Source organism: Deinococcus terrestris, assembly GCF_009377345.1.
In the GTDB taxonomy this organism is placed as follows: domain Bacteria; phylum Deinococcota; class Deinococci; order Deinococcales; family Deinococcaceae; genus Deinococcus; species Deinococcus terrestris.
Genome location: NZ_WBSL01000008.1, coordinates 1 through 94,295 on the forward strand (window position 1 = coordinate 1; position 94,295 = coordinate 94,295).

The following is a 94,295-nucleotide window of genomic DNA, read 5'->3' on the forward strand; positions in this document are numbered from 1 at the left end:
GCCGCGTGTGGTTGGAGGCGCACCCGGAGAGCGGCTTGCGCGAGCATATGCCGTACTACCTGGAGAGCGAGAACCCGGCCCCGCCCCCCAACCCCGACCTGACCCCCGAGAGCCTGACCGTGATGGACCCGGCGTGTGGCAGCGGGCACATCCTGGTGTACGCCTTCGACCTGCTGGCGCACATCTACCGCGAGCGGGGCTACAGCGACCGGGAGATTCCTGCGCTGATTCTGGAACACAACCTGCACGGTCTGGACATCGACGAGCGGGCCGCGCAACTGGCGAGCTTTGCCGTGGTGATGAAGGCCCGCGACCTGAACAGCCGCCTGTTCCGCCGGGACATGCCCGAACTGAACATCCTGCAAGTGAGGAGTACGCGGGGGCTGAAGCTGCCGAACGCGGGCAGCCGGGACATGCTGGGCCAGTTCAGCACCCTCAGCGGTGGCCTGACCGATGCGGACGCCTTCAACCCGAACGACTGGCAACCGCTGGTGAGTGCCTTCGAGGATGCCGACCACCTGGGCAGCCTGATTACCCCGCCCGAGTTCGACGCCGGGCGGCTGCGGGCGCAACTGCACTGGCTGGAGAGTAGGGGAGGGCTGGACGCCGGGGCGCTGGAGGAGTTGCGGCACCTGCTGAAACAGGCCGAGTTGCTGGGCCGGAAGTATGACGCGGTGGTGGCGAATCCTCCATACATGAGTATTTCTGACTTTACCGAGGTTCTACGCCGTGAAGTACCATTGCGTTTTACTCACGGAAAAAATGACCTTTATTCCACATTTATCCTTAGATGTCTTGACTTTTTAAATAGCTCTGGAACTATAGGGATGGTCACTCAACATGGGTGGATGTTTCTATCGTCCTTCTCTCCACTAAGAAGCAATATAATTAAAGAGACCCAAATCGAATCATTTGTACATCTTGGTGCGCGTGCATTCCCTGAGATCGGCGGTGAGATAGTACAGAACGCCTCTTTCATAATCAAGAAGAAAAGAAATATTGGTGCGTCTGGAAGATACATTCGACTGACTAATGTTGAAGGTCTCGATGCAAAGGAGGCAGCTTTTCACAATAAACACAATAGATATAATAAAGTACCACAAAAGGACTTTTTATCGATTGAAGACCACCCATTGATTTACTGGTTTGGTGACAAAACAAAGAACACATTTAGAATTCCCAGCATCGGTACCGTAGCAGGAGTGGATGGTCAGAATAAGACAGGAAACAACGATGAATTTTTGCGATTCCATTGGGAGATAACGTCAAATAGCATTTTTCCTGATGGCTGGAGATTTTACATAAAGGGTGGTGAATTTCGGAAGTGGTACGGGAACATCGATTATTGTGTGAATTGGAGACCTGAAGTAAGATCATTCTATCGAAATAGTAAAATAGCTAGGATTATAAAACAGGAGTATTGGAATATATCTGGAATTACATGGACTTATAACACAACGGGTGTGTTTAATGCTAGACTGCTAAATAGGGGCCATATTTTTGATGTGAATGGCTCTTCGATATTTCCAATTGAAGATGAAGATGAAATGCCGATTTTGGGACTCCTCAATTCAAGTTATGCCAATGAAATCCTACATGCGTTGAACCCAACTATTTCCTTTCAAGTGAAGGAAATTCAAAAAGTACCATATCTTCGTCCCTCGGTTACCTTAATAGCAGACGTCAAACTGCTAATTCAGGCCTGTGTCAACTTTGCTAAAATCGACTGGGACAACTTTGAAACCTCCTGGGACTTCCAATCCCATCCCCTGCTGCGCCCCGGCACGGCGACCGTCTCCGAAGCCTTTTCCATCTGGCAGGCTCAGGCGGAAGCGGCCTTCCGCGAGTTGCAGCGACTGGAGGAGGAGAACAACCGCTACTGGATCGACGCCTACGGGTTGCAAGACGAACTGACGCCCGAGGTGCCCGACGAGCAGATCACCATTCGCCGCGCCGACCTGGGCCGCGACGTGCGGAGCCTGCTGTCCTACGCGGTGGGCTGCATGATGGGCCGCTACTCGCTGGACGAGCCGGGCCTGATCCACGCGGGGCAACCCTTCGACCCGTCGCGCCACACGCGCTTCCCCGCCGACCGCGACGGCATCCTGCCCGTGCCCCTGGGCGGCCACTTCGAGGACGATGTGACGGCCCGCTTTGCCGAGTTCCTGCGGGTGGCCTTCGCGCCCGAACGGGTGGCCGAGAACATGGAGTGGGTGGCGGCGTCCCTGGGCGGCCAGAGGGCCGGGGAGACGGCAGAGGCCCGCATCCGCCGCTACTTCGCCACCGAGTTCATGTCCGACCACATCCAGACCTACAAGAAACGGCCCATCTACTGGCTGTTCACGTCGGGCAAGAAACGCGGCTTCGGGGCGCTGGTCTACCTGCACCGTTACGACGCGGGCACGCTGGCGCGGCTGCGAACCGACTACCTGATGCCCCTGCAACGCAAGCTGGACGCGGACCTGGAACGGGTGGGGGGCGAGCGCGACGCGGCAGGGAGTACAGCCGCGAAGAAGGCCGCCGAGAAACGCCTGAAGGAAATCAGCGAGCAGATCGCGGAGGTCCATAAGTACGACGAGTCTCTGCGCCACGCCGCCGACCTGAAGATCCCCCTCGACCTCGACGACGGCGTGGCCTACAACTACTGGCTGATGAGTGCCCCGGGCCTGGAGTACCTGACCGGGCGGCCCCTGAAGGGCCTTTCTGACCTCGTGTACACCGGCACCGACCTGAAGATGGCCGATCTGGAACGCAAGAGCCAGTGGAAGCGCGACCTGCTCGCGCAGGAGCGGGGGCGTGAGGAGGTGGGGGCGTGACCGGCCCGGACAAGGTAGATCCCGACGACTGGCTGCTGGATGAGGACGAAGAACAGCAGGAAGAGGCTGGGTGGGGCGAGCCTGCGCCGCTGCCCCCCTTCCCGGAGGTGACCGGCGCAGGACGGCCAGCCACCGCACCCTCGCACACCGTGCCGCCCGACTGCGAGGCCGAGCTGCTGGCCCTGCTGAGCGCCCCGGTGGAACCGCACGAGAACCCGTACATCGAGCGGCAGTTGCGCCGGATCAGCCGCCGCGCCTACGTGCCCTGGACCGACCAGGAAGATGGGCTGCTGCGGCGACTCGCGGAGGCGGGGTTCGAGGAAGCGGATCTGGCGCGGACCCTCTGCCGTCAGCCAGGGGCGATCCGCTCCCGTCTGGTGCGGCTGACCGACGGGGACGAGATTGCCCGGCAACAGAAGCGGGCCGAACGGCGGCAACGGCGACAGGAACGCCGGGAGGAACAGGAACGCAGCGAACCCCGCGTCCCCCGTGGAACGCGGGTTGGGGCGGCAACTCCTGTACCGCTGGAACTGGTGGTGCCGCACTTCGAGGCGTGGCTGGCCCTGCTACGGGCTGGAACGCGCCTGGACGTGATGGAGGGTGGACGGGTGTTGTTCTCGATGCTGCCGCGTGAGGAAGAGAAACCGGGCAGAACGGAGACCCCTGCCTCGTCCCGATACTGGAGAGGTGCCGCCCCGCCATCTGACCCGCACGTGACCATTCCGCCGGGAGTGAGGCGTGGCCGGAAGGGAAAGGCAGAGTGACCCGGTCCTTCCTGTCTCAATCCTCGTAATGGAAGCGCAGGCTGGCGATCAGCAGATCATCCCCGCTCACCCGGTACACGAGGCGGTGTTCCAGGGTGATGCGCCGCGACCACCAGCCCTGAAGCTGATGCCGCAGCGGTTCGGGTTTGCCCGGGCCGCTGAAGGGGTCACGGGCAGTGGCGCGGATGAGTTCGTTGATCTTCCCCAGCGTCTTGCCGCCTTGCTCCTGCCAGAAGAGGGAGTCCTCCAACGCTTCGGGGGAGAAGACCAGCCTCATTGGGTGAGTTCTCTGGCCTCACCCTGTCCGGCCTCCAGCGCCGCGATGGACTTCAGGAGACGGCGGGCATTGGCGGGCGTCCCCAGCAGGTGCGCGGTTTCCTGCCAGGAGTGGAAATCCTCCAGACTCATGACAACCACGGCCCGCTCACCCCGCGTCACGATCACCGGGTCGTGGTTGTCGATCACCTCGTCCATGGTGGCCGCGAGATTCTGCCGCAGCTTGGTATAGGTCATAGACCGCATATGTACAGGATACTGTACAGTCTCGATCCAGAGGGGAGCTACAGATGAAGATCACCAGGAAGGCCATCACGGAAGTTGTTCAGACGGTCGAGAACAGCGGGGCGGGCGAGGTCATCGTTCCAGCCGGGGAGTTCTGGGCCCACTTCGGCGTGCAGGATTCCATGCAGGCCTTGCAGCAGCAGATCGCCCAGCGTCTGGCAGAGGAAGGGCTGGAGGTGGCGTTCGAGGTGGTCATCGCCCTCCCACCAGAAGAACTCCCTCTGGTCGGAGAGTTCCCCGTGCCCGCCCAGCCCGCGCCCCTGGACCTGTCAGCAGACACCCTGCGCGCCCTGAGCATCCAGCAGCCCTGGGCCGAGCTGATCCTGCGCGGCGAGAAGAACCTGGAATACCGCTCGCGCCGGATGCGCGAGATGGGGCCGCTGCTGGTGCATGCGTCGGGCACCCGCGTTCCCGAGAACTTTGGGGGCTTTGATCTCGACCCAGACGCCTTGCCCTACCGCGCCCTGGTCGGCATCGTGGACGTGGTCGGCGTGCAGGCTGTGGAGGGCGACGATGGCCTCTATGCCTGGCAGCTCGCGCACCCGAGGCGCTTCCGGAATCCCATCCCCTATTCCGGCGCGGCAGGCATCTTCCGCGTGCCCCTGGACACGGTGCGTGAAGCCCTGGGGACGGCCACGACCCCCGGAGCGCCCCTTTGAAGCCTGACCGCGTTCGCCTATCCCTGCAAACCCTTTTTGCAGACGACCGCCGCTGGGCGCACCACGGCCGCCGCCTGGTCTTCTGGTACGACCCGGAAGGGGAGTTTCGTGAGGAGATTTCCTCGCTTCACTTGGACGGCGTGGACGTGCTCACCCTGGGTGAGACCCCCTTTGCCCTCAAGCGCCGGTTGATCGTGCAGGACCCGGACACGCCCTTCTTGCTGTACGCCCCGTTTCCCGAGCCGCCCGCCGCCGAGAACTGGTTGCTCGACCTGCAATGCACAGGCGTCCTCTTCCGCGCGGACCGGGCCGCGATGGTCTTCGCCGACCTGGGCTACCGCGATCGGTCGCTGGAAGCCGTGGTGAGGGCCTACCCCCGTTTTTTCGGAAGCAAGAAACGCGTCGCGGACCTTCAGGCCCTGATGCTGCCCCCCGACGTGGACGAACGCGGCCTGCTGACCGGGATGCTGGCGGCGGCGATAGGGGAGAAGGTGGCGGACGGCTCGCTGATCCTGCGCCGGGTGCTGCTGGGTGGCCTGGACGAGGACAGGAACCCCGCATGGTCCGAACTCGCAAAACTGGGACTCACCGACGCCTTCTGGACTCTGTCCGCGCAGGTCACGCTCTTCCGTGCCGAGGCCCCCACCCTGCGGCGCCTGTTCCTGGCCCTGCTCGTCTCGCACCTCACGCAGCAATTGGGGGGGACGGTGCCGCCCGCGCTCGCGGGGATGGTCCTCCCGAACACGGCCCGCGCCTACGCCCTGGTGTCGGCGTGGCAGCGCGACGTGCGGGACGCGCCGCGCCTGACCGACCTCACCGCAGAAGTCGAAGCCGACCTCGGTATCGAGGCGTGGGCCGAGGGCCTGGACCCGGAAGCGTACGCGCAGGTGGACACCTTCCCGGTGCTCGACCGGGTGGCGCTGCGGGCGCTGGTGCGGGCCTTGCAGTCCCCCGGCACCAATCTGGGGACGGTGCTGGCAGTCGCCCGCACCCGCCTGACACTTCAGCACGCGGCGCGGTACAGCGCCGAGTACGGGGCGGTGATCGCGGCGGCGGGCCTCTTCGAGCAGCGCCGGGCGTTTGGCGGGACGTTTCCCACCGATGCGGCCACCCTGCTGGAGCGTTACATTTCTGGCCTGCACGTCTTCGACCGGCTGTACCGGCAGTACGTCACGGCCCTGGACACCGCGTCCGGCGACCTGCTGCGTGACCTGACCGGGGCCGTCGAGGACGTCTACGTCCACTGGTTCCTGGAGGGCTTGGGCGGGGCCTGGACCGACGCCTTCGACGTGGGCTTGCCGGGTCGAATGGGCGGAACCCGCGGCCAGTGGCTGTTCTTCACCCGGCATGTTCTGCCCCTGCTGCAGAAGAACGAGCGCGACCGGGTGGTGGTGATTATCAGTGACGCGCTGCGGTACGAGGTGGCGACCGAGTTGCGTGAGCGCATCACCACGGACCTGCGCGGCGAACCCGAACTGGGCAGCCTGCTCTCGGTCCTGCCCAGCCAGACCCGCTGGGGCATGGCGGCCCTGCTGCCCGGGCAGACCCTGACCTGGGACGCCGCGGGCGAGCGGGTCCTGCGTGATGGGCAACCCACCCGCGCCGAGGACCGCGCCGCGCACCTGGTCCGCACGGGGTACCCCAGCGCGGCCCTCAAGCTCGACCACCTGATGTCGCTCAGCGTGGACGAAGGCCGTACCCTGTTCGAGGGCAAGCGCCTGATCTACCTGTACCACGACGCGATCGACGCTGTGGGCGACAAGCCCGCCAGCGAGCGGGACGTCTTTGCGGCCTGCGAGGTGGCCCTGGACGAGCTCACCCGCGCGGTCAAGCGGCTCGCCAACAGCCTGAATACCTCCACCGTCATCGTGACGGCGGACCACGGCTTCCTGTATCAGCGTCAGGCGATTGAGGAGGCCGACAAGCTGGCGCTCACATCAAAGGGAGCTGGCGTCAGCGCGGACCGGCGCAGTGTGGTGGGCCAGGACCTGCCCGCCACCGAGGGCACCCTGCGGGTCCCGCTGGAGACTTACCAGCCCATGACGGCTCCAGTCACAGCGCTGTTCCCACGCGGCACCCTGCGTTACCGGATCGCCGGGGGCGGGGCACAGTACGTGCACGGCGGCGCGAGCTTGCAGGAGATGGTGGTCCCCGTTCTGACCTACCGCCACAAGCGTGCCGCAGCTGGGCAGCCCCAGGCCAGCCGCAAGGTGGGCGTGGCGGTCGTTGCGCGTTCCCGGCGGGTCACGAACACGTTGTTCAGCGTGCCGCTGGTCCAGACCGAGGCTGTAGCTGAGCGGGTGCGCTCTCGGACCGTCACCGTCCGGCTGGTTGACGGCCAGGGCCGGGAGGTGACCGACGTGCGGCGGCTCACTTTCGGGAGCCCCAGCCCCCACCCGTCCGAGCGCGAGCAGGTTGCCCGGCTCTCGGTGACCCTGCAAAGTCCGGACGCAACCGCCACGTACTTCCTGCTGGTCACGGACGAGGAGGACGGCCTGGAGCTGCTGCGCGAGCCGTGGACCATCTCGATTGCTTTTCAGAACGACTTCGGAGACTTCTAGTGGACGACCTCAGCGCGCAGGATCTCAATGGCAAGCTCAACGCCACCTACCCCGGCAAAGTGGTGCGCAAGGACCTCACCGCCCGGATCAAGGAGGGCGCGAACGTCCCCATCTACGTGCTGGAGTACCTGCTGGGCATGTACTGCGCGACCGACGATGAGGCGACCATCGAGGAAGGCGTCTCACGGGTCAAGAAGATTCTCGCGGAGAACTACGTCCGCCCCGACGAGGCCGAAAAGGTCAAGAGCCGGGTCAAGGAGCTGGGCCGCTATACCGTCATCGACCGCGTGACGGCCAAACTCAACGAGAAGGCCGACCGGTATGAACTCGAACTGATGAACCTGGGCGTCACAGGGGTGGAGGTCGACGCCGGAACCATCCGGCAGAACGAGAAGCTCCTCGCAGGCGGCATCTGGTGCATTCTCGGCCTCGAGTACGACGCGGGCCACAAGCCCACACCTTTCCTGCTGGGCAGCCTCAAGCCCATCCAGATGCCGTCGACCGACATGGACGAGCTGCGGTCCGGCCGCGCCGCCTTCTCACGGACCGAGTGGCTGGACGCCCTGCTGCGCTCGGTGGGTATGGAGCCGACTGTCTTTGCCGAGAGTGTCAAGTGGCACCTGCTCGCCCGGATGATTCCCCTGGTGGAAAACAACTACAACGCGGTCGAGCTTGGCCCCCGCTCCACCGGAAAGAGCCACGTCTACAAGGAGATCAGCCCCAACAGCATCCTGATCAGCGGTGGCCAGACCACCGTGGCCAACCTCTTCTACAACATGGCCCGCCGACAGGTCGGCCTGGTGGGGCTGTGGGACGTCGTCGCCTTCGATGAGGTGGCAGGGATTCACTTCAAGGACAACGACGGCATCCAGATCATGAAGGACTACATGAACTCGGGTTCCTTCGCGCGCGGGAAGGCCGAGATCACGGCCACCGCCAGCATGGTTTTTGTGGGCAACATCAACCAGAGTGTGGAGAGCCTGGTCAAGACCTCGCACCTGCTCGCGCCTTTCCCTCCGGCGATGATCGACACGGCCTTTTTTGACCGCGTCCATGCCTATATCCCCGGCTGGGAAATCCCCAAGTTCCGCCCCGAGAGCTTCACGACCCAGTACGGCTTCATCGTGGACTACCTCGCGGAGTGGGTGCGTGAATTGCGCAAGGTGTCCTTCGCAGACGCCATCGACGCGCACTTCCGGCTGGGCAACAACCTGAACCAGCGCGACGTGCGGGCGGTGCGCAAGACGACCTCCGGCCTGCTCAAGCTCCTGCACCCGGACGGTCAGTGCGGCAAGGAGGACGTCCGCGACGCCCTGGTGTACGCCTTGGGCGTGCGCCGCCGGGTCAAGGAACAGCTCAAGAAGATCGGCGGCATGGAGTTCTACGACGTGCACTTCAGCTACCTCGACCTAGAGACCCTCGAGGAACACTTCGTGACCCTGCCCGAGCAGTCGAGCGGCGCCCTGATTCCCGAGGGGCCCCTGCAGGCGGGCCACGCCCACGCGGTCAGCCCGTCGGACGGCGGCATGCTGGGCCTCTACCGGGTAGAACTCCAGACCACTCCCGGCAGCGGCAAGCTGGTTCGGACTGGCACGGCCAGCGCGTCGGCGGTCCGCGACGCGGTCAACATTGCCTTCAACTACTTCAAGGCAAATTCCAGTCGAGTCAGTGGCAGTATCCACCCCGACGGGTCGGACTACCTGCTGCACCTGGTGGACGTGCAGGGAAACGGCGCACCGGAGTACATCAGTCTGGCCCTCCTGATCTCGCTGTGTTCCGCCGCGCTGGGAAAGCCCCTCCAGCCGCAACTCGTGCTGCTGGGGCAGATGACGCTGGGCGGCACCATCAGTCCAGTGGAGAACCTCGCCGCGAGCCTGCAGTTGGCACTGGACGCCGGAGGAAGGCGGGTGCTGCTCCCCATGAGTTCCGCTGCCGACCTGGCCACCGTGCCCCCGGAACTCTTCTCCAAATTCCAGGTGACCTTTTACAGCGACCCGGTGGACGCGGTGTTCAAGGCGCTGGGCGTGCAGTGAAGCCGACGAGCACGCGAGCTGGCTGCCTCACCTGAAAACAGCATTCCAGGCCGCAAATGTGATGGCGGAGTCAGAACGTGAGCGATAACTTAACTGCACGTGCTCGGCTCCCATATTTCGGTCCCTCAGAGAGGCGCTTGACCTTGCGAACCTACCCGCTGTTTCTGCTTTCCTGCGCGCTGCTGAGCGGCGCCGCGGCTCAATCGACATCTGGCACAGCGTCCGCTGTCCAGGTCGACAAAACTTTTCTGGCCACTGAGGCCGAGCGGCTGTCGTCGGCCATCGCCGAGGCGGTCACTGCGGTGGGCGGCGATCTCGACCGCCAGCACGTCCATCTCGTCTTCGCCTTCAGCACAGGCCACTTTGCCAAGGACCCCCGGATGGCCGAGGCCGCGCGGGTCGTGGCCTCAGATGTCGCGGAGCAGACCCTCGTCAATGGGGATCAGCTGAGCTCTTATGCCTGGGAAATGAGTGTCTGGCCGCACAAAGGTCAGGCGCTCAACCCCTTTCAAGTGGGTGAGGACCGCTCGGCCCTCCGCGCCTCCTTCCAGGATCTCTGGCCGCGCTCGGTCCAGGCGGGAAGTCGGGGCGGCCACGACACGGAAGCCGCCATCGCCCAGATCACCGGCGACCTTGGCGAATCCACCAACGCCGTCGTGGTCCTCCTGACCAACACGGCGGCCAGTGTTGTCGGTGAACGCGACCAGCAGACCATCGGGGAGAATGACCCCGGATATCTCTCGGCGCTGGAGCGCTGGAACCGCGTCAAGACCAGTGCCACGACCGGGGCGACCCTGCAATTGCAGGTGGACCCCGACCGTCCCGGCCGCACCTTCGACGCGGTCATTGTGGTCCCCCAGGCTTTCAGGGGCGAGGCGCTGGACGCCAGCCGCGCAGACCTGGTGCGCGCCGTCGCCGGGGAAGCACCGCTCACAGAGCAGGACACGCCGGCTGGCAACCGCTGGCTTCTGCCTGCCCTGGTGCTGCTTGGCGGCGCGGGCCTGGCCGCCTTTTTCCTTACCCGGCGGCGCTCTGCTGGTGGGGCGGGGGGCGGCCGCTCTGCCGCGCGCGGCACCTGGGAACTGCAGATTGCGGGGCGCAGCTTTCCGGTGCAGAGCGTTCCTGAGGGGGAACCGGTGTGCATCATCTGCGGACCTGGGTACCCGGCACCTCCGTCCAATCCCGGCTATGTCCTGCTCTCCGGTGTGGATCTGCCCCCGGTGAAGCTACTGACCATCCGGCGCACGGGAAGCGCGCTGACCCTTCAACCCGACCTGGATGTGACGCTGGAAGACGGCACCCCACCCTCCTTCCCAGCGGGCAAAGACGCCGACTACACCATCAACCTCAAGGGCCGCGCCGCCACCAAGCCCCATCTTCCCCCCAGGCCGTTTAAGGCCACCGTCAATCTCGCCGTCCGGCCGCAGGAGAACTGAATGCGCAACATGGAAGTCACCAAAACCCTCGTCATCGGCCTCGGCAGCACGGGAACCCGTGTGGCCAACAACCTGCTGCGCCGCCTGGACTGGCAGTACGGTGCGGCCGGCCGCGCCCCCTGGGTGGAGTTCATGGCCATCGAGACCAACAACAACGAGCCTTCGCCGCTGCGTGCTCGCGGCGACTTCTTCCCGATCGGCCTGGACGCCCGAATCTACGGTCAGATCCTGCAAGACCCCCAGAGCTACCGCAAGATCAACCTCGAGAGCTGGGCGGACATGACCACCCTGCGCAAGCTCAAGGACACCGAGGGCGGTGCGGGCAACATCCGCATGATCGGGCGGCTCACCTTCATGACCGACCCCAACTTCACCACCATCAAGCGGGCCCTGCAAGACCGGATCAACCGCCTGCGCAAGCTGCAGAGCAGCGAGGCCCAGGAGCGGCGCGGCCCCCTGCATGACGGTTCCAACCCCACCCTCAGCTTCGCGTCGGGTGGCGAAATCCGCGTGTTTGTCGTGGGCACGCTCTGCGGCGGTACCGGAAGCGGACTGCTCCCCGATTTCGGGTATTTCGTGAAGTCTCTTCCCCTGAAGGAGACCGAGAAGGTCATCGGCATCTTTACGCTGCCGCACGAGAACCTGACCTCGGTGACCGCTTCGAACGCCGACCGCTTGAAGAAAAATGCGTACCACGCCCTGCTCGAACTCAACCACTACCACCAGAGCCAGGGTGGACAGTTGACGCCCATCCAGTACCCCGATGGAACCCAGGCCAACATGGGGCTTGAGCCGTATGACCTGCCCTACCTCGTCAGCCCGTCGGCGCCGTCGAAGACGGCTGAGGCGGAACTGAACGAGCTGGTGGCCGACCGCATCTTTATCAACATCATCAGTCCGGAGTCCGACCCCTACAGCACTGCAGTGGATGCACCGCAACCCGACCGGGATCACCAGGCGCACGTCTTCTCCACCTTCGGGCTGTCGGTCGTGGAGTTTCCCGCGGCGCAGATTGCGGAAGCGGCGGCCAAGAAGCTGCTGCTCGGGGCCCTGAAGGAATGGCATGCCCACAAACCCGACCGGGTCAGTGACCTCACCACGGCGATCGGGACCGACTGGGGCAGCCTGGTGCCTGCCTATCTGCAGCAGCCGCCCGAGGACTGGCAGAAGGAAGTGACCGCCGCCGTGAACAGCGAACTCGGCGCGGCCAAACTGGACTTCGGCAAGCTCGACCGGTCGCTGGCCTCGCTGCGGCAGGCGGTGGCGCCGGACGGGGCGCTCTCCGACCAGCTCCGGGCCCGGCGGGATCAGGTTACCGAGCGCATCTATCAGGCCTTCTCGGATCATGCGGCCGAGGTGCTGCTCGACCGCACGCGTGGCCCACGGGTTCTGGCGGCCGAGGTCGAATACCTGCTGGAAGGCCTGCAAGGCCTGCATGAAGCTGCCCGCGCGAACACGGCCGTCTCACAGGCCGAGGCCGCCGACGCCTGGGACAAGGTGGAGACGCAGGTGGGGCGGCTCAAGGCCGAGGTGGGGCGCGTCAGCTTCCTGAACAAGAACCGCAGCAAGATCGAGGCTGCGCAAAACGACCTGCGGTCGGCCATGCGGGCCTTCGCCAAGATTCAGATGGAGTCGGCGCTCTACGCCAGCATCCAGACCCACCGCAAGTACGGTGAGATCGATTTCGGTGTGGCCGAACATCTGCAGCGCCTGCTGCAGCAGGTGCAGAGCAACCTCAGCAGCCTCGACAGCCGCATCACGGCGGTCAAAAACAGGCTCGCTGCCGATGTTGAGGCCAAATCCGCGACCCTCCCGCCGGTGAACGGTCTGGTGCTGTTCGAGCCGCGCACGACCGTGCAGGAGGAATACGCCCGCGCCCTGGAAGCCGGGAAGACCAGCAGCGTGCAGCACCTTGACAACATCGAAGCGCGGCATTTCGAGGAGTTGATCCGCGGCTGGACGGATCTGCCCGGCGTGGTCGTGCCGTCCTCACGGCAACTCGAACGCACCTGGATCAGCGCGCCCTTCGACCCGCGCGGCGAGCACCTGCTGCCAGCCGAGACCATGAGCCGGCTGCTGTCTCAGGCATCGCGCCCCTTCAGCGCTGTGCTGGCCCAGGAAAATGTGGTGGAACGGGTGAGCCGCGAACGCGAGCTGCGCCCCACCCTTGATGGGCAACTCCACAACGCCGCCGAGCGGGCACGGCCCTTCCTGCACCTCAACAAGCAAAAGGCCGTGGAGGGCAACCGCAGCCCGATCATGGAGCGGGAGTCGGTGTTCATCCCCGCTGACACGAACCCCATGAGCGTTGCAGCGTTCAAGGGCGTCGTGGCCAATGTCTTTTCCAGCACCAACGGGCGCGACGCCGTCTCGGCGGACCCCACCCGGGCACTGTTCTTGCAGGAGTACTTCCGGTTTCCGCTGCGCGGCCTCGACCAGGTGCTGGGCTCTGGCGGCCTGCACAGCGCCGAGTGTCAGGACTTCCCGACCTTCCACACCCGCCGGGACGTGCAGTGGTACGGCCTCTCCCGCCGCGAGGCCCAGCTGCTCGAGGACGCCGAAGAAGCCCTGATCATCGGGGTGCTGCTCGGCGAACTCACCATTCGCAACGGCATCGTGATGCCCTGGACACCCACCGGCTTTGGTGACCGTGATTTCCGGCGCCTTCCCATCAACCTCGCGGAAGCTGCACGGGTGCTGGCCCGCGGTGAGCAGGATCAGGACGGCTTCTCGCTGCTCGGCGCTCTGCCGACCCTCCAGGCCCGCATTGACCATCACTGGAAGCGGCCAGAGCTCGACCCCGCCCAGAGCAGCCAGGAGTTCGTGCAGCAGCTCCAGACCCGCCTGGGTGAGTTTTACCGTCAGGGTCGTGCCGGTCAGATTCAGGGCTGGGGCGATCAGGCCTGGGCGGGCGAGCGGCTCTCCAAGTTCACTGCCAAACACACCTCTTTGCACGAGGCGACCATGTTGCTGTACCCGCCGCCTGCCGCGACGGTCAATGCCCTCACCCTGCGCAAGGACCAGCAGGGGCGCTGGGGTGGGTACGCCCCGAAAGACGGCCTCTACTGCCCGCAGTGTGGGGGTCTGGTCGGCGAGGACGTGCAGGACGCGGCCCGTAACGGCTGGCGCTGCTTTACGGATTCGTCGCACTACTACGGGCCGGGGGCTGCTTGAACACCGAGGTGATCTTCCCAGACAACGGTGCCATCCAGGGGATGCTGCTGGGGATCGCCGTGCTGTTCGGGTTTGGTGTGTGGCAGTGGTGGAAGGCCCATACCCGGCTCAGCCGCGAGCTGGCCGCGGCCCGGCGGCTGCTGGGCAGTACAGCGCTGAAGTTAAGCGTGAACTCGGCCAAGGTGCTGCTGGGAAAAGACCACGCTTCCCTGCCCGGTCGGCTGATCACCGCCATGGTGAATCACAACGGGCTGGCCTTTGCTCGCCCTGCCGACGCCCTGGAGCCCGCGCTGGATGAGGTCGGCCGCATCAATGCCGCGGCCCGGACCGTGCCCAACCTGCTGCTGCTCGCTGGGTTGGTCACGACGGTGGTAGGTCTGATCTACACCCTGGTCAGCCTGGGGCCGCAGATCAAGGGCGCCATCGAGGCGGCCAACCCCGCGGAAGTCAGCCAGGCGCTGGGGATGACCCTCCAGGAAATGAGTGCGGCGTTCGCCGGCACCTTCTGGGGAGTCGCGCTGGCCCTGGTGCTGCAGGGTCTGAATGCCTGGAGTGGCATTCGGGCCGGTCAGCTCAGCGGTGAACTGGACGCCGTCAGTACCCAGTTCGCTCCCCTGGTCTATCCCGCGGGCACCGAGAAGCAGTTGCAGAGCCTGCAGGACCTGGTGAGCCGCACCGAGGAGTTCCTCTCCCAGACCCATACAGCCATCGTGAAGACCAGCGAGGACTTTGCGCGCGTCCTGACTCAGGCGGGCAGTGTGATTGAGGCCAGCCTGAAAACGCTGCAAAGCACGTCGCAGGAAGTGGCTGTGGCCCTCAAGACGGCCAGCGGGGACGTCAAGGTCAGCAGCGACCGCCTGAATAAGGCCGTCGAGACGATGCAGCAGCACCGTCAGGATTACCGCAACATCTACTCGCAGTTCAACGACATGTTTACGCAGTCCATGGCGGCCCTCCGGGAGCACAGCGACAGTCAGCTGGGCGAGATTCGCACCCTGCAGGCCAATTTCGACAAATCGGGGGCGCAGATTATCGAGCGGCTCCTTGATGTGGGGTCCACCCTTCACTCGGTGGGCGACCAGCTGGCCTTCAGCCAGGGGGAGTACGCCGGCAGCACAGAGATGATCGCGGGGACCATCCGGGACGGCTTCGTTGACCTCTACAGCAACATCGGTAGCACGCTTTCGCGCTACACCACCGAGGTGAACACGGTGGGGCAGCACTTTGAGACCCTTTCGAAGCAGTTGGAGGGGACAGCCCAGGCCAGTCAACACCTGCAGCGCGCCCTGATCGCCAAAGACGACGCGGAAGTCACCCGTGCCCGCGACCAGCAGCAGCAGCAGGGAGTCCTGGTCACACGCCTGCAAGAGCTTCGGCTCACCCTGGAGACCCTCCAGCCTCAGTTGAATGCCCTTCAAACTGAGCCGCAGTGGGCCGCAGCGCTCGGGACCTCGATGCAGGAAGCGGGGCAACAGGCACAGCAAAGTCGCGCCAGCCTGCTTGCGCAACTGCAGCTTCTGGGTGAACAACTCAGACCACCAGGCACCACAGAACTCCAGCAGCAGATGGCCCAGGTCAACACGTTGTTGGAAGGCATGCTCGACCAGCTGTCCGGGTTCTCGGACGCGGCTCCACAGCAGGCGGCGATTCTGGGAGAGGTGCGCGAGTCGGCTGTTCAGAGCCGGGAGGCGGCCGAGCGCATCCGGCAGCTGCTGGAAGCCCTGCCGGGTCACCTCGCCGCCGGCGCCCTGGGGGACCTGCGCCGCAGCCAGGAGGCCCTGGGAGATCGGCTCTCCGAGCTGACCCGGGCGCTGACGGCGGTCACGGCTGAGACCCCCCAGGCGGCCGAAGCGGGGACTCCGCCGGCCGAGGTTGCCGGGGAACCCAGTGCACCACCGGTGGGAGGCCCCGCCGCATGAGCCGTCGTCGGCCCACGCCTGATGACCTGAACCCCTATGTCGCCCTGACGGACACGGCCCTGAACTTCATCTTGTTGATGGTGTTTTTCGTGGCAGCCCTGACTGCCGTGGGCCGCGTCAGCTGGGAGGACGTACGGTACAAGGAGGCCCAGAAGGTCTTTCAACAGGCGGTTGAGCGGATGATTCCGGCCCGGCAGCAGCCTCGCGCCAACGGCGGCAAGAACGATCCTCCAGGTACGCAACGCTGGGTGTTTCGCAACAGCGCCCTGTTTGAGCCGGGCCGCGCCACTCTCAGCCGCACGGGGCGGGTCACGCTGAATCAGTTCGCGAAGGTGCTGCGAACCAACAAGAACACCTGGCGGCGCATCCGGGTCGAGGGGCATACACTGCCGACCCAGAACCGCAGCGGTGACCGCTGGGAAGAGGCCACCGACCGTGCCGCGGCCGTGGCACGCTACCTGGTGTCGCGGGGTGATATCGCTCCGTACTACATCGCCACGTCGGGGCGTGGGGGACAAAGCCCATTGCCGGACACGGCCCTGACCGATCCGGCGCATGCCAGAATCGAGATCGTGCTGGAGTACGCCAAACAGTCGGCCTCGGATGCAGGAGCGCCGTGACCTGTCCCTCGTGTCACCAGCCTATTCCTGAAGGTGCCCGGCAGTGCCCCGCATGTGGTGCCCCTCAGGGGGCGCTGGCGGGGGGAACCCGGCTGCAAGGTTACCGAATCGAGCGTGCTCTTGGCCGTGATGGGGGCCTGAGCTATGGGGCCACCCATGAGCCCACGGGCCGACAGGTGTTCATCCTGGAGTTCTTCCCACCGGATGCGCGCCGCTTTGGGCTTTTGGTGCTGCTTCCCGAAGAGCGCAAGCGTCAGCTGGCCACCTGGCTCGACCGGGCACGGGCCTGGAGTCAGGGACCGGGAGCATCGCTGCATCGGCCGCTCGAGGTCTTCGAGCGGAACGCGACCGGGTACGTGGTGCTCTCGGAGCCGCTCGGCCGAACGCTGGCCACCCAGGTGGCCTCCGCTGGGCCTCTCTCGGGTGAAGCGGCGGTGCGCCTGGTCGAGCGCCTGGCCCAGAGCGCTGCGGAACTGCTGGAAGCGGGCCTGCCTGTGGGGGAGATGGATCCCTCCCGGGTCTCGCTGGCGGGTGACCAGCAGTGGTTGACCCTGGGCTGGGCCGACGGCGGTCAGGAGGCCTACCGCGCCCCGGAACAGTGGATGGGCCCGGACACCGAAACGTGGGCCAGGGTGCTCTACAGCCTCGGGGCCGTGGCCCATTTTGCCGTGACCGGACAGATTCCCCCAGCGGCCACTCACCGAGCGTTGGGAATGCCGCTGCCGCCTTTGCCTGTCGGACTGCCCCCGGGGCTGGAGAACTTTCTGGAGCAGGCCACGCAGCTCGCGGCCCATCAGCGCCCCCCATCCCTGAGGGGCGTGGCGGGTCTGCTCAGGGGCCAGTCCGGACCGCCGGCTGGTGCTGGGCGGCACCCCGCTGGTCAGGGCCTGCGCGTCGCGGCCCATCGCAGCTGGGTCACCCACTTGGCCATGCGGGGGCAGGTCCTGGTGAGTGCGGGCGCAGATCAGCAGGTAAGGGTCTGGACGATGGACGGGAACCCCGTCAGCACCCTGGAAGGCCTGCGGGCCGCTCCGGTCGGGTTGCGGTTGTTGTCGACCGGCATTGTGGTGGCCGACGCCCGGGGCCGCGTGCATTGCTGGGCAGGCAATACCTACCATTCGGCCGACAGTGGGAGCGGGATCGAACGGCTGTGTGCCCTGGGAGAGGACCGCGTGGTGACGCTGGGGGATCGGCAGCAACTGCACCTGTGGCGGGTGCCGGAGGTGCAGGCCTTGGGGCAAGACGCCCAGGCTGGCCAGCACGTGACGGCGCTGCACGAGGGGCACGACGGAACGCTGGTGCTGGGGACCCGCCATGGTGAGGTTCTGCGCTACGACCCCCAGCGGATGCAGCGTGTCACCCTGCTGAGTGGACTCCAGGGTTCGGTCACCAGTCTGGTCATGGGACCCAGAGGGCATATCTTCGCCGCGTGTGGTTCCGCGGTGCATCTGGTTGGCAAGGGGGAGATCGCCATCCTCCCCACAGGTGTACAGGCTCTGGCTGTGGGTGGACGGTCCGAGAGCCTCTTCGTGGCTGCGGGTCGCTCGGTGTACCGGATCAATCGGCCCGGTGACGCTCCCCAGCCCCTGCTGGAAAGCGCAGTGTCCGTGCGCTGCCTGAGTGCGACGGGGACCCATCTGGCCGCGGGCCTGGAAGACGGTCAGCTGGAAGTGGTGCCGTTGTCTGAGCGGGAGGCTGGCAGATGATGGACTGCTAGGTCCGTTTTGTCAGCAGGTTGGTGGGCAAGGGCGTCCACAGCGCTGCACATCCAAGTGGCGTGCTTCTTGCTTGGGAGGCCTGCCAGTCCTGCTCCCACGGTGAGTCGGCGCGTTAGACAGCAGTTCTTCGTACGGCGCCCTCGTTACTGCTGGGGGTCTCTCCCCGGATGCTGAAGGTGTGGGACCGCGACGGGCTGCTGTGCCCGTCCGCCCGCACCGCCGGGGGCCATCGGCGCTACACCGAGGTCGACCTCACGAGCTATTAGGGCGTCTGCGACGCCGCACAAAACGGGCGCCGTGGGGTTCTTTCGCCGCGGAGATGTAACGGAGAGGGATGACTTGGTCATCCTTCTCCGTCCGATTTTGACCACAAGCCACTCGGTCGCGCTCTCGCCAAAGCGCCGCTTCCGGGCTGTCCTCACCCTTCTGATGTTTCCAACGCCTTGATTTCGCTAGGTCTCCGGCCCTTTGGCAAGCAGGCGCTTGGCGTGCCCGGCCCCTACGAAAGGCTGTGCCCCATGACACGAGTCAGCATCATCCACCACCCTCCCCGCAGCCGCTTCGTCACGCTGCGCGAGGAGTTTCTCGCCATCACCGGGGGCGATGCGTGCGCGGCCAAGCTGCTGCACGTCTTCGAGCACTGGACCAACTACCTCCTGGGGTCCGGCGAGCAGGCGCGCAAGCGCAACGAGGCCGCCGCCAAGGAAGGCCTGCCCGCCGACCAGGACGACTCGCTGTGGATCTACAAGTCCTTCCCGGAGCTGGTCGACGAACTCCTGGGCGACCACAAGCGCGACAAGGTCATCGCGTCGATGCGGCTGCTGGTCGGGCAGGCGGGATTCTTGCAGGAGCGCCACAACCCGAAGTTCAAGTGGGATCGCCGCCTGCAGTATCTGCTCTGCGCCGAGGCCGTCAACACGGAGATTCGCCGCTGGAGCGCAGAGGGCGAGGCCTACGTGCCCCGCTGGCAGGACGCGGGCGAGCGTGCCCATCGTCGAGATTCCGACGATGCAACCCCCGAAGAACCGACGATGCAGGATTCGGCCTCCACCATCGTCGATTTTCCGACGATGGAAGATCGGGAAGTCGACGATGAATCGTCTAGAAATCGACGAGCAATATTACAAGACACTCCACAGGACACAGAGACAGGACATGGTTCCTCGGCGGACGAGCCGCCGAAGACGCCCAGGAAGCGCCGGGGCTCCTCGGCGAAGACGCCTGGGGACGCCAGGGCGAGCAAGGTGGCTCCTCCTGGGGAGCACGCCCGGCTCTTCGCGGCGCTCTCCACGGCGCTGTACGACAGCCCCACGCCCCTGAAGAAGAACGCTTCGCGCATCGGGCAGCACGCCAGCCAGCTGCTCGCCATGGAGCCGCCCCTGCTGGCCGAGGAGGCTGAGCGCCTGCTCGCGGCGATGGACCCGTTCGTCCGCAAGAACGTCTCCATCAACAACGTCGCCGACAAGATCGCCGAGGAGCGCGGCAAGAAGCGCGGCGGCATCGACCGCATCAACGCCGAGTCCATCCGCAAGGCCGAGGAGCTTCGCGCCCAGACCACCGGGCCGCTGCCCTTCAAGACCGCCGACGAGTTCCTCGCCCACCTGCAGGCCCAGCGCCAGCAAGGAGTCCAATGACCGCACCCGTGGAAACCGACCATCCCAATCCGCTGCTGCGCCCGGTGTTCGAGGCGAAGTGCTACGTCTGCGGCGCGCCGCCCCTGCTGTGGAAGCCCGACCTGGGGCAGGGCACCTTCGAGGAGGCCTTTGACTGCGAGTGCCAGTACACCCACCCCGGCGCCTACTCGGACGGGCTGGGCAAGGCCCGGCACCTGTACAAGCTGCGCTGGCGGATGATGACCCGCCTGGGCCGGGACTACCGCGAGATGGCGCGGCGCGAGTACGACTTCACGCCCGAAAACGCCGACGTGATCCAGGCCATGCTGACCCTCGGCGAGCGCAGCCAGGTGTTCTTGCACGGGGCCGCCGGGCGCGGGAAAAGCCACCTCGCCATCAAGGCCGCCGTGGCGCTGTTCAACCAGGGCGTCAGCGTCGAATACTGGCCCGAGCAGGCCTTTTTCGACGACGCCCGCCAGTACGCCGTGTCGGACGCCGCCTTCAAGACCAAGCCGGGGCGGTCGGGCGACGTGCTCCTGATCGACGACCTGGGCAAGTCGCGCCCCACCGAGTACGCCGCGCAGATGCTCTACGACGTGCTGGAGTTCCGGGTCTCGAACAACCTGGGCTTCATCCTCACCAGCAACCACGCGCCTGGAGAGGCCGCCGGGCGCATGGTGCTGGACGCCGCCAACGCGGGCGCGGTGGAATCGCGCCTGCGCGCCGGGCGGGTCCTGGAACTCACGGGTGACGACCGCCGGGGAGGCCGGGCATGAGCGAGGTGTCCGCCACCACCGGCTTTCTCTCGCTGGTCATGGAAGCCGCCGGGCAGGGTCTGGGCGTGCGCGAGGCGCTGCAGGACATCCTCGGCCGGGTCTCCCCGGAGATGTTCCAGGGCGAGGAGCGCCGCTACGCCGAGTCGGCCAGGAAGCTGCTCGACCTGCGCCAGATGCCCACCCCCTTCGCCATCGCCAAGGACTGCGGCGCCTCGCCGATGGAGCTGGCCCGGCTGAAGCTCGCCGGGGCCGGGCTCTACGGCGACCTCGCGGCGGCGGCCGAGGGGGTCCGCACCCAGTATCACCAGCGGCGCTTGCAAGAGGGGCTCACGGCGGCGCTGGCAGCCGCCCAGAAGGGGCAGCTGGACCTCGCCCAGACCCTGACCCAGGAGCTGGCCGAGCAGGCCCTTCTGGGCGAAGCCATGAGCCTGGAGGACTACCACGACTTCGACCCCGAGGCCGCGCCCGAGCCCCGCCACCTGCAGACCACCCTGGCCACGCTGAACGAGGACCTGGGCGGCGGCCTCGCGGCGGGCGGAGCGCTGTGCCTGAGCCTCGTCGCCGCCCCCTCGGGGGTGGGCAAGTCCACCTTCGCCTTCCAGCAGGTCGCCCGCTGGCTGACCGAGGACCCCCACTGGGTGCTGTACTGCTCGGGGGAGATGCCTGCGGGCTACGTGTTCGACCAGGTGACCCGCCTGGTGGCCCGGCAGTCCGAGGACCAGCGCCGCTACCGCCTCCCGGTGCATCACAGGGCCTTCGTGCGGGCGGCCGAGCAGGTCAAGGCCCGCGTGGGGCAGGGCCGCTTCACGGTCTACGACGGCGACCTCAGTCCCGAGGCGGTGCTGGAACTCGCCCGCCGCAAGCAAAAGGAACTCACCGCCGCCCGGCTCTCGGGGCAGGCGACCGAGGACGCCCGGCTGGTGGTGATCGTGGACAACTGGGACAACCTGTTCACCAGCTACGAGTTCGGCGAGCTGCGTGAGGACCAGGTGTTCGGGCGCTGGATGCAGCGCTTTCAGCGTCAGGCCGCCGAGTACGGCTACCACCACATGAACCTCTCGCAGACCAGCGGCGAGGCCGAGGATATGAAGGAGCCCGCCCACGCCCACCAGATGCAGGGGTCCAGAAAGCTGCACTCCAAGGCCTCGCACGTGATCACCCTCTACCGCCCGCGCGACTCGGGCGCGGTGGAGCGGGCCCTGCGCGAGAGCGGCGGGGAGCCGCCTCCCTGGGCGCATCCCATGATCGGGGTCCGCAAGGCCCGCGGCGGGGGACGCACCGGAGTGAGGCGCTACCGCCTCGACGAGAAGACCGGAGCCTGGCGGGACGCCGAGGCCGTGCCCGAGTTCTAGGACAGGGTGTGCCCATGATTCATGACTTCATTCAGCACGACGCCGAAAAGCTGTTGCGGGCCCTGAAGCCCTTCTCCCGGACAGGCGACCCCGTTCCGGTCACCCCCCCGATGAGCCTGCTTCTGGCCGGGGTGCTGAACACGCCCGATCAGCTGCGCATCGTGGCCGCGATCACGCGGCTGCATCAACGGGGGTACCTCTACAGCCGGGATGCGAACCCCTGGTTCGACCCTTATGGCCTGCGAGGAGAACGGGCCGCGCTGGGCCTGGAACCCCTCAAGAAGGCCATGGAGGCCGCCTACCCGAATCCCACTCCGGCCCCCGCGCCCGAGGCCCCTTCACGGCCCTCCTGGGACGAAATGGGGCTGCGTACCGCGCAGCTGTGGAGCGAGCGCAGCGCCGACGACAAGTTCAAGGTGGGGGTCGCCATCCTGAGCAACGAGAGCCACACCGTGGTGGGTCTGGGCTACAACGGCCGCTACCCCGGCAGCGCGACGGAACAGCGGGCCTCGCAGGAGACCGGGGCCAGCCAGTTCACCCACGGCGAGATCAACGCCCTGCTGCGGGCCCGCTGGGAGCACGGCGAGAAACACACCCTCTACACCAGCCTGGAACCGTGTCACGACTGCGCCCTGGCGATCCTGGCCGCGAGGCACATCAACCGTGTCGTGTACGCCCAGGCCTACGCCGGGGACGGCAAGCGCCGCCGGGGCGCGGAGATTCTCCGGGAAGCCGGAGTGGAGGTGGTGGCGTGGTGACCAGCGAGCAGTGGCGGGGAATCCCCGGCTTTTCCCGGTACGCTGTGTCCGACTGCGGCGGCGTCATGTCGCTCTCCAGAACGACGCGGGCCAACAAGACGGGTGTGTGGCTCAGGCCCAGCAAGAGACTCAAGCTGCAGGTCAGCCCGGATGGCTACGACAAAGTTTGTCTGCTCGGGGATGACGGTAAGCGAGCGAAGGTCACCGTGAGCCGCTTGATGCTGCTGGCGTTCGTCGGCCCCCCTCCCTCTGCCCGCCATCAGGCGGCTCACCTGGACGGGAATCCTCGCCGCAACACCCTGGACAACCTGGCGTGGAAGACCCCAAAGGAAAATTGTGCCGACAAGGTGGCGCACGGTACTCATCTTTTCGGCGAGGCCGTGTGGAACGCCGCCCTCACCGAAGCAACGGCTGAGCGCATCCTGTTGCGGCTCCGGGATACCCGTGACTCCTACTCGGAAATTTTAAGAGACTTCCCCGACGTGGCGGTCGCGTTGGCGAAGATGAACGCCGGGGAAAACTGGGCGCACGTTCGTCCCGACATCCCCCGACCTATTCGCCCGGTCAGGAAGTTTGCCCCCAAAAGAAGGCTCACGGCCGCAGAGGTTGCCGAGATCAGGCGCCTCTATCGCCACGAAGCTCCTCGGCCGGGCCACCGCACGTTGGCCCGGCGGTATGGGGTAAGCCCTACGAATATGCGCCGAATTCTCTCCGGCGCGACCTGGACGGAGGAATCATGACCCCGAGCGCCCAGGAGCGCCTGTTTCAGTGGTCCACGCTGGCCTCGCGCCTCGCGGGCCGCTACGGGGCCAACCACATCCGCCTGAAGGTCCCCGAGCAGTTCTGGCAGGACTGCCTGGAGGTCCATCCGCTTGATCCCCTGCCCTGGGGCATCCGCACCCCGCACGGCGACGTGCGACTGGAGAAAGCATGACCCGGCCCCTGTCCACCCTCCGTGTTCGCGCCTTGCGCCCCTCGGGGGTCTGTATCGCCACCCTCGCGTTGACCACCCTGTCCCGCGTGGGTGAGGTCGTTCTTCTGGACCGCCGCCGTGAAGCGTGGCAGGTGCGCGAGGTGGAATGGGTCTTCGACGACGAGGACGAACTGGCGAACGTGAACCTTCACCTGGGCGAGGTGGTGGCATGACCCGCCCCCTGTCCACCTTTCCCTGGCAGGCCTTCTACGACCACCCTGACGGCCCGGTGCGCGGCATCGCGGTCGGACGGGTGCGTGACGGCATCGTGCTGTTCCGCTCGGAGACTGACGGCCGCCAGATCATGGTCCGCGAGGCCCTGCTCTACACCGGCTACGACCTGACGCTGAGCAGCGGGCAGGAGGAGGTGCTGACCCTGATCTCCGCCCACCCCGACGGCTACGCCTGGGAGTACCACGGCAAGCTGCCCGGCACCCACAAGAAGCCCACCGCCGCGCAGCAAAAGGCCCTGGCCTCGCTGGTCGCTCGGGGCGTGCTGCACCTGGAGGACGGCCGCTACCTCCTCACCAACCGCGGCGAGCAGGTCCAGCGCCTCTGGAACGACCTCGGCAAGAGGAGGGGGGCGGCATGACCCGTGCCCACCCGCAGCTCCAGTGTCCCCCCCATGACTTCCCCCGTTCAGGTGCTTCACGGCGACTGCCTCGACCTCATGAAAGCCCTGCCCGACGCCTCGGTGGACATGGTGCTGGCTGACCTTCCCTACGGGATGACGGCCTGCAAGTGGGATTCGGTGATCCCGCTCGAGCCGCTCTGGACCCAGTACGAGCGGGTGATCAAGCCGAAGGGGGCCATTGTGCTCACGGCCGCGCAGCCGTTCACCTCCGCCCTGGTGATGAGCCGCCCGAAGCTCTACCGACACGCCTGGGTCTGGAACAAGAAAAAGGCTACAGGGCACCTGCGGGCCAAGCTCCAGCCTCTGCGCCTCACTGAGGACGTGCTGGTCTTCAGCAAGAGCGCTCCGCCCTACTTTCCCCAGATGGTCGAGGGCGAACCTTACCGCGCCCGGCCGGGCAAGGACCGGGGCGGGGTCTACAACACCCGCAACGAGAAGCGCGAGCACAACCCCGGCCTCCGCTATCCCAAGACCCTGCTGGAGTTCGCCTTTGTGCAGAAGCCCCAGCACCCCACCCAGAAGCCCACGGCGCTGTTCGAGTACCTGATCAAGACCTACACCCAGCCCGGCGACCTCGTTCTAGACAACGTGGCCGGTTCCGGCACCACCGGAGTCGCGGCGCTGCGAACCGGCAGGCGAGCCGTCCTGATGGAGCAAGACGAGAAGTACATCGAGGTCATCCGTCAGCGCCTCGCCAAGGAGACGGAGACATGAACCCCATCTTTTCCCAGGGCGAGCGGGTCACCACCACCGCCGGAGCCCTGATCGCCACCTTCAACCAGGACGTGGGCCGCCACGCGCTGATCTACCCCATGAACTACCTGGATTTCGTGCGGCCCTCCGAGCACCCCCTGTCGGGACAGCGGGTGGAGAGCATCCTTGGCCCCGACGGTCAGTCCTGGGTCCGCAGCAGCCCCGTTCACGGCATCGCCCAGCTCTTCGTGGAAGGCCAGTGGCGCCCGGAGGAATCACTATGACCAAGCCACCCAAGACCCTGTACACCGCCGAAGTCGACTGTGCGTTCGGGGACTTCCCCCTCTTCGAGACCCCCGAGGAGGCCATCGCTTCCGCCGAGGGGCACCGCGTCACGGGCGTGGTCGAACTGACGCACCTGAGCGTGGGCGACCGAATGCTGAACGACGTCCTGAGCTCCCAGCTTCTCGTCCGCAGCGCCAGCGACTTCGCGCTCAGTGATGACGACGGCCTGGAGCCCGACGGCCTCTCCGAGAAGCTGGAGGCGTTGCTGACCGAGACGGTGAACTTCTTCGGCGAGGAGGAGGACATCCCGTCGGCCGCGTTCGGTGAGCTGCAAGACGCTCTGGTGGCTGCGGCGGACGCCTGGGCCGAAAAGTACGGCCTCGTCTCGAAGCGGTATGTCAGCGTGTGCTCCCACGACTTCGGGTTCGAGGACGAGGACGATGAGTAAGCTCTTCCGCACCGGGGGCACCAACCCCCTGGAGCCCCCGCTACGAGGCGGAGGTCGAGCACGGGTATGACGGGATCGACGACGACGTCCTGAGCGTGTTGGTGGGCGACTTCACGGCCGCGCCCGCCAAGCCCAGCACGCCGATGCCCGCACCCCATGGGGTGACCTTCGAGCGCGGGAAGGTGGATTTCGAGCGCATCCGCCGCGAGCATCCCATCGAGGAAGTCGCCAGCCGGGTCCTCGACGGCTATAAGCAGAAGGGCCCCACCACCTCGGTGGCGGCCTGCCCGGTCCACGGCGACGGGGCCTCTCACCCCAACCTTCACATCCACCACGGGCCGCACCCCCGGTCGGGCACCTGGATCTGTTCCTCGTGCAAGGCCCACGGGGACGTGCTGGACCTCGTGAAGGCGGCGATGGGCTTCGCGGAGACCCGCCAGGCCCTGGACTTCCTCGACGGCGGACAGCGCCTGCCCCCTGAACGTCAGCAGGAACTGCAGCGCCGCGCCGAGGAGAATGCCCGCCGCGCCGCCAACGTCCCCCGCCTCAACCTCGACCTCACCGACTTTGCCAAGGAGGCCTACGCCCGCCTCCGCAAGACGCCGCAGCACCCGGCCTCGCAAGCACCCCAGGCCCGCCACTACCTCGCCGAGCGCGGCCTGGAAGCGGCCATCGCCCGCTACGGCCTGGGCTACGTGGGGCGCGGCTTTCCGGCCGAGCTGCTGCCGCAGGGCTGGGACTACGAGAAGGAGGAGCTCTATCCGGCCTTCGGCTTTTTCGACCGGGTCATCATCCCCTACCGTCAACCGGACGGCACGGTGCCGGTGGTGAACGCCCGGACCCTGGTGGGCAAGAAGCCGAAGTACCTCAAGCCGTCGGCGGGTGGAGCGGCTCCGGGCAGCAACGCGCGGCCCTACCGCCTGGAAACCGTCACCCGGCAGGACGGCGTCATCTGCATCACGGAGGGCGAGTTCGACTGCATGAGCCTGGGGGTCGCGGCCCATGACCTGGTGCTGGAGATGGCAATTCCGGGGGTGAACTGCTTTAACGAGAAGAACGCCGAGCAGCTCGCGGGCCGGGACGTCCTGCTGATCACCGACAACGACGCGGCGGGGCGCCGGGCCCAGGGCCCGATCCGGGCGCTGCTGGAGGCCTACGCGGCCCGGGTAACAGTCTGTCCGATGCCCGAACCTCACAAGGATCTGAATGACCTGTTGATCGAGCAGGGTCCAGCAGCGGTCAAACGCTGGATCGAACCCGTTGTCCGCCGTGCTGGTCGACGGAAATTGTTCTGACGGCCTGCCAGCGGAGGGCGCTTCAGCCACGTCGGCTGATTTTCTGCCCCCAACATCTGTCGCGCGGAGGCACTTCTTGTACCCCACTGGGGTGGGGACTCTCGGCGGCACCCTCCAAGCCCATGGGTACCGTCAAGTAGGTGCCAGTGCTCAGCGCAGGATAAGGGGGCCAGCGTCAGGAAGTAGTGGACTCTGTGAACACCTGCTGAAAGGCCCGCAGGTTCGTCTCCTCCCACGGCATCGCGAACACCGCGAACACCACCTCATCGAAGGCGCCGCGGTGCTCGCCCGTCGTCAGCAGGGTGTGGAAGGTCCGGGCGACATGCACCGGGTCGTTGCGAAAGGCGCCGCACCCCCAGGCGCCCAACACCAGCCGCGTGCAGCGGGCGTGCCGAAACGCGGCGAGCAGCAGGGCGGCCCTCTGCTCCAAGGTGGTCTGGGCGAGGGGCAGCAGCTCCTGGCGAGCGTCTTCGTCCATTCCCCGCAGGTTCGGAGCGGCCGCCGTGAGAATGTCCAGGTGATAGGGCGTCTCGAGCCAGGTCCCTTCTTCCGCGCGGAACACCGGCACGTCCTGCGCGAACATCAGGTGGTTGGAGTACAGGCGGTCCCCGGCCCGGACATGCAGGTCGTAGTACTCGGGGTGCCGGGTCAGGGAGGCGTACAGCCCGCTCGCCCGGCACAGGCTCTCTTCCTGAGCGGCCGAACCGCTGAGAAACCCTCCACCGGGGGAGGTGGCCGAGGCGAAGTTCAGGGCGGCAACCGGTTCCGGGCGCTCACGGAGAAGACGGCGCGCGGCAGCAAGGGTGGTCTCGCGGGTCACGCTGATCCGGGTGCGCTGGGCACCGGGGCGGGTCAGCGCGTGGAGGGCCCGCCCCTGCTCCGGGGTATACAGCCGGGTGCCCGCCTCAAGGCGCTGGAGGTGCAGGGTGAGGTCCACATACCCGTGGGGGCCCTCGTACCCGCCCTGGGAAAGGGCGTGAACGGTGGACTGGGCATCACGGATGAGCTTGCTGCGGTCAAGGGGGGTCATGCGGACCTCGGGGAGGAGAGGGACACAGGGAGAGGGGCGTCCAGCACGGCGCAGACCTGCTCGACGCGCTGGGCGACACTGCCGCGCACCAGCGTGTGGGGAATCCCGCGCACGGCGAGGTCATGCAGGATCAGGCCCTGATGAATGGCGCGGACGTTCTCGCTGGCCCGCCAGTGACTCGAGTCGAAAGGCAGGCCATCGTCGCACACGACGACGTGCGCATAGCGCGTGCGGCACTCGGCGGCGAGCTTCAGGAGCTCGGGCTCAGCGGCGCGCGTCATCATGAACGCGAACATCGCCGTGGTCATGGCGTTCGTGTCGCTGAAGAGAAAGCGGTGCGGCCCGCCCCCGAGGACCGCCTGGTCCTCCCGGGCCCGGTGGCCGCGGGCGATGGCCGTGAAGTCCGGCGTGGTGAGCTGCCCCCCACGCTCGAGAAAGACCTCCGCGCCGTACTCGTGCACCCAGCCGGTGCCGTACCGCCGGGCCAGCGCTTCCGCCAGGGTCGTCTTCCCGGTGGACTCCGCTCCGAGGACCGCGACCTTCTGAACGAAGTGCGCGTACACCAGCGGATGCAGGAAGGCCCGGTGCGCGTGCACGTCCTCACGGACGCGGGTGCCGGAGACCGGCACGGCCGCGCGGTGCAGGTCCACGAGGTGATGACGGGCCCCCAGCCGGTCCGCCAGCGGCTCGCCGTACGTCTCCGAGCTGAAGATCCCGTCCACGGGTCGCGGCCAGGTCTGAACCACGCTCTGCACATACGCCTGGTGCACCGCGTCTGGCGCGTCGTTGGGCGGGCACCCGGGGGCACCCGCGATCACCCGCACCGTGGGATACAACGCACGGATCCACCCGGTCCGCTGCTCGGTGGGCATCTCGGGAAAGTCAGGAGCGCTGTAGCACCACACGGTCACTGAAGCGCAGCGGGAGAGGGCCGTTTCGATCAGGAGTTGATGCCCGCGGTGCAGCGGCGCAAACTTGCCGATGACCAGGCCGTGCTGAACGTCAGGCATGCACCGCCACCGAGGCGGGAAGCCCGTCCCGCCGCCAGCTGAGGTAGCCCCAGACGCTCATGCCGAACAGCACTCCTTGCAAGGCAGTCAGGGCGTACAACTCGAGATGCAGGTAGTACGGCACGCTGATCGCGTTGACGGTCATCCACACCAGCCACGACCAGATCCACCGCCGGGTAGTGGCCCAGTTGGCCAGCAGCGACAGGGCCGCGATGGTGAACTGCACGAAGCTCCAGCTGTCGGTAAAGCGCGTGACGCTGACGGTGTAGGCAAAGATCCCGAGTGTCATCACCCAGCCGAGGTTGTACCAGAAGCCCTCATGGAACCGGATGCCGCGTTCCTCGCGCCGGGCCTCCAGGGCCCACAGCAGCATGCCGTGCAGTCCGAAAATCAGGTAACTGACCTGCAACCCGGCCAGGATGTACTGCCCGGTGCCCAGGTACAGCAGGCCGTAGGGCAGCAAGCTGGCATTGCCGAAGTGCCAGTACGCGGGGTGCTTGCGGACAAGAAACACAAGAGAGACGGCGATGAGCAGCGCACCGCTCCAGTCGAGCAGCGCTTGAGAGACGGTCAGGCCAAAGATGTTGAGCAAGTAGTCCTCCAGGGTCGGGCCATTGGTGGCATGTCTCTATCACGTCCTCCACGCCCCGGGGAAAGAGATTGAGCGTGGACTCGCTCACTGCCAGGCTTTTGGCTGAGCCAGTCCGGAGAGCACATGAAACCCGTCCAGAACCCGGTCGGGCCTTGTCCAGCTCAAGTGGGGGAACAGAGGCTGGCCGATATGAGGCTCCAAGACATTGATCTGGTCTGACCAGAGGCAACTTGCAACGCCATAATGTGAGTGGCACACCTCTGGCCGAAGTCTTGGTCTTTCTCCACAATGTGCCCTCTCCGTACCAGATCGATCTGGCCGAACCCATCACCTGCCTGGACTACCGGACCAGATATATGGCCTCTGGTGACATTCGGAGGAACCGTCCCTTGCAGGGTTGAAACTACCGCTGTTGGGTTTTGAAGGCGAGGTGTCCCCACCTGCCTCTGATCGGCGGATTCGACCTGAGGAATGGACCAAGCGCGTGCCGTTCCAGCGCGCTGACCGGTACACTGAGCCCATGAGCCTCCTCGACCGGATCACCGTCGACCCGCGGCAGTGCGGTGGGCGTCCCTGCATCCGCGGAATGCGGATCCGGGTGAGCGACCTCCTGGACGTGCTAGGCCAGGGCGTTCCTGAGGGGGAGATCCTGGAGGACTATCCTGATCTCGAACGCGAGGACATCCATGCGGCCCTGCTGTATGCCGCGCGCTACCTGAATCATCCGCGCCTGAGATGCCGGAAGGTCCATACTGGCTGGATGCGCAGCTCGCGCCCTGACTGACCCAGACGTTCGGTGTACCGGCCTACAGCGCGAGCTACCTGGGCGACCGCGATGCCAGCGACGACGAGGTCTTCCAGGCCGCCCGAGAGGCTCGGGCCGTCGTCGTCTCCAAGGACAGCGACTTCCTCGACCGGGTAACGCGGCTGGGACCCCCACCGCAACTGAAGCCCACTGGCTGCTGAGGCAAAGCGAACCCGTGGTGGAGATCGGGGACCGGGAAGGTTGAGAGTAGAGAAGACCGTATGGAAGATATGAACGTGCTGGAGTGCCGCGCTTTCACTTCCTTGGAATAGGTCAGGGCGGTCCATCAATGGGCGGTAGCATGCGCCCACCCATGGCCTTCACGCCTCCAGTCCCTTCTGCCAAATTGTACGCGGCAATCAGGGCCGAGCTGATCCGGCAGTTCGTTCCTGGCCCCGGGTCCTTACATGGTCCGGATCACTGGCAACGTGTCGAGGACTGCGCGGTGCACCTCGCCCAGACCAGTGGTGGCGACGCGATGGTCGCCCACTGGTTCGGCATCTTCCATGATGCCGGTCGGCACAGTGAGGGCGCGGACTCTCGCCACGGTCACCGCGGCGCCCTGCTGGTGGAACGGTACCGGGACCGTCTGGGGCTGACCGACACTCAGCTCGACCTGCTCCTGTGGGCCTGTGAGCAGCACGCCGATGGTCACACCACCGACGACCCCACGGTGGGGGCCTGCTGGGATGCAGATCGGCTCGATCTGCCACGGGTCGGGATCTTTCCCGATCCGAAATACCTGAGCACAGCGGCGGGAAAGGCACTTGCGGTCCGTTTCTCCCACTCACCCTCTGGAGGCCACCCGGATGACTTCGACTGAACAGGACCTCAAAGCCCAACACCTGGTGGTGTTTATCCGGAGCCTGGAAGACTTCCCGGAGATCAAGGCGACCTATGACACGTATGGGCACATAGGGGCCACCCTGGCTGATGTGGCCCTGCAGGCCGGTGTGAACTTCGGGCGCACCGTAAAACCCCGCGTGGACGCGATCCTGGCGCAGTATCCAGAGGCCCGGTCCACCACGGCCTTCCATGCGGTCGTCCGGGAGAAGGGGGCCGCTCAGGTCCTCAACTGGAAGGACAGCCTTAAGCCTCAGCGCCTGCTCGACCTCTTGGAGCTTCTCAGCGCCGAAGGCATCGAGACGGAGAAAGACCTCCTGAACTGGCTCGATCAGGAGGGCAACTCGGCCCGCCTGCAACGCATCAAGGGCATCAAGACCAAGTCCCATGCCTATCTCCGCATCCTGTGTGGCGCCCCGGAGGCCGTCGCCGTCGACGTGAATCTCAGGACGTTCTTCAAGCTGGCAGAGGTATCTGTGTTTGGGGACGAGGAACTGGCTGCGACTGTCAAGCGGGCCGCACACCTCATGGGCGTCACGCCGGCGGGTCTGGATCACGCAATCTGGTCATGGGTGGCCTCCACACGGGCGACCCGCATGCACGAGACACCTGTTTTTCCCTGAAAGCGGCCTCCACTGATCGGTATGCGGGTGCCCTACGTTCGGTGATTCGGCGTCGCCACGAACACGTCGGAGTCCAGTCGCTCAAATTCGCTCACACCTGCTGAAGGTTCCGTCTATGGTGGTCTCCATCCTCACCACCCGGAGACCATCCATGCGCCGAACCCTGCTGCTGACCACCCTGTTGATCCCCCTCACGGCTTGCGGAGAAGTTGGCAACCTCACCGACAAGCTCAATCCGCAGCGCCGACTGCCGACCATCGCCCCGGTCGCCACGCAGCACCTGCAGCCGGGCGGCGAGGTGAGTGTGGCCCTCAGCGTCACTCCGCCTCCAAACGGCACCCCGATCACGGGCATGGATCTGGTCAATCCCGCGCCCGACCTGATCACGGCGACCCTGACGGGCACCACGCTTGCCTTGAAGGTTCACCCGTCCGCTCTTCCCCAGGGGCTGATTCCCATCACCGTGCAGGTTCATGTCGGCGAGGAAGCAGCGAGGTTGCGAATCCCCATCGAGATCGGTGACCTGATCACCCGCGAGTACGGCCGCTTCAACGCCATCCGTGAGCAGGCCAACCTGCCCGCCGTAACCTTCGACAACGAGGCCAGCATGAACTGCTGGATGAACGGCCGCTACAGCGTCGTGAATGGACGCCTCGAGCACAACCAGGACTCCAGCCTGCCCTACGCTTCGCCGGAAGGCCAGGCCTGTGCCACCCGCAGCAACCTGTCGATGTCTTCTGCCGCGCCGGGTGCCATCGCGAGCGTCACGCCCACCACGACCAGACTGTTCACTGCTCCGTTCCATGCCCTGGGCATGCTGCAGCCCACCCAGACGTCGGTCGGCATCGGCACCTACAGCCAGCTTGACAGTTCGGGGCGTTACGCCCGCATGGGAAGCGGCATTACCTCCCTGCGGGAAGGCAGCACGGCTGGCGCGGCACCGATGACCTTTCCTGGCAACGGCGCGACGACGGACCTAGGGCGCTACAACGGGGGCGAGTGGCCGGACCCGCTGACGGCCTGCCCCGAGTTCCAACCTGGGAGCACCGGCCTCCCCCTGATCGTTTCCACCTTCAGTGCCGTGGAGACGACGGCGACGGAGGCTTCCCTGACGGTGGACGGTCAGGCCGTACCTGTTTGCGCGTATGGCAGCACCCAGTACGTCAACACCAAGGATGCGCCGGGCAACTACGTGGGTGGGTACCGGAGTGCCCAGGACATCGGACGCAGTCTGCTCAAGAGCAGCGGGGCCGTGTTCGTTATTCCCAAGCAGCCTCTTGAACCTGGCCGCACCTACCGTGCCAGCGTGAAGGTGAACGGTCAAGCCATGGCCTGGAATTTTAAGACGGCCTCCACACTCACCGCGCAGTCGCTGGGCGTAGTAGGAGAGGTGCAGCTCCGCTAGATCGGAACAGCTCCCAGAGACTGGGTTGCAAGGCGTGACAGCAATGAACATCTGGGCACCGGAGACTCCGGACAGCGGGTCCACCGGGCATCTCCTTGTCTTACTCGCGGATTCTTGGACGCGAGCTTGGCGTTCGAAGTCATTCAGCGCAGGACTTCGACCGGGATACCGAGATCCAGGGTGCCCCAGCTTCGGTCCGTGGTAGCCGCCGCAACGCCGAGCCGATCTGCGAGTGCCAGACAGTACCGGTCCCCGAGACTCAGGCCTGCCGCACGGGTGAGGGGGCGCAGGCGTGCCACGGCCAGAGCATCAGCAGAGGTGCCTGCATCGATGCGAATGACCTGCGAGAGGCCTGCCTGTTCAAGTTGGTGCTCAGCAGCCTTGGGGGCCAGCCCGCGTTCGGCCAACTTGGAGAGCACCTCAGCATAGTTGACGGTGTGCATCACGGAACCCGGCAAACGTTTCTCGACCTGATCTGCCCCAGGCTCACCGAAGAAATAGGTGAGCAGCGCACTGGCGTCCAGCACAATCACTGATCGGCCTCAGCGCGACGCTCAGCCAGAAAGTCGTCGGTCTCGCTGTCGTGTTGCTTCAGATGAGCGAACAGCCCAGTACCTCGCCGAGCGAGCGTTGTCGCGGACACGACTTCTGCCACACCATCTGGCCGGACACGGAAGATCAGGTCATCCTGGTCCTGCAGGTGCAAAGCAGCCCGTAGGCTCTTGGGTAAATTGAGCCGTCCATGCTCTCTAACACTTACGGTAAAACTGGTCATATTTACAGATTACTTGACTCGCATGAGTGCCGATCTCCCCTACAGATCAGAACCACCCAGTTTTTGCACCCTTACACATTGGTATAGACAACCCCCTGAGAAGATCACTTCCCTGGCAAGACCACCTACGATGAGGCTTCCTTACTGATAAGCTATTTGGTAAGGAGGCCACCATGCGGGTCATTGCCAAAGTCACCAGCAAAGGACAGGTCACGGTTCCGCGCGAGGTCCGGAAGCTGCTGGGACTGAAACAAGGCGACGGTCTGGTCTTCGAGATCAAGGACAACACCGTCACCCTCGTGCCGCCAGCAGAGGACAACCCCTTTGACGCTTTTATCGGTACGCTGCCGCCCCTGCCCAAAGAAGCCAGGACCTTCTGGCGCGAGATGCGTGATGGAGATGCCCAGGAGTGACCGCCTGCATCGACACCAACGTGCTGAGTGCACTGCTCGCAGCTGAACCGACTGCATCCGCCATCGCCAGGACCCTGAACACCCTGCGGCGGGCCGGACCCCTCATCATCCACGGCAGTGTGTATGCCGAGCTGCTGGCCGCACCTGGCAACACACAGGACCATCTGGGCTTCCTGCTTCAGCGCGGGCAGATCCAGGCGGATTGGGCCACCTCCGAATCGGTCTGGCAGATGAGCGGCCAAGCGTATGCTGCGTACGCCCGCCGACGGGCTAAATCAGGAGGCGGGCAGCCCAGGCGCATCCTCGCTGACTTCCTCATCGGGGCCCACGCCCTAACGCTGGGAGCCACCCTCGTGACCCTAGACGACACCCATTACCGCAACGCCTATCCCACGCTGACACTGGTCCTTCCTGAGGAGTAGCCCATACAGTGGGTGACCCTTCCGACCATGCTCGGGTGCAGGTCGGGTTTTAGCAGGGCTCCACAAGATTAACCGTGTACTTTTGGTGTCCAGCTCACGCCAACGGTCTCGGAGGCACTCTCACATGCCGATGCCAGCTTCACCCTGAAGGTGTACACCCACCTGTATAACGACCAACGGGGGGCGGGGGCCCTGTCCCTAGCAGACCTCCTGGAGACGGAAGGCCAGTGATATGGCTCCATCCCACGACCCACCTCGGCAGCCGACCTGAAAACAGGAGACGGAAGCCCTGAAGCAACTCCATCAGGCTCTGGGCACCTTCCTCGCAACAGCACCGGAATGGGTGCGGACAGTCTTACGTATCGAGTATGTCCCTCAACTGCAGATCCCGATCGCCCGCAAAAGTCATGAATGAATGTCGCCCTGAACTAAGTCTGTACAGCGCTGAAAGATTGATTTCGTCTCGGACTCTACGAACCATAGATGACGCAAGGCCGTCTATGGTTCCCTGGTACCTGTCTAGGAAACTCAGCTACAGTGGAGCCATGACGAGTTTCGAGATCATGGTGGCCCGGCTTGATCTGGTGGGCACCGCTCAACGTGTCGCCACCATGGACCTCAACGACCGCAAACGGCTGGTGCTGCGGACCGTTCAGGAGCATGATCTCGAAGGTCTCTGGGAGCTGGTGCGCTCCTATCTGGTGCTTCACGGCCGCCGCGGGACCAAGATCAGTCCGGCCACCCTTCGCAAGTACAAAGCGTGTCTGCGTGCTTACTGGACCTGGGCCGACGAGCACGGCGTCTCACTGACCCGGCCCCACCCCGACTCGGGCCACGCCTTCCTCCGCCACCTTGAGGCTCAGGGGATGGTCAAAGCGTCGGTCGGAGGCTATCTCGCGGCCTGCCGTGCCCTCTACGAAACCCTGCACTGGTCGGGCATTCGTGAGGATGACCCCTTCAAGCTCACCCGGCCCACCCAGGATCCACGGTCTCCCCTGCTGAAGGGCAAGCCTTACACCCTGGAGGAGATTGAGCGGCTGCTGGCGGTCGCGGACGCTGAGGGCGCAGTGGTCATCACCCTGGGTGCGGACTGTGGCCTACGGAATGCGGAGATCGCGAGCCTGCGCCGGAAAGACGTCCATCTGCATCTCGACCCGCCTACAGTGTTAGTGCAGGGGAAAGGGGCCAAAACGCGGGAGGTCGTCCTCTCGCGCCGAGCAGAGGCCGCCCTGCGGGGTTGGCTCGACCAGACAGCGCATCTCCCCCACCCGCTTGTCCTGATCGCCAACTCAACGGATCGGGTTCAAGACATCGTGCGCCGGATGTGCGCCCGCGCTGGCGTTCCCTGGGAGAAACGCAAGGTGCATGGCCTGCGCCGCACCGCTGGAACGCGTGCCTACACCGAAAGCCGCGACCTGCTGGACACCCGGGATTTCCTGGGCCACAGCCAGGCCGCGACGACCGAGGTCTACATCCACTACGCCCGGGCACAGGACAAAGCCGTCAACCGCGACTGGTAAGAGCCAGCTCTGGGCCGGTCCAGGAGCTGGCCTCTTACAACCAGGCGAGTTGTTCACCTGCAGCAATCTCTGCTTCCGGCACCGGCGTCGGTTCCCAGGCCACGCCAGTCAACACGTACCCCGCAGGATGTAGCTCGTCACTCGAGCCCCGGGCCAGGAGGTCGTGTAACTGGTGCTCGAAGCCCGGCCAGGCCCCAGCGTCCAAGGTGGGTTCCCCCGGCTCGTCGGACGCCGATTGGAGCAACCATGCGCTGAATTCCGGCGGGTTGACCTGCACCGCTTCTCCCTGGCGCCGCAGCACGGCGTAGCTCTCGCTCAGCGGACGGCCCCGGTCGTCCTGCCAGCGCAACATGGCGCAGGCCGTGCCGTCTCCGGGCAACGAGGTCTGGGCGACTTGCCCACCGAAGGCGTACTCCCTGGCCATCTCGAACAGCACCTTTAACAGCCGAGAGCTGCCGTCAAGCAACAGGGCCTTCGCGGTGCGCGCCAGGGTGCGCTCGAAGGCGACGCGCTGGTTTTGCTTGAGGTCGAGCCGGCTTTGCAGCTCCTCCGGCAGCTTGATTTCCCAGACCCGGTCCCCGTAGAGGCGGTGGCTGATGGCGACGCCCAGCTGGGCGAACATGCCCTCCACAAAAGCGATCAGGTGCTCCTCACCCATCGGCAGCTCGCCCCGCAAGGCCTCTGGGTCAAACCCACTGGAGAAGCGCAGGAGGTCGTTCTGTTGCTGGGCAGCCTGGCGCGCCCGTTCCAGCGCCTCCTGAATGCGTTCCTGGGTGCGCTGGGGCGTGTGGGCGGCGGCCTCGGCCAGAATCCTTTCCACATCCAGGAAACTGGCCAATTCACCAACGATGTCCTCCCGCAGGCCTTCCCGGTACTCGTCGGCCACCCCGGCCATATCGGCAGCCACGGCTTCCAGACGGCCATACATCTGCAGCAGGATGTCGTCGTCGAGGCTGCCCTGCACGTTCAGGTTGAACACCACCACCGGCTTCTGCTGCCCGTAGCGGTACAGGCGCCCCACCCGCTGCACCAGGCGCATCGGGTTCCACGGCAGGTCGTAGTTGACCAGGATGTGACAGCGGCGCTGCAGGTTGAATCCCTCGCCGCCCGCCTCGGTGGACACCAGAAACTGCCCGGCCTCCTCGAAGTGGTCGATGGAGGCCATCCGCTCTTCCAAGGTCTGTCCCCCATGGATCACGTCCACCCGGCCCGGTGCGAGGCTTTGGAGGGCCGCGACGAGGTAATCCTGGGTCGAGCGGTACTCGGTGAAGATCAGCACGCGCTCTCCTGGGTTGGTTCGCAGGATGCTCCTCAAGAGGGCGCTGGTGAAGGCCTGCAGCTTGGTATCGTGGGCGCGCAGGCTGCGGGCCAGCGTGATGAGCCCCTCGAGCATTTCCGTCTCGCCGGAGAAGAACTCCATGCGGCCCCCGGTAATCTCCTCCTCGCGTTCCACGAAGGGGCTATCCTCCTCAACCTCCACTTCCGGTATCCCGGCTTCCTCGCGCAGCTGGGTCTGAAGGCGCACCAGCCGCCGTTCCAGGGCACCCTGGATGGCCGCCACGCTGGACGCCGCGAGCTTGCGGTAGATCGTCATCACGAAGCCGGTGGCGATGTTCCGCTGCCCGCCCCGACGGCTGGCCTCATAGCCGTGGCGCAGATATCGGCGCAGCGCGCGGTCGAAGGCGTCCTCTTGGTCGTTCTGAGGTGCAGCCACCGCGTGGGTGACCTTCCCCTTGAAGATAAAGTTGCCGTGCGCGTCGGTCACGTCCGCCTTGCGGTTGCGGATCACCATGCCGGAGAGCAGCTGTGGCTCCATCCGCAGCCTCTGGATGCGCTCACGCCACACCGGGCCAGGCCGCAGCAGTTCCAAGAGGGCCTCGAACTTGTCGGGGTCGCCTTGATGCGGCGTGCCGCTGAGCAGCAAGACGTTCTCGGTCAGGCCCCGCAATATGGACGCGAGGTGGTATCGCTCGGAGGTCTGGTAGGTCAGCCCGTAGAGACTGCGTGACAGACGGTGCGCCTCATCGAACACCACCATGTCCCAGCGTCCCGACTCTCGGAGCAGGTCGAGGTGTCGTTCGTGCTTGAAGCGGTCCATCGAACCGATCACCACGTCATAGAGCGGCCACTGGGCCGGGTCGCTGATCTCGAAGTCCCGGCCGTAGATCACGGCCTGACCCATTCCGAAGCGGGTGCGCAGCTCGTTCTGCCACTGCCGGGTCAGGCCCGCAGGCACCACCAGCAGGAAGCGGCGCAGGCCCTGCTGCCGGAGGGCCGAGAGCAGCAGGCCCACCTCGATGGTCTTGCCCAACCCGACGTCGTCGGCGATCAACCAGTTGAGGTTCCCACTCTGGAGGATGCGGCGCACCAGGTGCAGCTGATGCGGGAGTGGGTCGATGTCCACCTGCGCGAGGGCCCCCGTCGTGCGGTGCCAGTGTTGCAGGGCCAGCGCGAGTTGACGAAGGCGGAAGCGCTCGGCGAATCCGCCCGGTGGCCGGACGCCCGCTTCGACCATCGACCGGGCGCTCCAGATCGGCACGAGGTTTTCCCAGGGCAGCCAGTGACGTTCCGCCCCTTCCCAGAACTCAACAAGGGCCTGCTCCCGACCCCCCAGGGTGCGCAGCTCCAGGACGTGCCCCTCACCCAGCGACGGGCGCAGGCTGCGTGGCTGTTCCTGCACCGCCTGGCCAACCGGGAGACCACACCGCACGTCCTGCCGGGCCACCCGCGCCGAGCGGCCATCTCCCCAGGTGACGGTCAAGCGTCCACCTTCGTGGCCGGTGACGGTGCCCACTTCTCCGCTCCGTGCATGCAAGACGTACGCCCCGACTACCGGAAGGAGCATCGCGCCTCCTGGGCACACAGCCAGTACTCGAGGTCCACGTCCGGGTCGGCCCGGTCGAGGATGGCCCCCAGGCGCTGGGCGAAGGCGGGCAGCGACCGTTTGGAGCAGGCCACCTCGGCGTACTCGTAGAGCCGCTCGATCAGGATGATCATCTCGTCGAGGCAGGGCACACCGGCCGAGCGCCGGATCAGGGCCAGTCCCAGGCCCCAGGGCAGGCTGTCGTAGCGGCTGGTATAGGGCGACCGGAAGTGGATCTGCTCATGCCAGTAGGCCCGCAGCTGCAGCATCAACTCGAACTCCTCGGGCGTCATGCCGCACTCGATCTCGCGCTCGATGCTCTCCCGCAGTTTGCCCCAGTTCTCGCGGTCGAGGGCGTCGGCCAGCGCCAGGAAGCCCCGCTTCCAGTGGTACTGCTCACTGATGCGCACGGCCTCGCGCTCGGCCCGTTGGCGCCGGGTCAGGCGGCCAGGCGGCAGGAGCGGTTCAGGTCTGGCCGGGTCCGGTGAGCGTGCCTGGCCGGGCAGGACCGGGCCGGGCATCCGGATCCGCTGCGGCGTAGGCGGCAGTGGTGGCACCGACACTGGAGGTCGCACCACGTCTGGGAGTGGACTGGCGAGCAGCGGCTTGGACAGCGAACCAGATCGCCCTTGGAGAGGCGGTACAGGCAGCTCGGTCCCAGGCCTGGGAGCCGTCACAGGCGCAGGGACGGGCGGGAATGCTGAAGCTCCGGCCAGGGACGGCCCCACGTTGTGTGCAGTGACTATGGGTCTGGGCGTCACCGCCACACCAGGCAGAGGAGGCCCGCCCAGCGGCAGGTTCACCGCTGGTGTGGGCCTGCCCTGAACGGGTGGAGGCACCGGAGGGATGGACTGGGCCAGCGGCGAACTGCTTCGGCATTCTGCGGCGAGTCCAACACCGAGGCTGGGCTGAGCCGACGCGGACCCAGGTGAGCTGGACGTGGGCGGCGACGGAGGTGTGGGCGTGGGCCGGGCCTCTCTGGTCTGGCTCAGCCTGGGTGCGCTGGGAGAGCGGCAGGATGCGGCCTGCCCTGGAAGTGGCGGCCTCGGCACTGGCGCAGGTGCCGGGTGCTCTGCGTTAGGTATGGGACGCGCAGGCTCGCTCTTCCTGCCCGGCACAGGTGGTGAGGGGACAGGCGAGGCTGTTGGAGACCACTTGGAAGGCGCAGCACCGCCGGGTAGGGAAGCCGGTGCAGGCTGAACTGGCCCCGGTCCCGCACCGGCCTCCATCCTTTCCAACGCCAGCCGCAGAGCCGCAGCATTCTGCTCAGGCAAGGGCCACCTGGCCCACAGTGGAGCCATCTCCGCTTCGAGTTGCCCCATCCGTTCCTGGGCCTGCTTCCACTGGGTCCAGAGCGCCTGCGCCTTCGCGCGACCCTCCCAAAGACGCTGCCAGTCCCGCGGGTGCGCCGGGACGCCCAGGGTTCGCCGCAACTCGGACCAGGCCGTCTCCCAGCGCAGGGCACGGCGGTCATGGTCCTCCTGCTCCTGCCCCCTCCGGCTCCCCGGGGTAGGGCCGCCCACCTCCTCCCACTCCGCGAGGGCCTGCACCAGGGCATGTGGCAGAGACCGACTCACCAGGACCGCCAGACGGGTGGCGTTGAGGCCTGGCCCCGCCCACTCCTCCAGCGCCTCCTGGCACATGGCGGCCTGCCCCGCCGCCGCCCCGTGCCGGATCAGGAGGAGGCGTGCTGACTCCACCTGGTGGCGTTCCAACACCGGGAACGAGGGGGAGGATGCTGGTCGTGCTCCGTCGGCGTGAGGCCGTGGGCGCGAGGTGGCCGGAGACGCGGTCTCCCCTGTCCTGGCCCGCCTGGCTTCCTCCTGCAGGTACAGCCGCTCTGCCCTGGCCTGCTCGGCCTGGCGCTGCTCGTACCTGGCGCGTTCCTCGGCGGCGAGAGCCGCCAACCGCAGGTTTAGGCTCTCCAGAAGGGCGGTTCGTTGTGCTCGCTCCCCGGCGCGGCGTGCAGCCTCCCTCTCGCGGGCCTCACGGGCCAGCAGCGCTTCCTCGATCTGTGGCAGCACCCGGCGCAGGGCGTCGACCCCTTGCAGATCGGAGGGCCACCCGGACCAGAGGCGCTCCAGGGACCGGGTGGCCTCCTGCAGGAGCTGGCGGGCCTCGGCCCCCGCCCGCCATAGCCGCCGCACTTCCTCGCGCTGCTGCCAGAGGTCTTCCCAGACGGGCCAGTCCGGGACCTTGTGCAGGCGCTGGGCGTTGGTCCAGGTCTCAGCGGCATGGGCCTCGGCCTCGGCCAGGCGTCCCTGAGTGTCACGCAGCCAGACATCCAGCTCTCGCAGCCTGGCCTCGAAAGCCTGGCGCCCAGTGTCTGCCCGCTGCATCCGTTCGGCGAGCGCGTGCTTCTCCTCAGCCAGCCGGGTGCCGAGCTCCGCTGGAGACGGTGCCGGTCTGATGCCTAGGCTGGTGGCCCTCAGGCTGTAGGCGGTCAGGCCTTCTTCCTCCGCATGCCGGGCCTGATCGATCTCCCGTTGGAGCGCGGCGGCCTGGCCGGACAGGGCACCCCATAGGCCCGCGAGACCACGTCCTCGCTGCTCCCCCTGCCGGGCAAGCAGCCGGGCGAGGTGTGCTCTCGTCGCCAGGATCTGGTCCGCCAGTGGGCGGAGGTACTCCAGGGCCTGGATCCGGGCTTCCGCGTCTGCCTGCTCCCGCTGCTGCTCGGTGGTCAGAGCGTGCAGACGGGCCGTGAGCATCTGCTGCTCGATCCGCCTGTCCCGGAGTTCCGGCCTCCGGTGACGGTTCAGGTCCTGCAGCTCATCCCGTGCGGCCATCCCCGTGGCCACCGCGGGAGGAAGCTCGGCGGCCAGCAGGATCCCCAGCCGCATGCTGGTGAAGCTCGGTCCGTCCCAGGCGCGCAGGGCCTGTCGGTGACGGCTCAGCGCGGCGTATGCCTCGTCGTACTGCTCCAGCACACGCCGCACCTCCGAGAGTTCCTCCACGTTCATCACCGGGACGGAGGTTGACCTGGGTTCCGGTTCCTCACCCGACATCAGGTAACGGGCCGCGCTCATCGGGCGCTCCCTTTTTTCCAGACCGGCCTCCGTATGGGCCGGACGCTGCTCATGTTCATGGCTCCTTTACCATGCCACGTTCGGACGTCATCTGTTGACGCAGATGCGCACCCTCCCAGATCCAGGGCCAGTGGATCTGCATGGGCTCCTGCATATCAATACGCCCTCAGCCCGCCGCGATACCGCGAGAGGCGGTGACAATCCCGAGCAGGTGCTTGATGGCCCGGCCATGCTGGGTGATCAGCACGGCGCTCAGGCGATCCTCTCGCCGGATGTGGTCGTTGAACGCCCCAACTCAGAACGTATCGTCCATCAGACTTGACCGTTGAAAGTGCTCCGAATGGGCCTTATGGCGGGCCTAATCACCTATGGTCTTGAAGGAGCCCCCGTCCCGTCGGAAAACAACTGGCAGCAGCGGTGGGCATGTCGAGATGCAAGGAGACCAGGGCGAAGACGCCGCAGTGCGAGGGGGACAACCTGCTGTTCTCCTCGCCACCATTCACTCTGGCGACTGCCATCGAAACGTGTACAGCAAAGCAAAAATCATCCGAATGGGTAACGTTCGTATATGTACGAACAGATCAGTCGCCCAGGGCTTCACGGACTGCGTCAGGCATCTTCGCCAACCAGCGGTCGACTGCTTTTCTGGCTGCTGGCTGAAGGTTGTTCAGAAAACGGGCACTCCCCAATACGCGAGCGACTCGAAGGGCGTCTGGCATATGCGTTTCTTCCTGTCCCCGACTCAGCCGCCTGATCTCCTTTTGGATTTCCAGACGGCTGGCACCAGCCTGAGCGAGCGCGATGAGAGCGGCGTGATGCTCCCCGGGAGCACCAACGATCATCACCCCGAGGGTAAATGGCAGTCCCATCCGAACGGCTTCCAACACCACGGGCGGCCATTTCAGAATGCGCAGTTTGTTCTTCGTGAAGGACTGCCACGTTTCGCCCAGTGCCGTAAAGACTGCTTCCAGTGTCGTGTGATCCTGGCCTGGTTCCTCCCGGAGCAGCTGCATCAGGCGTGCGCGAGCAGCCTCACGTGGAAGGTTGAGGACAGACGCGACCAGATCAAGCTTGGCGTCGACCTCATCCACCGTGTTGAGATTCTCGCGCTGCAGGTTTTCCAACAGAGCTGCTACCCGGGCTTGCTGGTCGTCAAGATGACGGATGATAACCGGCACCTCCGCCAGCCCCACAAGCTGCGCCGCACGCCAGCGACGTTCACCGGCGACAATCTCGTAGCCACCCTGCACAGGGCGCACCAGCAGGGGCTGAAGAATCCCCTGGGCACGTATACTCGCCGCAAGACTTTCGAGGCCAGCATCGCCGAAGGCACGGCGAGGTTGAGCTGTGCCGGACTGGAGTCTGTCGACTGGCAACGTCTGCTCCATCACAGGCGCTTTAACCAGATCAGCGGTTTGTCCGAGAAGCTCGTCCAAGCCTTCGCGGCGGGGAGGGCGCTTACGGGTCATGCGGGCACCGCCAGACCGAGGACGCTCGCCACCTCACGTGTGACCCGCTGCACGTCCTGATGGACGGGTGAACCCGGCGCGTATACACCGACGGGTTGCCCGGCCATGCTCGAGTCCAGCCAGACAGCAGCGCGTTCCGGAATCGGTTCGGCTAAGGGAGAGAGATGTCGGCGCAGGTCTTCCAGAACCTCCCGATCATGCGAGCGCCGGACGTCATATAGCGTGGGAACATACAACGCCACCGTGAGGTCAGGGCGAAGGCGACGGTACAGACTGGTCGCCTTGTGCAGGCCGGGCAGCGCATCCAAGCCCTTGGTACGTACCGGAATGGGAACAATCAGGCAGTCTGCCGCCGCTGCGCCCAAGATGGCCAGCTGTCCAAGGCTGGGGGGACTGTCGATCAGGACGACGTCGTAATGCGTCCGGACCGCTTCCAGCGCCTGCCGGAGGAAGAGTTGAGAGCCGGGAACGCCGAGCATTCCCGTTTCAGCCAGGGCCAGATCCACCTGGGAGGGCACCACGTGCATGCCGTGCACCTCCACCGGCTCAGGGAGGGGAGCACCCTCGGTCGCCAGGGAGTACACCGTGCTGGAAAGCTGCACCCGCCGCACACCGAGCCAGCTGCTGAGGTTGGCCTGCGGGTCGAGGTCAATTAGAAGGACGCGGTGCCCGGCCTGACTCAGCTCGTAGCCGACGTCACGCGTCAGGCTGGTCTTCCCGGCGCCGCCCGCATGATTGAAGATCGTGGCGGTGATCACGCGTGCACGATACCGCCTGGAGAAACGCGAGAAAGCGAAGGGACAATTTGTCCCAGTGACACACCCGTTGTTTTCCCGCCAGCCTCGGTGACACACCCGTTGTTTTCCCTGCGGCTCTCGGTGACACACCCGTTGAATTGGTTGGGTTCACCCGGTGACACACTAGTAGTTTTGAGCCAGCGCCGAGTGACACACTCGTTGCATCTCCGGTGACACACTCGTTGCATGCAGGTGACACACCCGTTGCAAAAAAATCCCTCCCGGTGACACACTGGTTGCGTTTTCCGGGATATACGGTGACATACTGGTTGCGTCCTTGGTGACATACTCGTTGCATCGTCGGAGTTTTCCCCGTCCTGCACGCATTGTGCACCGATACCCTGATGATGACATCAATTCATTTCTTTTCTTCTTTTTTTCAATCAGTAGCGGTAAAATCATCATCAAGCCCTTGAAGATCCTGCCTCGCCACCACGATGACCTGAACCTCTCCCGCCTCAACCTGATCGTGGCACTCGACCAGGTGGAGATGCAGGAGTGGAACGTGACCTACGAGCTGGGCGGCCGTATTGTGCGGATCAGCTGCGAAGCGGGGGTGAAGTATGCCGTTCCACATGGGCTGGATAGTGACGTGAGCGCGGCTCTGATCAACCTGTACATCGACGAGGGTATGCCTGAGGACGGCCGCATTATGGTGGCTGCCACCGCCCTGTTGAGGTTATGTGGCTGGCATAAGTCCGGCAAATATCTCGGTCTGCTGCGTCAGTGTCTGGAGCGGCTTCATCAAGCGAACTACACCGTTTCCGGTGGCTGGCGCGACCATCCCAATCGCCGCTGGACGCACGCGAAGTTCCATTTCATCGAATCGCTCAACTTCACCACGCTCGATGCAACAGGCCACTTCGACGAGCGCTCCATGATCATCGTTCGGCTGGCCGACGACGTCGTCGCCAGCATTCGCAGCGGCTACGTGAAGCCGCTCGATTCGGAATTCATGTCCTCGCTCTCCCGACCACGGACCCGGGTCCTGTACCGGGTCCTGGACGCCGCCCGGATCAACCCAGAGGACCCGGAGCGTCAGGTCGACACCCTGACCTTCCCTGTGCTGTCCTGGGGGGACCAGTGCAAGATTCCCAGCGATGGTCAGGCGTGGCGCGTGATCCGGGCGTTGAGTGCGCCCCATCAGGAGCTGATCAAGCGGGGATACCTGGCGGAGGTCGTGCTGACCGGACGGGGCAAAGACCAGACGGTACGCTACGAATTCGCCCGGGACTTCACCCAGGTCGACCCAGCATTGATGCGGAAATTTCGCGAGTACGGAGTGGCAGACGGCATGGTACGCAAGCTGGTTCGGGAACACGGTGAAGCGTTTCTTTCAGATACGGTGACGCGCTTCACGGCCCTGTTGACCTCAGGTGTTCTGGTGGTTCGCAAAACCAGGGCGGCCGCCCTCATGCACCTGATCCAGCACCCGGATGATTACCCGTATCCTGCTCCCGCTGCGTCAGAGGTCAAGGCGAAGCGTGAGGTCATGGAACCTATGCTCACCGAGCCAAGCCTTGAGGAAGACTTTGCCGGTCTGTCGCCCGAACGTGCGGCTGAACGCCTCATTCGCCGACTCGACCTTCATTACAAAAAGCTGTTGAAAGCCGCCGACTACGACCTGCTGCGTTTCCAGGTTCGGAATGGTCATGTCTCGCCAGCCGAGGTCTTGAAAGCCGGGATTGCGGCCGTGGCCGCGGGACAACGGGAGCAATTCATAGTGGAGTTGAGACAAGCCGCCAACCAGTGATGTCGTCAAAAGTGGTTGCCAGGCACCCCGGAAGTGGGTTGCGTTGAGGTGCTTCCCAAGCAGTCTCTCCCGTACGTTTCAGCTTCGGCCAGAATGCGGAGCCAGGGAGGGGAGAGGACCATGACAACGCCGCCTGTCATGGTGTTTGCTACGCTGGGGCTGTGATTGACGTTCAGGCCGACTGGTCCGGGGGCATCGAGGCGCTGGTGGAAGAAGCCAACCTCTGGCTTGCCCGCCTGCTGCCCGCAGACCGGGCCTCGCGGCCCAAGGATGAGGTCAACCCCCGACTGGTACGTCACTACACCACCCAGGGGCTGTTGCCGGCTCCACGGCGCGAAGGGCGGGACGCCCGGTATGGCCGGCTCCACCTCATGGCCCTGCTGGCCCTGCGCCGCCTGATGGCCGATGGACTGAGTGGCAGGGCGCTGATAGCGGCTCTGGGCGGGCAGGATGAGGCAGGTTTGGAACAGCTGGCGCTGGAAGGCGTTCTGGAGGGGACGAAGGGACCCGCAGATCGGGAAGACAACGAGGCGCTGGGGTACCTGCGCCAGCTCGCCGTCATGGAGGCTCCAAGACGCGCACGGGTGGTCAAGCCCCGACCCCCTACGCCGGTCCCCGCCGCCCTCCCGGAGTTCCTGCTGGAGCCCCGGAAGAAGGTGAGCCAGACGACCCGCGTAGTGGTGCGGCCTGATCTGGAACTGCAGATTGGCCGGGATTTCAAGTGGCCGACAACCGAGCCGGAGTGGCGCGCTCTGCTCCAGGAACTCGGTGCGACGCTGCGTGACGTGTGGGGGCAGCAGGAGTGAGCGTCATCCGTTGACACATTGGAGAGAGAAGATCAGGCAGACGGGGATGACGACTATCCATCTTGTTGACAACTAGGATTGTTGCTATATCATCTTCGTACGGACGAAGACCGTCTGCAGCGCTCTGAATCACCGCCGGACTGTGTGGCGGTGAACGCCTCACTCTTGCCTGGAGACCCGCCATGACTGACCTTCACCCTCAAGCGCCCCGCATCGAACTCCTGCCCCTTCAGGCCGCCCTTCCCGCGGGTCGGGACAGCGACCTCACGGTGCTCGCGCGCATTTCCCCGGCTGCCGTCCCCGCGCAGAGCGGCCCGCGCCCGCCCCTGAACCTCTCGCTGGTCATCGACCGCAGCGGCAGCATGGGTGGCCGACCACTCGAGATGGCCCGGCAGGCGGCACAGGTGGGCCTCCGCAAGCTGCAGGCGCATGACCGCGTCAGTGTGGTGATCTTTGACGACGAGGTCGAGATGCTGATTCCCTCGCAGTCGGCCGCCAACAGCGAAGAGCTCTGCCGCGTGGTGGAGGGCATCACTGCGGGGGGGTCCACGGCCCTGTACGCGGGCTGGCTCGACGGGGCCATGTCGGTGGCACAGCACCTGGATTCACAGGCGCTGAACCGCGTGCTGCTGCTGAGCGACGGCCACGCCAATGTGGGGAAGCGCCGCGTGGGGGAGATCGTCCCGGACGTCGCGGGCCTCACAAAGCGGGGGGTCAGCACCAGCACCATCGGGCTGGGCATCGGCTACGACGAGGATCTGCTGCGCGGCATGGCGGTGGCGGGCGACGGCAACTTCGAGCATATCGAGGACCCGGAGCAGCTTCCCCGTTACTTCGACGCGGAGTTCAGCGGGCTGGCCCGCACGACCGGGCACACGGTGAGTTTCGGCATCGAGCCAAATCCGGCGCTGGGGAGCCTGCGGCAGGAAGTGCTCAACGACCTTGGGCGCAACGACCTGGGCCGCTTCCAGCTTCCGAACCTGATCGCGGAGCGGCCTCTCGAGGTGATCTTCACCCTGCACGTTCCGGCCCAGCCGGAACAGGCGGACGTTGGCGTAACCCGGGTGCGCCTGGCGTGGACCGGACGTGACGGGGTTCGCCGCAAGGCGCGAGCACAGCTGAATCTGCCGGTGCTGTCCCCGGAGGCCTACGCGCAGGTGCCGGAGAACGTGGAGGTCGGGCTGGCACTGGAGTTGCAGCGCAATGCGCGGGCCAAGCGGGACGCGGTGAGGCGTCTGGATGCCGGCGACGTCCTGGGGGCGCAGGCCGTGCTGCGTGAACGTCAGCAGGTGTTCGGTGTGGTGGCGGCGCAGGCCCCGGCACGGCTGCGGATGCAGGAACTCACCGAGCTGGAGGATCTGGAGCGGAACGCCGCGCAGAATGCCAACCTCGCCCGCAAGCGGGCCTCGAGCCAGAACTACAACCGCAGCCGCAGCAAGTTCTGAGGTGGGTTGAGGAATGAGCGGGGCTGCCGCGTCATCGGTTGACGCGGCAGCCCCCGGTTCAGTCTGTCAGGCGGTGACGCCTGGCAAGGTCATCCTGAACATAGGAGGTCACCCATGCGCGAGCTGGTCATCAGTGTCCACGCGGCCCAACGCTACCAGGAACGCTTTGCGGGAAATCTGAGCTGGCCAGCCACCCAGCAGCGCCTGCGCCGGTTGCTGCGCCGGGCCCGGTTTCGTGGTGTGCGGCCCGGCCAGGCGAGGCTCTACGCCCTGGGCGACATGCGCTTCGTCGTGGAAGACGGTGTACTGGTGACGGTTTACCGCCTGCACTACCGTGACGTGCCTCCCGTGGAGGACCTGTGGTGCCTGGCGAGCTGAGGGCGGGGCCGCAAATGTGCGGGCGTGGTCAGAGGGTGAAGGCTAGGGTGGAGGCGTGACCTGTCTGCTGCATCACCCGGCAGCCCGTACCCCGCTGATGACTGTGGGAGGGGGTGTTGATCCCACGCTGTTGCCGGTGGTGCCGATCGTGTGCGTGGGGCCAGACCTGCGCAGGAGCTGCAGCTGCAGGTACGTAAGTGCCGCGTCTTGCGACCTTTCCTGCGGCCTTGCACCCGTTTGCCGGAAAGGGCCTACTGGTGTGGCTTCCACGTGGCCTAGGACACGGCCCAGCGGCCGGAGGCCTTGGACCATGTTCCATCCCCTTCCAACCGCCTGCGCCTTTCAAGGCGTGTATGGCGCGGCCTTTGAGGAGACGCCATGACGGAAACCAAAAGTGATTTCACCTCGCTCCCGGAAATCATTCCGACCCCCTACGCTTCGGCAGTGCTGGACTTCCTGGCGGAAGAGGGGTTCCGGCCCAACCTCGACGAGGATGGCGACGTCTATTTCAGATTTGAGGGGATGACGTACGTGGTGATCACTCGGACCGACGAGCCTACGGTCCTGACCTTGCTTCTGCCACCCTTCTGGCCGCTGGAGGATGCCGCCGAGCGGACGCGGGCGCTGGAAGCTGCAATGGTCGCCCACCGCCACGTCCGCATCGGCCGAGTCACTGTGCTGGACGACAACGTGGTCGCCAGCGTTAATGCGTACCTGCCGGACGAGAACAGCTTCCGCGCCGTGCTGCTGAGCAGTCTCGACGGCCTAAAGTACCTGGCGCTGAAGTTTCGGGAACATATGCACGCTCAGCTGGAGAACTGAGAGATGACGGCCACCACCAAGACAGAACGGATTCTCGACATTCTGCAGCTGCTGGGAGACGGCGAGTGCAGCGCACGTGACCTTGTGCGGCGTCTGGGGCTGCCAGAACATCAGCTTCGCAGCGTGCAGCGTGACTTGCGGACACTGCTGGACCGCAACGTCTTGGAGGTGGCCTCATCTGGCCGCTACCGCCGTCCGCTCGGGACCAGCAGTCTCAACCCGGTGGAAGCCCTGGCGGTGTACTCGGCAACCCGGATGATGTACCACCACGCGGCGGAGTACAACGAGCACTATCTCCGGGCGATGGACAAGCTGGCGCGTCAGCTTCCGGAACGGGCGCGGCGTGTGGCGACCCTCGCGAGTGAAGCCTACCGGGGCAAACCCAACGCGGGCGGCTCCCGGACGTTCGAACTGGTCGCACAGGCGTGGCTGGAGGGTCGGGTGCTGCGCTTTCAGTACCACTCGCTCCAGAAAGTCAGCACGGTTGAGCTGGTGATCTACTTCATCGAACTCAGTCCACAGAACCGTCAGGCTTACGCCATCGGGGTCAACCGCCTCAAGGAGGGCGACCGGCCCTTCGTCTTCCGGCTCTCGCGGATGCGGGAGGCCCGGCTGCTGGCCGATGAGGGCGAGATTCCCGAGGATTTTCATCCCCTGAAATTCCTGTCGAACGCCTGGGGCATCATGACGGGCGATCCGGTGCGTGTGGAGCTGTTCTTCTCCCCGAGCGTCCGCGACCGGGTGGGGGAGACCCACCTGGGCGACAGCGCGGAAGTGAAGGTGTTGGGAAGCGGCCACACGCGCGTTGTCCTGACCGTGGGAGGCTGGAAGGAGCTGATCCCCTGGGTTCTGGGCTGGGGGAGTGAGGTGGAGGTGCTGGAGCCGCCGGAGCTTCGGGAGGCGGTCGCTGGGGGTCATCAGGCAGCCGCAGCCCTGTACAGGGCTGGTGTTCCTCATGGGGCTGGCAATTGAACTTTACCGGACGCCAGAACGGGAAGGGGTTCTGAACGAGAACGCCCCCCGGCACACACGGTGTCATCTGAAGTGGACAGGGTCACGGCACATTCGTGTCGGTTGTCCTGCCGCGGCGGATGACGCCGTTCCACCACGCTCATTTCGCCGCGTGAAATGGGAAAGTGGTGCCTTTCAGAACCCCTGCAGGAGCATCACTGTTTGCCAGAGAGCACAAGGGTGCCCTGCTGCTGGGTCAGCACGCCTGATTGAAGGGCAAACTCTATCAGGCCATCAATGCGGACCCTGTGGTCTGCCATGACTTTTTTCAAGCCGAGCAGCTCCAGACAGCCGGATGGCAGCTCCTGGCGCGTGATACCGACTGCTGAACCCACGACACGGTGGATGGTCCACAGCAGTTCCAGATCACTGACGTAGTCTAGGCTCTGCTCGTTCGCTGGACGGTCGGCCCTGGAACGGGGAAGCACCTCCAGGAGGCCAGGCAAGCAGACGAAAGCGCCCTGACGCTCCACCTGTCCAGTTTGGACCGCGAAGCTCAGAACACTGTCAATGGTGTCCTGGACCCGGACGCCCTTGCGGGTGATATTTGCGGCCTTCATTAAGCGCCGGGCCAGCACCTCCTGATGAATCGGACCCTCCTGACGCACGATCTCTACCAGGGCCAGCTGCAGCTGCTGTCGGTCCAGCTTGTGGAACTCCTCGCCGGAGCTGTGCAGTGTGGCTGCAGCTTCCCGGTACGGTGCGCCCTGCAGGACCAGGCTCTCGCTGACCGTGTCCGGCCAGAGCGATTCTTCCGTCTGGCCTCCAAGGGACAGGGAGTTGGAGTCCGGCGCTGGCCATGCCCAGGGGTCCTCGTCGGTGGACGGCGCGTCCTCGGCGCGAGGGGGCTCGGCATCAGGCTCTGGGCGGGCCGCGTCCTGGATGGCCTGCCGCACTCGCGCCAGCAGATCTTCCCGGGCGCTCTCCGGATCGCGGAACCACTCCACACTCCACAGGCGCAGGATCTGCCACCCGAACACCCCCAGCACGTCCTCGCGCAGGCGGTCGCGGTCGCGGACGCTGCGGGCCTGCTGATAACGCGGGCCGTCGAGTTCTATCCCCAGAACGTACTCGCCGGGCTTCTCCGGATGAACCACGGCCAGCTCAATGCGCGAAGCGCTGCTGCCCACCTGCTCGTGCACCTCGTAGCCTGCCCCGCGCAGCACCCCGGCCACCTGCTGCGGAAGTCCTACCTCCGCCTGAACAGTAGAAGCTGCAGCCTGCTGCCCCTGTCCCCGGGAGCGCTCGAGAAACTGCTTGAAGGCGTGCAGTCCGCGGTGGCTGTCGGTGTCGTTCAGGCCCGTGATGTCTTCGGGAAGGAAGTTGGCGAACACCTCAATGCGCCGGCGGGCCCGGGTGATCAGCACATTGAGTCGACGCCAGCCGTCCGCCGTGCCCAGCGGACCAAAGGCGCGGTAGAACTTCACGCCCCCTGTGCGGCCGTCTGGGGCAAAGCCGTACCCGACGCTGATCATGATGACGTCCCGCTCGTCTCCCTGCACGTTTTCCAGGTTCTTGACCACGAAGCGTTCAGGGGCCGTCTCGCTGAAAAACCGTTGGGTTTTTTCTTCCAGAGTGGGCACAAGACCCTCGATCCGGTCTGCGATCAACTTCTGCTGAGCGGCGCTGAACGTCACCACGGCCAGGCTTTCCTGAGGACGTTCCCGGGCGTGGCGCACCACCGCCTCAACCACCGCCTCCGCCTCGCCACGGTTGATGCGCTTCCCGCCGCGATCAAAGGAGGCTTCCCGGGGATCGAGGTGGTGGTATCTCAGCCCCAGGTCGTCGGCCTGCCCGCGCGCGCTCGGGAAGGTCACCAGTTCACCCTCGTAGAACGCCTCGTTGGAGGTCTGAATCAATGACTCGTGCTGACTGCGGTAGTGCCAGGTCAGGCTGCGGCGGTACCCCGCGTACTGGGCCTCGAAGAGCGACAGCAGGGATTCGAGTCCAGCGGTATCGTCCTCGTCTTCCTCGTCTTGTCCACTGGCCTTGCCAAAGAAGTTGGTGGGCCCCAGCTGCTTGAGGTCTCCCACCACCACCGCCTGTCGGCCGCGGAGAAGCGAGCCCAGGGCGTCACTGGGCCTGACCTGTGACGCCTCATCGAAAATGACCACGTCGAAGGTCAGGCTCCCCAGCGGGATGAAGTTGGCCAGCGACAGCGGGCTCATCATAAAGACCGGCTTGATGGCCTGGATGGCTTTGCCAGCCACCTGCATCAGGTCACGGATGGGCAGCAGCCGCTTTTTCTTCGCGAATTCCCGCTGCAAGATCCCCACCTGCCCGACGCCACTGGCCTGCGGCACCCGTTGCAGGTAGGCCTGCTGCACCCGCAGGCGGTTGAGCGCGAACCGGTCCAGGTCGAGCTGACGGAACTGCCGGCGGCGGAGGTCCTGACGCTGCCGATCGAAGCCGGCCAGGACCGGCCTGTCCTGAAAAGCATGGTCAATCAGCTCTGCGTACCACAGCAGCTCCGCAGCGGCTGGAAGCTGCCGCCCGCCCTCCCCCTGGGGAAGGGCCGCACCCAGGTCCAGCAGCCTGTCCAATCCGGCCTGCTTGAGGCGTGGCGCGAGGTTGTTCCAGCTGACCACGGCACTGAGGGCCTGCCGGTCGGCTTGCAGAGCGCGGGTCTGCTCCAGCAGCCTGTCCAGTGCGTCTCCACCGAAGCTGGGGTACTGGATGAGCTGCCGCACCTCACCAAGCGCTTCACGCACGGCGCTGCTGTGCCGTTCGAGGCTTGCCAGGTGGTCCTGGAGTGGCGTGCGGAGCGTCGGCGTGTTGGCCATCCCCACCACGAGCGTGGTGACCCAGGTTGGGTGGGTCTGGGCCTGCCAGTGGGCGAGCCACTCCGCTTTCGCCGTGAGGTCCTCCCACGGCGTATCGAAACCGCGCAGATGGGGCCCCAGCAGGGTGTGCAGGTGCTCGTCTGGCTGAGCTGCTGCCTCACGGGCCAGCAGCTCGTCGAGCTGAGGGGCCGTGACCTCGGTGGGACCGCTCAGCGCCCGGCCCAGGGCCTGCCACGCCAGTGTGACCGTACGGGTGTCCGGCTGGGGGACCCGGCACAGCCAGTCCACCAGTTGCGTGACCAGCGCCCAGGGCACCTGCTCCAACTCGCCGAGTGGCAAGGGGGATTGCCGGGCCGCCGCCACCTGCGCCTGCCGCAGTTCCTGGTACTGCTCGGCGCTGGCAAGAAGACCCAGCACCTCATCCAGAGGCCGGGATGCACGTAACCAGCCCTGTGCCTGACGGCGCGCCTGACGGACCCGGCCGTTCAGGAAGGCCAGTGGCGAGCGCCCCGCCGTGTCCAGAACCTCCCGGGTGTGCGCGAGGTCTGCCGATTCCGCGTCGAGGGCCTCCGGGTGCAAGTCCCGCAGCAGCTCTGCTTTCAGGGCCAGCAACTGCTCGCTCAGCTGGGCGACGTGGCTCAGGGTCTCCAGAACCCTGCCGGGTGCAGCGGGCACGGGCGTGTGGGCCGCACGGGCCTGCATCAGCCTCTGGGTCAGCTCACGTTCGAGGGAGAGAAAGGCGTCCTGACGGCCACGCATCATTTTCAGAGTGGCGAGGGCGTCTTCCCACCGAGCGGCCTCCACGGCCAGACCCCCCAGGTCCGGGGCCCCCAGCAGGGTCTGCAACTGCGTGATCAGCAGATGGACGTCAGGCAACCCCGCAGCTTCCGGAATCTGCCAGCTCTGGCCCTGGGCCAGTTCTGTGCGGAGAGCGTGCCCGTGCGTTTCAAGCAGCTCCAGGGCCGTAGCCAGGCGTGCACGTTCCTGGGGCAATTCCGCTGCCTTCGGGCTGCCCCAGAGGGTGAGCTGCTGCGGCAGGCCCCGCTGCGCAATCCACTCGGCGAGTTCTTGGGTCAGCTGCCGGGCCAGTGCCCACTGCTGATCGGTCCAGGTCACAGTCCCGAAGGGTGGCCCGCCGCTCTGCAGCAACTGCTGGGCGTTGGAGAGTTGCGCTTGCAGCGCCAGCAGGCGTCCCATGGCCTCAAAGGGTGTGGTCCGTCCACTTCCAGCGGGAGTATTCAGGGCGTGGGGGACGTCCTGCAACTGCGAGACCAGCTCAGCCAACCGCGCGTCCTCTCCCTGGTCAGGGACCGTGATGCGCCGCGCTTGCTGCATGGCCTGCTGCAGGGCGTCTCGCAGCGCCGTCTTCTTGGCGTCCTTGCTGTGCAGGGCCAGCACGGCGTGTCCCAGCCCCACCTTGCGCAGGCGGTCTTCCACCACGCTCAGGGCCGCTTCCTTCTCCGCGACGAACAGCACTGTTTTGCCCTGCGCGACCAGGCCCGCGATCATGTTGGTGATGGTCTGACTTTTCCCGGTCCCAGGCGGGCCCTGCAGCACCAGGTGCTGGCCCTGCAGCACGTGGTAGATCGCTTCGGCCTGCGAGCTGTCCGCGTCGAGCACGTGCCAGGCCCCAGGGCCCGTGGTGGCCTCGTCGAGGCTGTCCAGCACGGTGAGCCGCTCGTCGGACACCTGTCCGGCCAGCAGCGGCGCAATCAGGGGATGCTCGTGCGGCGTGAGTCCCTCGGGCCAGCTGCCCGGCAACAGGTCCCGGTACATCAGGAACTTCGAGAAGGAGAAAAAGCCCAGAAAGGCCATCTCGGTGTCGACGGACCACGTCACGCTGCGGGAGGTGGTCGTCTCGGGGGCAAACCAGTCCTCCAGGTCCGCTCCCGCCGATACGGGCGTCATGCGGCTGCGCAGCGCTTCTTCCACCTGCGTGAAGTAGCTGCTGGGCAGCAGGTCCTCGCTGGCGGGCAGCTCAGGAAGGGTGAGTCCCTGCTCCCGCAGTTTCATCGCCAGTGTGAGGTTGCCCTGCAACTCATCCCCGGTGTAGACCAGCCGGAACCCGTCCGAGCGCGCCTGGCGTTCCAGGGTCACCGGAATCAGGAGGAGGGGGGCGAGTCGTGGTGAGTACGGATCATCACTGGTTTTGCGGTCCTCGAACCAGCGCAACTGGCCCAGCCCCAGATACAGGCAGTGCAGGCCCTGTTCTTCCAGAAACTCGCGGCTGGTGCGGGCCGTCTGGATCAGGCGCTTTTGCAGGTCCAGGGAGTTGAGCGGCACCTGCACCTTCAGGTCGCCCTTGCGCAGCCCTGGCTGCCCTGCCCGCATGAACCCGGCGGGGTCCTCGTCGTCTTCCGGCAGGATGTCACGGGCGCCCTCGAAGACGACGGCGCGGCCCTCGGTCACCAGCGTGCGGAACAGCTCATCCAGCGATGGCGTCTGCAGTTCCAGACGCTTGGGTTTGAGCTTCCCCTTGGCGTCGCGGGTCACGAAATGCAGCAGCGGGTTGCGGGTACTGAGGTCGAGCAGCAACTCTCGGTGCCGGGCCAGGGCGAGGTTCACGGTCTCCTGGCGGCTGAGCGTATCGGTCATGCGTGGGTCCTTTGCATCAGGGCAACGATGCGGTCGCGGGTGGTCTTGGTCAGGCGCGCGAAGCCCAGCAGACGCGCCACCGTCACCACTTGCGTGTCGGGAAACTGATACGAATACATGGACTGCACGAGCCGCACGGCTTCCTGCAGTTCCTCATCGCACACCAGATCTACAGAACGGTGGGGCAGTCCGGCGCGGTCGCGCACAGGTGGCCGCGTCATGCCAGGTGGCCACAGGAAATCGCCGCGCTGCACCACCTGTCCGTTCTGGACGGCCTTCTGCAGCACCTGCTCCAGGGCCGCAGCAATTCGCGAACCGACCTTGCCGACCCCGTGGGCGATCGCCACGCGGCGAAACACCTCGTGGCGGTGCACTGGGCCTTCGGCCTGCACCACTGCCTCCATCAGCGCGGCCAGGTCCGGTGCGGAGCGCCGGAGCAGATCTGTCTGAGGTTGAAGCGGCAGGACATGCTCCTGATAGGGCTCGGTGCCAGCGGTTCCCAGGGCCACGTCAGAAGGCGCGGCCGTGGTGCGGCTCGTCAGCAGCGCGGCCGCCGCGTGAAAGCCGTTGGTCAGCGGAGGAGGACCGCCGCCGGGCCCTGGCACTGGGGGTGTAATGGACTCCGGAGACGTCACCGGAGCCGGGGAGGGCGGGGCAGGGGAGACAGAGACAGGGCGGGTCGACACCGGGGGCACGGTGGGCTTCATGGGCGGTTGAAGGTCCGGCAGGGTTTGGTCCTGAACCGGCGCGAGATGCAGCAGGTCCACACGGTGCAGCCCGGCCACGGCCAGCATGCGGCCGTCCCGGCTGATGCTGGCGCGTAGCCCCCGACCCCCGGGCGCGGGGTGCGCGGCCAGTGGCTGGCCACTCTGGACGTCGTACAGCAGCAGTTCGTCTCCCAGTACACCCAGCATGCGGCCACCTGGATTGAAGAAGAGGGTCTGGACGTCCCAGGGTGCCGCGAACGCACCAGTTTCACGTCCGCTGACGACGTCCCACAGCAGGACGCGTGCACCGTGGGACGTCGCGGCGCGCTGGCCGTCCTGACTGAGCGCGGCAGCAGTCACCGGAGCACCCGGAAGGGTCAGGGTCCGCAGTACCTTGAGGGTCTGGACCCGCAGCAGCGTCACGGCCGCAGCGTCTTGCCACAGCAGCAGTTGCCCGTCTGCAGAGAAGTGCAGGGCCTGGAGGTCAGCTTCCCGGCCCACCAGTTGCGCGACCTGGACCGTCCGCACCTCGCCGTTTTTTCCCACGAGAAGCTCACCCTCACGCCCGGCCGCCGCGAGCGTGCCCTGGTGGGCGGCCAGCCTGACGGGGACAAAGGCGAGATTCAGCGCCTCGTCCATCGCCTGTCCATGGAAATCCCAGCGCCTGACCTTCCCTCCGTGTGTCCCGGTGTACAGCCCCGTCCCGTCTGCGGCAGCCGCAGACGTGCCGCTGAGGTCCAGCAGCCGTGTGCCGCGGCCGCTGCCAAAGGCCTGGAAGCGCCCGCTGGTGCTCAGGGTCCACAGCACGTGCACGGGGTCAGCAAAGCCCAGTTGCACAACGTCCGCTGCCGCCAGCTCCAAGCTCTGAAAGCCCTGGAACTTCGCGGACAGGGCGGGCAGTGGGGGACGCTGGGACCGGTTCGTGCTCGGCGCCCGCCAGACCTTGTCCGGCGTGGGCAGGTGAACGGGTTTCGGCAACGCGGCCAGGGCCTCGACCGCCAGGGCGAACTCCGGCAGCTCCCCGGGCCGGTCGTGCAGCGCCCGCACGACACCCGGGATGAGTCGGGCGAGTTCCTCAGCGGCGAGGCGCAGGTCACCGAACACCAGCAGCAGACCCTCCTGCAGCAGCGGGAGAAGGTCGAGGCTGCGCTTCAGGGACGCTTCCAGGTCATCCGGGGTAGCCAGGCCCGGAAGTCGTCCCTCCCGGCGTGCCCACAGGGCCAGCAGCGTCTGTGCCCACATCCGTCCAAAGGCGCTTTCGCTGACTGCGGGACTGGCGAGGCGCTGGCGCTGGAGTTCCTCAGCCAGTTCCAGCGCACCGTAATCCTCCCGGCCGCCCTGAAGCAGGGCCAAGAAGGCCTCTGCCGTCTGAGGCCGCTGGGCCGGCTGAATCTGCAGGCCCTGGTCGATGGCCCGGCGCAACCCAGGCGGGTACGTCGGGTCCATTACGGGCAGCGGCGCTTCGCCTTGCAGGCGCGCCACGGGGACAGGGGGCACCTTCGCCGTGATGGCAAACAGCAGGGTGGCGGCCAAGGCGTACAGGTCGGTATACGGCCCGAATGTTCCCGTTTGCGCGTACTGCTCCAAGGGAGCGAAGCCGTGTGTGAGCACCACCGACATCTCGATCTGCTGGTCCGGGGTATACGGCCGCGCCGCTCCAAAATCAATCAGCACCGGTGTGTCGTCCCGGGTCAGGAAAATGTTGTCGGGTTTGATGTCGCGGTGCAGCAGTCCGGCACGGTGTACCACGTCCAGGGCACCGGCAAGTTGCCGGGCCATGCGTAGCGCCGTTTCCGGGTTGAGTGGGCCCTCGTCCCTCAGGCGCTGCATCAGGGTGCGGCCCTCGATAAAATCCATCACGATGTACGCGGTGTCGCGGTCCTGAAACACGTCTTGCACCCGGACCACATGCTCTGATGAAAACCGGGCCAGGGCCCGGGCTTCCTCCACGAAGCTGCGCAGCATGGTGCTGAAGTACTCCGGCGACAGGTTGCCCGGAAGCTGAAGACCGGTGGCGGTGCGGACACTGCCCTGCGGAAACAGCTCCTTGATCACGACCGTGCGCTGAAGCAGCGCGTCCCGCGCCTGATAGGTGATGCCGAAGCCGCCCTGCCCCAGTGTTCGGAGAATCTGGTAACGGGAACCTTGGAGGGGACTGGTGGGGGACAGAGCAGACATGATTCCTTTCCAGAGGTGGTGATGGTGAGAGGGGACGGACTGTGGCGATCATGTCAGGTGTCGTCTGACACGCGGCTCACACCTGCAGGAGCAGGAGGCCCCGTGCCGGGCTTTGCCAGGGTGAGCCGCAGGTTAGGCCAAGGCCGCGTCAGGGGCTGACGCGAAAAGGCTGGCGTCGCACACCTGGCGGTACAGGCACAGGCGGCAAGCAGGGGCAGACGGCGTGGGCGTGAACACGCCAGCCCGGATCCCCTGGGCTGCGTGGCGAGCCTGGGCCAGGCCACGCTCCACCTCGGCAGGGTTGAGGGTGTAGAGCACCTCCTGGCGCAGGTAGGCGAGGCTGGCCCGCTCAGCTCCCGTCGCTTGGAGGTAAAGGGCGAGCTGCGGTGCGTGATCGTCGGGGGAGACGCTGCGGTCCGTCTTGTAGTCCACGAGCCAGTGCCCGTAGTGGGCGTCGATGACCCCCTCAAATTGCAGGTCCTCAAACGTCAGACTCAGCGGCACTTCCCGCTGGGGGGGCTGGGTCGGCAGCGCAGCAAAGGCCGGACTCGACAGCGCGCCGGCCAGGGTCGCCACCTCCTGACGCTCCGCGTCCCTGAGGTGCGGGAAGCCTGCTCGGATGGCCGCTGCGCTCCAGCCCAGTTCAATGGCCTGGTGCACGGCAGAGCCGATCACCGCGCCGCCCGCCCGCCCGGTCCCCAGCGGTCCCGGCTCCGTCCACAGGGCGCTGAAGGGAGGCCGGCCCGCGACGTAGCGGTACCCGAAGGCGCGGGGGCAGTGCAGGTACGCGCCCAGGGACGTGACCGGCAGGCTCTCCGGGAGGGCCATGCTCTCCTGCATCCGGGCCCCGTGGACGCGCCCGGTGCGCCGGAGCGTCCACGGCTCGGGTCGCGGGATCCGGTGGTGCTCATAGGCGAACCGGGTCACGTCCTCCTGCGGAAAGCCGCGGGTGAGCGCAGCAACGTCGGGGGCCTGGCTGGGCTTGGCGGCCATGGTGAGAATGAGGGCGTCTGCGGCGCGGGTCAGCGCCACGTACATCAGGCGCTCGGCTTCGGAAGCCCGCCGCTCTGCCTGGAGGTCTTGCAGCTTGAGGTGCAGTGCCGGTTGCTGAGCGCCGGGCAGCCCCGGCACGCGCAGCGCCAATCCGCGCTCTGCGTCCATCAACAGGGGAGCGCTGTCCGCCCGACCCTGCTGCAACAGGTCCGGGACAATCACCACGGGAAACTCCAGACCCTTGCTGCCGTGAATGGTCATGATTTGCACGGCGTCGTCCGAGCCCAGGGTGGCCTCCGGCACCGGCAGGTCCAGGCGCAGGGCGTCCTGCAGTGCCAGCGCGGCGCTTTGCACGTCGGCGCGGCCCGCTGCGGCCCAGGTGTGCAGCAGGCTGAGGAACGCGTCGATGTTCGCCAGCCGCCGCATGCCGTCCGGAAGGCTCGCCATGACTGTGGCATGCTGCGTGCCTTCCAGCGCCAGCGTGACGAGTGCGCTGGCGGTGAGGCTGCCTCGCCGCTCGCACAGCGTCTGCAAGAGTGGGGGCGCCCCCGCAGCGTCCAGGGCCTGCCAGAGGCTGAAGCCGCGGGGCCGCGGGGCCGCCACGTCCCGCAGCCTCTCATCGGACCAGCCGAACATCGGGCTGCGCAGCACGGCGGCCAGCGCGAGGTCGTCCGCTGGCTGGGCGAGGAAGAAAAGAAGCTGGGTGAGGTCGCGCACTTCGGGTCGGTCGAGCAGGCCACGCCCCCCCTGCACCGCCGAGGGAATTCCAGCGTGGAAGAGCGCGCCCTCATACAGGGGCAGGTTGGTGCGGATGCGCAGCAGGACGGCGACGTCGCGGTACGTGAGCGGCCGGATCCGGCCACGCTCCTCGACGGTGCGGCCCTCGGCGAGCAGCGCCTGGATGCGGTGCGCGATCAGGTCCGCTTCCGCCGCGCGCAACTCGGTCACGCCCACGGGCCCCCTCACCACGTGAAGCTCGCAGGGTGGCGACGGGTGCGGCGCGTGCCGCCGGTGGGCCTGCAGCGGCGTGAAGCTCGCGGCGGTGGACCCAGCTCCGGACGGGCCAGGCATGAAGCTTTGGAAAAAGGTGTTGATCACCTCGACCAGCGGCGCGTGCGTCCGGAAGGAACGGTGGAGACTGATGGTCGCCCCACCGCGGGCGGCAATCTGCGCGCGGGCTTCGCGGAAGGGGCGGACATCCGCGCCACGAAAGGCGTAGATGCTCTGCTTTTCATCCCCCACCACCGTGAAGTTCACGCCCTCCGGGGCCAGGGCGGAGAGAATCTCCCACTGCAGTGGGCTGGTGTCCTGGAACTCGTCCACGCACACGGCCTTCCAGCGGGCCTGGTAGTACGCCCGCACCTCGTCATGCCTCAGCGTCCGCGCCGCGAGACGTTCGAGGTCCGCGAACGTCAGCACCTCCTGTTCCGCTTTCAGGGCGTTCAGCCGGCCCTGGGCATGCCCGTACAGCCGCGCGAGGACAGGCACCGCCTGAGCCTGCCACACCTCGGCCTCGAGGGGTCCCTGAGGCACAGAGAGCCGCTGCAAGGTCTGGACTGCTTTGTGGACCACGGCCTTGGCTGCACCCCAGACACGGGCGTTCCCGGCGTTGCTGCGCACCGAACGCAGGGCACCGTGCATGGCCGCCTGCCGGACTGTCCAGCTGCCCGTGACGGCCGCAGCCTGCAGGGCGGCCATCCGGGCGCGCTCGAGCCCGTCGTCAGGGTCACTGCTGGAGTGGCCGCGCAGAAGGTGCAGGGCGTCTTCCCAGCCTCCGGCGGCCTCCTGCGCCTGACGCTCCAGACGCTCCTCCAGGGCCTGCTGCCTGGCCTCATGTCCCGTGAGGCTCACCTGCAGGGCTGCCTCGGCGCGGTGGGGGTCGCGCAGCATCAGGGTCACTGCATCCAGCGCCAGCGCAGCGGGCACCGCGCCGAACGCCCCAGGCGGCAGCGTCGCGAGGACGTCCGGCAGCACCCCATCAAGCCACACGGCTGCCTGCGACTCGTCAAGCACCTGGAAGCGCAGCCCCGCTCCACTCTCCACCGGGTGGTCGCGGATGATGCGCGCGCACAGCGCGTGGATGGTGCTGATCTGCGCGAGCGGCAGCGTCCGCGCGGCGGAGGCCAGCCGGGCGTCTCCACTTCGGTGCGCTTCTTCCTCCAGCAGGGTCTGCAACCGCGTGCGCAGCTCAGCCGCAGCCGCTTCGGTGAACGTCACCGCGACGAGTTCCTCCGGCTGCAGCCCTTCCTGCATCTGCCGCAGCAGCCGGCGGGTCAGCACGAACGTCTTGCCGCTGCCTGCCCCAGCGTCAATGGCGACGCTGCCCCCGAAGGTGATGCCCCGCTGTTGTTCGTCAGTGAGGGTCACGCGCTCTCCTTCACCGCAAAGCTCCGGAAGCGGCACACCGGCTGCAGGTCACAGTAGGTGCAGGCCTGCTCCGCGGAGTCCGGACGGGCGCGGAAGTCTCCCCGCTGCAGGTCGGTCCGCACACCCTCCAGGAACGACCGGACCTGAGCGTCATGTTCCGCCCAGCTGTACTTCGCGGAGGGCCAGCTCGGTCCAGCGCCCTGCAGCACCTTGGCGCTGTTGACGCTGAAGTAGCGGCCGAGGCCAGCGCCCGTGAGGGAGAGATAGACCGGCAACTGAATCTCGTTGCTGAGTTTTCCAGTCTCGTCCCGCACCCGGCTGATGTACTGGCTCAGCTTGTAATCCGTGACTATTGTCGTCCCGGCGGGCGTCCGGTCCACACGGTCGGCGTAGCCGCGAAATCTCCAGGTCCTGCCAGCCACAGGTAGCTGACCGTCCAGCGGCGCTTCGAGGGCCTGGATCATATGGCCTTCGGGCAGGAAGTCCGGAGCACGCACTGCCCGCTGCAGCACCCCGATGTGGTCCCGGCGCTCTGCCCCCCACAGTGGACCGGGGTCGAGGTCCCCGGCGCGGGCGAGCTGGGTGACGGCCTCATCCAGCACCTCCGGCACCCGCCCGGCCAGCTCGTCGGCTACCGGGGCCGCGCGGCCTACCCAGGGCGAGAGCAGCCGCTCCAGGGCCAAGTGGTACAGGCGGCCCCGCGTGAGGGGGTCCAGGCCGCGGGTGGGCGGCACCCAGGCTTCCAGCCGCAAGACCTTGCTGCCGAACCAGCGGTAGCGGCAGGCACCGTAGGCGTGCAGCTGGCTGGCGCTCCAGGTCCAGGTGTCCGGGTTGACGGTGCCGGGCAACACGGGCTCCGGGTCCAGACCGCGCTCCCGGTGTTCCTCCCGGCGCGCCGCCTCTGCCACACGCGGATCGTCGAGTTCTCCCAGCAGCGCCCGGTGCATCTCCGCTTCCCGGCGTGAGCCGGCATGCAGCTCGGGCACGGGGCGGGCGGTGGGAAAGTCCCGCAGAAACGAGCTGGGCAGCGCCACCTTCCCCCCGGCTCCCACCTCCGGCCGGGTCAGGGTCAGGCGCTCACGCGCACTGGCCAGGGCATGGAAGAAGAGCGCCCGCTCGATCGCCTGCGCCTCCACACCACCGGGCAGGTACACCCCCGACTCCGACCAGTGGGCCCGCTGGTGCGCGTCAAGCAGCGGCGGGTCCGTGACCACCTGGGGAAACAGGCCCTCGGCGAGTCCCAGAACCCAGACGGCCTGAAAGGAGCGGCCCAGTGTCCCCAGCGGCGTCGCCAGGCGCACGCCGCCCTTGCTGGGCAGCACCGGCACCGTCGCCCGCCGCAGCGCCCCGCCCAGGGCCGTCAGGAAGGCTGCCCGGGTCCCCTCGGGCAGTGCCTGGAGCGGAGCCAGGGCCTGCTGCAGCGCAGCGAGCGCGGCGGCCAGCGCCGGGTCATGGCGCTGCCTGGCGAGCACACCCGCTCCTGTCAGCGCGCGGGTGAGGGCCTGCAGGAACTCCAGGCCCGTGCCGGACTCAGGCCAGGCAAAGGCCAGCGTTGCCGGGCTGCTGTCCCAGGCCTGCAGACCGCTGGGAGCGTGACGACCGAACGACCGGAGCCGGGCCCCCACGTCGAAGGGCAACTGCAGCAGCGGATGGGTCAGCACGCGTTGCGCAGCGCCAAACGTCCAGTCACGCTGCCCCGCCTCTACCCAGGCGAGCAGCAGGCTGCCCAGCGGCGTGGCGGCCAGAGAACGCCGGGCCTGGCCGACCAGCGGGACCCCGTACATCTGCGCGGCTTCCACCAGTGGGGCCAGGTACGTCGGCTCGTCCCGGACAATGATGGCCAGTTCGTGCCAGGGGCGGCCGTCTTGCTGGTGTGCGCGTTTGACCTGCCGCAAGACTTCACGCGCCTCCTCGACCACGCCGGCCAGCATGAAGACGTCCACCGTCGGCGGGGACGCGTTGTCTGCCTCGAGAAAATGCTGGGCGGCGCGGTCCCCAACGCGGCCCAGCTGCTGTTGAGTCCGTGCCGGAACTGCGCTTATCTGTTCGGGGATCCATCCCCGCGCCGTCAGTGCAGCGGCGGTGCGCTGCGCTTCAGACAACCCGGGGTCACCCGCCGCGGCCAGGAACATCCGGCTGCCGCCTTCCGCCAGGCGGTCGAGGTAGGCGATCTGCGCGGCGTCCAGATACGCGAAGCCGGTGACCGTGAGGGCTTGCGCGAACACTGCCGTGCGCGCCGCGAAGAACTCAGGAACCGCCGGGTCGTAGCGTTCGTCGCGCAGGAGCTCGAGTACCCAGGTGCGGTGCAGCCGCGCGAGGTCCCGCTCCCGAGCCGAGCGGCCCGGCGGCAGGCGCGAAGCATCGGCGCGCAGCAGTGCCCGGAGGACGCCAGCCAGGGTGCTGACGGTGCTGGGCCGGTCGAGAATGGTCCCGAAGTACTCCAGATTCAGCCGCTCAAGCAGCTCTCGCAGTCGCGCTTCGTGCTCTGCTGGCCCCAGGGGCTGCCAGCCGGTACGGGCCAGCGCGCGCCGGGCCTGCTGACCGAAGGTGACGGTTGGAAGAGCCTGCCGCGTGAGCTGCCGCAGGGACCGGGCCGCAGCGAGATTCGGCACCAGCGTGAGGCCAGGGCTGTCAGCGAGGTGCGCACGCGCGAGGTGGCGCAGCACGGTAGGGGAGGGGTGAAGGGTGAGCGTCCGTATGAGCATGCGACCTCGAGCGCCAGGCTGGGGTGGGAATGCCCTGACCCTAGCACCCCGCCGGGACGCTGCAGGGCGAAGTTGTGCTGCGAACGCAAGACCCCGGCGCTAGGGTATTTCGTATGTCCATTGTCGAAACCGTGTACGCCACGCTTCAGGAAGAAGGGTACCGGCCCCGCATCGGAGAAGAGGGTGTCCTGAGCTTCCGCTACTACGGGCAAGACGGGCACTTCTCTGCGCGCCAGCTGGGTTCAGTGGCCATCGGTGAACTCGAGTGCCGCTTGCCCCGGCCGGCTCCCCTTCCCGCAGAGGCCCAGCAGTTTGGTCTCACGCACCCACTCGCGCAGCTGGGCGAACGCGGCGGCCAGGTCGTGCTCAGGGTCACGACGATGATGACCGACCGCGATGCAGCAGGGCAGACCCGCGCCCTGCTGCAGTTGCTCGACCGTTACGTGGCCGACGTGGTATTTCAGGGCCCGTCCCCAACGCAAGTGGACCTCCCGGCGGACGCCTCCACTTCCGCCGTCCACGAGCCGGAGGCCACTCCACCGGTCGCCGTGTCCCCCGCGCTGCCCAGCCCGCCGCCACCGGTAGGCGAACCAGCGCTCAGCACCCAAGAGACTGGGACGGCTCCTGCACCCGCCGCGCAGTCGGGCGTCCCCGCCGGCTGGGAGGAGTTCTGGCCACTGATGCACGAGCGCCACCAGCCTCTGGTCCGGCAGCTGGCCCGCCTGGGCGTGCCGCCCCCGAACGACATGCAGGTGGACATGCTGCAGCAGGGGCAGGTGAAGGGCACGGCCATCATGATGTGGGGCACCGCGCCGAATGCGGTGGTGATCTGTGAACCTGGACAGCTGGTGCCCGCCGGGTATCTGGGCGGCACCTGGCTGCGGCACTTCACGGTGGAACAGGTGGCGGCCAGCATTCACCACAACCTCAAGAAGGTGGGGCTGCTGTGAGCCGACTGCTCCTGGCCCAATCCTTCACCCGGCGACTTGGGCAGTTTCCAAACCAGGAGCAGAAGCTGATCCGGGACGCGGTGATGGTGCTGCACCTGGACGTGATTGGCGGCAGTCTCCCGCGGCCTGGACTGCGGTGGCACGGCCTGAACAGCCCGGACCTGTACAGCATCTCCCCGAACATGGATCTGCGGGTCATCCTCTATCACAAGGGACAGGATTACGTCGTGCTGTACGCCGATCATCACGACGGTGCGTACGCCTGGGCCAACCGGCGCCGCCTGGAAGTCCATCCTTACACCGGGGCTATGCAGGTGGTCGAGGTTCAGGAGCGTACTGAGGTGCTTACCCACGTGGAGGCTGCTACCGAGGAACGCGTCTTTTATCCGTACGACGCGCCCTACCTGTTGCAGCTCGGTGTGCCGGAGCGCTACGTGCAGACGGTTCGCCACGCCACGTCCACCAACGCCCATGAGCTGCTCGAACTGCTGCCGGAGGAAGTCGCCGAGCGGCTGCTGGGCCTGCTCGCCGGGGAGCTGGTCGTGCCGCCGGACGCGCAGCAGGGCGATCCCTTTTCGCACCCGGACGCGCGGCGCGCCTTCGTGGTTGCGGACAACGAGGCAGAACTGGGTGCGGCGCTGCAGGGTGCCTGGCAGGACTGGATCGTGTTTCTGCACCCTTCCCAGCGGGCCCTGGTCGACCGGACCTTTGGCGGTGCGGCCCGCGTGACTGGTGGGGCCGGCACCGGGAAAACCGTCGTCGCGCTGCACCGCGCCGCCCGGTTGGCCCGCGCTGGGCAGCGGGTATTGCTCACCACCTACTCGCGCACGCTGGGCAGCCACCTGAGCGAACGGCTGGTGCAACTGGTTCCCGAACCGGAGGTGCGCGACCGGATCACGGTGCGCACCGTCCATGCCCTCGCCGCGCAATTGGCGGGAGAACTGGGTCTGCCCGAACGGCAACCGGAGGACAGCCCTGCGCAGCTGCGGGCCCGGCTGGAACGCGCCGCGCGCGAGGCCGGCTCGGCACTCAGCCCAGAGTTCTTGCTGGCCGAATGGCGCGGCGTCATTGAGGCGCAGGGTTTGCGTAATTGGGAAGCCTACCGCGAGGCGCGCCGGACCGGGCGCGGCACACCCCTGGGTGTACGGCAGCGCTGGGACGTCTGGCAGGTCACCCAGCGCTTCCGGCAGGGCCTCGAGGCAGACGGCCGCTTCACCTGGCGCACGATGTGTGACGCGGTCACAGAGGCGCTGTCCGGTCGGCCCGCCCGGTTCGACCACGTGATCGCAGATGAGGCGCAGGATCTGGGGCCCAGTGAGCTGCGCTTCCTGCTGACGTTGACGGGTGGGGGCACCGATCATCTGCTGCTGGCCATGGACGAGGGGCAGCGCATCTATCAACGTGCCTTTCCCATGAAAAGCCTCGGCCTGAGCTTCCAGGGCCGGAGTGCCCGACTGCGCCTGAACTACCGCACGTCCCGCCAGATCCGGGAGCTGGCCGATCGGCTGCTCCCCGGGACCTTGCGGGACGCTGACGACGCCGTCGAGCAGCGCCTCACGCTGTCGCGTTTTCAGGGCCCGGAGCCGGAGATCGCGGGCCTGACCACGCCTGAGGAGGAATTCGAGCGGGTCGGGCAGTGGCTGAACGCACGGCTGCAAGAAGGCCTGCAGCCGGAGGAGATCGCGGTGTTCACCCGGCATGACCCGGCGACCACTGCGGCGCGGCTGCAGGCCCTGACCGGCCACGTCACGACGGTGGTGGGGAGCCTGGAGGGCTCGGGCGATCCAGGAAAGATCAGTGTGTCCACCATGCACCGCGCCAAGGGCCTGGAGTTCCGCGCCGTGGCGGCCATCGGTATGCATGACCAGGCCTTGCCGTCCGCTCAGCGCCTCGCGGAGCTGCTGGATCCAGGCGACCAGGCCGATTTCCTGGCTCAGGAACGTCACCTGCTGTATGTGGCGGCCACCCGCGCACGCGACCATCTCCTGCTGACCTATGCCGGTGAACCGAGCCGGTTTCTCACGCCCCTGGTGGTGTTCAGCCGTGACAAATCCTGACCCCAGAGCTGAGCGTCAACAGGTGACGCGGCGTGCAGGCAGGCTGGCGGTATGGCCGCCCCAGTGTCTCCCTGCCGCTCCCTATCCTGGGAGGCCATGCCTATGACCCGGCCCACGTACACCGCGCTGACCAACACTCAATTTCTGCTGGCCGAAAGCAGCCAGGTGGCCCAGGCTCTGCTGGAAGGTGCGGACTGGGCCCTCCTGCGCCGCGCTGCTCAGGAGGGCCGTCTGTTCGGCCGTGGCCGGGCCAGCAGCCAGCTCACGGTGCTGACTGCGTTGCGGGGACGCTTCCACGAGGTTCCCCGTGAGGTGCTTCCGGAACTGGCTGCTGGCACCCTCGAGGCAAGACGCCTGCTCGTGCTCGGAATGATCACGAGGAGAAAGCCGCTGCTGCGCGATTTTATCGGCCAGGTTCTGCTGCACCAGTGGCAACGTCTGGCCCCGCGGGTCACGGACGCCGACGCCCGCGCCTTTCTGACCCACCAGGCCGAGCAGCACCCGGAGGTGGCCACGTGGTCGCCAGCGACCCAGCAAAAGACGCGGGGCAACCTCACCCGTTTTCTGGTGGATGCCGGCCTCCTGAAAGAGAGCCGTCAAGGTGAGTTTGAGATCCTGCCGCAGTACCTCTCCCCCCAGGTCAGGGCTGCCGTGCATGACCTTGACCCCCATCTTCCTGTGCTGCTGGAGGCCCTGAAATGAGTCTGGAGACCCGCCTGAAGGCCCTGAGCGCTGCGCTGCTCGACCCCAAGCTGCTGCGGGGCCGCGGACTGGGCAACGAGATCGGGTTCTACATCTTCGATTACCCACCGGAGCGTGCCCCTGACGTGGCGCGGGCCCTGCCCCAGGTCGTGAGGGCCGTGGAGTCGGAAGGCGTGCAGGTGGCCGTCGTGAACCTCTACCGCACGGTGCTGGAACTGCTGGAAACGCGTGGGTATCTGGACAAAGCACTGGCTCTGGAACAGGCGCGCGGCCCGGCGGCCCTGCACAGCGCCCTGAAGCCCCTGTTGACCCCGGAGAAGGTGGCTGACGCCGTGGCGCACGAAGCCCAGGGGGCGGGGCTGGTGCTGCTCACCGAGGTGGGGGCGGCCTACCCGCTGCTGCGGTCGCACAGCATCCTCAACAACCTGCACGAGCGGCTCGACCAGGTGCCGGTCGTGATGTTCTTTCCCGGCACCTACGACGGCCAGCAACTGCGGCTGTTCGGGCTGTTCAAGGACGACAACTACTACCGCGCCTTCCGGCTGCTGCCGGAGGCCAAGCAAGGAGCCAGCGCATGAGCAGCCCGACTTCCACGGACACGGCCCACCTCCGCATCGCGGACCTCTTCGACCGACCCATTGGGCGCGACATCAACGGCGTGATCAAGGCCGGGCAGCAGGACGACCGCAACGTCGAGCAGGAGCTCGACGAGTACGTCGTCACCCGCGAACTCGACGGGCAGTTCCGGCGCTTTTTCGAGCATTACGCGGATTCGCTGGAACAACCCACCGACCGGGTCGGCGTGTGGATCAGCGGGTTTTTCGGAAGCGGCAAATCCCACTTCCTGAAGATCCTGTCGTATCTGCTCGCCAACCGGGAGGTTTTGGGTCGCCGCGCCCTGAGCTTCTTTGACGAATCCAAGCTGCCCGACGCGGTGCTGCGCGCCTGGGTCGACAAAGCCGCCCGCGCCGCCGAGCACACCGACGTGATCCTCTTCAATATCGATGCCAAGGCGGACGCGAGCAGCAAGGCGAACAAGGAAGCGGTCGCCCGGGTCATGCAAAAGGCCTTTGACGAGCACCTGGGGTACCTCGCCAGCAGTCCGGAGATGGCCGCCCTGGAACGGATGCTCGACAAGCGCGGCAAGTACGGCGAGTTCAAGGTGGCCTTCGAGAAGGCCGTGGGGAGGCCCTGGACCCAGGTCCGCGACGGCTGGGCCTTTCACCAGTCGGACATCACCCAGGCGCTGTCCCAGGCCGCCGGGCTGACCGAGGAGGAAGGTCAGCGCTGGCTGGAGAGCCTGAGCGTGCAGCGTGATCCCAGCGCCGAGGAGTTCGCCCGCGAGGTGCGCGACTACCTGGACCGGCGCGGCAAGCGGCACCGGGTCCTGTTCCTGGTCGATGAGGTGGGCCAGTACGTTGGAGAGAGCAGCAGCCTGCTGCTCAACCTGCAATCGGTGGCCGAGGAACTGGGCACAAAAGCGCCGGGGCGCGCCTGGATTCTCGTCACGTCTCAGGAGGACATCGCCAAGGTGCTTCACGGGAGGGTCCACACCCAGGGGTTCGACAAGATCCAGGCCCGGTTCAGCACCCGCATCAGCCTGTCAAGCGCGAACACCGACGAGGTGATTCGCCTGAGGTTGCTCAAGAAGACCTCCGATGGGGAGCGTGCCCTGGAAGCCCTCTACGACACGTCCCAGGCTGCCCTGAAAAACCTGATCACCTTCAACAACGACGCGACCCTGCTGGGGTACAAGGACGCCGAGAGCTTCGTGGCGAACTACCCCTTCATTCCGTACCAGTTCAAGCTGCTGCAAGAAGCCTTCACGGCCATTCGTCAGACCGGGTTTTCCGGCAAGCACCTCTCGGAAGGCGAGCGCAGCATGCTCAATGCCTTTCAGGACGCGGCGCAGACCCACGGCGGTCAGACACTGGGGTCACTTGTGCCCTTCGGGGCGTTTTACAGCGCGGTCGAGGGATTTCTCGACTCGAACGTGCGGCGGGTGATCGATCAGGCGCAGGACAACCCGGCGCTGGAAGCCCAGGACACCGAGGTGCTCAGAACGCTGTTTATGCTCAAGCATGTCAAGGAAATCAAGACCAACCTCGACAACCTGACCACGCTGAGCCTGCGCCACGTCGACGAGGACCGCCTGGCCCTGCGGGGCCGCATCCAGGCGTCCCTGGTCCGTCTGGAAAAGCAGACCCTGATCGCGCGCAGCGGCGATGTGTGGACCTTCCTGACCAACGAGGAACAGGATGTGGGCCGCGAGATCAAGAGCATTGACGTGGCCGAGGGTGAACTGAATGCCGAGCTGCAAAAGCGGGTGTGGCAGTCCGTGTTCACAGCCACTTCCCTGAAGTACGACGCTTACCACCAGTACCCGTTTAACCGCAAACTCGACGACCGGCCCTTCGGGGCTGCCGCCCACGATATCGGTGTGCAGGTGGTCACGCCCTACGCCGAGCGCTTTGAGGCCCTGGCAGAGGAGCATGTGGCGGCGGTGCAGTCGGGCGCTGTGCTGCCGGGAGGCAGCATCGAGGCGCTGGTGGTCTTGCCAGACGACCGCCTGCTGTTTGAAGAACTCACCGAGATGGTCCGCACGGACCGGTACGTGGCCCGCAAGTCCGGGCAGGACAGCACCCCCTCGATGCGGCAGATCATCAGCGCCCGCGCCGAAGAGAATGGCGCCCGCAAGGCCCGCATCGAAACCAACCTGCGCCAGGCCATCGCGGGAGCACGTGTGTACGTGCTGGGCAGCCGCCTGGAAAGTCCCGGGGGCAGTGCGACCGAGGTCTTGCAGAGCGCCTTGCGTGCCCTGATCGACAACGGGTACCCCAAGCGCTCCTTCCTGCAAAAACCGCACCTGACGGAGGGAGACGTGGCCCGCGCCCTGACCACGCCGGACGACAGCCAGAACCTCGACGGGCAGGACCCCAACCACCTGGCCCTGGGCGACATGGAGCGCTGGCTGAGCGAGCAGGGACTGCGAAACATCCGGGTGACGGTGCGCACCCTCCTCGACCAGTTCACCCGCCGTCCCTACGGCTGGACGGACGCGGAGGCGCTGGGCATCCTCGCCACGCTGGTTGCCCGGGGCCAGGTGGACCTGCACCGCGCCCAGAAGCCCGTCGATCCCGGCGAGCCGGGCCTGGCTGGGCGGCTGCTCAAGAAGGCCGGGCAGGAGGAAACGGTGGTGCGCCTCAGCGACGTCATCGACCCGAAGGCCCTGGCCACCGCCCGGAGGCTTGCGCGCGAGTACCTGATGAGTGTGGACCGGCTCGCTACCGCCGACGCCCCCAAGCTTGCCGCCGCGTACCGGGAACAGCTTGGGCAGGACCGCGAGGCCCTCCTGCGCTATCAGGAGCGGGCCGGACAGGGGTACCCTTTTGGCTCTGCGCTGGCCGGGCCGCTGGCCAGTGTGGACGCCCTGCTTGCGACCTCCGGGACGGCTGCGCTGATCGCCGAGATCGCGGCACGGGTCGAAGCGCTGGAGGACTGGGTAGACCTGCGGGCGAAGCTCCAGAGTTTCTACGGCGGAACACAGGTCAAGATTTTCGATGAAGTCCGGCGTGATCTGGCCGATCTGGAGCCCGACCTGCCCCGCGTCAATGTTCCGGAATTGCAAGACCGGATTGGGAAGGCCCGAGCCATGCTCACCCTGCCTGACCCCGTGAAGGTCATCCCGCAACTCTCTGGCCTGCTGAAGCCCGTCAAGGCCCACGTCGAAGACCTTCTGAATGAGTCCAAGCACAAAGTCGTCGGAGTGCTGGAAGACGAAATCGCGCGGCTGCAACTCATGGCCCTGGATCTGGGGGCTGAGAAGACCCGGACACTGACGGGTCCCATTCTCGACGTCCGCGCCAGGTTGGAGGCGGCCAGGACCATCGACGCAGCGGAAGCCACCCAGCTGGCCGTGCAGAACGCCGCGTTGAAGGTCGAGCAGGCCATCATCAACGCTTTGAATGCAGGGGACGGGAATGAGGCCGCGCCTCTGCGACCGGTCCGGACACTGAAGGTCAAGTCCATGACGAAATCGCCTTACCTGGAATCCACGCAGGACATCGAAAACTTCTTGTTCCGGTTGCGTGCCGAACTTCAGGAGGCTGTTCAGAAGGGCGAGCGGGTGCTGCTGGAATGATGGCCCCCGTTCGAGCGCTGAGTGGCTTCCCCGGCAACGAGGCAAAAGCTGCTTCGTCCGTGTCCCCCAAGCCAGGAGAGAACCGATGACCACACCACCCGATTGGCTCCTTGATGCCTACGAAGCTTCTGACATTCCAGAGTTCGCTGCTTTTGCCCGGCAGGCAAGGTTGGCGGCGCAGGCTCCAGGTGCGGAGCGCTCCGCACCGACTGGGGCCGGAGCGGGGGCAGACGCCACCGCACGGGTGGGAGCCGGAGGGCTCACCCCAGAGCGCCTGCAGGAACTGGAAGCCCAGTACAGGGTGAGTCATTCAACGGGCGTCGTGCGGGTCACGTGGCTCAGCTCTCAGGACGGGGACAAGGTGCAGGCCATGCGGCCCCCGTGGCCTCAACACCTGATGATCAACGGGGCCGGAGACGGGTCCGCTGGACTCGCCTACATCGAAATTCAGTACATGTTGCCCGAGTTGACTGGCGAGGACCTCAGCAGGTGTGCCAGGGACTGTCGGGAGGCCGTCCTCAGCGTGTTGCCTGTGGAATGGCGTGACGCCGCAGTGATCGAGGTCGAGCGCCGAGTGTCCTGGGAGCACCTGAACCTCACCTGCAGCCACCATCTGGAGGCCTTTCCTGGAGAGGAGGAATGCCTGGCCCTTCTCCGTGAAGTGGCGGTCCGGTGCGCTGACCTCAACCTCATGGGTGTCCTGGCCGCTGCGCTTTCCGGTCAGGAGGAAGTTCAGGCGCAGCTGGCGGCAGAGGTGGATGAGGAGGAGGAGTTCGGGGACGGCGTCCCGGCCGAGACGATCACGGCGGAACCCGGCACTGCGCAGATGCGGGAATTTTACCGTGCGTACCCGGACCAGAACTCGGGAGGTCACTGGACTGACCTGATCGGGCTCAACGCCGAGCACGCTGGAATGATGCAGGTCATGCCCATCAGCCTCAAGCTTGAGCCTGCCGGACGTGAAGCCACGATGCTGACCGCACAGCTTGGGTTTGATGAACTCGAGCACCCTGCCGTTCAGGAGCGCATTCGCGCCCTGCAGCAGAATGACCCGGTCCGGACATTGGTCGGGGCGTTCAGCCGCGAACACCTCGCCCCACTGGGGCTGGCGGGCACCCTCCATATCGACATTTCGCTGGAAGACACTTACCTGAACCTTCACTTCGTCTCCCCCGGCGTCCCGGCCCGGGAGGGCACATTCGACAGGCTGTTCGCGGTCGCGGCGGCGTTCTGGCACCAGCGCCTGCTTTCTGACGTCCAGGAAGCCCTTCGGAAAGAGATAGAGGATGGCTCAGTTCCAGAAGAGGCGGATGAAGATCAACACGATGATGACGTCAATCCTTTCCAGGCCCTGCAATCGATCCTGCTGCGGGCGGTGTATCAAAGGGAGCTGGAGGAAACGCCTGACGGTTCCTGGAAGGCCTATATCGCTCTGAAGCCTGAGAGTGCCCATCTGATGGAGCAGCTGCCCGTCGGCCTGCTGCTTCAGCCCAGCAGGGACTACACGGTGCTGATGCTGGCGCTCCGGATGGATGAACTCGAGAACCCTGCGGTCAAGCAGCGGCTCAACCATTTGCGGCCAGGTGATCCGGTGCGGGCACTGGTCGAGGCGTTCAGCCGGGAGCACCTGACCTCCCTGGGTCTGGCGGGAACGCTCCACCTCGATATCTCACTGGAGGACGGCCTCCTCAAGGTCCATTTCGTTTCCCCCGGGACAGTGGCCAAAGAAGAGGCGCTGAAGAACCTCTTTGAGGTTCTCGACGCCTGCCAACAACGAGACCTCGTGACTGGCATCCAGGAACTCCTGCAGGGTGAGGGGGACGAGGACTCTGAAGAAGGAACCCTGGACAGCGCCACCATCCTGAGCGCCGGTTTTCTGAAGCGCGCCGGGTTCACGCTGCTGGGGATGCGCGGAGACTCGTTTACCGAAGTTGCCTGGAACGAGCCGGACGGACGCGGCGGGATGGGGCTGCTCTGGTTGGAGCCGACCAGCACCACTCCCTATCCGGTCCTCACCTTCCGGACGGCGACCCTGGTTCCCCAATCCGACGCCCCCGACATTGTCGCCGCGGCTCTCCAGGATCACTTCATGCAGTTCGAGACCCCTCCTTCTCTGGTCGAGCACCTCACGGACAACTGGATGGCGACCCGCACCCTGACGCCCGCCCTGTACGTCCACTCCCAGGCGGACGGCCAGACCCAGGTGGCCAGCATCCGCTCCTGGCCCGTTGCCGGACCCATGACGCCTGCTCTGCTGCAGTACATGGCGGGGGCGAGCTTCGGGCAATTCCAGAATCTGCTCCAGCGTGCCGGTTTCAACGTCACTCCCGACTACACGCCTCCACGTCCCACAGGCAGAGGCGAGCGTGAGTGGTTGACGCAGGGGCACCTGTTGCAGCTCGTTGGAGACGACAGAATCTGGCAACCGCAGGGAACCAATGAAATTATCTGCATGGTCCGGGGCAGCATCGAGAATGAGCGTGAGCAGCCCCGTGGCCTCCTGATGTTCCGGAAGGCGAAGGAAACCCGCGAGATCCGGCACACCCTCTACCTGCGTTACGTGAGCATGGAGGAAAACAGTGTTCCTGGCCTGTACCTGCGGGCGCACACCGAGGGCAGTCTCGGCCGAAACAAGGAAAGCCTGCTGGCGCAGCATCACCTGAAGCACCTCAAGCCCCTGCTGGGGGGCGGACTCCTGCCCGTCACGGTGGACAAGGACGGCGACCTGACCATTCGGCAGATCGTGCTGTGCCCGGAACGCCCAACGCCTGAGCTGGTCCGCCACCTCGTCCAGGTTGCCGAACGCAGCCTGTACTTTGCCGCCCAGCAGGTGGTGTTTTGATTGCTGGAACGCCGGGAGGGTGTTCATGACACAGAGCGGCAGACCACTCGAACGCACGTCCGCACATGACCAAGGAGATTGACGGTGAGCCACGCGATTTACCACGCCCAGAGTTCGGCACGGCGTTTTGGCGGCGTCGCAGAAGACTATCTCGCGATCCACGAGTGGTTCGACGCGTCGAAAGCCTTCATCGCGGACGCTCGGCACCGTGCGCTCCGGCACCATGCCCAGGGCATCTTCTGGTGCGAGGAGGTGTTCGGCCGAACCATCACGAACAGCGCGGGACGGCAGATCCCCGTTCGCCTGATCGGCGAGCAGCATGTGCTAGAGGACTTCCGCCGTATTCCTAGCCTCACGGAGTGGCTGGAGCACATGACGCTGGAAGACTGGATGTTCAAGAGCGTTGCCGTGCTCCCCAAGCTTTTCAAGGAAGGCGCGGCACTGCCGGACGTTCATGCCGCCAACCAACCCGAACAGCTTCAGGTGCGAGCAGAGGACCTCACCCACGAGTTGGCGCTGATTAATGGCCGCCTGCACCGCGCAGAGATCGAGACCCTCCTGACGCAACACCCACAGGCGGTGGACCTGAAAACCCAGTTGGTGTCCGGACAGGTCAGCGTCGTTCTCCGCACGGCAAACGACGAGGTGATCTTCCTATCTGACTCTGGTCTTCCGCACCCCTGTTTGTACCTGAAAGATGACAGCCAACCCACCACCAAAGAGGAGAAAAGAAATGCCTGAGAAAGAACTCTACGATATTGGCAGCTATTTTGACCACAGTGATGAAACGATGGACCTCGCCGAGAAGGCAGCTCCAGGCGCAACCTACCTCGGGGGTATAACATCAGTTGAGGCAGAGTACGACGATGACTCAGGGTACTACCTGATAGAAACCGAATATTACGAGGGTCTCTACGATAAGGATAAGCAGGAATTGCGTATTCAGGACCCAGTTGCTTACGAGTCCTTCTTCAGCAGAGTGAAGGAGTATTTTTCTCCTCTGGAAGATGAAGAAGACTCTGATGACAACGATTACGATGAGCCAGGGGAGCACGTTGGTGCACTTGAGATGGTACGGCGCACCGGGTGGGCAGATGATCTGGCTCTCCAGTTGCTCTATCAAGATCGCGACTTGGTAGCCGCCTGCGAGTCAGTGCCCGAGATCCTAAATGAAGCTGTGCGTCTTGCGATCAGCAAGGAGGACAGGGACCTCGTAGCCGAAATGATCGATGATCTCGTTTTGGATGCAGAGGCAATCGATCGGATTCTGGAATTCGATGTCACCCTGGGTGGCAGGATGCTCGACCAGCACTGCCTACGCGCCGAGCATCTCATAACGATCTATCAGGCCTTGAAACTTTTAGAAGGCGAGCTTGACCTCGATCAGATGATCCTCGATCCAAGGTGTCCCACAGCACTGCTGGAGCAGCTTGCTGCAGAGTTTCCCGAGGCCCAGGCACAGCTGGAGGATCGAGAGGCTTATTTAACTCGTGTGATGCAGGAGCCAAACCCGAATGACCCTATTGGCGACCTAGTCTTCGTTGCCCAGGACAGCGCCACTCCTCTTGCCAGCCTTCTGCTTCTGAGTGGTCACGGGGAATGGGAAGTACGGGCTGGGGTTGCTGAGAATCCTCATACCCCCGTAGAACTTCTCGAGCGACTTGCTAACGATGATGACTGGAGAGTCCAGGGGGCGGTGGTTAGCAACCCCAGTACCCCAACGCTCCTCTTCGAACAGCTGGCTGCGTCTGAGGGCGCTGTCCGCACGGTCGTCGCCGCGCAGCCCCGCGCCACTCCTGACACCCTGGCACGTCTGGCGCAGGACCAATGGCAGGCAGTGCGTCGCGCTGTCGCTGGCAACCCAAATACGCCTTTGGTGATTCTCGCCCAGCTCGCCAGGGATCAAGATTGGACCGTCCGAAAAGCAGTTGCTGGGAATTTGAGTGCCACGTCAGAGCTCCTTGAACACCTCAGTACAGATAAGGACGGTGATGTACGGCTCGCAGTTGCCGGAAATCCGGGCACCCCTCCTGAAGTCTTAGCGCATTTGGCCAGCGATAAGGACCGATACAGGGGAGCTGATATCCGGAGGGCGGTCGCCGGAAATCCTCGCACTTCTCCCGAAGTCGTCGCACGCTTGACGTGAGGCGCGTAGACCTCTGCTCCGCAGGTCCAGAACAGCCCTTGGCCCACTGCCTCCTGCTTCCCGCATTTTGCTCATTCGCCCTGGAGGCCCTCCTTGAACCGCACTGCCGTTAAAAACTTCGCCCAGTGGGGCCGCCGCCACCTGCACGACCTCGTCCGCGCCCGCCTCGCCCTCTTTGGTGTGACCGACAAGGGCATCGAGACCCCGACCCGCCTTCAGGGTGGCCTGATTCTCGGCGGGCAGACGCTCACGCTGAGCGCCACCGATATCGGCCAGTACGACGCCCTGATCCGGCATTACCACGACCTCCCCGGCACGCCGAAAGACAAGTTCCTGGGGTTGGTGGACGAGATCGCGTACACGTGGTTCAACCGCCTCGCCGCGCTGCGCTACATGGAGGTGCACGGGTACGCCGAGCGTGCCCTGTCCAGCGACACGCCGGGCCAGACCGATCCCAACCTGCTGCGCGACGCCGTGACCCTGGCCGATGGGGGAGACCTGGGTGAGCACGTCACGCCCGACGTGGTGGCCGAGTGGCAGCGCCTGTACGAACCCGGTGAGGTCTACCGCCGCCTACTCGTGGCGTATGCGGGCACCTTTGCCCCCACGTTGCCTTTCCTGTTCAGCCGCGAGCGGGCGTGGCTGGACCTGTTCCTGCCCGATACCCTGCTCAACCAGGAGTCCATCGTGCGGCGCATGGTGGCCGATATCCCGGAGGCCGACTGGGGCGACATCGAGATCGTCGGCTGGCTCTACCAGTTCTACATCTCCGAGCGCAAGGACGAGGTGTTCGCGCAGAAGGGCAAGTACAGCCCCCGCGACATTCCCGCCGCCACGCAGCTCTTCACGCCGCACTGGATCGTGCGCTACATGGTGGAGAACAGCCTGGGCCGCGTGTGGTTGGAGGCGCACCCGGAGAGCGGCTTGCGCGAGCATATGCCGTACTACCTGGAGAGCGAGAACCCGGCCCCGCCCCCCAACCCCGACCTGACCCCCGAGAGCCTGACCGTGATGGACCCGGCGTGTGGCAGCGGGCACATCCTGGTGTACGCCTTCGACCTGCTGGCGCACATCTACCGCGAGCGGGGCTACAGCGACCGGGAGATTCCTGCGCTGATTCTGGAACACAACCTGCACGGTCTGGACATCGACGAGCGGGCCGCGCAACTGGCGAGCTTTGCCGTGGTGATGAAGGCCCGCGACCTGAACAGCCGCCTGTTCCGCCGGGACATGCCCGAACTGAACATCCTGCAAGTGAGGAGTACGCGGGGGCTGAAGCTGCCGAACGCGGGCAGCCGGGACATGCTGGGCCAGTTCAGCACCCTCAGCGGTGGCCTGACCGATGCGGACGCCTTCAACCCGAACGACTGGCAACCGCTGGTGAGTGCCTTCGAGGATGCCGACCACCTGGGCAGCCTGATTACCCCGCCCGAGTTCGACGCCGGGCGGCTGCGGGCGCAACTGCACTGGCTGGAGAGTAGGGGAGGGCTGGACGCCGGGGCGCTGGAGGAGTTGCGGCACCTGCTGAAACAGGCCGAGTTGCTGGGCCGGAAGTATGACGCGGTGGTGGCGAATCCTCCATACATGAGTATTTCTGACTTTACCGAGGTTCTACGCCGTGAAGTACCATTGCGTTTTACTCACGGAAAAAATGACCTTTATTCCACATTTATCCTTAGATGTCTTGACTTTTTAAATAGCTCTGGAACTATAGGGATGGTCACTCAACATGGGTGGATGTTTCTATCGTCCTTCTCTCCACTAAGAAGCAATATAATTAAAGAGACCCAAATCGAATCATTTGTACATCTTGGTGCGCGTGCATTCCCTGAGATCGGCGGTGAGATAGTACAGAACGCCTCTTTCATAATCAAGAAGAAAAGAAATATTGGTGCGTCTGGAAGATACATTCGACTGACTAATGTTGAAGGTCTCGATGCAAAGGAGGCAGCTTTTCACAATAAACACAATAGATATAATAAAGTACCACAAAAGGACTTTTTATCGATTGAAGACCACCCATTGATTTACTGGTTTGGTGACAAAACAAAGAACACATTTAGAATTCCCAGCATCGGTACCGTAGCAGGAGTGGATGGTCAGAATAAGACAGGAAACAACGATGAATTTTTGCGATTCCATTGGGAGATAACGTCAAATAGCATTTTTCCTGATGGCTGGAGATTTTACATAAAGGGTGGTGAATTTCGGAAGTGGTACGGGAACATCGATTATTGTGTGAATTGGAGACCTGAAGTAAGATCATTCTATCGAAATAGTAAAATAGCTAGGATTATAAAACAGGAGTATTGGAATATATCTGGAATTACATGGACTTATAACACAACGGGTGTGTTTAATGCTAGACTGCTAAATAGGGGCCATATTTTTGATGTGAATGGCTCTTCGATATTTCCAATTGAAGATGAAGATGAAATGCCGATTTTGGGACTCCTCAATTCAAGTTATGCCAATGAAATCCTACATGCGTTGAACCCAACTATTTCCTTTCAAGTGAAGGAAATTCAAAAAGTACCATATCTTCGTCCCTCGGTTACCTTAATAGCAGACGTCAAACTGCTAATTCAGGCCTGTGTCAACTTTGCTAAAATCGACTGGGACAACTTTGAAACCTCCTGGGACTTCCAATCCCATCCCCTGCTGCGCCCCGGCACGGCGACCGTCTCCGAAGCCTTTTCCATCTGGCAGGCTCAGGCGGAAGCGGCCTTCCGCGAGTTGCAGCGACTGGAGGAGGAGAACAACCGCTACTGGATCGACGCCTACGGGTTGCAAGACGAACTGACGCCCGAGGTGCCCGACGAGCAGATCACCATTCGCCGCGCCGACCTGGGCCGCGACGTGCGGAGCCTGCTGTCCTACGCGGTGGGCTGCATGATGGGCCGCTACTCGCTGGACGAGCCGGGCCTGATCCACGCGGGGCAACCCTTCGACCCGTCGCGCCACACGCGCTTCCCCGCCGACCGCGACGGCATCCTGCCCGTGCCCCTGGGCGGCCACTTCGAGGACGATGTGACGGCCCGCTTTGCCGAGTTCCTGCGGGTGGCCTTCGCGCCCGAACGGGTGGCCGAGAACATGGAGTGGGTGGCGGCGTCCCTGGGCGGCCAGAGGGCCGGGGAGACGGCAGAGGCCCGCATCCGCCGCTACTTCGCCACCGAGTTCATGTCCGACCACATCCAGACCTACAAGAAACGGCCCATCTACTGGCTGTTCACGTCGGGCAAGAAACGCGGCTTCGGGGCGCTGGTCTACCTGCACCGTTACGACGCGGGCACGCTGGCGCGGCTGCGAACCGACTACCTGATGCCCCTGCAACGCAAGCTGGACGCGGACCTGGAACGGGTGGGGGGCGAGCGCGACGCGGCAGGGAGTACAGCCGCGAAGAAGGCCGCCGAGAAACGCCTGAAGGAAATCAGCGAGCAGATCGCGGAGGTCCATAAGTACGACGAGTCTCTGCGCCACGCCGCCGACCTGAAGATCCCCCTCGACCTCGACGACGGCGTGGCCTACAACTACTGGCTGATGAGTGCCCCGGGCCTGGAGTACCTGACCGGGCGGCCCCTGAAGGGCCTTTCTGACCTCGTGTACACCGGCACCGACCTGAAGATGGCCGATCTGGAACGCAAGAGCCAGTGGAAGCGCGACCTGCTCGCGCAGGAGCGGGGGCGTGAGGAGGTGGGGGCGTGACCGGCCCGGACAAGGTAGATCCCGACGACTGGCTGCTGGATGAGGACGAAGAACAGCAGGAAGAGGCTGGGTGGGGCGAGCCTGCGCCGCTGCCCCCCTTCCCGGAGGTGACCGGCGCAGGACGGCCAGCCACCGCACCCTCGCACACCGTGCCGCCCGACTGCGAGGCCGAGCTGCTGGCCCTGCTGAGCGCCCCGGTGGAACCGCACGAGAACCCGTACATCGAGCGGCAGTTGCGCCGGATCAGCCGCCGCGCCTACGTGCCCTGGACCGACCAGGAAGATGGGCTGCTGCGGCGACTCGCGGAGGCGGGGTTCGAGGAAGCGGATCTGGCGCGGACCCTCTGCCGTCAGCCAGGGGCGATCCGCTCCCGTCTGGTGCGGCTGACCGACGGGGACGAGATTGCCCGGCAACAGAAGCGGGCCGAACGGCGGCAACGGCGACAGGAACGCCGGGAGGAACAGGAACGCAGCGAACCCCGCGTCCCCCGTGGAACGCGGGTTGGGGCGGCAACTCCTGTACCGCTGGAACTGGTGGTGCCGCACTTCGAGGCGTGGCTGGCCCTGCTACGGGCTGGAACGCGCCTGGACGTGATGGAGGGTGGACGGGTGTTGTTCTCGATGCTGCCGCGTGAGGAAGAGAAACCGGGCAGAACGGAGACCCCTGCCTCGTCCCGATACTGGAGAGGTGCCGCCCCGCCATCTGACCCGCACGTGACCATTCCGCCGGGAGTGAGGCGTGGCCGGAAGGGAAAGGCAGAGTGACCCGGTCCTTCCTGTCTCAATCCTCGTAATGGAAGCGCAGGCTGGCGATCAGCAGATCATCCCCGCTCACCCGGTACACGAGGCGGTGTTCCAGGGTGATGCGCCGCGACCACCAGCCCTGAAGCTGATGCCGCAGCGGTTCGGGTTTGCCCGGGCCGCTGAAGGGGTCACGGGCAGTGGCGCGGATGAGTTCGTTGATCTTCCCCAGCGTCTTGCCGCCTTGCTCCTGCCAGAAGAGGGAGTCCTCCAACGCTTCGGGGGAGAAGACCAGCCTCATTGGGTGAGTTCTCTGGCCTCACCCTGTCCGGCCTCCAGCGCCGCGATGGACTTCAGGAGACGGCGGGCATTGGCGGGCGTCCCCAGCAGGTGCGCGGTTTCCTGCCAGGAGTGGAAATCCTCCAGACTCATGACAACCACGGCCCGCTCACCCCGCGTCACGATCACCGGGTCGTGGTTGTCGATCACCTCGTCCATGGTGGCCGCGAGATTCTGCCGCAGCTTGGTATAGGTCATAGACCGCATATGTACAGGATACTGTACAGTCTCGATCCAGAGGGGAGCTACAGATGAAGATCACCAGGAAGGCCATCACGGAAGTTGTTCAGACGGTCGAGAACAGCGGGGCGGGCGAGGTCATCGTTCCAGCCGGGGAGTTCTGGGCCCACTTCGGCGTGCAGGATTCCATGCAGGCCTTGCAGCAGCAGATCGCCCAGCGTCTGGCAGAGGAAGGGCTGGAGGTGGCGTTCGAGGTGGTCATCGCCCTCCCACCAGAAGAACTCCCTCTGGTCGGAGAGTTCCCCGTGCCCGCCCAGCCCGCGCCCCTGGACCTGTCAGCAGACACCCTGCGCGCCCTGAGCATCCAGCAGCCCTGGGCCGAGCTGATCCTGCGCGGCGAGAAGAACCTGGAATACCGCTCGCGCCGGATGCGCGAGATGGGGCCGCTGCTGGTGCATGCGTCGGGCACCCGCGTTCCCGAGAACTTTGGGGGCTTTGATCTCGACCCAGACGCCTTGCCCTACCGCGCCCTGGTCGGCATCGTGGACGTGGTCGGCGTGCAGGCTGTGGAGGGCGACGATGGCCTCTATGCCTGGCAGCTCGCGCACCCGAGGCGCTTCCGGAATCCCATCCCCTATTCCGGCGCGGCAGGCATCTTCCGCGTGCCCCTGGACACGGTGCGTGAAGCCCTGGGGACGGCCACGACCCCCGGAGCGCCCCTTTGAAGCCTGACCGCGTTCGCCTATCCCTGCAAACCCTTTTTGCAGACGACCGCCGCTGGGCGCACCACGGCCGCCGCCTGGTCTTCTGGTACGACCCGGAAGGGGAGTTTCGTGAGGAGATTTCCTCGCTTCACTTGGACGGCGTGGACGTGCTCACCCTGGGTGAGACCCCCTTTGCCCTCAAGCGCCGGTTGATCGTGCAGGACCCGGACACGCCCTTCTTGCTGTACGCCCCGTTTCCCGAGCCGCCCGCCGCCGAGAACTGGTTGCTCGACCTGCAATGCACAGGCGTCCTCTTCCGCGCGGACCGGGCCGCGATGGTCTTCGCCGACCTGGGCTACCGCGATCGGTCGCTGGAAGCCGTGGTGAGGGCCTACCCCCGTTTTTTCGGAAGCAAGAAACGCGTCGCGGACCTTCAGGCCCTGATGCTGCCCCCCGACGTGGACGAACGCGGCCTGCTGACCGGGATGCTGGCGGCGGCGATAGGGGAGAAGGTGGCGGACGGCTCGCTGATCCTGCGCCGGGTGCTGCTGGGTGGCCTGGACGAGGACAGGAACCCCGCATGGTCCGAACTCGCAAAACTGGGACTCACCGACGCCTTCTGGACTCTGTCCGCGCAGGTCACGCTCTTCCGTGCCGAGGCCCCCACCCTGCGGCGCCTGTTCCTGGCCCTGCTCGTCTCGCACCTCACGCAGCAATTGGGGGGGACGGTGCCGCCCGCGCTCGCGGGGATGGTCCTCCCGAACACGGCCCGCGCCTACGCCCTGGTGTCGGCGTGGCAGCGCGACGTGCGGGACGCGCCGCGCCTGACCGACCTCACCGCAGAAGTCGAAGCCGACCTCGGTATCGAGGCGTGGGCCGAGGGCCTGGACCCGGAAGCGTACGCGCAGGTGGACACCTTCCCGGTGCTCGACCGGGTGGCGCTGCGGGCGCTGGTGCGGGCCTTGCAGTCCCCCGGCACCAATCTGGGGACGGTGCTGGCAGTCGCCCGCACCCGCCTGACACTTCAGCACGCGGCGCGGTACAGCGCCGAGTACGGGGCGGTGATCGCGGCGGCGGGCCTCTTCGAGCAGCGCCGGGCGTTTGGCGGGACGTTTCCCACCGATGCGGCCACCCTGCTGGAGCGTTACATTTCTGGCCTGCACGTCTTCGACCGGCTGTACCGGCAGTACGTCACGGCCCTGGACACCGCGTCCGGCGACCTGCTGCGTGACCTGACCGGGGCCGTCGAGGACGTCTACGTCCACTGGTTCCTGGAGGGCTTGGGCGGGGCCTGGACCGACGCCTTCGACGTGGGCTTGCCGGGTCGAATGGGCGGAACCCGCGGCCAGTGGCTGTTCTTCACCCGGCATGTTCTGCCCCTGCTGCAGAAGAACGAGCGCGACCGGGTGGTGGTGATTATCAGTGACGCGCTGCGGTACGAGGTGGCGACCGAGTTGCGTGAGCGCATCACCACGGACCTGCGCGGCGAACCCGAACTGGGCAGCCTGCTCTCGGTCCTGCCCAGCCAGACCCGCTGGGGCATGGCGGCCCTGCTGCCCGGGCAGACCCTGACCTGGGACGCCGCGGGCGAGCGGGTCCTGCGTGATGGGCAACCCACCCGCGCCGAGGACCGCGCCGCGCACCTGGTCCGCACGGGGTACCCCAGCGCGGCCCTCAAGCTCGACCACCTGATGTCGCTCAGCGTGGACGAAGGCCGTACCCTGTTCGAGGGCAAGCGCCTGATCTACCTGTACCACGACGCGATCGACGCTGTGGGCGACAAGCCCGCCAGCGAGCGGGACGTCTTTGCGGCCTGCGAGGTGGCCCTGGACGAGCTCACCCGCGCGGTCAAGCGGCTCGCCAACAGCCTGAATACCTCCACCGTCATCGTGACGGCGGACCACGGCTTCCTGTATCAGCGTCAGGCGATTGAGGAGGCCGACAAGCTGGCGCTCACATCAAAGGGAGCTGGCGTCAGCGCGGACCGGCGCAGTGTGGTGGGCCAGGACCTGCCCGCCACCGAGGGCACCCTGCGGGTCCCGCTGGAGACTTACCAGCCCATGACGGCTCCAGTCACAGCGCTGTTCCCACGCGGCACCCTGCGTTACCGGATCGCCGGGGGCGGGGCACAGTACGTGCACGGCGGCGCGAGCTTGCAGGAGATGGTGGTCCCCGTTCTGACCTACCGCCACAAGCGTGCCGCAGCTGGGCAGCCCCAGGCCAGCCGCAAGGTGGGCGTGGCGGTCGTTGCGCGTTCCCGGCGGGTCACGAACACGTTGTTCAGCGTGCCGCTGGTCCAGACCGAGGCTGTAGCTGAGCGGGTGCGCTCTCGGACCGTCACCGTCCGGCTGGTTGACGGCCAGGGCCGGGAGGTGACCGACGTGCGGCGGCTCACTTTCGGGAGCCCCAGCCCCCACCCGTCCGAGCGCGAGCAGGTTGCCCGGCTCTCGGTGACCCTGCAAAGTCCGGACGCAACCGCCACGTACTTCCTGCTGGTCACGGACGAGGAGGACGGCCTGGAGCTGCTGCGCGAGCCGTGGACCATCTCGATTGCTTTTCAGAACGACTTCGGAGACTTCTAGTGGACGACCTCAGCGCGCAGGATCTCAATGGCAAGCTCAACGCCACCTACCCCGGCAAAGTGGTGCGCAAGGACCTCACCGCCCGGATCAAGGAGGGCGCGAACGTCCCCATCTACGTGCTGGAGTACCTGCTGGGCATGTACTGCGCGACCGACGATGAGGCGACCATCGAGGAAGGCGTCTCACGGGTCAAGAAGATTCTCGCGGAGAACTACGTCCGCCCCGACGAGGCCGAAAAGGTCAAGAGCCGGGTCAAGGAGCTGGGCCGCTATACCGTCATCGACCGCGTGACGGCCAAACTCAACGAGAAGGCCGACCGGTATGAACTCGAACTGATGAACCTGGGCGTCACAGGGGTGGAGGTCGACGCCGGAACCATCCGGCAGAACGAGAAGCTCCTCGCAGGCGGCATCTGGTGCATTCTCGGCCTCGAGTACGACGCGGGCCACAAGCCCACACCTTTCCTGCTGGGCAGCCTCAAGCCCATCCAGATGCCGTCGACCGACATGGACGAGCTGCGGTCCGGCCGCGCCGCCTTCTCACGGACCGAGTGGCTGGACGCCCTGCTGCGCTCGGTGGGTATGGAGCCGACTGTCTTTGCCGAGAGTGTCAAGTGGCACCTGCTCGCCCGGATGATTCCCCTGGTGGAAAACAACTACAACGCGGTCGAGCTTGGCCCCCGCTCCACCGGAAAGAGCCACGTCTACAAGGAGATCAGCCCCAACAGCATCCTGATCAGCGGTGGCCAGACCACCGTGGCCAACCTCTTCTACAACATGGCCCGCCGACAGGTCGGCCTGGTGGGGCTGTGGGACGTCGTCGCCTTCGATGAGGTGGCAGGGATTCACTTCAAGGACAACGACGGCATCCAGATCATGAAGGACTACATGAACTCGGGTTCCTTCGCGCGCGGGAAGGCCGAGATCACGGCCACCGCCAGCATGGTTTTTGTGGGCAACATCAACCAGAGTGTGGAGAGCCTGGTCAAGACCTCGCACCTGCTCGCGCCTTTCCCTCCGGCGATGATCGACACGGCCTTTTTTGACCGCGTCCATGCCTATATCCCCGGCTGGGAAATCCCCAAGTTCCGCCCCGAGAGCTTCACGACCCAGTACGGCTTCATCGTGGACTACCTCGCGGAGTGGGTGCGTGAATTGCGCAAGGTGTCCTTCGCAGACGCCATCGACGCGCACTTCCGGCTGGGCAACAACCTGAACCAGCGCGACGTGCGGGCGGTGCGCAAGACGACCTCCGGCCTGCTCAAGCTCCTGCACCCGGACGGTCAGTGCGGCAAGGAGGACGTCCGCGACGCCCTGGTGTACGCCTTGGGCGTGCGCCGCCGGGTCAAGGAACAGCTCAAGAAGATCGGCGGCATGGAGTTCTACGACGTGCACTTCAGCTACCTCGACCTAGAGACCCTCGAGGAACACTTCGTGACCCTGCCCGAGCAGTCGAGCGGCGCCCTGATTCCCGAGGGGCCCCTGCAGGCGGGCCACGCCCACGCGGTCAGCCCGTCGGACGGCGGCATGCTGGGCCTCTACCGGGTAGAACTCCAGACCACTCCCGGCAGCGGCAAGCTGGTTCGGACTGGCACGGCCAGCGCGTCGGCGGTCCGCGACGCGGTCAACATTGCCTTCAACTACTTCAAGGCAAATTCCAGTCGAGTCAGTGGCAGTATCCACCCCGACGGGTCGGACTACCTGCTGCACCTGGTGGACGTGCAGGGAAACGGCGCACCGGAGTACATCAGTCTGGCCCTCCTGATCTCGCTGTGTTCCGCCGCGCTGGGAAAGCCCCTCCAGCCGCAACTCGTGCTGCTGGGGCAGATGACGCTGGGCGGCACCATCAGTCCAGTGGAGAACCTCGCCGCGAGCCTGCAGTTGGCACTGGACGCCGGAGGAAGGCGGGTGCTGCTCCCCATGAGTTCCGCTGCCGACCTGGCCACCGTGCCCCCGGAACTCTTCTCCAAATTCCAGGTGACCTTTTACAGCGACCCGGTGGACGCGGTGTTCAAGGCGCTGGGCGTGCAGTGAAGCCGACGAGCACGCGAGCTGGCTGCCTCACCTGAAAACAGCATTCCAGGCCGCAAATGTGATGGCGGAGTCAGAACGTGAGCGATAACTTAACTGCACGTGCTCGGCTCCCATATTTCGGTCCCTCAGAGAGGCGCTTGACCTTGCGAACCTACCCGCTGTTTCTGCTTTCCTGCGCGCTGCTGAGCGGCGCCGCGGCTCAATCGACATCTGGCACAGCGTCCGCTGTCCAGGTCGACAAAACTTTTCTGGCCACTGAGGCCGAGCGGCTGTCGTCGGCCATCGCCGAGGCGGTCACTGCGGTGGGCGGCGATCTCGACCGCCAGCACGTCCATCTCGTCTTCGCCTTCAGCACAGGCCACTTTGCCAAGGACCCCCGGATGGCCGAGGCCGCGCGGGTCGTGGCCTCAGATGTCGCGGAGCAGACCCTCGTCAATGGGGATCAGCTGAGCTCTTATGCCTGGGAAATGAGTGTCTGGCCGCACAAAGGTCAGGCGCTCAACCCCTTTCAAGTGGGTGAGGACCGCTCGGCCCTCCGCGCCTCCTTCCAGGATCTCTGGCCGCGCTCGGTCCAGGCGGGAAGTCGGGGCGGCCACGACACGGAAGCCGCCATCGCCCAGATCACCGGCGACCTTGGCGAATCCACCAACGCCGTCGTGGTCCTCCTGACCAACACGGCGGCCAGTGTTGTCGGTGAACGCGACCAGCAGACCATCGGGGAGAATGACCCCGGATATCTCTCGGCGCTGGAGCGCTGGAACCGCGTCAAGACCAGTGCCACGACCGGGGCGACCCTGCAATTGCAGGTGGACCCCGACCGTCCCGGCCGCACCTTCGACGCGGTCATTGTGGTCCCCCAGGCTTTCAGGGGCGAGGCGCTGGACGCCAGCCGCGCAGACCTGGTGCGCGCCGTCGCCGGGGAAGCACCGCTCACAGAGCAGGACACGCCGGCTGGCAACCGCTGGCTTCTGCCTGCCCTGGTGCTGCTTGGCGGCGCGGGCCTGGCCGCCTTTTTCCTTACCCGGCGGCGCTCTGCTGGTGGGGCGGGGGGCGGCCGCTCTGCCGCGCGCGGCACCTGGGAACTGCAGATTGCGGGGCGCAGCTTTCCGGTGCAGAGCGTTCCTGAGGGGGAACCGGTGTGCATCATCTGCGGACCTGGGTACCCGGCACCTCCGTCCAATCCCGGCTATGTCCTGCTCTCCGGTGTGGATCTGCCCCCGGTGAAGCTACTGACCATCCGGCGCACGGGAAGCGCGCTGACCCTTCAACCCGACCTGGATGTGACGCTGGAAGACGGCACCCCACCCTCCTTCCCAGCGGGCAAAGACGCCGACTACACCATCAACCTCAAGGGCCGCGCCGCCACCAAGCCCCATCTTCCCCCCAGGCCGTTTAAGGCCACCGTCAATCTCGCCGTCCGGCCGCAGGAGAACTGAATGCGCAACATGGAAGTCACCAAAACCCTCGTCATCGGCCTCGGCAGCACGGGAACCCGTGTGGCCAACAACCTGCTGCGCCGCCTGGACTGGCAGTACGGTGCGGCCGGCCGCGCCCCCTGGGTGGAGTTCATGGCCATCGAGACCAACAACAACGAGCCTTCGCCGCTGCGTGCTCGCGGCGACTTCTTCCCGATCGGCCTGGACGCCCGAATCTACGGTCAGATCCTGCAAGACCCCCAGAGCTACCGCAAGATCAACCTCGAGAGCTGGGCGGACATGACCACCCTGCGCAAGCTCAAGGACACCGAGGGCGGTGCGGGCAACATCCGCATGATCGGGCGGCTCACCTTCATGACCGACCCCAACTTCACCACCATCAAGCGGGCCCTGCAAGACCGGATCAACCGCCTGCGCAAGCTGCAGAGCAGCGAGGCCCAGGAGCGGCGCGGCCCCCTGCATGACGGTTCCAACCCCACCCTCAGCTTCGCGTCGGGTGGCGAAATCCGCGTGTTTGTCGTGGGCACGCTCTGCGGCGGTACCGGAAGCGGACTGCTCCCCGATTTCGGGTATTTCGTGAAGTCTCTTCCCCTGAAGGAGACCGAGAAGGTCATCGGCATCTTTACGCTGCCGCACGAGAACCTGACCTCGGTGACCGCTTCGAACGCCGACCGCTTGAAGAAAAATGCGTACCACGCCCTGCTCGAACTCAACCACTACCACCAGAGCCAGGGTGGACAGTTGACGCCCATCCAGTACCCCGATGGAACCCAGGCCAACATGGGGCTTGAGCCGTATGACCTGCCCTACCTCGTCAGCCCGTCGGCGCCGTCGAAGACGGCTGAGGCGGAACTGAACGAGCTGGTGGCCGACCGCATCTTTATCAACATCATCAGTCCGGAGTCCGACCCCTACAGCACTGCAGTGGATGCACCGCAACCCGACCGGGATCACCAGGCGCACGTCTTCTCCACCTTCGGGCTGTCGGTCGTGGAGTTTCCCGCGGCGCAGATTGCGGAAGCGGCGGCCAAGAAGCTGCTGCTCGGGGCCCTGAAGGAATGGCATGCCCACAAACCCGACCGGGTCAGTGACCTCACCACGGCGATCGGGACCGACTGGGGCAGCCTGGTGCCTGCCTATCTGCAGCAGCCGCCCGAGGACTGGCAGAAGGAAGTGACCGCCGCCGTGAACAGCGAACTCGGCGCGGCCAAACTGGACTTCGGCAAGCTCGACCGGTCGCTGGCCTCGCTGCGGCAGGCGGTGGCGCCGGACGGGGCGCTCTCCGACCAGCTCCGGGCCCGGCGGGATCAGGTTACCGAGCGCATCTATCAGGCCTTCTCGGATCATGCGGCCGAGGTGCTGCTCGACCGCACGCGTGGCCCACGGGTTCTGGCGGCCGAGGTCGAATACCTGCTGGAAGGCCTGCAAGGCCTGCATGAAGCTGCCCGCGCGAACACGGCCGTCTCACAGGCCGAGGCCGCCGACGCCTGGGACAAGGTGGAGACGCAGGTGGGGCGGCTCAAGGCCGAGGTGGGGCGCGTCAGCTTCCTGAACAAGAACCGCAGCAAGATCGAGGCTGCGCAAAACGACCTGCGGTCGGCCATGCGGGCCTTCGCCAAGATTCAGATGGAGTCGGCGCTCTACGCCAGCATCCAGACCCACCGCAAGTACGGTGAGATCGATTTCGGTGTGGCCGAACATCTGCAGCGCCTGCTGCAGCAGGTGCAGAGCAACCTCAGCAGCCTCGACAGCCGCATCACGGCGGTCAAAAACAGGCTCGCTGCCGATGTTGAGGCCAAATCCGCGACCCTCCCGCCGGTGAACGGTCTGGTGCTGTTCGAGCCGCGCACGACCGTGCAGGAGGAATACGCCCGCGCCCTGGAAGCCGGGAAGACCAGCAGCGTGCAGCACCTTGACAACATCGAAGCGCGGCATTTCGAGGAGTTGATCCGCGGCTGGACGGATCTGCCCGGCGTGGTCGTGCCGTCCTCACGGCAACTCGAACGCACCTGGATCAGCGCGCCCTTCGACCCGCGCGGCGAGCACCTGCTGCCAGCCGAGACCATGAGCCGGCTGCTGTCTCAGGCATCGCGCCCCTTCAGCGCTGTGCTGGCCCAGGAAAATGTGGTGGAACGGGTGAGCCGCGAACGCGAGCTGCGCCCCACCCTTGATGGGCAACTCCACAACGCCGCCGAGCGGGCACGGCCCTTCCTGCACCTCAACAAGCAAAAGGCCGTGGAGGGCAACCGCAGCCCGATCATGGAGCGGGAGTCGGTGTTCATCCCCGCTGACACGAACCCCATGAGCGTTGCAGCGTTCAAGGGCGTCGTGGCCAATGTCTTTTCCAGCACCAACGGGCGCGACGCCGTCTCGGCGGACCCCACCCGGGCACTGTTCTTGCAGGAGTACTTCCGGTTTCCGCTGCGCGGCCTCGACCAGGTGCTGGGCTCTGGCGGCCTGCACAGCGCCGAGTGTCAGGACTTCCCGACCTTCCACACCCGCCGGGACGTGCAGTGGTACGGCCTCTCCCGCCGCGAGGCCCAGCTGCTCGAGGACGCCGAAGAAGCCCTGATCATCGGGGTGCTGCTCGGCGAACTCACCATTCGCAACGGCATCGTGATGCCCTGGACACCCACCGGCTTTGGTGACCGTGATTTCCGGCGCCTTCCCATCAACCTCGCGGAAGCTGCACGGGTGCTGGCCCGCGGTGAGCAGGATCAGGACGGCTTCTCGCTGCTCGGCGCTCTGCCGACCCTCCAGGCCCGCATTGACCATCACTGGAAGCGGCCAGAGCTCGACCCCGCCCAGAGCAGCCAGGAGTTCGTGCAGCAGCTCCAGACCCGCCTGGGTGAGTTTTACCGTCAGGGTCGTGCCGGTCAGATTCAGGGCTGGGGCGATCAGGCCTGGGCGGGCGAGCGGCTCTCCAAGTTCACTGCCAAACACACCTCTTTGCACGAGGCGACCATGTTGCTGTACCCGCCGCCTGCCGCGACGGTCAATGCCCTCACCCTGCGCAAGGACCAGCAGGGGCGCTGGGGTGGGTACGCCCCGAAAGACGGCCTCTACTGCCCGCAGTGTGGGGGTCTGGTCGGCGAGGACGTGCAGGACGCGGCCCGTAACGGCTGGCGCTGCTTTACGGATTCGTCGCACTACTACGGGCCGGGGGCTGCTTGAACACCGAGGTGATCTTCCCAGACAACGGTGCCATCCAGGGGATGCTGCTGGGGATCGCCGTGCTGTTCGGGTTTGGTGTGTGGCAGTGGTGGAAGGCCCATACCCGGCTCAGCCGCGAGCTGGCCGCGGCCCGGCGGCTGCTGGGCAGTACAGCGCTGAAGTTAAGCGTGAACTCGGCCAAGGTGCTGCTGGGAAAAGACCACGCTTCCCTGCCCGGTCGGCTGATCACCGCCATGGTGAATCACAACGGGCTGGCCTTTGCTCGCCCTGCCGACGCCCTGGAGCCCGCGCTGGATGAGGTCGGCCGCATCAATGCCGCGGCCCGGACCGTGCCCAACCTGCTGCTGCTCGCTGGGTTGGTCACGACGGTGGTAGGTCTGATCTACACCCTGGTCAGCCTGGGGCCGCAGATCAAGGGCGCCATCGAGGCGGCCAACCCCGCGGAAGTCAGCCAGGCGCTGGGGATGACCCTCCAGGAAATGAGTGCGGCGTTCGCCGGCACCTTCTGGGGAGTCGCGCTGGCCCTGGTGCTGCAGGGTCTGAATGCCTGGAGTGGCATTCGGGCCGGTCAGCTCAGCGGTGAACTGGACGCCGTCAGTACCCAGTTCGCTCCCCTGGTCTATCCCGCGGGCACCGAGAAGCAGTTGCAGAGCCTGCAGGACCTGGTGAGCCGCACCGAGGAGTTCCTCTCCCAGACCCATACAGCCATCGTGAAGACCAGCGAGGACTTTGCGCGCGTCCTGACTCAGGCGGGCAGTGTGATTGAGGCCAGCCTGAAAACGCTGCAAAGCACGTCGCAGGAAGTGGCTGTGGCCCTCAAGACGGCCAGCGGGGACGTCAAGGTCAGCAGCGACCGCCTGAATAAGGCCGTCGAGACGATGCAGCAGCACCGTCAGGATTACCGCAACATCTACTCGCAGTTCAACGACATGTTTACGCAGTCCATGGCGGCCCTCCGGGAGCACAGCGACAGTCAGCTGGGCGAGATTCGCACCCTGCAGGCCAATTTCGACAAATCGGGGGCGCAGATTATCGAGCGGCTCCTTGATGTGGGGTCCACCCTTCACTCGGTGGGCGACCAGCTGGCCTTCAGCCAGGGGGAGTACGCCGGCAGCACAGAGATGATCGCGGGGACCATCCGGGACGGCTTCGTTGACCTCTACAGCAACATCGGTAGCACGCTTTCGCGCTACACCACCGAGGTGAACACGGTGGGGCAGCACTTTGAGACCCTTTCGAAGCAGTTGGAGGGGACAGCCCAGGCCAGTCAACACCTGCAGCGCGCCCTGATCGCCAAAGACGACGCGGAAGTCACCCGTGCCCGCGACCAGCAGCAGCAG

At 65.8% G+C, this 94,295-nt stretch carries 69 protein-coding genes and 1 pseudogene; 54 read left to right on the top strand and 16 right to left on the bottom strand.

Annotation, left to right across the window (positions count from 1 at the left end; all coding sequences use genetic code 11):
• Together pglX (F8S09_RS13490) and F8S09_RS13495 are read left to right on the top strand one after the other, a co-directional pair.
• On the top strand, nt 1-2,816 hold a 2,816-nt coding region (gene pglX, locus F8S09_RS13490; protein ID WP_227978697.1), incomplete at its 5' end, for a BREX-1 system adenine-specific DNA-methyltransferase PglX.
• A complete protein-coding gene (locus tag F8S09_RS13495) occupies nt 2,813-3,580 on the top strand; it encodes a hypothetical protein (protein WP_152872020.1) in 768 nt (255 codons plus the stop codon). The genes pglX (F8S09_RS13490) and F8S09_RS13495, both read left to right, overlap by 4 nt.
• A gap of 16 nt (nt 3,581-3,596) precedes the next feature.
• Here F8S09_RS13495 and F8S09_RS13500 read toward each other — a convergent pair whose 3' ends face one another.
• Nucleotides 3,597-3,857, bottom strand: a complete 261-nt coding sequence (locus F8S09_RS13500) for a Txe/YoeB family addiction module toxin (protein WP_152872021.1) — start codon at nt 3,855-3,857, stop codon at nt 3,597-3,599.
• Nucleotides 3,854-4,102, bottom strand: coding sequence for a type II toxin-antitoxin system Phd/YefM family antitoxin (locus tag F8S09_RS13505; protein ID WP_152872022.1), 249 nt, complete (start codon nt 4,100-4,102; stop codon nt 3,854-3,856). Before F8S09_RS13505 ends, F8S09_RS13500 begins: the two co-directional genes overlap by 4 nt.
• 44 nt (nt 4,103-4,146) lie before the next feature.
• Here F8S09_RS13505 and F8S09_RS13510 point away from each other — a divergent pair, with 44 nt between their 5' ends.
• The 22 genes and pseudogenes from F8S09_RS13510 (at nt 4,147) to F8S09_RS13610 (ending at nt 27,088) form a co-directional block, all read left to right on the top strand.
• Nucleotides 4,147-4,800: an ASCH domain-containing protein gene (locus F8S09_RS13510; protein WP_152872023.1), complete on the top strand. Its 654-nt coding sequence runs from the start codon at nt 4,147-4,149 to the stop codon at nt 4,798-4,800.
• On the top strand, nt 4,797-7,361 hold the full coding sequence (gene pglZ, locus F8S09_RS13515; protein ID WP_152872024.1) for a BREX-1 system phosphatase PglZ type A: 2,565 nt from the start codon (nt 4,797-4,799) through the stop codon (nt 7,359-7,361). The genes F8S09_RS13510 and pglZ (F8S09_RS13515) overlap by 4 nt, the downstream gene beginning before the upstream one ends.
• Entirely contained in the window at nt 7,361-9,394 is a 2,034-nt protein-coding gene (brxL, locus tag F8S09_RS13520) for a protease Lon-related BREX system protein BrxL (RefSeq protein WP_322618831.1), read from the top strand. The genes pglZ (F8S09_RS13515) and brxL (F8S09_RS13520) overlap by 1 nt, the downstream gene beginning before the upstream one ends.
• A gap of 137 nt (nt 9,395-9,531) precedes the next feature.
• Entirely contained in the window at nt 9,532-10,830 is a 1,299-nt protein-coding gene (locus tag F8S09_RS13525; protein ID WP_152872025.1) for a hypothetical protein, read from the top strand.
• Nucleotides 10,831-10,839: 9 nt separating this feature from the next.
• A complete protein-coding gene (locus tag F8S09_RS13530; RefSeq protein WP_194165349.1) occupies nt 10,840-14,004 on the top strand; it encodes a tubulin-like doman-containing protein in 3,165 nt (1,054 codons plus the stop codon).
• A complete protein-coding gene (locus F8S09_RS13535) occupies nt 14,001-15,923 on the top strand; it encodes a hypothetical protein (RefSeq protein WP_152872027.1) in 1,923 nt (640 codons plus the stop codon). The genes F8S09_RS13530 and F8S09_RS13535 overlap by 4 nt, the downstream gene beginning before the upstream one ends.
• On the top strand, nt 15,920-16,543 hold the full coding sequence (locus F8S09_RS13540; protein ID WP_152872028.1) for an OmpA/MotB family protein: 624 nt from the start codon (nt 15,920-15,922) through the stop codon (nt 16,541-16,543). The genes F8S09_RS13535 and F8S09_RS13540 overlap by 4 nt, the downstream gene beginning before the upstream one ends.
• Nucleotides 16,540-16,605 (top strand): annotated as a pseudogene (locus F8S09_RS18350) (zinc-ribbon domain-containing protein); the annotation flags it as partial. The gene F8S09_RS13540 and the pseudogene F8S09_RS18350, both read left to right, overlap by 4 nt.
• A 114-nt stretch (nt 16,606-16,719) precedes the next feature.
• Nucleotides 16,720-18,249, top strand: coding sequence for a WD40 repeat domain-containing protein kinase family protein (locus F8S09_RS13545; protein WP_152872029.1), 1,530 nt, complete (start codon nt 16,720-16,722; stop codon nt 18,247-18,249).
• A gap of 161 nt (nt 18,250-18,410) precedes the next feature.
• Nucleotides 18,411-18,527, top strand: a complete 117-nt coding sequence (locus tag F8S09_RS13550; protein ID WP_227978700.1) for a MerR family DNA-binding transcriptional regulator — start codon at nt 18,411-18,413, stop codon at nt 18,525-18,527.
• 252 nt (nt 18,528-18,779) lie between these two features.
• On the top strand, nt 18,780-19,895 hold the full coding sequence (locus tag F8S09_RS13555; RefSeq protein ID WP_152872031.1) for a hypothetical protein: 1,116 nt from the start codon (nt 18,780-18,782) through the stop codon (nt 19,893-19,895).
• Nucleotides 19,892-20,650: an ATP-binding protein gene (locus F8S09_RS13560; protein WP_152872032.1), complete on the top strand. Its 759-nt coding sequence runs from the start codon at nt 19,892-19,894 to the stop codon at nt 20,648-20,650. Before F8S09_RS13555 ends, F8S09_RS13560 begins: the two co-directional genes overlap by 4 nt.
• Nucleotides 20,647-22,002, top strand: coding sequence for an AAA family ATPase (locus tag F8S09_RS13565; protein ID WP_152872033.1), 1,356 nt, complete (start codon nt 20,647-20,649; stop codon nt 22,000-22,002). Before F8S09_RS13560 ends, F8S09_RS13565 begins: the two co-directional genes overlap by 4 nt.
• 14 nt (nt 22,003-22,016) lie before the next feature.
• Entirely contained in the window at nt 22,017-22,760 is a 744-nt protein-coding gene (locus tag F8S09_RS18020; protein ID WP_227978698.1) for a deoxycytidylate deaminase, read from the top strand.
• A complete protein-coding gene (locus F8S09_RS13575) occupies nt 22,757-23,500 on the top strand; it encodes an HNH endonuclease (protein WP_194165350.1) in 744 nt (247 codons plus the stop codon). Before F8S09_RS18020 ends, F8S09_RS13575 begins: the two co-directional genes overlap by 4 nt.
• Complete coding sequence (locus tag F8S09_RS13580; protein WP_152872035.1) at nt 23,497-23,694, top strand: hypothetical protein; 198 nt, start codon at nt 23,497-23,499, stop codon at nt 23,692-23,694. The genes F8S09_RS13575 and F8S09_RS13580 overlap by 4 nt, the downstream gene beginning before the upstream one ends.
• Nucleotides 23,691-23,906, top strand: a complete 216-nt coding sequence (locus F8S09_RS13585; RefSeq protein WP_152872036.1) for a hypothetical protein — start codon at nt 23,691-23,693, stop codon at nt 23,904-23,906. The genes F8S09_RS13580 and F8S09_RS13585 overlap by 4 nt, the downstream gene beginning before the upstream one ends.
• The gene (locus F8S09_RS13590) at nt 23,903-24,325 is read left to right on the top strand and encodes a hypothetical protein (protein WP_152872037.1); all 423 of its coding nucleotides are present in this window, start codon (nt 23,903-23,905) and stop codon (nt 24,323-24,325) included. Before F8S09_RS13585 ends, F8S09_RS13590 begins: the two co-directional genes overlap by 4 nt.
• Nucleotides 24,326-24,358: 33 nt before the next feature.
• Nucleotides 24,359-25,081 carry a DNA-methyltransferase gene (locus F8S09_RS13595; protein WP_152872038.1) on the top strand — a complete coding sequence of 241 codons (723 nt, stop codon included), beginning with the start codon at nt 24,359-24,361 and terminating at the stop codon, nt 25,079-25,081.
• Nucleotides 25,078-25,344: a hypothetical protein gene (locus F8S09_RS13600; RefSeq protein WP_152872039.1), complete on the top strand. Its 267-nt coding sequence runs from the start codon at nt 25,078-25,080 to the stop codon at nt 25,342-25,344. The genes F8S09_RS13595 and F8S09_RS13600 overlap by 4 nt, the downstream gene beginning before the upstream one ends.
• Complete coding sequence (locus F8S09_RS13605; protein WP_152872040.1) at nt 25,341-25,793, top strand: hypothetical protein; 453 nt, start codon at nt 25,341-25,343, stop codon at nt 25,791-25,793. Before F8S09_RS13600 ends, F8S09_RS13605 begins: the two co-directional genes overlap by 4 nt.
• 101 nt (nt 25,794-25,894) lie before the next feature.
• Nucleotides 25,895-27,088, top strand: coding sequence for a toprim domain-containing protein (locus F8S09_RS13610; protein WP_194165351.1), 1,194 nt, complete (start codon nt 25,895-25,897; stop codon nt 27,086-27,088).
• 175 nt (nt 27,089-27,263) lie between these two features.
• On the opposite strand, the gene F8S09_RS13615 is transcribed toward F8S09_RS13610, so the two are convergent.
• The 3 genes from F8S09_RS13615 to F8S09_RS13625 are packed head-to-tail and all read right to left on the bottom strand — an operon-like array spanning nt 27,264 to nt 29,720.
• A complete protein-coding gene (locus F8S09_RS13615; RefSeq protein ID WP_152872042.1) occupies nt 27,264-28,118 on the bottom strand; it encodes a TIGR02452 family protein in 855 nt (284 codons plus the stop codon).
• Nucleotides 28,115-29,128: an AAA family ATPase gene (locus F8S09_RS13620; RefSeq protein WP_152872043.1), complete on the bottom strand. Its 1,014-nt coding sequence runs from the start codon at nt 29,126-29,128 to the stop codon at nt 28,115-28,117. Before F8S09_RS13620 ends, F8S09_RS13615 begins: the two co-directional genes overlap by 4 nt.
• Nucleotides 29,121-29,720, bottom strand: a complete 600-nt coding sequence (locus F8S09_RS13625) for a nicotinamide mononucleotide transporter family protein (protein ID WP_227978699.1) — start codon at nt 29,718-29,720, stop codon at nt 29,121-29,123. Before F8S09_RS13625 ends, F8S09_RS13620 begins: the two co-directional genes overlap by 8 nt.
• 520 nt (nt 29,721-30,240) lie before the next feature.
• Here F8S09_RS13625 and F8S09_RS13630 point away from each other — a divergent pair.
• From F8S09_RS13630 to F8S09_RS13650, 5 genes are all read left to right on the top strand, one after another.
• Nucleotides 30,241-30,504: a DUF433 domain-containing protein gene (locus F8S09_RS13630; RefSeq protein ID WP_194165352.1), complete on the top strand. Its 264-nt coding sequence runs from the start codon at nt 30,241-30,243 to the stop codon at nt 30,502-30,504.
• A gap of 38 nt (nt 30,505-30,542) precedes the next feature.
• Nucleotides 30,543-30,686 (top strand): DUF5615 family PIN-like protein, encoded by a 144-nt coding sequence (locus F8S09_RS18355; protein ID WP_407643668.1) that lies wholly within the window; start codon nt 30,543-30,545, stop codon nt 30,684-30,686.
• A gap of 152 nt (nt 30,687-30,838) precedes the next feature.
• Nucleotides 30,839-31,348 carry a hypothetical protein gene (locus F8S09_RS13640; RefSeq protein ID WP_152872044.1) on the top strand — a complete coding sequence of 170 codons (510 nt, stop codon included), beginning with the start codon at nt 30,839-30,841 and terminating at the stop codon, nt 31,346-31,348.
• Complete coding sequence (locus F8S09_RS13645; RefSeq protein ID WP_152872045.1) at nt 31,335-31,991, top strand: hypothetical protein; 657 nt, start codon at nt 31,335-31,337, stop codon at nt 31,989-31,991. Before F8S09_RS13640 ends, F8S09_RS13645 begins: the two co-directional genes overlap by 14 nt.
• 151 nt (nt 31,992-32,142) lie before the next feature.
• Nucleotides 32,143-33,396, top strand: a complete 1,254-nt coding sequence (locus F8S09_RS13650) for a CAP domain-containing protein (protein WP_152872046.1) — start codon at nt 32,143-32,145, stop codon at nt 33,394-33,396.
• Between the two features lie 143 nt (nt 33,397-33,539).
• Here F8S09_RS13650 and F8S09_RS13655 read toward each other — a convergent pair whose 3' ends face one another.
• Nucleotides 33,540-33,929 carry a type II toxin-antitoxin system VapC family toxin gene (locus F8S09_RS13655; protein ID WP_322618832.1) on the bottom strand — a complete coding sequence of 130 codons (390 nt, stop codon included), beginning with the start codon at nt 33,927-33,929 and terminating at the stop codon, nt 33,540-33,542.
• A 415-nt stretch (nt 33,930-34,344) separates the two neighbouring features.
• Here F8S09_RS13655 and mazE point away from each other — a divergent pair, with 415 nt between their 5' ends.
• From mazE to F8S09_RS13675, 3 genes are all read left to right on the top strand, one after another.
• Entirely contained in the window at nt 34,345-34,584 is a 240-nt protein-coding gene (gene mazE / locus F8S09_RS13665; RefSeq protein ID WP_152872048.1) for a type II toxin-antitoxin system MazE family antitoxin, read from the top strand.
• Nucleotides 34,581-35,006 (top strand): type II toxin-antitoxin system VapC family toxin, encoded by a 426-nt coding sequence (locus tag F8S09_RS13670; RefSeq protein ID WP_194165353.1) that lies wholly within the window; start codon nt 34,581-34,583, stop codon nt 35,004-35,006. The genes mazE and F8S09_RS13670 overlap by 4 nt, the downstream gene beginning before the upstream one ends.
• Before the next feature lie 545 nt (nt 35,007-35,551).
• Entirely contained in the window at nt 35,552-36,526 is a 975-nt protein-coding gene (locus tag F8S09_RS13675) for a tyrosine-type recombinase/integrase (protein ID WP_194165354.1), read from the top strand.
• Nucleotides 36,527-36,560: 34 nt separating this feature from the next.
• Here F8S09_RS13675 and F8S09_RS13680 read toward each other — a convergent pair whose 3' ends face one another.
• The 4 genes from F8S09_RS13680 to F8S09_RS13695 form a co-directional block, all read right to left on the bottom strand.
• Nucleotides 36,561-39,287 (bottom strand): DEAD/DEAH box helicase, encoded by a 2,727-nt coding sequence (locus F8S09_RS13680; RefSeq protein ID WP_194165355.1) that lies wholly within the window; start codon nt 39,285-39,287, stop codon nt 36,561-36,563.
• A gap of 68 nt (nt 39,288-39,355) precedes the next feature.
• Nucleotides 39,356-39,910 (bottom strand): hypothetical protein, encoded by a 555-nt coding sequence (locus F8S09_RS13685; RefSeq protein WP_152872051.1) that lies wholly within the window; start codon nt 39,908-39,910, stop codon nt 39,356-39,358.
• A gap of 3,086 nt (nt 39,911-42,996) precedes the next feature.
• The gene (locus F8S09_RS13690) at nt 42,997-43,884 is read right to left on the bottom strand and encodes a ParB/RepB/Spo0J family partition protein (protein WP_152872052.1); all 888 of its coding nucleotides are present in this window, start codon (nt 43,882-43,884) and stop codon (nt 42,997-42,999) included.
• Nucleotides 43,881-44,642, bottom strand: a complete 762-nt coding sequence (locus F8S09_RS13695; protein WP_322618833.1) for a ParA family protein — start codon at nt 44,640-44,642, stop codon at nt 43,881-43,883. Before F8S09_RS13695 ends, F8S09_RS13690 begins: the two co-directional genes overlap by 4 nt.
• Before the next feature lie 367 nt (nt 44,643-45,009).
• Between F8S09_RS13695 and F8S09_RS13700 the strand changes: the two genes are divergently transcribed.
• From F8S09_RS13700 to F8S09_RS13725, 6 genes are all read left to right on the top strand, one after another.
• Nucleotides 45,010-46,434: a replication initiator protein A gene (locus F8S09_RS13700; protein WP_322618834.1), complete on the top strand. Its 1,425-nt coding sequence runs from the start codon at nt 45,010-45,012 to the stop codon at nt 46,432-46,434.
• 161 nt (nt 46,435-46,595) lie between these two features.
• Nucleotides 46,596-47,240, top strand: a complete 645-nt coding sequence (locus F8S09_RS13705) for a MerR family transcriptional regulator (RefSeq protein WP_322618835.1) — start codon at nt 46,596-46,598, stop codon at nt 47,238-47,240.
• 182 nt (nt 47,241-47,422) lie between these two features.
• Complete coding sequence (locus F8S09_RS13710) at nt 47,423-48,685, top strand: vWA domain-containing protein (RefSeq protein ID WP_152872053.1); 1,263 nt, start codon at nt 47,423-47,425, stop codon at nt 48,683-48,685.
• A gap of 114 nt (nt 48,686-48,799) precedes the next feature.
• Nucleotides 48,800-49,063 carry a hypothetical protein gene (locus tag F8S09_RS13715; protein ID WP_104992442.1) on the top strand — a complete coding sequence of 88 codons (264 nt, stop codon included), beginning with the start codon at nt 48,800-48,802 and terminating at the stop codon, nt 49,061-49,063.
• A gap of 378 nt (nt 49,064-49,441) precedes the next feature.
• Nucleotides 49,442-49,885: a hypothetical protein gene (locus F8S09_RS13720; protein ID WP_194165356.1), complete on the top strand. Its 444-nt coding sequence runs from the start codon at nt 49,442-49,444 to the stop codon at nt 49,883-49,885.
• Nucleotides 49,886-49,888: 3 nt separating this feature from the next.
• Entirely contained in the window at nt 49,889-50,857 is a 969-nt protein-coding gene (locus F8S09_RS13725) for a helix-turn-helix transcriptional regulator (protein ID WP_152872054.1), read from the top strand.
• Nucleotides 50,858-51,051: 194 nt separating this feature from the next.
• Here the strand turns inward: F8S09_RS13725 and F8S09_RS13730 are convergent, their stop codons facing one another.
• The 4 genes from F8S09_RS13730 to F8S09_RS13745 form a co-directional block, all read right to left on the bottom strand.
• Nucleotides 51,052-56,274: a DUF3320 domain-containing protein gene (locus F8S09_RS13730; protein WP_152872055.1), complete on the bottom strand. Its 5,223-nt coding sequence runs from the start codon at nt 56,272-56,274 to the stop codon at nt 51,052-51,054.
• A complete protein-coding gene (locus F8S09_RS13735; protein ID WP_152872056.1) occupies nt 56,271-59,159 on the bottom strand; it encodes a DUF3320 domain-containing protein in 2,889 nt (962 codons plus the stop codon). Before F8S09_RS13735 ends, F8S09_RS13730 begins: the two co-directional genes overlap by 4 nt.
• 132 nt (nt 59,160-59,291) lie before the next feature.
• Nucleotides 59,292-62,519, bottom strand: coding sequence for a UvrD-helicase domain-containing protein (locus tag F8S09_RS18270; protein WP_152872057.1), 3,228 nt, complete (start codon nt 62,517-62,519; stop codon nt 59,292-59,294).
• On the bottom strand, nt 62,516-65,224 hold the full coding sequence (locus tag F8S09_RS13745) for a PD-(D/E)XK nuclease family protein (RefSeq protein ID WP_152872058.1): 2,709 nt from the start codon (nt 65,222-65,224) through the stop codon (nt 62,516-62,518). The genes F8S09_RS18270 and F8S09_RS13745 overlap by 4 nt, the downstream gene beginning before the upstream one ends.
• 113 nt (nt 65,225-65,337) lie before the next feature.
• Here F8S09_RS13745 and F8S09_RS13750 point away from each other — a divergent pair, with 113 nt between their 5' ends.
• The 10 genes from F8S09_RS13750 (at nt 65,338) to F8S09_RS13795 (ending at nt 82,531) form a co-directional block, all read left to right on the top strand.
• Nucleotides 65,338-66,174: a hypothetical protein gene (locus tag F8S09_RS13750; protein ID WP_152872059.1), complete on the top strand. Its 837-nt coding sequence runs from the start codon at nt 65,338-65,340 to the stop codon at nt 66,172-66,174.
• Entirely contained in the window at nt 66,171-68,231 is a 2,061-nt protein-coding gene (locus tag F8S09_RS13755) for a 3'-5' exonuclease (RefSeq protein ID WP_152872060.1), read from the top strand. Before F8S09_RS13750 ends, F8S09_RS13755 begins: the two co-directional genes overlap by 4 nt.
• A 96-nt stretch (nt 68,232-68,327) precedes the next feature.
• A complete protein-coding gene (locus F8S09_RS13760) occupies nt 68,328-68,933 on the top strand; it encodes a BrxA family protein (RefSeq protein ID WP_194165357.1) in 606 nt (201 codons plus the stop codon).
• Nucleotides 68,930-69,511, top strand: coding sequence for a DUF1788 domain-containing protein (locus F8S09_RS13765; RefSeq protein WP_152872062.1), 582 nt, complete (start codon nt 68,930-68,932; stop codon nt 69,509-69,511). The genes F8S09_RS13760 and F8S09_RS13765 overlap by 4 nt, the downstream gene beginning before the upstream one ends.
• Nucleotides 69,508-73,074 (top strand): BREX system P-loop protein BrxC, encoded by a 3,567-nt coding sequence (gene brxC / locus F8S09_RS13770; protein ID WP_152872063.1) that lies wholly within the window; start codon nt 69,508-69,510, stop codon nt 73,072-73,074. The genes F8S09_RS13765 and brxC overlap by 4 nt, the downstream gene beginning before the upstream one ends.
• Before the next feature lie 85 nt (nt 73,075-73,159).
• Nucleotides 73,160-75,916 carry a hypothetical protein gene (locus F8S09_RS13775; protein ID WP_152872064.1) on the top strand — a complete coding sequence of 919 codons (2,757 nt, stop codon included), beginning with the start codon at nt 73,160-73,162 and terminating at the stop codon, nt 75,914-75,916.
• Between the two features lie 84 nt (nt 75,917-76,000).
• The gene (locus F8S09_RS17720) at nt 76,001-76,657 is read left to right on the top strand and encodes a DUF6915 family protein (RefSeq protein ID WP_194165358.1); all 657 of its coding nucleotides are present in this window, start codon (nt 76,001-76,003) and stop codon (nt 76,655-76,657) included.
• Entirely contained in the window at nt 76,650-78,062 is a 1,413-nt protein-coding gene (locus F8S09_RS13785; RefSeq protein ID WP_194165359.1) for a variant leucine-rich repeat-containing protein, read from the top strand. Before F8S09_RS17720 ends, F8S09_RS13785 begins: the two co-directional genes overlap by 8 nt.
• 93 nt (nt 78,063-78,155) lie before the next feature.
• On the top strand, nt 78,156-81,767 hold the full coding sequence (gene pglX, locus F8S09_RS13790; protein WP_152872066.1) for a BREX-1 system adenine-specific DNA-methyltransferase PglX: 3,612 nt from the start codon (nt 78,156-78,158) through the stop codon (nt 81,765-81,767).
• On the top strand, nt 81,764-82,531 hold the full coding sequence (locus F8S09_RS13795) for a hypothetical protein (RefSeq protein WP_152872020.1): 768 nt from the start codon (nt 81,764-81,766) through the stop codon (nt 82,529-82,531). The genes pglX (F8S09_RS13790) and F8S09_RS13795 overlap by 4 nt, the downstream gene beginning before the upstream one ends.
• A 16-nt stretch (nt 82,532-82,547) precedes the next feature.
• On the opposite strand, the gene F8S09_RS13800 is transcribed toward F8S09_RS13795, so the two are convergent.
• Nucleotides 82,548-82,808 carry a Txe/YoeB family addiction module toxin gene (locus F8S09_RS13800; RefSeq protein ID WP_152872021.1) on the bottom strand — a complete coding sequence of 87 codons (261 nt, stop codon included), beginning with the start codon at nt 82,806-82,808 and terminating at the stop codon, nt 82,548-82,550.
• Entirely contained in the window at nt 82,805-83,053 is a 249-nt protein-coding gene (locus F8S09_RS13805) for a type II toxin-antitoxin system Phd/YefM family antitoxin (RefSeq protein WP_152872022.1), read from the bottom strand. Before F8S09_RS13805 ends, F8S09_RS13800 begins: the two co-directional genes overlap by 4 nt.
• Nucleotides 83,054-83,097: 44 nt before the next feature.
• On the opposite strand from F8S09_RS13805, the gene F8S09_RS13810 reads away from it, so the two are divergent.
• The 6 genes from F8S09_RS13810 to F8S09_RS13835 form a co-directional block, all read left to right on the top strand.
• Entirely contained in the window at nt 83,098-83,751 is a 654-nt protein-coding gene (locus F8S09_RS13810; protein ID WP_152872023.1) for an ASCH domain-containing protein, read from the top strand.
• Nucleotides 83,748-86,312, top strand: a complete 2,565-nt coding sequence (pglZ, locus tag F8S09_RS13815) for a BREX-1 system phosphatase PglZ type A (protein WP_152872024.1) — start codon at nt 83,748-83,750, stop codon at nt 86,310-86,312. The genes F8S09_RS13810 and pglZ (F8S09_RS13815) overlap by 4 nt, the downstream gene beginning before the upstream one ends.
• Nucleotides 86,312-88,345: a protease Lon-related BREX system protein BrxL gene (gene brxL, locus F8S09_RS13820; RefSeq protein WP_322618831.1), complete on the top strand. Its 2,034-nt coding sequence runs from the start codon at nt 86,312-86,314 to the stop codon at nt 88,343-88,345. Before pglZ (F8S09_RS13815) ends, brxL (F8S09_RS13820) begins: the two co-directional genes overlap by 1 nt.
• Before the next feature lie 137 nt (nt 88,346-88,482).
• Nucleotides 88,483-89,781 carry a hypothetical protein gene (locus F8S09_RS13825; RefSeq protein ID WP_152872025.1) on the top strand — a complete coding sequence of 433 codons (1,299 nt, stop codon included), beginning with the start codon at nt 88,483-88,485 and terminating at the stop codon, nt 89,779-89,781.
• Between the two features lie 9 nt (nt 89,782-89,790).
• Nucleotides 89,791-92,955: a tubulin-like doman-containing protein gene (locus F8S09_RS13830; RefSeq protein ID WP_194165349.1), complete on the top strand. Its 3,165-nt coding sequence runs from the start codon at nt 89,791-89,793 to the stop codon at nt 92,953-92,955.
• The coding region (locus F8S09_RS13835; protein ID WP_152872067.1) for a hypothetical protein at nt 92,952-94,295 on the top strand (1,344 nt) is incomplete at its 3' end. The genes F8S09_RS13830 and F8S09_RS13835, both read left to right, overlap by 4 nt.

Coding starts and splice junctions, on each gene's coding strand:
- F8S09_RS13500 (WP_152872021.1), bottom strand. CDS start 3,857: ATGAGGCTGGTCTTCTCCCCCGAAGCGTTGGAGGACTCCCTCTTCTGG.
- F8S09_RS13505 (WP_152872022.1), bottom strand. CDS start 4,102: ATGCGGTCTATGACCTATACCAAGCTGCGGCAGAATCTCGCGGCCACC.
- F8S09_RS13510 (WP_152872023.1), top strand. CDS start 4,147: ATGAAGATCACCAGGAAGGCCATCACGGAAGTTGTTCAGACGGTCGAG.
- F8S09_RS13530 (WP_194165349.1), top strand. CDS start 10,840: ATGGAAGTCACCAAAACCCTCGTCATCGGCCTCGGCAGCACGGGAACC.
- F8S09_RS13540 (WP_152872028.1), top strand. CDS start 15,920: ATGAGCCGTCGTCGGCCCACGCCTGATGACCTGAACCCCTATGTCGCC.
- F8S09_RS13555 (WP_152872031.1), top strand. CDS start 18,780: ATGACACGAGTCAGCATCATCCACCACCCTCCCCGCAGCCGCTTCGTC.
- F8S09_RS13560 (WP_152872032.1), top strand. CDS start 19,892: ATGACCGCACCCGTGGAAACCGACCATCCCAATCCGCTGCTGCGCCCG.
- F8S09_RS13565 (WP_152872033.1), top strand. CDS start 20,647: ATGAGCGAGGTGTCCGCCACCACCGGCTTTCTCTCGCTGGTCATGGAA.
- F8S09_RS18020 (WP_227978698.1), top strand. CDS start 22,017: ATGATTCATGACTTCATTCAGCACGACGCCGAAAAGCTGTTGCGGGCC.
- F8S09_RS13580 (WP_152872035.1), top strand. CDS start 23,497: ATGACCCCGAGCGCCCAGGAGCGCCTGTTTCAGTGGTCCACGCTGGCC.
- F8S09_RS13585 (WP_152872036.1), top strand. CDS start 23,691: ATGACCCGGCCCCTGTCCACCCTCCGTGTTCGCGCCTTGCGCCCCTCG.
- F8S09_RS13590 (WP_152872037.1), top strand. CDS start 23,903: ATGACCCGCCCCCTGTCCACCTTTCCCTGGCAGGCCTTCTACGACCAC.
- F8S09_RS13595 (WP_152872038.1), top strand. CDS start 24,359: ATGACTTCCCCCGTTCAGGTGCTTCACGGCGACTGCCTCGACCTCATG.
- F8S09_RS13600 (WP_152872039.1), top strand. CDS start 25,078: ATGAACCCCATCTTTTCCCAGGGCGAGCGGGTCACCACCACCGCCGGA.
- F8S09_RS13605 (WP_152872040.1), top strand. CDS start 25,341: ATGACCAAGCCACCCAAGACCCTGTACACCGCCGAAGTCGACTGTGCG.
- F8S09_RS13615 (WP_152872042.1), bottom strand. CDS start 28,118: ATGACCCCCCTTGACCGCAGCAAGCTCATCCGTGATGCCCAGTCCACC.
- F8S09_RS13620 (WP_152872043.1), bottom strand. CDS start 29,128: ATGCCTGACGTTCAGCACGGCCTGGTCATCGGCAAGTTTGCGCCGCTG.
- F8S09_RS13630 (WP_194165352.1), top strand. CDS start 30,241: ATGAGCCTCCTCGACCGGATCACCGTCGACCCGCGGCAGTGCGGTGGG.
- F8S09_RS13640 (WP_152872044.1), top strand. CDS start 30,839: ATGGCCTTCACGCCTCCAGTCCCTTCTGCCAAATTGTACGCGGCAATC.
- F8S09_RS13645 (WP_152872045.1), top strand. CDS start 31,335: ATGACTTCGACTGAACAGGACCTCAAAGCCCAACACCTGGTGGTGTTT.
- F8S09_RS13650 (WP_152872046.1), top strand. CDS start 32,143: ATGCGCCGAACCCTGCTGCTGACCACCCTGTTGATCCCCCTCACGGCT.
- mazE (WP_152872048.1), top strand. CDS start 34,345: ATGCGGGTCATTGCCAAAGTCACCAGCAAAGGACAGGTCACGGTTCCG.
- F8S09_RS13675 (WP_194165354.1), top strand. CDS start 35,552: ATGACGAGTTTCGAGATCATGGTGGCCCGGCTTGATCTGGTGGGCACC.
- F8S09_RS13685 (WP_152872051.1), bottom strand. CDS start 39,910: ATGCCCGGCCCGGTCCTGCCCGGCCAGGCACGCTCACCGGACCCGGCC.
- F8S09_RS13690 (WP_152872052.1), bottom strand. CDS start 43,884: ATGACCCGTAAGCGCCCTCCCCGCCGCGAAGGCTTGGACGAGCTTCTC.
- F8S09_RS13710 (WP_152872053.1), top strand. CDS start 47,423: ATGACTGACCTTCACCCTCAAGCGCCCCGCATCGAACTCCTGCCCCTT.
- F8S09_RS13715 (WP_104992442.1), top strand. CDS start 48,800: ATGCGCGAGCTGGTCATCAGTGTCCACGCGGCCCAACGCTACCAGGAA.
- F8S09_RS13720 (WP_194165356.1), top strand. CDS start 49,442: ATGACGGAAACCAAAAGTGATTTCACCTCGCTCCCGGAAATCATTCCG.
- F8S09_RS13725 (WP_152872054.1), top strand. CDS start 49,889: ATGACGGCCACCACCAAGACAGAACGGATTCTCGACATTCTGCAGCTG.
- F8S09_RS13730 (WP_152872055.1), bottom strand. CDS start 56,274: ATGACCGATACGCTCAGCCGCCAGGAGACCGTGAACCTCGCCCTGGCC.
- F8S09_RS13735 (WP_152872056.1), bottom strand. CDS start 59,159: ATGTCTGCTCTGTCCCCCACCAGTCCCCTCCAAGGTTCCCGTTACCAG.
- F8S09_RS13745 (WP_152872058.1), bottom strand. CDS start 65,224: ATGCTCATACGGACGCTCACCCTTCACCCCTCCCCTACCGTGCTGCGC.
- F8S09_RS13750 (WP_152872059.1), top strand. CDS start 65,338: ATGTCCATTGTCGAAACCGTGTACGCCACGCTTCAGGAAGAAGGGTAC.
- F8S09_RS13760 (WP_194165357.1), top strand. CDS start 68,328: ATGCCTATGACCCGGCCCACGTACACCGCGCTGACCAACACTCAATTT.
- F8S09_RS13765 (WP_152872062.1), top strand. CDS start 68,930: ATGAGTCTGGAGACCCGCCTGAAGGCCCTGAGCGCTGCGCTGCTCGAC.
- brxC (WP_152872063.1), top strand. CDS start 69,508: ATGAGCAGCCCGACTTCCACGGACACGGCCCACCTCCGCATCGCGGAC.
- F8S09_RS13775 (WP_152872064.1), top strand. CDS start 73,160: ATGACCACACCACCCGATTGGCTCCTTGATGCCTACGAAGCTTCTGAC.
- F8S09_RS13785 (WP_194165359.1), top strand. CDS start 76,650: ATGCCTGAGAAAGAACTCTACGATATTGGCAGCTATTTTGACCACAGT.
- F8S09_RS13800 (WP_152872021.1), bottom strand. CDS start 82,808: ATGAGGCTGGTCTTCTCCCCCGAAGCGTTGGAGGACTCCCTCTTCTGG.
- F8S09_RS13805 (WP_152872022.1), bottom strand. CDS start 83,053: ATGCGGTCTATGACCTATACCAAGCTGCGGCAGAATCTCGCGGCCACC.
- F8S09_RS13810 (WP_152872023.1), top strand. CDS start 83,098: ATGAAGATCACCAGGAAGGCCATCACGGAAGTTGTTCAGACGGTCGAG.
- F8S09_RS13830 (WP_194165349.1), top strand. CDS start 89,791: ATGGAAGTCACCAAAACCCTCGTCATCGGCCTCGGCAGCACGGGAACC.